At 43.5% G+C, this 115,343-nt stretch carries 97 protein-coding genes and 1 tRNA gene (1 of these 98 running past the window's edge); 42 read left to right on the plus strand and 56 right to left on the minus strand.

Annotated features, from left to right (window positions below):
• The first annotated feature begins 718 nt into the window (after nt 1–718).
• Nucleotides 719–2,131, plus strand: coding sequence for a methyltransferase RsmF C-terminal domain-like protein (locus IEV61_RS17115; protein WP_188418277.1), 1,413 nt, complete (start codon nt 719–721; stop codon nt 2,129–2,131).
• Nucleotides 2,132–2,175: 44 nt separating this feature from the next.
• On the opposite strand, the gene IEV61_RS17120 is transcribed toward IEV61_RS17115, so the two are convergent.
• Both IEV61_RS17120 and IEV61_RS17125 read right to left on the minus strand, forming a co-directional pair.
• The gene (locus tag IEV61_RS17120) at nt 2,176–2,547 is read right to left on the minus strand and encodes a CoA-binding protein (RefSeq protein WP_188418278.1); all 372 of its coding nucleotides are present in this window, start codon (nt 2,545–2,547) and stop codon (nt 2,176–2,178) included.
• The gene (locus IEV61_RS17125; RefSeq protein ID WP_188418279.1) at nt 2,537–3,022 is read right to left on the minus strand and encodes a DinB family protein; all 486 of its coding nucleotides are present in this window, start codon (nt 3,020–3,022) and stop codon (nt 2,537–2,539) included. Before IEV61_RS17125 ends, IEV61_RS17120 begins: the two co-directional genes overlap by 11 nt.
• 167 nt (nt 3,023–3,189) lie before the next feature.
• On the opposite strand from IEV61_RS17125, the gene IEV61_RS17130 reads away from it, so the two are divergent.
• On the plus strand, nt 3,190–3,756 hold the full coding sequence (locus IEV61_RS17130; protein ID WP_188418280.1) for an RNA polymerase sigma factor: 567 nt from the start codon (nt 3,190–3,192) through the stop codon (nt 3,754–3,756).
• Between the two features lie 14 nt (nt 3,757–3,770).
• Nucleotides 3,771–4,160 carry a hypothetical protein gene (locus tag IEV61_RS17135; protein WP_188418281.1) on the plus strand — a complete coding sequence of 130 codons (390 nt, stop codon included), beginning with the start codon at nt 3,771–3,773 and terminating at the stop codon, nt 4,158–4,160.
• Nucleotides 4,161–4,282: 122 nt separating this feature from the next.
• Here IEV61_RS17135 and IEV61_RS17140 read toward each other — a convergent pair whose 3' ends face one another.
• Nucleotides 4,283–5,833: an NAD(P)/FAD-dependent oxidoreductase gene (locus IEV61_RS17140; RefSeq protein ID WP_188418282.1), complete on the minus strand. Its 1,551-nt coding sequence runs from the start codon at nt 5,831–5,833 to the stop codon at nt 4,283–4,285.
• A 196-nt stretch (nt 5,834–6,029) separates the two neighbouring features.
• On the opposite strand from IEV61_RS17140, the gene IEV61_RS17145 reads away from it, so the two are divergent.
• The 3 genes from IEV61_RS17145 to IEV61_RS17155 all read left to right on the plus strand — a co-directional run bounded on the left by IEV61_RS17145 (nt 6,030) and on the right by IEV61_RS17155 (nt 7,730).
• Complete coding sequence (locus IEV61_RS17145; protein ID WP_188418283.1) at nt 6,030–6,590, plus strand: RNA polymerase sigma factor; 561 nt, start codon at nt 6,030–6,032, stop codon at nt 6,588–6,590.
• Nucleotides 6,591–6,879: 289 nt separating this feature from the next.
• Nucleotides 6,880–7,419 carry a hypothetical protein gene (locus IEV61_RS17150; protein ID WP_188418284.1) on the plus strand — a complete coding sequence of 180 codons (540 nt, stop codon included), beginning with the start codon at nt 6,880–6,882 and terminating at the stop codon, nt 7,417–7,419.
• Nucleotides 7,420–7,535: 116 nt separating this feature from the next.
• On the plus strand, nt 7,536–7,730 hold the full coding sequence (locus IEV61_RS17155; RefSeq protein ID WP_188418285.1) for a hypothetical protein: 195 nt from the start codon (nt 7,536–7,538) through the stop codon (nt 7,728–7,730).
• A gap of 58 nt (nt 7,731–7,788) precedes the next feature.
• On the opposite strand, the gene IEV61_RS17160 is transcribed toward IEV61_RS17155, so the two are convergent.
• Nucleotides 7,789–8,040: a hypothetical protein gene (locus IEV61_RS17160; RefSeq protein WP_188418286.1), complete on the minus strand. Its 252-nt coding sequence runs from the start codon at nt 8,038–8,040 to the stop codon at nt 7,789–7,791.
• A gap of 325 nt (nt 8,041–8,365) precedes the next feature.
• Entirely contained in the window at nt 8,366–8,524 is a 159-nt protein-coding gene (locus tag IEV61_RS17165; RefSeq protein ID WP_188418287.1) for a hypothetical protein, read from the minus strand.
• 202 nt (nt 8,525–8,726) lie between these two features.
• On the opposite strand from IEV61_RS17165, the gene IEV61_RS17170 reads away from it, so the two are divergent.
• Both IEV61_RS17170 and IEV61_RS17175 read left to right on the plus strand, forming a co-directional pair.
• Entirely contained in the window at nt 8,727–9,359 is a 633-nt protein-coding gene (locus IEV61_RS17170; RefSeq protein WP_188418288.1) for a tetratricopeptide repeat protein, read from the plus strand.
• 79 nt (nt 9,360–9,438) lie between these two features.
• The gene (locus IEV61_RS17175) at nt 9,439–9,987 is read left to right on the plus strand and encodes an REP-associated tyrosine transposase (protein WP_188418289.1); all 549 of its coding nucleotides are present in this window, start codon (nt 9,439–9,441) and stop codon (nt 9,985–9,987) included.
• Nucleotides 9,988–10,169: 182 nt separating this feature from the next.
• Here the strand turns inward: IEV61_RS17175 and IEV61_RS17180 are convergent, their stop codons facing one another.
• From IEV61_RS17180 to IEV61_RS17190, 3 genes are read right to left on the minus strand one after another with little or no spacing between them, the layout of a single operon-like run.
• A complete protein-coding gene (locus IEV61_RS17180) occupies nt 10,170–10,517 on the minus strand; it encodes a diacylglycerol kinase family protein (RefSeq protein WP_188418290.1) in 348 nt (115 codons plus the stop codon).
• 32 nt (nt 10,518–10,549) lie between these two features.
• The gene (locus IEV61_RS17185; protein WP_188418291.1) at nt 10,550–11,053 is read right to left on the minus strand and encodes a hypothetical protein; all 504 of its coding nucleotides are present in this window, start codon (nt 11,051–11,053) and stop codon (nt 10,550–10,552) included.
• The gene (locus tag IEV61_RS17190) at nt 11,010–11,639 is read right to left on the minus strand and encodes a class I SAM-dependent methyltransferase (RefSeq protein WP_188418292.1); all 630 of its coding nucleotides are present in this window, start codon (nt 11,637–11,639) and stop codon (nt 11,010–11,012) included. The genes IEV61_RS17185 and IEV61_RS17190 overlap by 44 nt, the downstream gene beginning before the upstream one ends.
• Before the next feature lie 470 nt (nt 11,640–12,109).
• Between IEV61_RS17190 and IEV61_RS17195 the strand changes: the two genes are divergently transcribed.
• Both IEV61_RS17195 and IEV61_RS17200 read left to right on the plus strand, forming a co-directional pair.
• Nucleotides 12,110–12,985 (plus strand): SDH family Clp fold serine proteinase, encoded by an 876-nt coding sequence (locus IEV61_RS17195; RefSeq protein WP_188418293.1) that lies wholly within the window; start codon nt 12,110–12,112, stop codon nt 12,983–12,985.
• 17 nt (nt 12,986–13,002) lie between these two features.
• Nucleotides 13,003–13,218, plus strand: coding sequence for a hypothetical protein (locus IEV61_RS17200; protein ID WP_188418294.1), 216 nt, complete (start codon nt 13,003–13,005; stop codon nt 13,216–13,218).
• A 188-nt stretch (nt 13,219–13,406) separates the two neighbouring features.
• Here the strand turns inward: IEV61_RS17200 and IEV61_RS17205 are convergent, their stop codons facing one another.
• Together IEV61_RS17205 and acs are read right to left on the minus strand one after the other, a co-directional pair.
• On the minus strand, nt 13,407–13,559 hold the full coding sequence (locus IEV61_RS17205) for a hypothetical protein (protein ID WP_188418295.1): 153 nt from the start codon (nt 13,557–13,559) through the stop codon (nt 13,407–13,409).
• A 161-nt stretch (nt 13,560–13,720) separates the two neighbouring features.
• A complete protein-coding gene (gene acs / locus IEV61_RS17210; RefSeq protein ID WP_188418296.1) occupies nt 13,721–15,622 on the minus strand; it encodes an acetate--CoA ligase in 1,902 nt (633 codons plus the stop codon).
• A gap of 165 nt (nt 15,623–15,787) precedes the next feature.
• Between acs and rpmB the strand changes: the two genes are divergently transcribed.
• The 6 genes from rpmB to bshC all read left to right on the plus strand — a co-directional run bounded on the left by rpmB (nt 15,788) and on the right by bshC (nt 20,863).
• Nucleotides 15,788–16,021, plus strand: a complete 234-nt coding sequence (gene rpmB, locus IEV61_RS17215; RefSeq protein WP_188418297.1) for a 50S ribosomal protein L28 — start codon at nt 15,788–15,790, stop codon at nt 16,019–16,021.
• Nucleotides 16,022–16,123: 102 nt separating this feature from the next.
• Nucleotides 16,124–16,306: a 50S ribosomal protein L33 gene (rpmG, locus tag IEV61_RS17220; protein WP_157539955.1), complete on the plus strand. Its 183-nt coding sequence runs from the start codon at nt 16,124–16,126 to the stop codon at nt 16,304–16,306.
• A gap of 93 nt (nt 16,307–16,399) precedes the next feature.
• Nucleotides 16,400–16,564, plus strand: a complete 165-nt coding sequence (locus tag IEV61_RS17225) for a DUF4295 domain-containing protein (protein WP_188418298.1) — start codon at nt 16,400–16,402, stop codon at nt 16,562–16,564.
• Nucleotides 16,565–16,792: 228 nt separating this feature from the next.
• Nucleotides 16,793–17,758: a signal recognition particle-docking protein FtsY gene (gene ftsY, locus IEV61_RS17230; RefSeq protein ID WP_188418299.1), complete on the plus strand. Its 966-nt coding sequence runs from the start codon at nt 16,793–16,795 to the stop codon at nt 17,756–17,758.
• A 120-nt stretch (nt 17,759–17,878) separates the two neighbouring features.
• Nucleotides 17,879–19,213, plus strand: coding sequence for a 30S ribosomal protein S12 methylthiotransferase RimO (rimO, locus tag IEV61_RS17235; protein WP_188418300.1), 1,335 nt, complete (start codon nt 17,879–17,881; stop codon nt 19,211–19,213).
• 48 nt (nt 19,214–19,261) lie between these two features.
• Nucleotides 19,262–20,863 (plus strand): bacillithiol biosynthesis cysteine-adding enzyme BshC, encoded by a 1,602-nt coding sequence (bshC, locus tag IEV61_RS17240; protein ID WP_188418301.1) that lies wholly within the window; start codon nt 19,262–19,264, stop codon nt 20,861–20,863.
• A gap of 223 nt (nt 20,864–21,086) precedes the next feature.
• Here the strand turns inward: bshC and IEV61_RS17245 are convergent, their stop codons facing one another.
• Nucleotides 21,087–21,497: a BrxA/BrxB family bacilliredoxin gene (locus tag IEV61_RS17245; protein ID WP_188418302.1), complete on the minus strand. Its 411-nt coding sequence runs from the start codon at nt 21,495–21,497 to the stop codon at nt 21,087–21,089.
• A gap of 186 nt (nt 21,498–21,683) precedes the next feature.
• Between IEV61_RS17245 and IEV61_RS17250 the strand changes: the two genes are divergently transcribed.
• Together IEV61_RS17250 and ahcY are read left to right on the plus strand one after the other, a co-directional pair.
• Complete coding sequence (locus IEV61_RS17250; RefSeq protein WP_188418303.1) at nt 21,684–22,568, plus strand: M23 family metallopeptidase; 885 nt, start codon at nt 21,684–21,686, stop codon at nt 22,566–22,568.
• A gap of 204 nt (nt 22,569–22,772) precedes the next feature.
• Nucleotides 22,773–24,089 (plus strand): adenosylhomocysteinase, encoded by a 1,317-nt coding sequence (gene ahcY, locus IEV61_RS17255; RefSeq protein WP_188418304.1) that lies wholly within the window; start codon nt 22,773–22,775, stop codon nt 24,087–24,089.
• Between the two features lie 76 nt (nt 24,090–24,165).
• Here the strand turns inward: ahcY and IEV61_RS17260 are convergent, their stop codons facing one another.
• Nucleotides 24,166–24,498 carry a YbjQ family protein gene (locus tag IEV61_RS17260; protein WP_188418305.1) on the minus strand — a complete coding sequence of 111 codons (333 nt, stop codon included), beginning with the start codon at nt 24,496–24,498 and terminating at the stop codon, nt 24,166–24,168.
• A gap of 208 nt (nt 24,499–24,706) precedes the next feature.
• Between IEV61_RS17260 and IEV61_RS17265 the strand changes: the two genes are divergently transcribed.
• Complete coding sequence (locus tag IEV61_RS17265; RefSeq protein ID WP_188418306.1) at nt 24,707–25,282, plus strand: DUF6252 family protein; 576 nt, start codon at nt 24,707–24,709, stop codon at nt 25,280–25,282.
• Between the two features lie 3 nt (nt 25,283–25,285).
• On the opposite strand, the gene IEV61_RS17270 is transcribed toward IEV61_RS17265, so the two are convergent.
• From IEV61_RS17270 to IEV61_RS17280, 3 genes are all read right to left on the minus strand, one after another.
• Nucleotides 25,286–26,014: an esterase family protein gene (locus tag IEV61_RS17270; protein ID WP_188418307.1), complete on the minus strand. Its 729-nt coding sequence runs from the start codon at nt 26,012–26,014 to the stop codon at nt 25,286–25,288.
• Between the two features lie 61 nt (nt 26,015–26,075).
• Nucleotides 26,076–26,675 carry a GDSL-type esterase/lipase family protein gene (locus IEV61_RS17275; protein ID WP_188418308.1) on the minus strand — a complete coding sequence of 200 codons (600 nt, stop codon included), beginning with the start codon at nt 26,673–26,675 and terminating at the stop codon, nt 26,076–26,078.
• Nucleotides 26,676–26,964: 289 nt separating this feature from the next.
• A complete protein-coding gene (locus tag IEV61_RS17280; protein WP_188418309.1) occupies nt 26,965–27,405 on the minus strand; it encodes an Hsp20/alpha crystallin family protein in 441 nt (146 codons plus the stop codon).
• Nucleotides 27,406–27,676: 271 nt separating this feature from the next.
• Here IEV61_RS17280 and IEV61_RS17285 point away from each other — a divergent pair, with 271 nt between their 5' ends.
• The 3 genes from IEV61_RS17285 (at nt 27,677) to IEV61_RS17295 (ending at nt 30,112) form a co-directional block, all read left to right on the plus strand.
• Nucleotides 27,677–28,036: a BlaI/MecI/CopY family transcriptional regulator gene (locus IEV61_RS17285; protein ID WP_188418310.1), complete on the plus strand. Its 360-nt coding sequence runs from the start codon at nt 27,677–27,679 to the stop codon at nt 28,034–28,036.
• Between the two features lie 5 nt (nt 28,037–28,041).
• Complete coding sequence (locus tag IEV61_RS17290; protein ID WP_188418311.1) at nt 28,042–29,343, plus strand: M56 family metallopeptidase; 1,302 nt, start codon at nt 28,042–28,044, stop codon at nt 29,341–29,343.
• Between the two features lie 82 nt (nt 29,344–29,425).
• Nucleotides 29,426–30,112, plus strand: coding sequence for a DUF5683 domain-containing protein (locus IEV61_RS17295; protein ID WP_188418312.1), 687 nt, complete (start codon nt 29,426–29,428; stop codon nt 30,110–30,112).
• 3 nt (nt 30,113–30,115) lie between these two features.
• On the opposite strand, the gene IEV61_RS17300 is transcribed toward IEV61_RS17295, so the two are convergent.
• Entirely contained in the window at nt 30,116–33,541 is a 3,426-nt protein-coding gene (locus IEV61_RS17300; protein ID WP_188418313.1) for a T9SS type B sorting domain-containing protein, read from the minus strand.
• A gap of 346 nt (nt 33,542–33,887) precedes the next feature.
• On the opposite strand from IEV61_RS17300, the gene IEV61_RS17305 reads away from it, so the two are divergent.
• From IEV61_RS17305 to IEV61_RS17330, 6 genes are all read left to right on the plus strand, one after another.
• Nucleotides 33,888–37,046 carry an ATP-dependent helicase gene (locus IEV61_RS17305; RefSeq protein WP_229747190.1) on the plus strand — a complete coding sequence of 1,053 codons (3,159 nt, stop codon included), beginning with the start codon at nt 33,888–33,890 and terminating at the stop codon, nt 37,044–37,046.
• 157 nt (nt 37,047–37,203) lie between these two features.
• Complete coding sequence (locus IEV61_RS17310) at nt 37,204–37,584, plus strand: HNH endonuclease (RefSeq protein WP_229747191.1); 381 nt, start codon at nt 37,204–37,206, stop codon at nt 37,582–37,584.
• A gap of 2 nt (nt 37,585–37,586) precedes the next feature.
• Entirely contained in the window at nt 37,587–38,213 is a 627-nt protein-coding gene (locus tag IEV61_RS17315; protein ID WP_188418314.1) for a hypothetical protein, read from the plus strand.
• 3 nt (nt 38,214–38,216) lie between these two features.
• Complete coding sequence (locus IEV61_RS17320; protein WP_188418315.1) at nt 38,217–39,221, plus strand: DUF4407 domain-containing protein; 1,005 nt, start codon at nt 38,217–38,219, stop codon at nt 39,219–39,221.
• 158 nt (nt 39,222–39,379) lie between these two features.
• A complete protein-coding gene (locus tag IEV61_RS17325) occupies nt 39,380–39,745 on the plus strand; it encodes a DUF1304 domain-containing protein (protein WP_188418316.1) in 366 nt (121 codons plus the stop codon).
• 81 nt (nt 39,746–39,826) lie between these two features.
• The gene (locus tag IEV61_RS17330) at nt 39,827–40,936 is read left to right on the plus strand and encodes a WG repeat-containing protein (RefSeq protein ID WP_188418317.1); all 1,110 of its coding nucleotides are present in this window, start codon (nt 39,827–39,829) and stop codon (nt 40,934–40,936) included.
• Nucleotides 40,937–40,991: 55 nt separating this feature from the next.
• Here IEV61_RS17330 and IEV61_RS17335 read toward each other — a convergent pair whose 3' ends face one another.
• The 13 genes from IEV61_RS17335 to IEV61_RS17395 all read right to left on the minus strand — a co-directional run bounded on the left by IEV61_RS17335 (nt 40,992) and on the right by IEV61_RS17395 (nt 54,927).
• Nucleotides 40,992–42,452, minus strand: coding sequence for a sialate O-acetylesterase (locus tag IEV61_RS17335; protein ID WP_188418318.1), 1,461 nt, complete (start codon nt 42,450–42,452; stop codon nt 40,992–40,994).
• A 75-nt stretch (nt 42,453–42,527) separates the two neighbouring features.
• Nucleotides 42,528–44,135 carry a PAS domain-containing sensor histidine kinase gene (locus IEV61_RS17340; RefSeq protein WP_188418319.1) on the minus strand — a complete coding sequence of 536 codons (1,608 nt, stop codon included), beginning with the start codon at nt 44,133–44,135 and terminating at the stop codon, nt 42,528–42,530.
• A gap of 231 nt (nt 44,136–44,366) precedes the next feature.
• On the minus strand, nt 44,367–45,158 hold the full coding sequence (gene cdaA / locus IEV61_RS17345) for a diadenylate cyclase CdaA (protein WP_188418320.1): 792 nt from the start codon (nt 45,156–45,158) through the stop codon (nt 44,367–44,369).
• A gap of 163 nt (nt 45,159–45,321) precedes the next feature.
• Entirely contained in the window at nt 45,322–46,014 is a 693-nt protein-coding gene (locus IEV61_RS17350; RefSeq protein ID WP_188418321.1) for a peptidase associated/transthyretin-like domain-containing protein, read from the minus strand.
• Between the two features lie 250 nt (nt 46,015–46,264).
• Nucleotides 46,265–46,492: a hypothetical protein gene (locus tag IEV61_RS17355; RefSeq protein WP_188418322.1), complete on the minus strand. Its 228-nt coding sequence runs from the start codon at nt 46,490–46,492 to the stop codon at nt 46,265–46,267.
• 276 nt (nt 46,493–46,768) lie between these two features.
• Complete coding sequence (locus IEV61_RS17360) at nt 46,769–48,751, minus strand: M1 family metallopeptidase (protein WP_188418323.1); 1,983 nt, start codon at nt 48,749–48,751, stop codon at nt 46,769–46,771.
• Between the two features lie 97 nt (nt 48,752–48,848).
• Entirely contained in the window at nt 48,849–49,196 is a 348-nt protein-coding gene (locus IEV61_RS17365) for a Spx/MgsR family RNA polymerase-binding regulatory protein (protein ID WP_188418324.1), read from the minus strand.
• Nucleotides 49,197–49,208: 12 nt separating this feature from the next.
• Nucleotides 49,209–51,635 (minus strand): outer membrane beta-barrel family protein, encoded by a 2,427-nt coding sequence (locus IEV61_RS17370; protein ID WP_188418325.1) that lies wholly within the window; start codon nt 51,633–51,635, stop codon nt 49,209–49,211.
• A 174-nt stretch (nt 51,636–51,809) separates the two neighbouring features.
• Nucleotides 51,810–52,370 carry an aminoacyl-tRNA hydrolase gene (gene pth, locus IEV61_RS17375; RefSeq protein WP_188418326.1) on the minus strand — a complete coding sequence of 187 codons (561 nt, stop codon included), beginning with the start codon at nt 52,368–52,370 and terminating at the stop codon, nt 51,810–51,812.
• 90 nt (nt 52,371–52,460) lie between these two features.
• Nucleotides 52,461–52,823, minus strand: coding sequence for a four helix bundle protein (locus IEV61_RS17380; protein ID WP_188418327.1), 363 nt, complete (start codon nt 52,821–52,823; stop codon nt 52,461–52,463).
• Nucleotides 52,824–53,011: 188 nt separating this feature from the next.
• Nucleotides 53,012–53,596, minus strand: coding sequence for a 50S ribosomal protein L25/general stress protein Ctc (locus IEV61_RS17385; protein ID WP_188418328.1), 585 nt, complete (start codon nt 53,594–53,596; stop codon nt 53,012–53,014).
• Nucleotides 53,597–53,717: 121 nt separating this feature from the next.
• Nucleotides 53,718–54,665 carry a ribose-phosphate pyrophosphokinase gene (locus IEV61_RS17390; protein ID WP_188418329.1) on the minus strand — a complete coding sequence of 316 codons (948 nt, stop codon included), beginning with the start codon at nt 54,663–54,665 and terminating at the stop codon, nt 53,718–53,720.
• A gap of 191 nt (nt 54,666–54,856) precedes the next feature.
• Nucleotides 54,857–54,927, minus strand: a tRNA-Gln gene (locus IEV61_RS17395).
• Nucleotides 54,928–55,205: 278 nt separating this feature from the next.
• On the opposite strand from IEV61_RS17395, the gene IEV61_RS17400 reads away from it, so the two are divergent.
• The 4 genes from IEV61_RS17400 (at nt 55,206) to IEV61_RS17415 (ending at nt 61,529) form a co-directional block, all read left to right on the plus strand.
• Nucleotides 55,206–58,361, plus strand: coding sequence for a glycosyltransferase family 117 protein (locus IEV61_RS17400; protein ID WP_188418330.1), 3,156 nt, complete (start codon nt 55,206–55,208; stop codon nt 58,359–58,361).
• An 87-nt stretch (nt 58,362–58,448) separates the two neighbouring features.
• Nucleotides 58,449–59,246 carry an ATP-grasp domain-containing protein gene (locus IEV61_RS17405; protein WP_188418331.1) on the plus strand — a complete coding sequence of 266 codons (798 nt, stop codon included), beginning with the start codon at nt 58,449–58,451 and terminating at the stop codon, nt 59,244–59,246.
• Between the two features lie 477 nt (nt 59,247–59,723).
• Nucleotides 59,724–60,695 carry an aldo/keto reductase gene (locus IEV61_RS17410; protein ID WP_188418332.1) on the plus strand — a complete coding sequence of 324 codons (972 nt, stop codon included), beginning with the start codon at nt 59,724–59,726 and terminating at the stop codon, nt 60,693–60,695.
• Nucleotides 60,696–61,529 (plus strand): helix-turn-helix domain-containing protein, encoded by an 834-nt coding sequence (locus IEV61_RS17415; protein ID WP_188418333.1) that lies wholly within the window; start codon nt 60,696–60,698, stop codon nt 61,527–61,529.
• Between the two features lie 30 nt (nt 61,530–61,559).
• Here IEV61_RS17415 and IEV61_RS17420 read toward each other — a convergent pair whose 3' ends face one another.
• From IEV61_RS17420 to IEV61_RS17430, 3 genes are all read right to left on the minus strand, one after another.
• Nucleotides 61,560–62,876, minus strand: coding sequence for a M20 metallopeptidase family protein (locus tag IEV61_RS17420; protein ID WP_188418334.1), 1,317 nt, complete (start codon nt 62,874–62,876; stop codon nt 61,560–61,562).
• 296 nt (nt 62,877–63,172) lie between these two features.
• Nucleotides 63,173–64,168 (minus strand): acetyl-CoA carboxylase carboxyltransferase subunit alpha, encoded by a 996-nt coding sequence (locus tag IEV61_RS17425; RefSeq protein WP_188418335.1) that lies wholly within the window; start codon nt 64,166–64,168, stop codon nt 63,173–63,175.
• 52 nt (nt 64,169–64,220) lie between these two features.
• Nucleotides 64,221–64,718 carry a hypothetical protein gene (locus tag IEV61_RS17430; RefSeq protein WP_188418336.1) on the minus strand — a complete coding sequence of 166 codons (498 nt, stop codon included), beginning with the start codon at nt 64,716–64,718 and terminating at the stop codon, nt 64,221–64,223.
• Between the two features lie 173 nt (nt 64,719–64,891).
• On the opposite strand from IEV61_RS17430, the gene IEV61_RS17435 reads away from it, so the two are divergent.
• Nucleotides 64,892–65,059 carry a hypothetical protein gene (locus IEV61_RS17435; protein ID WP_188418337.1) on the plus strand — a complete coding sequence of 56 codons (168 nt, stop codon included), beginning with the start codon at nt 64,892–64,894 and terminating at the stop codon, nt 65,057–65,059.
• A 63-nt stretch (nt 65,060–65,122) separates the two neighbouring features.
• Here IEV61_RS17435 and IEV61_RS17440 read toward each other — a convergent pair whose 3' ends face one another.
• Both IEV61_RS17440 and IEV61_RS17445 read right to left on the minus strand, forming a co-directional pair.
• Nucleotides 65,123–65,959 carry a sulfurtransferase gene (locus IEV61_RS17440; RefSeq protein WP_188418338.1) on the minus strand — a complete coding sequence of 279 codons (837 nt, stop codon included), beginning with the start codon at nt 65,957–65,959 and terminating at the stop codon, nt 65,123–65,125.
• Nucleotides 65,960–65,997: 38 nt separating this feature from the next.
• Nucleotides 65,998–66,660, minus strand: coding sequence for a metal-dependent transcriptional regulator (locus IEV61_RS17445; protein WP_229747192.1), 663 nt, complete (start codon nt 66,658–66,660; stop codon nt 65,998–66,000).
• Between the two features lie 98 nt (nt 66,661–66,758).
• Here IEV61_RS17445 and IEV61_RS17450 point away from each other — a divergent pair, with 98 nt between their 5' ends.
• Nucleotides 66,759–69,224, plus strand: coding sequence for a TonB-dependent receptor (locus tag IEV61_RS17450; protein ID WP_188418339.1), 2,466 nt, complete (start codon nt 66,759–66,761; stop codon nt 69,222–69,224).
• Here the strand turns inward: IEV61_RS17450 and IEV61_RS17455 are convergent, their stop codons facing one another.
• Nucleotides 69,225–69,554 (minus strand): DMT family transporter, encoded by a 330-nt coding sequence (locus tag IEV61_RS17455; RefSeq protein WP_188418340.1) that lies wholly within the window; start codon nt 69,552–69,554, stop codon nt 69,225–69,227.
• Nucleotides 69,555–69,593: 39 nt separating this feature from the next.
• Complete coding sequence (locus IEV61_RS17460) at nt 69,594–70,739, minus strand: M28 family metallopeptidase (RefSeq protein WP_188418341.1); 1,146 nt, start codon at nt 70,737–70,739, stop codon at nt 69,594–69,596.
• Between the two features lie 183 nt (nt 70,740–70,922).
• On the opposite strand from IEV61_RS17460, the gene IEV61_RS17465 reads away from it, so the two are divergent.
• Both IEV61_RS17465 and IEV61_RS17470 read left to right on the plus strand, forming a co-directional pair.
• The gene (locus tag IEV61_RS17465) at nt 70,923–71,636 is read left to right on the plus strand and encodes a hypothetical protein (RefSeq protein WP_188418342.1); all 714 of its coding nucleotides are present in this window, start codon (nt 70,923–70,925) and stop codon (nt 71,634–71,636) included.
• Nucleotides 71,637–71,688: 52 nt separating this feature from the next.
• A complete protein-coding gene (locus tag IEV61_RS17470) occupies nt 71,689–72,003 on the plus strand; it encodes a hypothetical protein (protein ID WP_188418343.1) in 315 nt (104 codons plus the stop codon).
• 264 nt (nt 72,004–72,267) lie between these two features.
• Here the strand turns inward: IEV61_RS17470 and IEV61_RS17475 are convergent, their stop codons facing one another.
• A complete protein-coding gene (locus tag IEV61_RS17475; protein ID WP_188418344.1) occupies nt 72,268–73,143 on the minus strand; it encodes an AraC family transcriptional regulator in 876 nt (291 codons plus the stop codon).
• A gap of 238 nt (nt 73,144–73,381) precedes the next feature.
• Here IEV61_RS17475 and IEV61_RS17480 point away from each other — a divergent pair, with 238 nt between their 5' ends.
• From IEV61_RS17480 to IEV61_RS17490, 3 genes are read left to right on the plus strand one after another with little or no spacing between them, the layout of a single operon-like run.
• Nucleotides 73,382–75,055 (plus strand): UxaA family hydrolase, encoded by a 1,674-nt coding sequence (locus IEV61_RS17480; protein WP_188418345.1) that lies wholly within the window; start codon nt 73,382–73,384, stop codon nt 75,053–75,055.
• A 21-nt stretch (nt 75,056–75,076) separates the two neighbouring features.
• Entirely contained in the window at nt 75,077–75,841 is a 765-nt protein-coding gene (locus tag IEV61_RS17485; protein ID WP_188418346.1) for an SDR family NAD(P)-dependent oxidoreductase, read from the plus strand.
• 6 nt (nt 75,842–75,847) lie between these two features.
• On the plus strand, nt 75,848–76,702 hold the full coding sequence (locus IEV61_RS17490) for a fumarylacetoacetate hydrolase family protein (RefSeq protein WP_188418347.1): 855 nt from the start codon (nt 75,848–75,850) through the stop codon (nt 76,700–76,702).
• Between the two features lie 209 nt (nt 76,703–76,911).
• Here the strand turns inward: IEV61_RS17490 and IEV61_RS17495 are convergent, their stop codons facing one another.
• From IEV61_RS17495 to IEV61_RS17545, 11 genes are all read right to left on the minus strand, one after another.
• A complete protein-coding gene (locus IEV61_RS17495) occupies nt 76,912–79,119 on the minus strand; it encodes an alpha-galactosidase (RefSeq protein WP_188418348.1) in 2,208 nt (735 codons plus the stop codon).
• A gap of 13 nt (nt 79,120–79,132) precedes the next feature.
• Nucleotides 79,133–81,184 carry an alpha-galactosidase gene (locus IEV61_RS17500; protein ID WP_229747193.1) on the minus strand — a complete coding sequence of 684 codons (2,052 nt, stop codon included), beginning with the start codon at nt 81,182–81,184 and terminating at the stop codon, nt 79,133–79,135.
• Between the two features lie 15 nt (nt 81,185–81,199).
• Nucleotides 81,200–83,521, minus strand: coding sequence for a glycoside hydrolase family 95 protein (locus IEV61_RS17505; protein WP_188418349.1), 2,322 nt, complete (start codon nt 83,519–83,521; stop codon nt 81,200–81,202).
• A gap of 165 nt (nt 83,522–83,686) precedes the next feature.
• Nucleotides 83,687–85,615, minus strand: a complete 1,929-nt coding sequence (locus IEV61_RS17510; RefSeq protein WP_188418350.1) for an SGNH/GDSL hydrolase family protein — start codon at nt 85,613–85,615, stop codon at nt 83,687–83,689.
• Between the two features lie 122 nt (nt 85,616–85,737).
• On the minus strand, nt 85,738–86,970 hold the full coding sequence (locus IEV61_RS17515; protein WP_188418351.1) for a DUF4998 domain-containing protein: 1,233 nt from the start codon (nt 86,968–86,970) through the stop codon (nt 85,738–85,740).
• Between the two features lie 25 nt (nt 86,971–86,995).
• A complete protein-coding gene (locus IEV61_RS17520; RefSeq protein WP_188418352.1) occupies nt 86,996–88,237 on the minus strand; it encodes a DUF5000 domain-containing lipoprotein in 1,242 nt (413 codons plus the stop codon).
• 33 nt (nt 88,238–88,270) lie between these two features.
• Entirely contained in the window at nt 88,271–90,184 is a 1,914-nt protein-coding gene (locus tag IEV61_RS17525) for a RagB/SusD family nutrient uptake outer membrane protein (RefSeq protein ID WP_188418353.1), read from the minus strand.
• Nucleotides 90,185–90,198: 14 nt separating this feature from the next.
• Complete coding sequence (locus IEV61_RS17530) at nt 90,199–93,471, minus strand: SusC/RagA family TonB-linked outer membrane protein (RefSeq protein ID WP_229747194.1); 3,273 nt, start codon at nt 93,469–93,471, stop codon at nt 90,199–90,201.
• Nucleotides 93,472–94,086: 615 nt separating this feature from the next.
• Entirely contained in the window at nt 94,087–95,742 is a 1,656-nt protein-coding gene (locus tag IEV61_RS17535; protein ID WP_229747195.1) for a sodium:solute symporter, read from the minus strand.
• Between the two features lie 30 nt (nt 95,743–95,772).
• Nucleotides 95,773–96,993, minus strand: coding sequence for an enolase C-terminal domain-like protein (locus IEV61_RS17540; RefSeq protein ID WP_188418354.1), 1,221 nt, complete (start codon nt 96,991–96,993; stop codon nt 95,773–95,775).
• Nucleotides 96,994–97,041: 48 nt separating this feature from the next.
• Nucleotides 97,042–97,842 carry an SDR family NAD(P)-dependent oxidoreductase gene (locus IEV61_RS17545; RefSeq protein ID WP_188418355.1) on the minus strand — a complete coding sequence of 267 codons (801 nt, stop codon included), beginning with the start codon at nt 97,840–97,842 and terminating at the stop codon, nt 97,042–97,044.
• A gap of 418 nt (nt 97,843–98,260) precedes the next feature.
• On the opposite strand from IEV61_RS17545, the gene IEV61_RS17550 reads away from it, so the two are divergent.
• The gene (locus IEV61_RS17550) at nt 98,261–99,169 is read left to right on the plus strand and encodes an AraC family transcriptional regulator (protein ID WP_188418356.1); all 909 of its coding nucleotides are present in this window, start codon (nt 98,261–98,263) and stop codon (nt 99,167–99,169) included.
• A gap of 22 nt (nt 99,170–99,191) precedes the next feature.
• Here IEV61_RS17550 and IEV61_RS17555 read toward each other — a convergent pair whose 3' ends face one another.
• The 6 genes from IEV61_RS17555 to IEV61_RS17580 all read right to left on the minus strand — a co-directional run bounded on the left by IEV61_RS17555 (nt 99,192) and on the right by IEV61_RS17580 (nt 107,750).
• Nucleotides 99,192–101,690, minus strand: a complete 2,499-nt coding sequence (locus IEV61_RS17555) for a glycosyl hydrolase family 95 catalytic domain-containing protein (protein WP_188418357.1) — start codon at nt 101,688–101,690, stop codon at nt 99,192–99,194.
• Nucleotides 101,691–102,023: 333 nt separating this feature from the next.
• A complete protein-coding gene (locus IEV61_RS17560; RefSeq protein ID WP_188418358.1) occupies nt 102,024–103,280 on the minus strand; it encodes an NAD(P)/FAD-dependent oxidoreductase in 1,257 nt (418 codons plus the stop codon).
• Nucleotides 103,281–103,324: 44 nt separating this feature from the next.
• Nucleotides 103,325–104,323, minus strand: coding sequence for a 4-hydroxyproline epimerase (locus IEV61_RS17565; protein WP_188418359.1), 999 nt, complete (start codon nt 104,321–104,323; stop codon nt 103,325–103,327).
• A 12-nt stretch (nt 104,324–104,335) separates the two neighbouring features.
• Complete coding sequence (locus IEV61_RS17570; RefSeq protein ID WP_188418360.1) at nt 104,336–105,835, minus strand: aldehyde dehydrogenase (NADP(+)); 1,500 nt, start codon at nt 105,833–105,835, stop codon at nt 104,336–104,338.
• Between the two features lie 34 nt (nt 105,836–105,869).
• Complete coding sequence (locus IEV61_RS17575) at nt 105,870–106,799, minus strand: dihydrodipicolinate synthase family protein (protein WP_188418361.1); 930 nt, start codon at nt 106,797–106,799, stop codon at nt 105,870–105,872.
• Nucleotides 106,800–106,874: 75 nt separating this feature from the next.
• Nucleotides 106,875–107,750: an AraC family transcriptional regulator gene (locus tag IEV61_RS17580; RefSeq protein ID WP_188418362.1), complete on the minus strand. Its 876-nt coding sequence runs from the start codon at nt 107,748–107,750 to the stop codon at nt 106,875–106,877.
• 229 nt (nt 107,751–107,979) lie between these two features.
• Here IEV61_RS17580 and IEV61_RS17585 point away from each other — a divergent pair, with 229 nt between their 5' ends.
• Nucleotides 107,980–108,177: a hypothetical protein gene (locus IEV61_RS17585; RefSeq protein ID WP_188418363.1), complete on the plus strand. Its 198-nt coding sequence runs from the start codon at nt 107,980–107,982 to the stop codon at nt 108,175–108,177.
• 215 nt (nt 108,178–108,392) lie between these two features.
• Nucleotides 108,393–110,177 (plus strand): aminopeptidase P family protein, encoded by a 1,785-nt coding sequence (locus IEV61_RS17590; RefSeq protein ID WP_188418364.1) that lies wholly within the window; start codon nt 108,393–108,395, stop codon nt 110,175–110,177.
• Between the two features lie 87 nt (nt 110,178–110,264).
• Here IEV61_RS17590 and lacZ read toward each other — a convergent pair whose 3' ends face one another.
• Both lacZ and IEV61_RS17600 read right to left on the minus strand, forming a co-directional pair.
• Nucleotides 110,265–113,381 carry a beta-galactosidase, LacZ type gene (gene lacZ, locus IEV61_RS17595; protein WP_188418365.1) on the minus strand — a complete coding sequence of 1,039 codons (3,117 nt, stop codon included), beginning with the start codon at nt 113,379–113,381 and terminating at the stop codon, nt 110,265–110,267.
• A gap of 84 nt (nt 113,382–113,465) precedes the next feature.
• Nucleotides 113,466–115,343: the 3' portion of a S9 family peptidase gene (locus IEV61_RS17600; RefSeq protein ID WP_188418366.1), read on the minus strand. The gene runs 390 nt beyond the window's last position; only the last 1,878 of its 2,268 coding nucleotides appear in the window; its start codon lies off the right edge, out of view — the gene reads right to left on this strand; it ends in the stop codon at nt 113,466–113,468.

A 115,343-nucleotide genomic window follows, 5' to 3' on the forward strand; every position in this document is an offset into this window, starting at 1 on the left:
CATTGTAAAATGTTTTGTTTTAATCCAGACTCTACTTTACTTAAAAATAGAAATCTGTTTTTCGATAGACCAGAAACGGCCTATCATTGTATCTTTATACAGTATTCTCAAGTAACTCTAAATCCCCATGTTTCCCTTATTGGAAAGAAAACATTTCGTTTCTCTTTTCTTTTCAGCAGTTCCGATATCTCTATCTCACTACTACGCTACATGTTACTTCTTAAAGAACTTTCATCGCCTCGCCTCACGGTTTAGCTTTTATGTTATCAGCCGTTGCGGCTGTAAACTTTTGTTTTTGTTTCCCTTTTGATTGGGAGTGCAAAGGTAAGTTTTAATTTCGTTTCTCCAAATTTTATTTGAAGATTTTTTATTTTTAATTTTCTCGTTTTTATACTCAAAAATTCAACTTTAAACCTCGCTTTTCTAAGAACTTATTTTCCGTCAGACTCGTTCGTCTTGGGGATGCAAAGATGCAACTTTTTCACTATTCGTGTCAAGTGTTATTTTCACTTTTTTTTACGGCTCTTAAAACTTCAAATAACAACCTGCTGTCTATTGCAGGGCTTCAAATATAGGTACATTTTTTTCTTTCAGCCAAATTGTTTTGAAATTTTATCAATTTCTATATAACAGGTTATATAAAAGGCAGTTCATTATAAATATCACAATTAAACAACATTAATTTAACCTGCTTTGATAATATGTATCTTTGATATACATGACTAACGATATTCATTTCCCTAAAGGATTTATTGATTCTTTGCATAACGTACCTGGTTTTAATGCCGAAACATTCACAACTACACATCAAAATAGCAATACACCTACCTCGGTAAGGGTTAATCCATACAAACCTGCGCCTTTTAATCATACACAGCCGGTGCCTTGGTGCAACAGCGGTTTGTATTTAGATAGTCGCCCTTCTTTCACTTTCGATCCACTTTTTCATGCCGGCTGCTATTATGTACAGGAAGCATCGTCAATGTTTATTGACCATATTTTGCGCCACGTATATAATAAGGACTATGGACCTGTTAAAGTGCTTGATCTTTGTGCCGCGCCCGGTGGCAAAAGTACACTGATAAGTTCGGCCCTGGCAGATGAGGATTTGTTAGTGGCAAACGAGATCATTAAAACCAGGGTACCTATATTAACAGACAACCTGAACCGCTGGGGTCGCACTAACGTAGTGGTTAGCAATAACGACCCTAAGTCTTTTGCCCGGCTAAAAGGTTTCTTTGACATTATAGTAATTGATGCTCCCTGCTCAGGTTCGGGCATGTTTAGAAAAGACCCTGCTGCTATGGATGAATGGAGTGAAGGCAATGTGGCTTTATGCCAGCAGCGGCAGGAACGGATACTTGCCGACGTTTATCCGGCTTTAACAGAAGATGGTTACCTCATTTATTCTACCTGCTCTTACTCTTACGAGGAAGACGAGGCGGTACTAGATTGGCTTTGCGAAGAGTTTGAACTGGAAACGGTACAAATTCCTGTACAAACTGAATGGGGAATTATAGAAAGCCAGTCGGCCACGCATAAAGCATGGGGTTACCGCTTTTACCCCGACAAGCTAAAGGGCGAAGGCTTGTTTGCTGCCTGTTTGCGCAAGCGCGAAAATACCGGCCAATTGCAAAGCTTTCGTGCTAAAAATTCGCCTAAACCTAATTATAAGGAGATAGATCTGTTGAAGCCTTATGTAAACTGCTCCGCCGATCTGTACTTTTTCAAACTAAATGAGGATTGGCTGGCCATTAATAAGCATCACCGTGATAGCTTGGAAACGCTGCAGCATTTTTTATACCTCAAAAAATCGGGCGTGCGTTTAGGCAAGTTGGCAGGTAAAGAACTTATACCCGACCATGAATTGGCCATTTGTTTGATGCTTAATAAGGATGCCTTCAATCAAATAGAACTTACCTACGACCAAGCTATTGCTTACCTGCGTCGGGATAATATTGAAGATTTAAACATTGATACTAAAGGCTGGGGACTGATGTGCTACCAGGGCTATCCCTTAGGATGGGCCAAATTGCTACCTAACAGGATAAATAATTACTATCCTAAAGAGATCAGAATCATGAGTCAAAAACAGAGTCAAGAACCAGGAACCAAGAGCCAAGACATGTAATTAAATCCTTACCAACGGTTCCTGTCTTACTAATGACCCCTTTTTTAATATTCTCCTGTAGATAACATCACCAGCGTACAAGCCGACAGCGTTTCTATTCCCCGCTCCTTGGCCAGTCGGCGCAATTCGTCGTTCTCGGTTCCGGGATTAAAGATGATACGTTTAGGGTTAGTGGCCAAGATATAATCATATAAAGGTGGCTGGTGTTGCGGACCTATATATAAGGTAATGGTATCTATATCGGTATGCACCTCTTCGGCTTTCTCAATTTCAACGCCGGCTACCTCTCCTTTTTTAATACCTATATTAATAATAGGATGCCCGGTACGCACCAAGCGGTTGGCGGCCAGGTAGGCGTAACGGCTGCTATCGGGCGTGGCGCCAAGTATGAGGGTTTTCTTTTCTTTAACTAACATGGTTCATTCGGTTTAATAACGCTATTTGGCCTGCATGATATATTTGATGCTGAATAAATCCGTAAACCAACTCTTTATAAGTGGTTACCGGCTCGTTAAGCTCACGCTGATCATTGATCAATTCATCCCAACGCTCGTTGGGTAAAGCCTGCATGGCTTTGATCAAATTACTGTTGGCCTCATCTAAATCTATAACCAACTGGTGCCAGCTTTGTTCGCCGGGGAGTGATGGCTCGGGCCAATCGCCACGGGCAGGCTCGGCAGCAGGGTTTCCTTGCAAGCGGCTAATTACCTCTTCGGTCCAGCCGGTCATGTGTACTATGATATGTGCTATGCTGTGAACGGAGCCTGGCGGCTTATTAAAAGCAGCCTGCCAGCTACCTTCGGTAATAATTTCGCTGATGGGGTTACCATACCAAGGCCTGCCCACAAAGGCAGTTTCCAATTCGTATTGAAGTTGTTGTGCGGTTGTCATGGTTTATATAGTACAATTATAATTCCATTTGGGCATAAGGTGTAACTAAATTACAGCTGATTTATCTATATCAAAAACGCATTAAAACTTTTATCAACTATTTTAAAATGTTTTTTAAGCACAATCGTCTGCACTTGTAAATACATCATACATTGAATACTGCTCTAATGCCCCAAGATAGAAACAGCTTTACTCTGAAAGCCATCAAAGAATATGGCAGGAGCTTGCTGTCTTTCATAAGGCGGCGGGTGAAGAACGATGCCGATGCCGAAGACATACTGCAGGATGTTTGGTATCAGTTGAGTTCGGTGGTCAACTCATCGCCGGTTGAACAAACCGGTGCCTGGCTGTACCGTGTGGCCCGTAATAAAATTACCGATAGATACCGCAAGCATAGCGAATGGCTGCTTGATGACCTACTGCTTAACAGTGCAGATGGTGATAATGAAAACGATACGGCCGATTTAGGCACTATTATGCTGAGTGAAACCAACACACCTGAAACGGAGTATTTGCGGAACCTTTTTTGGGAAGAGCTTTTTGTAGCCTTAGACGAACTTCCTCTTGATCAAAAGCAAGTATTTGTATGGCAGGAACTGGAGAACCAAAGCTTTGAAGAGATTGCCCGGCATACCGGTGTTAACATTAATACGCTGGTGTCGCGAAAGCGCTATGCGGTACTTCACCTGCGCAGGCGGCTCAAAGAGTTGTATGATGATATAGCAAACTACTAAAAAAAAACAACATCATGAAAAGACGAATTTGGGCAAGCCCCTACCGGTTTATATTTATCCCCATTATTGCAGCAGCATTCTTATCGCTCGTTAGCTTTATTGTAATGCAGCTTTGGAACAACCTGCTGCCGGCAATCCTGCATGTAAGTGTCATTACCTTTTGGCAGGCCATGGGCATATTTATATTATGTAAGATCCTTTTTGGCTTTGGACGCCCGGGCCGCTTTGGTGGTGGTGCTCCCTGGATGCGCGGACGTATGGCCGAACGCTTTAAAAACATGAGCCCCGAAGAACAGGCGCATTTTAAGGAACAATTTGGCCACCGCATGTGCCGCGACCGTAAGCCTTTTGGCCGCCGCGAATGGTTTGATGAAAGCAAGCCGGAGGAGAAATCAGCTGAATAAGGTTTTAATTCCCTTAAAGAGGTGCTGGTGATGGTGGTCCGAAGGAGGGGCGAGTTATAAAAACTTGAATGGTTTAATGACCCACCCCTACCCCTCCGAGGAGGGGATTGATAAAATATATCTTAGGTCAATTGCTTTACTGCTGCCAAAGCACAATTCATCCCATCTATAGCGGCCGAAATAATTCCACCTGCATAACCGGCACCTTCGCCGCATGGGTATAAGCCGGTAATTTGAGGGTGCTGCATCGTATCCCTGTCGCGCGGTATTTTGATGGGTGATGAAGTGCGTGATTCTACGCCTACCAATAAAGCCTCATTGGTATAATATCCTTTCATTTTACGGCCGAAAGCAGGCAATGCTTTTTGCAAGCGCTGATGGATCCATGTAGGCAGCACATCTTTCAAATTACTGCTGGCCACACCGGGCAGGTAGGAGTTTTTTGGGATATCGGCTGAGAAACGACCTTCCACAAAATCTACCATGCGCTGGCCCGGCGCTACTAAATTGCCGCCGCCCACCGTGAAAGCTATTTGCTCCACCTGCTTTTGAAAGCGCAGAAGTTTGAAGGGATCAGCGTTATTGCCTGCTATATCTTCTATATTGATTTGAACTACGGTACCAGAATTAGCGAAAGGATTATTTCGTTTTGAAGGGCTCCAGCCATTTACCACAATTTCGACAGGCTCGGTAGAACAAGGTGCAATAATGCCACCCGGACACATGCAGAACGAGAAAACGCCCCTGTCATCTACCTGTTCTACCAAGCTGTAATAAGATGGCGGCAGGTGTTCGCCGCGGATATCGCAATGATACTGGGCTTTGTCTATAATTTCCTGAGGATGCTCTATGCGCACGCCCAGCGCAAAGGGCTTGGCTTCTATTAACACATTTTGACGATGCAGCATTTCAAACACATCGCGCGCGGAGTGGCCGGTGGCTAAAATTACAGCGTTGGCTTGTATAATATCACCCGCAGCAGTTTTCACACCAGTTATATTACCAAATTGTATATCGAGGGCAGTTACCTTGGTATCAAACATAAACTCGCCGCCTGCATTCAAAATGGTTTCGCGCATGGCGGTAATGATGTGCGGCAGTTTGTTGGTGCCTATGTGCGGGCGGGCATCTACCAAAATATCTTCGGTTGCGCCATGAGCCACAAACATTTGCAGCACCTGGTTTACATCGCCGCGTTTGGTAGAGCGGGTGTACAACTTGCCATCAGAATAAGTACCGGCACCGCCCTCGCCAAAGCAATAGTTAGATTCGGGGTTAACCAAGCCCTGTTTGTTAATGTTAGCCAAATCGCGGCGGCGCTGTTTTACATCTTTACCACGCTCTAAAATAATGGGCTTATGGCCAGAAAGTATGCACTGCAATGCAGCAAAAATACCGGCCGGACCAGCACCAACGATGATAACCGGCTTTTTGTCTTTTACGCTGGGATAATCAATATTAAAACTTGTGGGCGGGGCAGGTTCATCTAAAAACACCTGTACTTGCATACGGTACACCACTTTACGGCCGCGGGCATCAATAGACCGCTTGCGTATTTTCAAGTCATGTATCCGTTTAGGCGCTAATTTTAGCTTGGTGGCTGCTATGGCCTTTAAAGCTTCCTGGTTTTCGTGCTCCTCGGGAAGGCACACTATTTCAATCTCTTGCATCATTGTATATTGCCGGGTTTTTATCCTGGATGATGCAAAGATACGCAATGTTGTGCAGGGTTGAAAAAGTGTTCGTGCGTGCACTTTTATTGTACGTTAGCGAACAGTTCACGAGCAGTAAAAAAACTCAACTATCTAAATATCAATTCATTACTTATTTGGTTCCAACTTTGGCATAGGTGTATCAAATACAGAAATCATGATTACCGAACAAAGCTTGAATCGAATATGGGAAGGTTGCCTGCAACAGGAACGCAAGTCGCAAGAGATGCTGTACAAAGCCCTGTCGCCCCGCATGTTAGCTGCTTGCATGCGCTATGCCACCGACCGCGACGAAGCCCAAGACATCATGCAGGAAGGTTTTATTAAAGTGTTTACCCAAATGCAACGCTACCGAGGCGAAGGCAGCCTGGAAGGCTGGATTCGCCGTATTATGGTAACTACGGCCATATCGCGCTACCGCAAACGGAAGCCCATGGTATTGACCGATGAACTGCCCGAAGGTGTAATATTGCACATGAGCTACAACGACAGTAGTTTGGAAACCAAAGAGTTACTATCCATGATAGAGCAGTTACCGTCCACTTACCGCCATGTATTTAACCTGTATGCCATTGAGGGTTACTCGCACCAGGAAATTGGCGAATCTTTAGGTATCAGCGAGTTATTATCACGTACCACTTTGCACCGTGCTCGCGGCGTTTTGAAAGATAAACTGAACCGGCTAGAAAACAGGGAGCGATTATGCATGGCTTGTTAAAGCGGTTTAACGACATTTAACCGTTCATAATCTTTCATTAAATTAGATAATTCTTCAAAAAACACTCAAAAATCCTCATAAAACTTCAGGGTGTAATAAACGTTGTATTGCTGACTACTTTACCAGCCGTTAACCCACATTTTATGTCGATGCCCAAACACCTCATCCTCCTGTTATTGCTCCCGGTCCTGTTAATATTCTGTAAAGAAAAAACTCCGCCGCGCATAGACCTTGCTAAACTTAACCTCAATGAAAAGGTGCGAACGCTGATACATTACCACAATAGAGTTTGGGCTGGTGTAAACACCGTTGGAACCTACCAGCCATTGTGGTAGAGGTGAGGCCGAGCAGCACTTACAGCTTCAACGGTATTCCGTTAGATAGCACGGAGGTTATATTTCAGTTAAACTCCCCTACCTTTCGTAAAGATACCAGCATGCACAATGGCGTAGGCCAGTATGTTGGCACGCGCGTTAAAAGCAACCAAGCGCTGGATAGTGTGATCAATAGCTACAAGGCCGATAGTGCTATTTACGGCTATCGCATTGGTATCAAGACCGCCCAAATGCAAGCCCGCATGTTAAAAGAACTCATTAAACTTTACGGCCCAGGCACCAAAAACCCTAACACCGACCATGGCCTGTACTGGAACCTCAAAAACAAACAACGGCTCATTTTATACGCGCCCGACTACGACAGGATCATCGTACTCAACACCAATAACTTATCTAAAACCTGCTACCAGGATAACATGAACGGCGTTATTGATCTGGGTGGCTGCAACATTGATCAATACTTTGACGAGCTGTATTTCAGGAAGAAGTTATGAGCAGCTAAACCTAAAGATGGCACCAACCTTGAAATATCAGGTAAATTTACGCTAAGCCCCAGCGTTTTTATTGCAGCATACGTATTGGTTTATATATACCTTTAAACCACTGAAGTATGCAACCTTTACCATGGACCAAAAAATCATTACCCGAAGGCTACCGCATTACCACCTGGAAAGACGCCGCCGGAAACGATAAATACAGCGTTTTTTGGGGCGACGACAGGTTAATGTCGTTTGCCAGCAAACAGGACGCGTTTAATTACGCCTTACTGGTTCACGAGCAGCAACAGCAGGGCAAGCATCTATAAATGATGACAATCAAGAGGATAGATGATTGCACATGATAACAGATACCGCTGCATGCCCCTAAGGCTGCAAGCTTTCCAGCTTTTGGGCAATGGCCTGCAGCAAACCTATCTCCAGTTTATTATCCTTGCTGTTTACCTGTTCGGGGCTAATCAGGGCGCGGTAACATCCCTCCTCATCGGGCTCAAACTGCACCAGCAGGCCATCAATATCTACCGCCACCTTTTGCACATAACCGTAATTACGCACTTCGGCATCGTATTTTAACACCTCGCCTTTATAGGTCAACTCCACCAGGAAACGTTCATCCATATGGGTTAAATGCCGAATTAGGTAATTGTGTTTTGGCCTGATAACGTTTTACTGGTTCCTGTCAACATATTTTTTACCTGCTGACGCACTTAAGCCTACCAACTAACGGACTTTAATGGCGTTCCCTGCGGGCCGGGTTATCCGCTCATACTGCACAAGCCTTAGCCACGTGGCCGGTATCCGCTACTACCCCTAACGCGGAAACTGTGTGAACAGGAGTTTGAAGAATTGGTAGAACTAACAGAATTGAATGCCACTATTGCCGCAAGCGGGAAGTTTGCTGGTGAAAGTATACACCGAATGCAAGCGCCCTGAAAAGGAATTTTTAAACAATAACTAAAATAATTACCGCCCATACAGCCATGAAGAAGAAACCCGCAAAAACTTCGTCCTTATGTTTTTTAACTGTTTTGGTAATAAAGGTTAGGTAAAATACCCAGCCTAAAAATATTACTGCCAGTATTGGTGCCATTAAAGCTCTCATTGCCTATTATTTATATATCAAATATAAAATGAATTTTCTTATAAATCATACTCTCTTCTGAGTTAAGCTTTTACCTTTGCACTCACCTCCGCTAACGTAGGTTTCAACCCTATTCGCTGCTACCCCAAAGTTTAAATCCCATAAGAATAGCTATGAGTGCCTTAACATACTATTTGGCCAAAAGCTATCTATATTTGACAACATGAATGCAACCACAAACAAGCCATCTGCCAAACGCCGCGCCTGGCTTACGGCTATCGTACTGGCTTTTATATTGCTGGCTGCATTGGGTTTCTATTTTGGTAATCGCTGGCTTAGCGGTAAAGCTCAGCATGAGTTGGGGATGTACTATTATAATAAAGCTACAAAAAGCCATTTCTGGGGCGGCTCGCCCGAAACTGATATGGAAGAACTGGGCAAAGCGGCAGCCTATTTTGAACAGGCCAACGCTAAAGGCTATCACACCAAAGCCGCCTACCTCAACATGGCGCAATATTACCAGGGCACCAGTAATTACAAACAGGAAGCGGCAGCCTACACCGGTTTACTAAAGCTCTATCCAGACAGCAGCAACTATTATTACTACCGCGCCGGTTGCCGGCAAAGCATGAAAGATTACCAAGGTGCCCTGCAAGATTATAACGAAGCGCTAAAACACCCTGGTCTTCTTACTTACCTTAAAGACACCTACTATATGAGGGGCGCGGTAAAATACATACTCAACCCCAAAGACAGCACTGCCGCCGAAACCGACCGGAAATTGGCCGCCAAATACAATGAATATGGCACGGATACCTCGCCTTATAAAATCTTTTGGAAAGAAGCTGATCGTTAATGTGCAGATGTTAACCTTCACTGCCGCAGGCTTTCAACCCGTGGCTTATATATAGCAAGTTTATTAACTTGCGTTAACCATGAGTCGCAATTACAAATTCCACCATCCCGGGAACCCCCACTTCGTAACTATTACCACAGTTAACTGGATAGACGTTTTTACCCGGATAGTATATAAGGACATACTCATAGACAGTTTAAAATATTGTATAAGAAATAAAGGGCTTCAAGTACATGCGTGGGTTATTATGAGCAACCATGTACACCTCATTATTAGTCCTACTGCTCAAACCTTGCCCGAAATCATGCGCGACCTGAAAAGGCATACCGCTAAAACGTTGCTTAATGCCATAGCCGACCATCCGCAAGAAAGCCGAAAGGAATGGATGCTATGGCATTTTAAACGTGCCGGCCAGCACAACCCCAACAACGAAGACTACCAATTTTGGCAGCAAGGCAGCCACCCTATCGAATTGTGGAGCAACGAAGTAATGCAGCAAAAGCTCGACTACCTGCATAACAACCCGGTTACCGCAGGCTGGGTAGACGAACCTCACCATTACCTGTACAGCAGTGCACGAGATTACGTTGGTGGCAAGGGATTGTTAGATATTGTGCTGATGGTTTGATAGATTATAAATTGAAAACACCTTTCTATTGCTACCGCAGGTTTTCAACTCGTGGTACCTATGATGTAAGGTTTAACCTTACATCATAGGTACCACGAGTTACGCTACGCTAAACTCGCGGCAGCGGGAACTCGCGGCAGCGGGGGGTGCGCGCCAGCAAGGGGGCAGTGTTAATGCAATGATTAATACAAATAAGGCACGTAAATTATTGCTGCACATAGGGCAGAAAAAAGGCATATAATAAGTACTGCCCCAGAAGCTAAATCTTTAACTTGTCCAATCAGGGCATCATGGTTGGTAGTTACCTTATCTGCTAATTTTTCTATAGCGGTATTAAATATCTCGGCCATCCATGCCAGTACAATTAATATCAGCGTAATAAGCCACTCTGTATGATTAACTTTTAATACGTAATTTAATATGATTACGGCAATGGCTGCAACCAAATGAAAGCGCATACTGTGCTCATAACAGAAGGCTAACCAAATTCCCCGTATACCATATTTATAGCTTATGAGGTGCTGTTTCATTATCATATTTTTCTCCTCTTTCATCATTTAGTTTATTTAAAAACATGCGATAAATAAACAATACCGTAAGTAGCAAGACAAGCAACTGATTTTAAATTTAAAGGCATCATCCTGTTTTGCCGGTCGGCTTCTTCTTTATAAACGTTAATGCCTATCAACCAAAATATAGCCGAAACCCACAGATCAGTATAGTCAAAGCGTCCGTTGGTAACATGGTAAAGCTGTAAAAATTCTAAACCAATACCATAGATCAATGGAATATAAGCGCACTTAAATTTCCATTTACCCAACCGTATAAAATATGGCCTTGACGTAATAGTTGCGCAAAATATCCATAAACCCTCAGGCAACGAATAAATTAAAATGTCGTTAAGCGGTAAAAATTTAATAATACTTGTTTTTAACCCCAGGTAAGTTCGTTGCGAAAAGAAAAGAATTGCCATTTCATTAACAACGGTTTTATCTGTGCGGTAAAACAGATAGATGAATAAACTAACAAATAACGATACCATGATTGCGTAGTACTTCTTTGTCATCTTTTTGAAAAATTAAAAGTTTATAGTACGATCCTAAACCCAAGCCCACTTCTTTTATGAGACTTAATTTGTTTAGGGAATTTACATCTTGAATGTGAAAAACAGATTTGAAGTGGAAGAACCGCGAGATAATGCTAAAAGCATAATCAATATATTTGAGCCAGTTTTCGGGCGTAAAGTGATTTAGGATAAAGACTTTTCCCTTAGGCTTTAACACTCTCTCCACTTCTCTCATAAGTTGATCGGCATCATCAACCACGGCAATAACATGCGATAGAACGACATAATCAAACTGATTACATTTAAATGCTAATGCTTTTCCATCCATTTGATAGAGCTCAACATCCGCACAATTTTGCTTGCGGGCAACCTCAAGCATTCCCGGAGAAATATCTATGCCTGTAATTTTATGCTTTTTGTAAGCCCGTAAATGAGCGCCGTTTCCTACACCAATTTCAAGCAAAGCACCTCGTTGCTGTGCATTGATTTCTTGAACCAATACCTTTTTTTGCGACTTTAAAAACACATCAATCAGCGGATAAAAAGCTGAGAGATTATTATAAAACAAAGCGCTGTTCCTGCTCATACATTGAATTGATAGCCGCACATGATGAAAAGTTAATTCTTGACGAATCAACAAGATTCAATTTACTAACTACAAAGCCAAAGATAAAATTTACTTTTATTTTAAAAGTACTTTCATTAATAAACTATCAATACTGTATTGGTTTGTTTCAAATTTAATTGGTAAATCCCACTCCCGCGTTAGGGGTAGTAGCGGATACCGGCCAAGTGCGTAAGGCCTGCAGGCTTATGAGCGGATTTAACCTTACATCATAAGTACCACGAGTTACGCTACGCTAAACTCGCGGTAGCAGAGTCAGCCATCAATTATTGCACCTGTTTGTAACAAATGCAATAATAAAATATACCAATTATTTTAGTATTTTTTATTGCATTTTATTATATTTGCTAACTCTAAGTTTAGTTATCCACACAGATTAAAATAAAATTATTTCGTTTTATTTTAGCAGGATACTAACCCACCATTCAAAAGTGTCTCCTTCAGTTAACGATACCATCAAAGCCTTGCTTACACAAAAACTTGTGGAACTTGAGGCTGAATTAAACGCAGACGTAATTTCTTACACAGGACAGATAGTCGATGGTGTTGAAACTCATTTATTAAAAATAGTTGAGGATTTGATAGCACATCAAGATAAAAAGGATACTTTATATGTAGTATTAACTACTGGCGGGGGTAGCGCAACTGCAGTTGAAAGGTATGTTAACATATTGAGACAGCATTATACTGAAGTAAATTTCATTGTCCCAGATTATGCATATAGCGCTGGAACAATATTCTGCATGAGTGGTGACAATATTTACATGGATTACTCATCAGTATTGGGGCCTATTGATCCTCAAGTGCAAAACAAAGAAGGCAGATGGGTCGCCGCATTAGGATATTTAGATAAAATTAATGAGCTTATTGATAAAGCCCAAAAAAATACTCTAACAAATGCAGAGTTCTTAATATTGAAAGACTTTGACTTGGCCGAATTGAAAGGATATGAACAAGCCAAAGAGTTAACTATATCCCTACTCAAAAAGTGGCTTGTTAATTATAAATTTAAAAACTGGAATACTCATGCTACAACCCCAGGTTTAATCGGTAGTCCTGTTACACTTGAACAGAAAGAAAGGCGTGCAGAAGAAATAGCAGACGATTTAAGCAACAATACTAAATGGAAGTCTCATGGACGTCCAATAAATATAGAAACATTACAAACAGAATTAAAGCTAAAAATAGAAGATTATACGCATGATAAACAAAAACGCGATAAAATTCGTTCTTATTATGATTTATTAGCCGATTTTAATAGTGGGGGCAATGATAAAATATTTGTACATACACGTATTTACATTTAATAGCAATCAAAATACATATGGAAACAACAACTCAAAAATTACAAAATTTGATTAGCGATGAAAAAAAATCACAAGAAAATATCAATCAAATAAAAAATTTTCAACAGGCGCTTGAAAATTTTGAATCATTAGTTGAAAGCGGAATGGCAAAACACCGTGGGAACCAGCTCCTATCAATAGAAGATAGCTATTCACACACCAAAAATTATTCTTTCAATGCGAATTTCAAATAATAGATTTAGATTAAACTAAAATAAAAAGCGGCCTGTTTACAGTGCCGCTTTTTATTTTAGTTAATGTTCAGTGTTATCATCACACGACTAAACCTTACCTCCACTGCGCTTCGGCCTTAGGAGAACAGAATTATACTCTCTTTCACATAATTATACAAGGTCAGCGATTCAGCCGATAGCCGATGTTTTCATTGCACTATCACCGCACCTACATCGCCCCAGGCGTTAGGGGTAGTAGCGGATACCGGCCGGGTGCGTAAGGCCTGCAGGCGTATGAGCGGATAACCCGGCCCGGAGGGAACGCCCAGAGGAAGAGTCGAGAGTATAGAATCAGGAATCAATACTTATCGCTTTTAGAAACACACCCCTACCCCCCTCAAGAGGGGAAATAAAAAAAGCAGGGTTTTCTTATGGAAAACCCTGCTTAACAATATATTCAATTCTGTCTATTCTATAAATTCTTAAAATTCCGGTTCAGACAACGGGCAACAGACAACTACAACTATAAAGCCCCTGCCTTAATTTCTTCTACCACGCCAGGGTCTAACAGGGTGCTGGTATCGCCTAAATTCCCGGTATCGCCTTCGGCTATTTTACGGAGGATGCGGCGCATAATTTTGCCGGAACGGGTTTTGGGCAAGCCGGTGACAAACTGTATTTTATCGGGTTTGGCAATGGCGCCTATAATGCGGGTTACGGTCATGAGGATATCCTTGCGGGTCAATTCATCATCGCCATGGTTGTTAGGACTAATCACGAAGGCATATACGCCCTGTCCCTTAATATCGTGCGGGTAACCCACCACGGCCGATTCTACTACGCTGCTGTGCATGTTAATGGCGTTCTCCACCTCGGCCGTGCCAATGCGGTGGCCCGATACGTTGAGCACATCATCTACCCTGCCGGTAATGCGGTAATAGCCGTCTGCATCGCGCAGGCATCCATCGCCGGTAAAATACATATTTTCGTAAGTGGCAAAGTAAGTTTGGCGGCAGCGTTCGTGGTCGCCATAGGTGGTGCGCAGCATACCCGGCCAAGGGAATTTAATGCAGAGGTTACCGCTTACATCGTTGCCCTCAATTTCCTTACCGTTTTCATCTACCAAAATGGGCTGCACACCCGGCAGCGGCAAGCCGGCGTAACCCGGTTTAAGCGGCGTTACATTGGCAATGGGCGAGATCATGAAACCACCGGTTTCGGTTTGCCACCAGGTATCTACAATAGGGCATTTACCGTGTCCTATTTTTTCGTCGAACCAGTGCCAGGCTTCCTCGTTCAGCGGTTCGCCTACGGAGCCTAACTTGGTAAGCGAGCTCAGGTTTTTACCGTTGAGCACATCTTCGCCAAAGCTCATGAGCGAGCGGATGGCAGTTGGCGCAGTGTATAAGATGTTGACTTTATGCTTTTCTACAATATCCCATAAACGGCCGGCATCGGGCCAGGTAGGTACGCCTTCAAACATGAGCGCGGTGGCACCTTGAGATAACGGCCCGTATATAATATACGAGTGACCGGTGATCCAGCCAATATCGGCCGTGCAAAAATAGACTTCACCGGGCTGGTACTGGAAAGCGGTATCAAAGGTATAACCTGTATACACCATATAACCACCGCAGGTATGTACCACACCCTTAGGTTTACCGGTAGAACCCGAAGTATATAAAATGAACAGCATATCCTCAGCGTCCATTTCTTCGGCCGGGCAGGCAGGGTTGCCTTGCGTTTCTACTTTCTTTATTTCGTCTTCCCACCATACGTCACGTCCTTTGATCATACTTACCGGCGTGCGGCTGCGGGTCAATACAATAACACGCTTTACCGAAGGGCACTGTACCAGCGCATCATCAATTACGGATTTCAACGGCAGATCTTTAGCCCCGCGGAAACCGCCATCGGCCGTGATCACTACCTTACACTGTGCATCCTGAATACGATCGGCAATGGATTGTGCCGAAAAGCCGCCAAAAACCACCGAGTGTATGGCACCAACACGGGCGCAGGCCAGCACCGCTACCGAAAGCTCGGGCACCATAGGCATGTAGATACAAATACGGTCGCCTTTTTCAACGCCGTTATTTTTAAGCACGTTGGCAAACTGGCAAACTTTATCGTGCAGCTGGCGGTAGGTTAATACGCGGTGAGCTTCGGTAGGGTCGTTAGGTTCCCAAATGATGGCCGGGGTATCGCCGTTGTTTTCGAGGTGACGGTCAAGGCAGTTCTCGGTAATATTGAGCTTGCCGCCTTCAAACCATTTAATATTGGGCTCTTTAAAGTTCCATTTCAGGGTAGTGTGCCACCTTTTACGCCACTGAAAGGTATCGGCTATATCTGCCCAAAACTGCTCGGGTTCTTCTACACTTTGTTTATATATTTGCTGGTATTGCTCAAAAGAGGTAACTTTCATAACTTATTTTAGACGTTTATATTTGGCGGCTGTAAGTTAAAATTTTTAGGGCAAATGCCTGATAAAAAAGATTTTGAAATATTTTGAGAACGCTATTGAATTATTCACTTAATATCCTGATATTTGCACACTCTTTTAGAAAAAGACACTTAAAATAGTTTTGTCATGTCAAGAATTTGTGATTTAACAGGAAAAAGCCCATTGAGTGGCCATAACGTTTCTAATTCAAACGTTAAGACTAACCGTAAGTTTTATCCTAACTTAAAAATCAAGAAGTTTTATATCCCTGAAGAAGATAAATGGATTACCCTTAAAGTATCTACTTCGGCCGTGAAAACCATCAGCAAAAATGGTATAACTGCTTGTTTGAATAAATTTGTAAAAAAAGGATACATTTAGTAGATAGTTATTGGTTGATAAGTTATTGGTTGATAAAGTTGTTTTCAGCATCTGCAATAACTCAGTAACCTAATAACTCAATAACCCAAACACCAACATCAAATGGCTAAAAAAGGCAATAGAGTTCAGGTAATATTAGAGTGCACCGAGCATAAAGAAAGTGGTATGCCAGGTATGTCTCGTTACATTACTACCAAGAACAAGAAAAACACCACCGAGCGTTTAGAATTAAAAAAATTCAACCCGGTATTACGTAAAGTAACCACTCACAAAGAAATTAAGTAATCAGTTATTGGTTGATTAGTTGATTGGATTAAGTAGTTGATTTTTTCAATACTCACTCATTCGCTCATTCAATAACTCAAACATTAACAAGATATGGCAAAGAAAGTAGTTGCAACCCTGAAAACCGGTAAAGGTAAAGAGTACTCTAAAGTAATTACCATGATTAAGTCGCCTAAAACAGGTGCTTACTCATTCAAAGAAGCAATCGTTCATAACGACCACGTTAAGGATGCGATTGATTTGGCTAAAGCCCAGTAATTCATCTTTAGTAGAGATATAGAAGCCGTCTTGTTTTCAAGAGGGCTTTTTTTTGGCCCGTCCCAAACCCTCCCCGGGAGGGAGGGCTTTATGCAATACGCAACTCAAACTTTGACATTACATCAATAAGATATTGAGTATCTTAGCATCTTGTTTAAACAATATAAAATACCTGTAATTCAAAGCCCTCCCTCCCGGGGAGGGTTTGGGAGCGGCCACATATAATTTATGGGATTATTTGATTTTTTTAAGAAGAAAGAAAGCACACCTCAACAGCAAGAGGCGTTAGATACCGGTTTGGAGAAAACCAAGGACAACTTTTTTTCTAAGATAACCAAGGTCATAGCCGGTAAATCTACCGTTGATGATGATGTGCTGGATGATCTGGAAGAAGTGCTGGTAACCTCGGATGTAGGCGTAACCACTACCCTCAAGATCATAGAGCGTATACAGGCTCGCGTAGCACGCGATAAATATGTAAGCACCTCCGAACTAAACACCCTGCTGCGCGATGAGATACAAAACCTCCTGGCCGAAAACAACAGCAACGATTTCAATAGCTTTGAGTACGGCAATCAAAAGCCGTATGTAATTATGGTAGTAGGAGTTAACGGCGTGGGTAAAACTACCACCATTGGCAAGTTGGCTCACCAGTTAAAGCAGGCCGGCAACAAGGTGGTTTTAGGCGCCGCCGATACTTTCCGCGCTGCTGCGGTAGACCAAATACAACTTTGGGGCGAACGTGTAGGCGTGCGCGTGGTGGCCCAGGCCATGGGGTCAGACCCAGCCTCGGTAGCTTATGATACCCTGCGTTCGGCCGTATCTAACGGCGATGATGTAGCTATTATTGATACCGCAGGTCGCTTGCATAATAAGGTAGGCCTCATGAACGAGCTTACCAAAATTAAGAACGTGATGGAAAAGGTAATTCCCGGTGCCCCGCACGAAATTTTGCTGGTGCTGGATGCTTCTACCGGCCAAAACGCCATTGAGCAATGCAAGCAGTTTACCGAAGCTACCAACGTTAATGCCCTAGCCCTAACAAAGCTCGATGGCACGGCCAAAGGCGGTGTAGTGATAGGCATATCCGATCAGTTTAAAATCCCGGTTAAATACATCGGCGTAGGCGAAGGCATGAATGATTTGCAGTTGTTTGACCGTAAGGGGTTTGTGAATAGCCTCTTTAATAAATAGTAAAAACAGCCCCTCCCAAACCCTCCCCCGGGAGGGAGGGCTTTAAAATAATATACAAGTTCTTAAAAGTCTCCCCTCCCGGGGGAGATTTAGAGGGGGCTTCGATAAGATAAGTGTTATATGAATACCAAAATAGCAAGTAAGCCCATCCTAACCGCCAAGCCCCGTGTAAACGTGGTTACTTTAGGCTGTTCTAAAAACATATACGACTCCGAAGTATTGATGGGTCAGCTCAAGGGACAGGCGTTTGATGTAGTTCACGAGGCCGAGCAGGTGAACAGCAATGATATTATTGTAATTAACACCTGCGGCTTTATCGATAACGCCAAGCAGGAGTCTATCGACACCATATTGCAATACAGCGAGCTAAAGGAACAAGGCAAAGTAGGTAAAGTAATTGTTACCGGTTGCCTATCTGAACGTTACAAACCCGAACTGGAAGCCGAAATTACCAACGTAGATGCTTACTTTGGCACTAACGATCTGCAAAACTTACTGCAAAGCGTTGGCGCTAACTATAAATATGAATTACTGGGCGAGCGTATGCTCACCACCCCGTCGCACTTTGCATACTTTAAAATAGCCGAGGGCTGTAACCGTCCTTGCTCTTTCTGCGCTATCCCGTTAATGCGCGGCAAGCACGTGAGCACACCAATGGATCAGCTGGTGCAGCAGGCTACCAGCCTGGCCAAGCAAGGCACCAAAGAGCTCATCCTGCTTGCACAGGATCTCACCTATTACGGCCTGGATATTTACGGCAAACGTAATCTGGACGAATTGCTGCGCCGCTTAAGCGATGTAGATGGCATTGAGTGGATCCGTTTGCAGTATGCTTACCCATCAGGCTTTCCTATGGAAATACTGGATGCCATGAACGAGCGCAGTAATATTTGCAAATACCTGGATATGCCGTTGCAGCACATTACCGATAATATGCTGAAATCGATGCGCCGCGGTACCACCAAGCAAAAAACCATTGACCTGGTAAATGCCATTCGCGATAAAGTACCGGGCATAGCCATGCGTACCACACTAATTACCGGTTACCCCGGCGAAACCTTGCAGGATTTTGAAGAGATGTATAACTGGGTTGAAGAAACTGAGTTTGACCGTTTGGGTTGCTTTACCTATTCGCATGAGGAAAAAACACATGCCCACAGCCTCATTGATGATGTGCCCGAAGAAATAAAGCAAGAGCGTGTAGAAGCCATTATGGAACTGCAGCAAGGAATCTCTTACGAAAAGAACCAGGAAAAAATTGGCAACACTTTCAAAGTATTGATCGATAAAATTGACGGTGGTTATTTAACCGGCCGTACCGAATATGATTCGCCGGAGGTGGATAACGAGGTATTGATAGACGCTACACAACAATATGCTACCGTGGGTAGTTTTGTGAATGTAAAGATTGATAGTGCTGAGGACTTTGACCTTTATGGACAAATTGTAAAATAATATACCTACATAGGAGCGTTATCAATAATGCTCCTACTTTTGAAAGCTATGGACGCTACCTGTATTGATTATCAAGAGACCGGCTATTTCTCTAAAACGGTTATCGACTATTTAGACGATATACCCGAGCTCAAATCATTCTACAGTTACCGCCCCGATCTAAAAGGCTTCTCTGAATTACTTGAAAACAAACAGGTAACAGCCAACCGAGAGCTGCTTGCTCAGGTATTAACAGAACAATACACCAAATCTGGTAATCCCGAACTACCTTTCCTGTCGACAGTACAAGCCAACATTGACCTGCTTAAACAGGATAACGCTTATACTATTACCACCGGTCACCAGTTAAATGTGTTTACAGGTCCTCTATATTTTCTCTACAAAATTGTAACGGCTATTAAGCTGTGCCGACAGTTAGAGGAAGCTTATCCTGACAAAAAATTTGTACCAGTATACTGGATGGCTTCAGAAGATCATGATTTTGCCGAGATCAACTATACCAACATTGGCCACAAAAAAATTCAGTGGAACGAGCAGGTAAGCGGTGCCACCGGCAGGCTTAATATTAAAACCTTTCGGGAGTGCTTAAACCAATACAAGGGTGTTTTAGGGTTGGAAGGCCATGCTGCCGATTTAGCCGCCATAGTAGAAACCGCCTACGGCCAACATCAAACCCTGGCCGATGCCATGCGCTACCTGGTTAACGCCCTGTTTGGCCAATACGGCTTGGTTATTATCGATGCCGACGATGCGCGCCTAAAAAAAGAGTTCGCAGGCATCATCAAGCAAGATATTATTGAGCAAAACAGCTTTAAGCTTATTACCCAAAGCAATACGCTGCTGCAAACCTTGGGCGTGCATACCCAGGTGAACCCACGGGAGATCAACTTTTTTTACCTGCAAAATAACCTTCGCGAGCGACTGGTGCAAGAAGGGGAACAATATCATGTGTTGAATACTGAGATCCGTTTTTCGAAAGAAGAATTGGAGCAGGAAATTGATGCACACCCCGAGCGCTTTAGCCCTAACGTGGTAATGCGCCCTATGTACCAGGAATACATATTGCCTAACCTGGCTTATATTGGCGGTGGTGCCGAAGTGGTTTACTGGCTGCAATTGAAAGCCAACTTTGATTATTATGGTGTTACTTTCCCTATCTTAATACTACGCAACTCGGGCTTGGTTATCCGTAAGGAAACTACGGCCAAAGTGCAGAAAATGGAATTGACCGCTGCACAGTTATTTAAAGATACCGATACTATTAAAAACGAATGGGTAAAAACGCATACCCAGCATGATCTTTCGCTTAAAGAAGAGTGGCGCGAATTGCAATGCATTTTTGAAAAGCTAAAGCTGCGTGCCCACAAAATAGATCCTACTTTAAGCCCCTCTACCAGTGCAGTACAGGCCCGCTTAAAAAAGGCCATTGATAACCTCGAAACCAAGCTGGTTAAAGCTGAAAAGCGCAATTACGATACCCGCCTGCAGCAGATCGAAGCGATAAAACAGGAGATTTTCCCTAAGAATAGCCTACAGGAACGCAGCGAGAATTTCGGATTACTTTATGTAAAATGGGGACAGCTTTTTATAGATGAGCTCATCCGCAATTTTGAACCGCTGGACTTTAAATTTACCGTACTTTCAGAGTAGGTCTAATCTTTTCACTCCTCCGTCATGCCGATGAATATCGGCATCTCATCAAGAAAGGCAACATCGAATTCACTTATTAACTGTCATAGGGGATCCCAACAACGCTTGGCATATTATACTCTAAATAGTATCTAAAAAAAAAGAAAACCGCCATCAGCTTTAAGGCCAATGGCGGTTCAAATGTATTTAAAGCCCTCCCTCCCGGGGAGGGTTTGGGAGGGGCTTAGCAGTATTGATCAAAAGCATCCATCAGGTTATCCGCAATCATTTGTGCCGGGCGACCTTCAATTTGATGACGTTCTATCATATGTACCAACTCACCGTTTTTGAACAATGCCATAGCTGGCGATGATGGTGGGTAAGGCAACATGTAACGGCGTGCTTCGTTAACAGCATCTGCTTCCATACCGGCAAATACGGTTACCAATTTATCGGGGCGTTTGCCGTTTTGAGCAGCCATTTTAGCAGCCGGACGAGCCATAGCAGCAGCACAACCACAAACCGAGTTTACCATTACAAATACGGTTCCTTCGCTTTCAACGGCATTTTTAACTTCCTCAGCATCTTTCAATTCCTGAAAGCCGGCGTTGGTTAAATCGGCCCGCATTGGAGCCACTAAATATTCTGGATACATGGTAGTAATTTTAAATTATCAATTACAAAAATACTTAAACGCTGCTTAAAAAAATTACCTTGTCAAAATATTAACATTTTGCTGACGTTTACCATAGACCAAACTGAATGTAGCCGGTATATTAAAGCCCTGCTAACATTAAGTAAGTGTTAATCCCCCTTGATTAATTAAATTTTTAACTATTGCATGAACTTTAAATCCTCAAATTTAAGTAGCGAACGTGTTGTGGATGGAAACCGGCTCAACAAAAAAGTACAAATTAAGGCCGCCTACATCAATCGCTTAAAAGCAGTTACTGCTCTATGTTTTGCCCTTATTGTTACCTTACTGGTCACCATTTTTCAACTCCGCGAACGTAACTATAAGCACCAGGCCGAAAATGCCCGCCTGAACGCCAAGGTGACCGCCATGCAAACCCAAATTGACGATGAGGCGGCCAAGCTTGATTTGATATCGGCCGAGAAGGACAGCACGAGCAACAAAGCGCTGACTTATATTGAAGGCATCCAATCTAAATTAGGTAAGATCAATAACTATTTAACCAAGCGCGGCCTGCATGGCATCTCTTTTAAAACGGTTAAAACCGCTGCTAAAGCAAAAGATAAAGAGAACGGCTACGTACAGCTTTACAAAAAGTATAATCGTTACCTTGATAAACTGGTAGATAACATTGCGCTGATGCCCATGGGTTACCCGCGTGTAAGCGATTTCACCTCGCTATTTGGACAGCGCAACAACCCATTTAATAGCGAAGGCGGCGAGTTTCACCCCGGTCTTGATTTTAAAGGCAAAACCGGCGATCCGGTTAAATGCACCGCCAGCGGAAGGGTAATTTTTACCGGCCGGGCCGGAGGTTACGGCAACTGCGTACGCATACGTCACACTAATAATTTGGAAACCTGGTATGGCCACCTATCGCGCATTACAGTTAAAGAAGGCCAGCAGGTTATGCTTGGCCAACTCATAGGCAAGGTAGGATCTACCGGCCGCTCCACCGGCCCGCACCTGCATTACGAAGTACGCCGCAACGGTAAAGCGGTTAACCCCAAGCAATATTTGAGCTTAAATTAGGGTTAGAATCAAGAATACAGAGTCAAGAGTACAGAATTAAACTTATCTAGTAAGGGTGACAGAAGCAACCTTTCTTATCATTTACAATTGTAATGTCACGGTAATTTTCACTCTATATTCTTGACTCTGTATTCCTGACTCTCATTCCTAACACTTGTTTACCACCTCATTATTAATTACTTTTGCATCTCAAAATCATTCCATATGTCATCAGTAGAAACAAGCTACGTACAATCAAAAGTTAAAGACATGTCGCTGGCCGAATGGGGCCGCAAAGAAATAGGCCTGGCCGAAGCAGAAATGCCAGGCTTAATGGCGCTGCGTGCCGAGTTTGGCGCTTCTAAACCATTGGCTGGTGCCCGCATTGCCGGTTGCCTGCACATGACCATTCAAACTGCTGTTTTAATTGAAACCTTAGTAGAACTGGGTGCCGAAGTTACCTGGTCGAGCTGCAATATTTTCTCTACACAAGACCACGCTGCTGCGGCCATTGCTGCTGCAGGTATCCAGGTTTATGCCTGGAAAGGTTTATCTGAAGAAGATTTTAACTGGTGTATAGAGCAAACTTTATTTTTTGGTGAAGACCGCAAGCCATTAAACATGATATTGGATGATGGCGGCGATTTAACCAACATGGTGTTAGATCAGTTTCCTGAATTAGTTGCCGAAATTAAAGGTCTGTCAGAAGAAACCACTACCGGTGTACACCGCTTATACGAGCGCGTTAAAAATGGCACCCTGCTTATGCCGGCTATCAACGTTAACGACTCTGTTACCAAATCAAAATTCGATAACAAATATGGTTGCCGCGAATCTTTGGTTGATGCCATCCGCCGTGCTACCGATGTAATGATGGCTGGTAAAGTAGCTGTTGTTTGCGGTTATGGTGATGTAGGTAAAGGTTCGGCCGATTCACTGCGTAATGCAGGTGTTCGTGTTATTGTTACCGAAATTGACCCTATCTGTGCGCTGCAAGCTGCTATGGAAGGTTTTGAAGTGAAAAAATTAGGCACTGCCATAGCTGAAGCCGACATTGTGGTAACCGCTACAGGTAACTGCAACATTGTACGCGAAGAACATTTCCGCGCCTTGAAAGATAAAGCCATCGTTTGTAACATTGGCCACTTCGATAACGAAATTGATATGGCCTGGTTAAACGGCACTTATGGCGATAGCAAAATTGAAATTAAACCACAGGTTGATAAATATACCATTGAAGGTAAAGACGTAATTGTATTAGCCGAAGGCCGTTTGGTAAATTTAGGTTGTGCAACAGGTCACCCAAGCTTTGTAATGTCTAACTCGTTCACTAACCAAACGTTAGCACAATTAGAGTTATGGACAAATGCAGCTGCTTACGAAAACAAGGTATACACTCTACCTAAACACTTAGACGAAAAAGTTGCCCGTTTACACTTAGCCAAAATTGGTGTAGAACTGGAAGTACTTGACCAATACCAAGCCGAATACATTGGCGTAACAGTTGAAGGTCCGTTTAAACCGGAGTATTACAGATATTAATCTGCAGTTATAACATAATAGAAAAGGGGTATGATTCGTGATCATCCCCCTTTCTTTTTTATAATGTTTGAGTAACTTATACTTCCTTCTCAACTACTACCGCAGTGCCATAGGCTAATACCTCGGTAATACCCTGCATTACCTCATTGGCATCGTAACGCATGTTAATAATAGCATTGGCACCAATAGCAGCAGCGTGTTGTATCAACAACTGGTAAGCTTCCTCGCGGGTACGCTCACACAGCTCCACATAAATAGATAGGCGGCCACCAAATAACGACTGCAAGCCACCTGCAATATTACCCAGTGCACTGCGGCTGCGTACGGTAATGCCACGCACCACACCCAGGTGCTTTACTACTTTGTAGCCGTCTAAACCGGTGCTGGTGGTAATTAATGAAGTATCCATAATCTATAATTTTAATTTATAGATGAAGATAAGCTTTGATTGTTACGCATCAACAATAATATCATTGTATTTCGGGGGTTTAAGTTGATAGTATTTATCTAAGCACATCCTTATTAAGTGTTGAGTTTCGGGGAGAAATGTTAAAGAATGTGAAATAAAATCTTAGTGTTGATATGGCTTTTAACTTGGCCTGAAATTTCAAATTAACATGAAGCCATTTCTTATTCTCACCCTCTGCGTATTAAGCACTGCAATTTTTCAAGGCTGTAAAAAAGACAGTACAGACGCAGATACCACGACCACCACAACCGAAACACCCATACTGCAGGCCTACATAGGCGGCACTGTATGGACACCCGATACGCTAACCACCACCCTGGTGCACAATGCCGCAACCAGCAGCAAAGTGCTTACCTGCACCGGTACCAAGAGCCAGAAAAGAATTGTATTTTCCATTAAGCAGTCGAGCGCCGTTAATGATAGCAGCTTCCCTGTGGCTACTTATAATGTAGATGGCAGCAGCAATGTAAATATGTCTTACTATACCCAACAGCTAACCACGGCCGGTCTTTACGATTTTGTACTTTATGGAACCGCACAAGCCGGATCGGGCACTATTACCATTACTTCGGTAGATACGGCCAATAAAACCATAACCGGCACTTACAGCTTTATCTCAAGTAAATTAAACTATGATGCTGAGGGCAACTATGAATCAATTACGTTGGCTGCCATTACTACGGGCGTATTTAATGCCATGCCATACACGTTTGCCAGTAACTAAACACTACAAATACAATTGCACCATCTGCCGCCAAAAGCGCGGTAGATGGGCGTTGCCTTCCCACTCATAAAAACTGTGGTCTATATCTTTTTCGTGGAGTATATGGCTAAACTGCAAAGTGCTGGGGTAAAACGGATCTTCTTTACCAATAGCTATAACTATTTCCATTAGCCGTATAGCCTTTAGGCGGGCATATTGTTCCAAATCGGCCATGTAATGCTGCGGCGTATTCAGGAAAATTTGCTGGTTACGAAAGCCATCAAACAGGTCGTCATAATTTTCCAACTGCATGGTAAGGTCATACCGCCCGCTCAGGCTTACTACCTTGCTAAATACCTGCGGGTGGCGTAAAGCAATATTCATGGCATGAAAAGCACCCATGCTGCAACCGGCTACCTGTGTATCGGTAATACCAATATGCTTTTGCATAAATGGCACAACTTCCTCAAGTATGTAATTTTCATACTGCAGGTGTCGGTTTATGCGTTGCGAAGGTTCAATGTCTTTATTATAAAAGCTTTCGGCATCAATGCTGTCCACACAAAACAGCATGAGTTCGCCCTTATTTATACGCTCGCGCACGCCGCCAACTACGCCCCAGTCTTCATAATCGTAAAAGCGGGCCATACGCGTTGGGAAAAACAGGATAGCACGGCCGGCATGGCCAAAAACCAATAGTTCCATGTCGCGTTGCAAATTGCTGCTAAACCATTTATGATAGGCTCTTTCCATTGTTGGCTTTGTGTTAGCGTGAATATCTGAACTCTAATGTTACCTGCACATGAAATAGCTGTTATTCATTAGCGGCTATACTACTACTAATGAGGTGGGCCCAAACGGTGTATCCGGCCGCACTTAAATGTAAACCATCGTCGCCAAAATACTGTTTGTCGGGTAGGCCGTCAGCATTCAGCATAGCTTTAAAAATATTGATGAACCGCCAGTTATCTTCCTGCTTTATAATTTCGCTCTCAATTAAATTGTTGGCGTATTTAAATTTATCGGCTATTTGCCAGCGACTGGGGCTGGGCTTTAACGAAACGTAATAACAAGGTATGCTGCCACCAAACCTGTTGCGCACTTTTACCACCAGTTCCTGGAAAAACAGGAACACTTCTTCCGGACTGCGTCCATCGCCCAAATCATTATCGCCAGCGTAAACCACCAGGCGCTTGGGGTTAAACGGCATCATCAACCTGTCGAAAAACCACACACAGGCAGCCAGTGTAGAACCGCCGAAGCCCAGGTTAACCGGCTTTAGGTGAGCCATATCCTGGTAAAGTGTGTTCCATAACCGTATGCTCGAACTGCCGTAAAAAACCGTTTCGGGTTCATAGCAGGTTTTCAAACTTTCTTTCTCTAAGGCTTTCACCTCATCTTCGTACCAATACATGGTGTAATATTATAAAAAATGCTTTAGTATTTTGTGCACCATTGCAGGCTGCAAAATCAACAATTTAAACTCAAAAAGTTCTGTTGAGTGTCTAAATAAATAGTTCACTAATCCCTCTCTACCCTCCCGATGGAGGGAATTACGCTATGTTAAATGCGAACAAACTATTGCCGAATAAACTTTATCATCACTTTCGCTCGAGGCCATGGAGGAATTTACCCAACAATGCAAAACAAAAGAGGTGCCTGCTTAGCAAGCACCTCTTTAAAAAGGAGATCATAAAAACAACTTACTTAATGTCGATCTGACGACTTACCGCTTTCGCTTCTTCTTTTTTGGCTACATCAATTTGCAGTACGCCATCATTGTAAACGGCCTCAATACGGCTATCGTCGGCAGTTTTGGGCAGGGTAAACGAGCGTACGAACGAGGTATAGCTAAACTCGCGCTTATTGTACTTCTTGTGGGTTTCGTTGTTTTCAGCACGTTGCTCAACCGATACGGTTAGCATGTTGCGCTCGGTAGAAATTTTAAAATCTTGTTTGCGTAAGCCCGGGGCCGCCAGTTCAATGTGGTAAGCTTCGGGTGTTTCGCTGATGTTCACGGCCGGTACGCGCGATGTCATGCGGTCGGCCACGAAGGCATCGTTAAAGAAGTTTTCAAAAATGTCGGTAAAACCCGGCATTAAAGCATTGTTGCTTTTGTCACTATTCCATTTAACCAAACTCATAGCTTGTTCCTCCTAAAATTTGTTTTAAATTGAATGAACTATAAATTAATTAACTGATTTACAACCATACGTAATCAACACCTGTGCCAAAGGTATTAACCAATATAGATCCCCAAAAACTGACGTATGAAAAATATTTTTCTGAAAAACTTTCAGTTTTAGATGCCATTTTTTCGCAACGTAAGCCTTTTTTTCAGTTTGTAACTGACAGTTCAATTAAATAACTGATATACCAGTTGTAAAACTGAACTACAAGTTATATATTTGAAATATGGAACCGTTGACTAAGGCAGAAGAACGCGTAATGCAGGCATTATGGGATTTAAAGACCGCTTTCGTAAAAGATGTCATTGCCAAACTAACCGATGAGCCAAAGCCGCCCTACAACACCATTTCATCGGTAGTTAGGCAGTTGGAGAAAAAAGGATATGTGGGGTATAAAGCTTACGGCAAAACTTACGAGTACTTCCCACTCATTACCAAGAGTGCTTACCGTAAGAATGCTTTTTTCAAACTGTTTACCAATTACTTTGACCACTCGGCCGAGGCGCTGCTGAGCTTTATGGTGAAAGAGAAAAGCCTGACTGCAAAAGAGCTTAAAGAGATCAAAAAATTGATAGACAAACAATAACCGCTATGGAAATACTGACTAACCTGGGTAAAATATCCATCTGCATGGCGGTGTGTTACCTACCCTACTATTTTGTATTTAGGAAGTATACCTTTTTCACGCTTAACCGGTGGTATTTGCTATCGTCGTTAATGGTTAGTTTGCTTATACCCTTCATCCATATTAAAACTACTCATGCGAATGGCTTTAACAGGAAAATATCCATCGAAGAAATGAGGGAAACCGGCGCTATCATTGAGAATATATTGGTACCTGCTAAACACCTGGCCATCAACTGGCTGCAAGTTACCCAGTGGATATATATTTCGGTAACAGTTATACTGGCAGCAAGGCTATTGTTTACAGTTGTTTTGATACTTTATAAAGCACTAAAACACGGAAAGGTGGTAAACGGGCAACGCGTAATTTACCACCTTTCGGGTCATAACTCTTCATTTTTTAATATTTTATTCTTAGATATAAACGGATTAACCGAAGATGAACGGCAAACCGTTTTGGCTCACGAACAGGCCCACGTACGCTTAGCACATTCGGCCGATAATTTATTTACAGCAGTGCTCAAAGTTGTCTTTTGGTTCAATCCTTTCATTTACCTCATGGCTAACAGCCTGCGTCAAAATCACGAATTTGAGGTAGATGCCTTAATAGCCTCCAAACAAAATCCTAAAACCTACGCCGGACTATTATATAGGATGTCGGCTTGCAATAAGTTACAGATATTGAACCAGTTTAACTCGGGCGGCTTAAAAAGCCGGGTTAATATGCTATTTAAAAGCAAAACCCACACGAACCGCAAATTGCAATACCTTGTTGCGTTGTTGTTTTTGGGCATCTTCAGTTCAGGCTTTATATTGGAGGGCAAAACTATCACCGATAAATTACCGCATATAGGCAACGTACTGCTACGTAAATTCGCCAAACCCGGCCCTCCCGCCACCAGCACTTTTCGCATGAGCAAGGAAGTGTATTTGCCCATTGCAAAGCGTGATACCGCACCCACACCTAAGCGTAGTGACATTACGAAAGATACCACCCGCATAAACGCCTGGGCCAATGACTCTACTTATGTAGATGTAGAAAAAGGCATTACCCATTTATACGGCGATGCGCATGTTACTTATGGCAATATCCAGATCATAGCCGGTTACATCAGAATCAATAAAACCAACGGTACCATATTTGCCAAACATGCCAAAATAGAAAGCCTCAAACCTTCATTTAAAGAGAATGCCTTAACTGCCGATTCGCTCACTTTCAATTTGAAAACCCGCAGGGCTATCACCTTTAATGCCACAGAAGTACAGTAGTCGGCTTTAAAGTTTTTAAATAAGCAGGGCCTGTCTGCAATAAACTTAAAGTTGTGCAGTTTCATAAAAACACAACCTTACTATGCCATCACTTATTTGCAAAACCCTGGGGCTTATTTTTTCGCTTACGCTTTTACATTCGTTTGTTTTTGCACAAACCAGCACTCTATTTAAAACCAACCAGCGCTTTGGTTCAGCTGCTACCTTTAACTTAGATACTGGCAAAATCTTAAAGAAAGCCAGAAAACACCTTAACCGGCCCGATACCACGCACAAACCGGCCATAGCCGTTAGGAGGTCGGCCGTAATACCGGGCTGGGGACAAGTGTACAACCGCACCTGGTGGAAACTTCCTATTGTTTACACTACGCTGGGCTTATTCGGCAGATCGGTGGTGGTGAGCCAGCGCAGTTATAAACAATATCTTGAAGTTTATAAGTTGGTGAATGACCCAACCCGCCCGCGCCCGCCCGTAGGCGACCCGGTACGCACCTTATACGAACAAAACAGCGGGTCTACCCCAAGCCGCCTTGATAATATACAAAGCAATTACCAGCGCAATATGCAATTAAGCGTACTTAGCTTTATAGGCTTTTGGGGCGTACAGGTCATAGATGCTTACATTGACGCCAAGTTCATTCACTCGTATAGTATTGACCGCAATTTGAGCGTTGATATTACGCCGGGTATTGCTATAACCCAAGCAAACTATCCCACTGGTAATGCTCCATTGGTTACTCCAGTTATGAAGTTACTAGTGACTATATAGCAATCATCTGATAATGGTAAGACTTCCCGAAAACAAATTACAGCCCGAACCAAGATTAATAATATAAAAATAAGTACCTATCGGTAAGGGCTGCCCGTTACGCGTACCATCAAAAGCTGATGCATATCCTCTTGACTCAAAAACTTTTTGCCCATTGCGGTTAAAGAGTTGAACCTGCGCCGCAGGGTAATTTTCCATTCCTTTAATTTGCCATAGATCATTTATCCCGTCGCCATTAGGCGTAATGGTATTGGGTATGGTGGTGCCTGAAACACCTACCGCAACCAGTACTTCGGTACGCTGGCTTTCACAACTACCCAATAAGCGGCTTATGTAAATGCTTCGGCTATCTTTTACATTAACAGTTAACCTGCTGCTTTTTTGTTCGGCAATAACCTTATTGCCGGTTTTGCTATCATAAATACGGTAAGTATACCCCGTACCCGGATTGGCAACATTAACCACAGCCTGCCCCGGCCCGCAAAGCTGAATGTTAGAAGCCACCACAGGAGCAGCTAAAGCCGATGTTTGGTTTTGTATGGTATACGTATGGCTCACCATGTCGCAGCCGGTGGCATCTGTTACCTGCAATTCGTAAGTACCTTCGGTCACGTTAATTAATGCAGCGGTTGAGGCTATTTGTCCACCTGCGCTGTTGAGCCATTTATAGGTATAAGGCTGCTTTCCACCTGTAATAGCCACATTTTGAATACTGCCTAACTTTTGCGTGCACTGGTCATCTGTTTTCACTTCCGAATTAAGTGTAATTTCCATAGGTGCAATACGGCTAATGGCATATGCCAGATAGGCGCTCTCGCAACCGTTATCATCAGTCACGTAGAGTTGATAAGTACCGGCATCCAAATTTTGCAACAACGCATTATGCCCGATGGTTACCCCGCTATTATTCTCCCAGCGTACTGCCTTTGGTTGTTGAGTGTCGAAGATCACTTGTATACTGCCATTATCTTGGTTGCAATAAGCTGGGGTTAACACTTTAGTAGATGTATAACCACTATTGATTTGTTGTTTAACAATAGTATACTCCATGCTTACTTTACTACAAGTAGCATTTAAAGCCACCAAATGGTACTTACCCGGCCCAACATTGCTTAAATTTAAAGTAGTGCCCACCAGTTGGTCGTTGTTATCCCGCCATTCGTACGTACTGGCCCCTATAGTATTTATACCGGTAATGCTTCCATTGTTATTATTGCAGGTAGTATTGGTTTGGTTAACGCCCGATACATCAATGATAATGCTATTGGTCTCCGTTATTTCAAATGCCGATGAGTACACCGGCCCGCAGTCCGAATCATCGTTCACCTGCAAGATATACTTCCCGGCGGGCTGATTTTTCAGGTCTTTAGTAGTAGCTACCACTTGGTTTTGAGCATTTTTCCAGCTGTATTTGAGTGTTCCTGTGCCACCTGTAATAGTTAAGTTAATTACACCGCCGGTACTTTGATTACACGGGGTAGATTGGATGGAGGCGGTGGTTTCGTCGATATTGGGGCCGGTGGTGTTCTTGATGGTAATGGGGCCATATTCTGTTGTGCAACTTGAGGAACTAACTTTAATTGTATAATTTCCTGCAGCCAAGTTTGTGATGTCTCTTGTCTGAGCAACTTGTTTACCGTCCTGATCAAACCATGCATAAGTTAACTGACTACCACTGGAGGTTGATGCAAAAAGATTTGTGATGCTACCATTTGACTTACCACACTCCGAATTCTTTACTGCTATAAAAGAGCTATATATCTGTGGTCTTGCATCTTGTATGGTAAAATAATCAGATTCGACTGTGCAAAACTCACCAATAATTAACTTATATCTACCAGGAACAGCATTCTTCAATTCTAATTCAGTAGAAACGATTTCTCCTTTCTCATTAATCCATTTTATCTTTTCTGTATTACTTACCTCTATACCTGCTATTTTACCACTTTGTCCACAATCAAAATTAGTTACCACTACTTTGGCTGCGTTAATCAAAGGTTTAGTGAAGTGGGATGACTGCTTTAGTACGTGTGCATTAGCAATAATACTTCGTGTATAAGATTTTGTAAAATTATATTGCCATTCGCCTGTAGACGATGCGATTGTATTGCCGATAAAGGTTTCAGGAGAACAATTCGTACAGTCATCACTGGCAAAAACATCAACCGAGGCACCTGGAGTTGCAAGCCCTTTTATATACGAAGCTGTAAGCTGTGAAGTTGTTATTGTAGGAATGGTAATTAACCCATTGGCGCTGTATTCTTTATATGTTACACATTTGAAAGAGTTACGGAGCACTTTAACATATTTCGAATTCCAGTTAACTATCCCAGTAGTTGTATAGGCTATCTTGTTTCCATCGTCAGGATTCTCACTTCCTATCACTACTTCTGCATTTACACTTTCCAGAAAAACTGCAACCCCGTCGCCGGGATGAGCCTTTTTTAAATTAAGTGGTATGATACCACTTTTATCAATTCCAAACCAGTTGTGCTCAATGTTTATATTTCCATCTACAGAATAGAACTTTATAGCCCCGGTAGAAAAATGGGTCATGAGATTATCTCTAAATAAGAACTTAACCTTCGGTTGAACATCTGTAGTGTTAATAATACTACCTGATACTACGATACTGGTACCATCGAAAGAATGATCGGTTGTTACGCCATCACTATAAATAGAAAAATAGTTATTAATTATATTAAATGCACTTGTTGTTTGTGTTTGCTTAAGTGTAATGGTAAGTCCACTAATAAATGTATTAGTTTTATTAGTGCCTCCTATATTAACATTAGTTACTTCATTTAAATCAATTCCGCCTGAACAAACAGCCTGAAAAGCATATGGACTTTGGCCGAACAAATTATCTGCAAACTCAATCCCATCTATATTTTTAAAACGCAGATTTCCATAGTTATACCCATTAAAAACATTTCCTTTATTTTGACCGCCAATTATGATATTTTTTGCATTTGTAATTTGCATGGTTGTATGAGCCGCCGCATCTGGATCGGAAATGCATGGATTAGAAGTATCTAAAAAATATAGTCCATAAAATTCCACCTGCTCTACATCTTTCCCTTTAAATAATATAATTGTGATTTTGTTACGAAGCGTTTTGAGGATAACCTTAGCGCTGCTTAAACCTAATTTCGCTCCATTTTGAGTTGATCCGTCAATTGATAAATTTGAACTTAAATCGGGTAAATCACTTGTCAAATTAATCGTGCGCCCGGCCTCGCTCACATCCGGCAAATTAAAGTTGATATAATCCTTTTCTGTATTGCCATTAGCGGCCGCTTTGGTCAAAGCTTCGCGCAGTGTGCCGGGGCCTGCATCGGCATTACTAATTACCACAAAAGTTTCGGCGAGGGATACCGTTGCACAACAAAGTGTAAGAAATAGTGATAAATATATACGCAGCAACATGGTTTGGTTGTTGCTTACTAAACTACAAAAAATTAGGTATTTATATATATCCACAAGTTAGAAGTCAGCATTCAGGGACAATACAATTAACACGACTTGTTTTCAGCGTTAAGGATAGGAGCGGATACCGGCCCGTGGCTAAGGCCTGTGCGGTATGAGCGGATAAGCCAGCCCCGAAGGTAACGCCCTTAAAAGGGAGTCAAGAGTACAAAGCCAAGAGTCAAGACACTTATCCTTTCTCCATACGTCTACAATTTTGGGTCCTCACTCTTTTTGCAAAACTCCTTCCTCCCCAAATCCTTTCTCCATACTAAATTCCTTGGCTTTCCGTATCTTTACTTTTGTGATGATGCAGTCCCCTTCCGAAAAATACAATCAAAAATTTCAAGATATACTGGCCCAGTTAAACGCCGAACAGCTGGCCGCCGTGAACAAGGTAGATGGCCCCGTTTTGGTGGTAGCCGGCCCCGGTACCGGTAAAACGCAGATACTGGCCGCCCGTATTGGCAAGATATTATTAGAGACCGATGCCCAGCCCAACGAGATCTTGTGTTTGACCTATACCGATGCCGGTGCTGTGGCCATGCGCAAGCGTTTGTTTGAGTTTATTGGCCCTGATGCTTACCGCATTAGCATTTATACGTTTCATGCGTTTTGCAACGATATTATCCAGGAAAACCTCGATTACTTTGGCAAGCTAAGCCTGGAACCGCTGACCGACCTGGACAGCGCCATGCTTTTCCGCGAACTGGTGGATGAGTTTGATAAAGACCACCTGCTCAAGCGCTTCACCGGCGATATTTACTACGACGTGCCCCGCCTTAAAAGCCTGTTCAGCACCATGAAACGTGAGAACTGGCAGCTGGATATGATTGAGAAAGCAGTGCAGGAATACCTGGACGATTTGCCTAACCGCGAGGAGTTTATTTACAAACGTCCCAACGCCGCCAAAGGCATCCAAAAAGGCGATGTTAAGCAAAAAGACATTGATGCCGCCAAAGAGGTAATGGCTAAACTGCTTTGCGCCGTGGGCGAATTTGCCAATTACGAGGCCAAAATGAAAACACGCGGCAGTTATGATTATGACGACATGATCATTTGGGTGCTGCGCGCTTTCCGCGATAATGAAGACCTGCTGCGCCGTTACCAGGAACGTTTTCAGTACATTTTGGTAGATGAGTTTCAGGATACCAGCGGTTCGCAAAACGAGCTCCTCAAATTCATGCTCACCTACTGGGATACCCCCAACGTTTTTGTGGTGGGCGATGATGACCAGTCTATCTTCCGTTTTCAGGGTGCCAACATGAAGAACATTCTCGATTTTGCAGGCGATTATGTAGACACCCTGCACACGGTGGTGTTGAAGCAAAACTACCGCTCCAACCAAGCCATCCTGGATATATCGCGGATGCTCATCAGCAATAACCAGGAAAGGTTGACGAGTCAGCTACGCTTAGATAAGAACTTGCAGGCGGCCCATCCACGCTTTGAACTGGAAGCGGTGGAGCCTGTGATTTGCGAGTATGCCAACCCCGACCAGGAACTGGTAGACGTGGCCATCCAGATTGAAGACCTGATTACCCAGGGCACCGACCCGGCCGAAATTGCCGTGATTTACCGTAACCACAGCCAGGTAGACCAACTGATCCATTACCTTGATGCCCGCAAAATTGCGGTGAACACTAAGCGCAAGATCGACATTTTGACCCTGCCTTTTGGCGAGAAGATCATCAATATTTTGCAGTACCTCACCATGGAAATGGATTCGCCCTATAGCGGCGATGAATTACTGTTCGAGATACTGCATTACGATTTTTTCAGCATCCCGCCTATCGAAATTGCCAAGGCCAGCATAGCGGTATCTAAAGCCAACTATAATGTGGCCCTTAACGAGCAAAAGACCTCTATTCGCCGTTACGTAAGCGAGTTGAAACCTGCAAGGCAAGGCAACCTGTTCGACGCGCCCGATGCACAGGCCGAAATGCGCCAGCTCATCGACGGCATTAACGAATTGCTCAAAGCCTCGGTAAGCCTCAGCTTACAACAGTTGTTTCAGCAGGTAATAACCACGCTGGGCATTTTGCGCTACGTAATGCAGCAGCCCGATAAGGGCTGGCACATGGAAGTGCTCACCAGCCTGTTCAACTTTGTGCGCGATGAAGCGCGCCGCACACCTGACGTGAAGCTGAAAGATGTAATGCAGACCGTGGAAACCATGAAGAAGCACAACATCCGCATGGAACTGCACCAGGTGATCCACCCCGAAAACGGCGTTAATTTTTTAACTGCGCATGGTTCTAAGGGACTGGAGTTTGAGCATGTTTTCCTCATTGGCTGCAACAAAAAAATATGGGATGCCAAGGGCCGCAACACGGGCTTTAGCTTCCCCGATACGCTGATGCAAACCAGTGGCGACGACAGCGCCCAGCAGGAAGAATCGCGCCGGTTATTTTACGTGGCCATTACCCGGGCCAGGCAGTGTTTAAGCATATCGTACAGCACTAAAGACCGCAATGCCAAAGACCAGGAAGCCTCGCAGTTTGTGGGCGAAATACTGGCCACCACTCCCCTGCAGGTGCAATACCCGCAGGTAAACGAAGATGCGCTGCTGGCCTGGTTTGCCACCCAGTTTAGCGAAGCCGATAAGCCGGTGGTGCAACTGCTGGATAAGAATTACATTAACCAGCTGCTGCAAGGCTACGTGCTGTCGGTTACGCACTTGAATAGTTATCTGGATTGTCCGCTGAAGTTTTACTTTCAAAATTTGATACGGGTGCCAGCAGGTAAAAGTCCGGCTATGGCCTTTGGGTCGGCGGTGCACCATGCTTTGTACAAGGTGTTCGACCGCATGACCAAGAGCGACAGCCAGTTTCCGCCGGTAGAAGATTTTATGCGCGAGTTTCGCTGGTTCATGTTCCGTAACCGCGATGCCTTTACCAAGGAAGAATTTAGCCTGCGGATGGATTATGGCGACAAGATACTCCCTGCCTACTATGAGCAAAACCTCTATCAATGGAACAAGGTGGCCAAGGTGGAGTTTGCCATGCGCAACCTCACCATTAACGGCATCCCGGTAAAAGGCCATTTAGATAAGATAGAATTTGACGGCCGCCAGGTGACCATTGTAGATTATAAAACCGGCAAACTCAAATACGCTAAAGACAAACTGCAGCGCCCCACCGCCGACAACCCCAACGGCGGCGACTACTGGCGCCAGGCCGTTTTCTACAAAATGCTCATCGACAACGACCGCAGTAAAGACTGGCACGTAATGAGCACCGTTTTTGAATTTATAGAACCCATAGACGGCCAGTATCACAAAGAAAAAATTGTAGCAGCCCCCGACGACGTAACCACCGTAACCCGCCAGCTCACCGAAACATACACCAAAATTATGGCCCACGATTTTGCGACCGGCTGTGGCAAGCAAGACTGCGACTGGTGCCACTTTGTAAGGAGTAATTTTAAACAACCGGGGAAGATATTGGAGAGTGTGGAGGATTAATTAAGGCAGACAGAGTTTGCTTGTATAGTCGTCCGTAGTCAGAGACTACGGACGACTGGGGAGAATAAGAGGAGATCAATATTAATCTTATTTTAGTTATCCGTATCGTATAATATTGGATTTGAAAATATTATTCATAGTTTTAAGAAACTTAAATATGGAAAAATACCGATACCCTGCTTTAAATGTCACAAGGCGCATATCTAATACCCTTTATTTAAGTAAAAACACCCCTGTTCAACAAATAACAGAAAAACACGAGGGAAATGTCCCTGCTCATGGCACCTATGGTCAATTGCTTTTTGATGAGAGATGGCGGACAAAACGCTTAGATATATTAGCAAGAGATAGAAACCAGTGCATAATATGTAATAATACACAAGAACTACAAGTCCATCATAGGCAGTACCATTATATTAAGGCTGAAAGTCAATTCAAGCCGCCTTGGGATTATCCCGAAAATCTGTTAATAACATTGTGTAAGAAATGCCATAACAGAGGTCATAATAAATTCAAAGTACCAACCTTATCTATTTAATAGTGAGTATATTCAACTTTTTAAAACGTGACGAAGTTGAGCTAAATTCTCAACAAGTTGAACCAATATCTTCATCAGAGTATGAGAAACCTCTCCCTGAAATTGAGGAAAACATATTTGTTGAAGCTAATTTATCACAACCAGAAACGGCTCAAACCTCTAAATTTTATACAAATACACCTAAACCAATAATGGACATTTCCAATAATAATATAATTGATAATAATATTGCACTACTGTATACTTTTTTAGATCGCAACCACGAAGCAAAGGGCTATGACGATGCCTTATTAAATCCTGATACAAGCCATCTTGATCAAAATCTTGATGCACTGAAAAATGAATTAGTACGTACTATTAATAAGGTAAAAACATTTTATGAAGATTTCATTCAAGAAACGGAATATCATATACTGAGCAGAGGCCGTAGTGGCATGGTAGATATTGTTGAAGAATTGGAAATGAAAAAGCGAACAGCCATTGGCCACATGGAAAAAGTTAATAAAATTGAGAAAGACGCAGAAAATAATATCGGGGACTGCAAAGGAATTTTATTAAGCTATACTCGAGGATTTAAAAATGGGTTGGCTGCGATTTCCCATCATAATATTCTCACAAAAAGGTTTTAGTACATGAAAAATTGGTGGACAAAATTTGGGTGCTTTCTTACTGGTTACAATTACAATATTTTAATGGCTTCCAGTGAAGTAGCGATGAAAGCATTAAAGAGATACACCTCTGCTATGCTAATCGTTTGTGTACTTTGGTCTTTTATAGGCTTTGTTTTTACAGATCGATATCTAAGCGGTGGGATTTGGGGTTCTCTCCTCGGCGGAGGGGTACTATGCTTCATAATTATTCAAATCGAAAGGCAAATAATACTTTCAACCAATGTAAATAAGTTGATGTATTATTTCAGAGTAATAATCGCTCTTGCGATGGGATTGATTGGTTCAATTATAATTGATCAAATAATTTTCCAAAAAGATATAGAGTTAGGGAAAATTGAAACCTTAAATAAAAAGGTCAGTAGAATATTACCAGAAAGAGCAAAAGAATTAAAAAGCCAGATTACGCAACTTCAAGAATCTATAACTGCGAAAGATGATGAAATAAAAAGAATAACAAAAGATGTTACATTGAACAAGACTGTACAATCGGTCACAACACAAAGTGTCTTAAAACCAGTGATTACAACCAGTCACGATTCATCTAATGCTACAAAAGAGTCCGTCAAAATGGTCAAGGAGAATACAGTGTCAATGACATCTATACTTAACCCTAATATTGCTTTGTTAGCTCCCCTTAATAAACAACTTGCAGATCTAAGAGCTGATAAGTCTGTAAAAGAGTCTTCTTTAATTGAACTAAGGACAAAATTAGAAGCAGAAATTAAAGGAAATACCGGATTTTTAGATGAATTAATAGTGATGGTTGATCTAATAAAAGGCTCTCGTGTAGCATTAATTATCTGGATTTTATGGTTAACATTCTTAATGGGAATAGAACTATTTGTACTGGTTAGTAAGCGTGGTGATGAAGAAAACGATTATGATCTAACTATTAAACATCACATGGCTTTACAAAAACGAAAATTAGTACTGATGGCACGTTCGATAGAAACATCCACAATTTAGTGTTCCCCGTCGCCGCTGTCCGTGGGCCCTTATGCTGGCGCACGCCTGTGGCGTGTGATAACTAAGTAACATCTCTCGCTCACGCAAGCATTTTAGTAAACTCTGTTTAAAAACATAAGTTACAACCTTTTACCACCATTAAACACTACATTCATACTATGAAAACTCTTCCAATAGTTTTAGTAGCGGTGGTTGCCTTAGAGCATCTGTATATTTTATGGATAGAAATGTTTGCCTGGGAAACTAAGGGAAAAAGCACTTTCACCTCGCTGCCTGAGCATTTGTTTACACCTACTAAAGGGCTGGCTGCCAATCAGGGATTGTATAACGGCTTCTTGTCGGCAGGGCTTATTTGGTCTTTGCTCATCAGCGATAATGTTTGGGCTAAAAATGTAGCCCTATTTTTCTTATCGTGCGTTATCATTGCAGCTACTTATGGGGCCATCAGCGTTTCTAAATCTATTATGTTAAAACAAGGTTTACCTGCTATATTGGCGCTGTTGGCTGTTCTGTTCCTTAGTTAGTTTTAAAGCCTAAGTTTAATGCAATTGGGTTTAGCCGTTGTACATTTCCTTAGCATACAAAATCTACTTACCTTGTAACCTATGAAAAAGCTGCTGCTATTCTTGGTTGTCTGTCTACTATACACTAAAGTTAACGCCCAGCAAAACTTGTGGTATAGCTACTACGATAAAAAAACCGAACTCACCGGCTATAAAGATGCGCAGGGCAAAATCAAAATACCGGCTAAGTTTAGCTTATTTACCCATACCGGCGTTTTCAGAAACATTGTACCGGTAAATGAGCAAGCCTCCAATAACAAATTCATCAATTATTACCTGCTTAAAAATGGCAAAAAGGTGGGCAAAGACACCCTCTACGTTTGGGATTTCACCACCGATTGCGAAAGCGAGGAGAAGATCAGGTTTTATGATAAAAAGACAGATAAAGTAGGCTTCTTTAACAAGAACGGCAAGGTAGTTATCCCCGCAGTTTATAATTCGGCCCAACCCTTTTATAACGGACTGGCATTGACCATACGCAACGGCAAAAGAATGTGTTATGAAAACAAACCCTATGATGCGGCCAACCCTTGCGAGCATTGGTTTTGGAACGGTACTACAGCCATCATTAACAGTAAAAACCAAATCCTGGTAGATAATCTGCAAGATGATGTCATATGGCACATGAACTTTTATTCGCTAAAAGTGGGCAGCCAGCCTTTAGATACCGCTATTTATGTAAACCTGAAGGGCGTTAACGGGCAATACTATTCGTTTATTGACTATGATAAAGAGTTTAAGCACTGGTTTTATAAAAGCTATTTACCCCAATTAAATGCAGGCAGCTTACAGGCCAACACTTTTAGTAAGGTCATGGTAGATGAGCGGCACAAAAAGTCGGGAGATAAGCCCATAGCCTTGGCAACGTTTACTAAACGGTATTCGGCATTAGTGCTTAAGAAATTGCAGGCCATTAAGCAAGGTAAGCGTTCGGCATACATTAGCCATGAAGACCTTTATGCCCTATCGTATGATAACGCAGTATTCAAACCCTATTATACCGATTGCGGCATGCCCAACAAAGAGCGCTACCCCGTTTATAGTGTACTGACAGAAACTTTAAATAAAAACAAAACCCTGAACAGCCAGGAAAGCTTTATTTTTCTACGTACCGCGAAGGGCTACAAACTGATAGGAATGACAGTTAATTAAGCTATAAAATCTTAAACATAAACAATAACGACGTCTATACTTACCGCCCTGCTGCTTATTTTTGATAAGTCCACTCCAAACCGTTGGTACGAAAAGGCACCGTGGGCAAACCGGCACTGTTCGCTAAGTTAGGCTGGGCAACTTCTGTCCAGGCAAAACGGGCAGCAGCAGGTTTGCTGATGGATGGATTTGACAGGATAACGGTATTGCCTGCTATCTGCGCTTGCGCATCGGCAAACTGGCCGTCGGTACCGGCTATGCTGAAAAAGTCGGGAGCCTTGCCATCGGTGGTTTTCAATCCATCGGCATTGGCAAAATGAAGGATAATTTTGTCTCCTTTCACTTCCATACGCTCATAAACAGGCCCGCTATAAGTTATCTTTTTAAAGCCGTAATCTTTAGCTAAGGCCAGGTTAGCCAAGCGGCGGCCTACCTCCCATTTGTATGGCGGATGGATATTCTTCAAATCGTCAACCAAATCGGTAATGGTGATGATCCCCGTGTTTGAAATACGGGTAGACTGGATCTGCTGCTCCCAAAACAGGGGAAGCGTTTCGGTAGTATGCGGTATTTTATCCTTACGTTTGGTGTAGTAGTAAGGTGCTATCAGCACCGAGTAAAACGACATTTTATCATTCCCCCATTGTTTACGCCAGCTATCCACAAGGGCTTGCATTTTGTCGGCGTAGCGCATGCCGGGTTCGTTGAGCATGGCATTGCTTTCGCCCTGGTACCACAATACGCCATGCAGCGCAAACGGAGCCAGCGGCTCAATCATACTTTTATAATACTTTCCCGGTGCCATGCTGTCCATCTGCATTTTATCACCATCGGCTGCTTCTTTAGCAAAGGCAGGCAATGCGGCATAGCCCGATGGTGGTGTCCATGGTTCAATGCGGCTGCCACCCCATGAGGAGGCTATAATACCAACCGGCACCTTCAATTTTTCCTGAATATTTTTAGCAAAGTAATAACCCACAGCCGAAGTTTGCGCCAGTGCTTCGCCCTGGCATTCGTTCCAACCGGTGGTGGTAACGTCGGGAAAGCTCAGCTTTTTTTCTACCTTGAACAGGCGGATGTTGGGGTTAATTTTGGTAAGCTCCAATTCGGCACTATCAACTCCTTTGGCAGGCTTGGCGTAACCTTTCATGAGCTTCATGGTGTATTCCATATTAGATTGGCCCGAGCACAGCCAAACCTCACCCACTAAAATATTTTGAAGTTTAATGGTAGCCGTATCCGAAGTAATGGTCATTACCTGCGGTGAAGTATTGGCCTTTAGCGGGTTTAGAACCACTTTAAAATAACCGGCACCATCGGCCACAGCGCCTTTAGCCTGGCCACCGAACGCTACTTTTACGGCTTTGCCCGGATTTACCCAGCCCCAAACCGGCACGGGCTGATTACGCTGCAAAACCATATTGCTGCCCAGTACGTTGGGCAGGCGCACTTGTGCAAATGCAGTGGCAGAAAATAATGCTAAAAAGGATACGGCAAGCGTTTTAAACTTTAACATAGGTAAACAAAAGGCAGTTATAATTTATAGTTAAATGTAGCGGTTTAATTTAAATCCCGCACATTCAGTTCGCAATTAATCCATATTTTGAAGCCATGTACGGGCTTTATCAACGCTGGTGAAGAACTGGGCAGTCACCTTACCCATGGTTATATCGATGCTTTTATGAGCCGACATGCGGCTGAAGGTGCTGGGCGAATAGATCCATGCGAAATGCTTTAAACCGGCTTCCTGCATGGCCGGGAACCAAAACTCACCGCCCCAATCGGCCGCTTCAGACCAGTTGCCCGTTACGTAGGTATTATCATTCAGCACTTTCGAACAGTTATTCTTCTTCAGCAAATCGAGCATGATCATGCAGCCCTTTTTTACTGAATCAAAGTTCTGATAGCCCAACCAGTTCACATCCAGCCATTGGTGCTCAGGCAAATACCTCATTTCAATGAAGTTGCCTTTATAATAAGTTTGATTATCGGTTTCAATGTCAATAAACTCCTGCTTACCATTAATAGGGAGCAAGAAAAAAAACGTTGAGCCCTCCCCTGGTGTGCTCTCAATCCAAAAACTACCGTTGTGCCGTTTAATAATTTCGGAGGAGATAAACAGTCCTAAACCCAGTCCCTGAAAACGCATAGACGTATTATCCACCCTGTAATAGCGATCAAAAAGCTTGGTAAGGTTTTCGGGCTCAATGCCGATACCGAAATCCTGTACCGAAACAATGAGATTATTTTGCTTTAATTCGGAACGAACAACAACCCTATCGCTGTTTGGAGAATACTTAATAGCGTTGGCAATCAAATTGTTAATCACCTGCTCTATGCGTAGCCTGTCGCCCTTGTATACCACCTCATCGTTACGCTCAATGATTATATGGTATTTTTGATTGGCCTGCTGAATATTTTCTACCGTTTCGGTAAGGGCGGTACTAAACTCGAAAGGTTCGAGGTTATAATTCATCTTCCCGGCGTTGATCTTGGAAACGTCGAGCAGATCATTGATCAGGCTTTCTAAACGTACCAACTGGGCTGCCGATTTATTGATAAAGTTATAAGCCTTGTCTTCGGGCATAATGCCTTTAAGCGCCAGCTGCATAAACGCTTTTACCGAAGTAAGCGGCGTTTTAAGCTCGTGGCTGGCAATGCTCAAAAATTCATCTTTCTGGCGTTCGGCCTGCTTTTGCTCATGAATATCGGTAGTGATACCAAACCATTTGATCACCTTACCATTGTGGTTTTTCAGGGGCAGCGCTTTGCCCAGTTGCCAGCGGTACGTGTTATCTAACCCACGCCTGAAACGGTATTGAATTTCGTAATTAGTGCCGTGCTGTATAGATTGAGCCCAAACCTGGCTTGTGCGCTCAATATCATCGGCGTGTACAATGCTGTACCAGTTATTTCCAAGAGATTGTTGGGCAGGCAACCCTGTATACTCGGTATACCGCTTATTTAAATAATCTATATTTCCGTGCGGGTCGGCGGTCCAAACTATAACTGGCACATTATCGGCAATCAGCTTAAATTGTGCCAGACCGGCCAGTAAATTATCCGCCTGTGTGTCTGCATCCGTTCTACAAGTGGCCGCTGCTGAAGAAAGCAATTGATTTTCGGCAGTAAGGCGTTCAACTTCCCGCTTTAAACGTTCAATTTCTGCGGCCTGCTGGTTAGTATCGGGTTCGGACATAAGTTAAGTACTTCGCTCTAAAATGCTTGCGGAATAATCAAAGATATTTAATTTAACAAACGTTAAATACTACCCAGTTATACCCGAAAAGCATATAATTAACTATCAATAATTTAGATTGTTTGTTAAAAATGGGCTTCTCGTCAATTTAATAGCAGGCAACATCAGTGAGCACAATCAGCCCTGATAAGGAGGATTTATCTTACCCTAAATACATCCCCAGTTGATAGATTAATAATCCTTATTAAGCAGCTTTTCCAGCTCGGCGAAGCTGATATTCATCTTCACACGGCCTTGCTTGGCGTAAGATATTTCACCGGTTTCTTCAGATACGATGATGGCCGTGGCATCATTAGCTTCGGTAACACCAATGCCGGCCCGGTGGCGTAAACCAAACTGCGGGGGCAGATCGGTATTATCGGTAAGAGGTAAAATGCAACTGGCCGATTTGATCTTGTTCCCCGATATAATAACGGCACCATCATGCAATGGTCCGTTCTTTTGAAAAATACTTTCGATAAGGCGCTTTGATATTTTAGCCTCCATTACCTCGCAGCTGTTTTGGTAGATCTGTTCGTCGTAGTCTTTCACAAAAACAATGAGTGCGCCTGTATGGGTTTGCTTCATGCTTTTGCAAGCATCTATAATAGGCTTAATGCGCTTGTAGTTATCTTTTTCCACATCGGTTTTACCCAAAAAATACCGCCACCAGGCGCGGTTACGTTGTAGTGAGGCATTGCGGCCTACCAGTAATAAAAATCGCCTTATCTCTTGCTGAAAAACCACAATGACCGCTATAATACCCACGTTCATAAAGTTGCCCAGAATGCCGGTAAGCAGGCGCATGTTTAAGGCCCTCACCACAAAATACAGCAGGCAAACCATAGCTAAACCAATAAATATATTGGCGGCAATGGTACCCCGTATCAGGTTGTAAAGCTGATAGATGAGCAAGGCTACCAGCAGTACATCGAGTACATCGAAGAGGTTAAATTTAAACAGGTTAAAGTCTATCGACTGCATGAACGAAGTTAGGCATTTTTACGGAATTGGCAGTGAGACGCCGTAAGCACAAAGTAAAATGGCATGAAATAAAACGATTAACAGGGCATACTCTTTAAAGTGATGCCCTGCTAAATGCGCTTACTTATCCGAAAGAATTCGGCGTAATGAAGTTGCTGAAATATTACTGACCAGTTGTTTCCAACTTAGGCACTACCCTTTTCTCGGGCGGCAGGGCCATGTATTTCTTATAAGAATCGTTGATGTAAACCGCCATAGATTCGGCATTGTTGCTGGTTACAAACTCGTACGTTGGGCGGTATAAGTTCATAAATGCATCCAAATCCTGTCCTTTTAACGGCACTATACTGCTTACGTAGGTACGTGTAAATGCCGAGTCGATACGGCGTTCTTTCACCTCTTGTGCAAAGTATTTTTTAAGACGGCGGGCATCTTTGGCTTCTTTACCAAACCAGGTGGTTGGCGACAATACGTAAACCTTACTTTTTTGATATACCGACGGGTATTCGGCCCTTGGGTCAAACCTTTCGCCGCGCACGTTTACCTGGCCCAGCGTTATACCTAAACGAGCCATAGTAATGTATTTAAATTTCATATCGGCAACGTAAAGCGTATCTGAAACGTAGCCGGGCGATGAAATAATTAAGGTGTTGCCCATTATCCCCCTGATCTCAAAATTACCGTTATCATCACTCAGGGCTGCCTGGCTGTTGTTGGTATTCTTGATAAAAACGTTGCTCATTTTGGCGTTGGTACCACTTTCGATAACCTGGCCCTTAATTACATTTTGTTGTGCTTGTGCACCCATGCCTATAAGGCAAAGGCAAATCATTATCAGGTAGGTTGTGGCTCTCATAGGTATAATGTATCAGTTATATAGCAATAAAACCGCGTTACAGCAGCATAGTTTTCATTTGAAATGTTAAAATTTAGGCTTTATGGACCAAAAGCATCAAATAAGGCTTTCAACATTATGTAATCGACAACTCACTCATGCCGCCTGACAGACACAGGTAATGCATAACAAGTGGCCGAAGTGATCTTACAGGCAAAGTAAATACAATGGCGGCAATAACGCAACCTAATACACTTACCGATTTTTACACTTATTCAAATGTTTTGATCAACGGATCGTTAAAATGATCGTTAAACCACTCATCAAACAACTGGTTCACTTCCAGCTCTGGGTGCTTACCGGCATAAGTAGCAAATTGTGTGGCAATAAATTTAACATCGGCGGTTAATAGCTGGCTAAGTGTATCGGCACTTTCGCCGTTCACTTCTCCCTTTAATTGCCCGTCAATTTTCTCTTTTATTCTGTCTTGTAAAGTCATAATGGTTGCGTTTAAGTACTGAGTTAACAAATAAGAAGCCAGAGAACAATTGCAGCAACTGATAATAGCGATAATTATACAGGCAGATGCTGTAATAGTTTACCGGTTTACAAAAGCACCTTTTACCGAGTGCTTAATAATTGCAAATGGCACATTTACTTAAATGACTTATTTGATCCATTATAATATCCCTGCCAAATAAAAAAAGGCTGCTTCCCATTGTTGGGAAGCAGCCTTTTAAGTCATTGATCAAAATCGCCGGTTAGCGATGTTGATTTATTTTTTCCAAACGTTATTGCTCTCGTTAAAGTCGGGCAATACTTTATCAGGGTCATAGGTAACGCTTTCAATTTCTGAAGTAGATGGGTACCTGAAAGTCCAGGTGTTGTTGCGTTCCCAAATTTCTACCGGCAATTTAATACGTTCTGTTTTACCACCTTTTTGTTTAATTTCCAGGATAACCGGCATGGCCATTTTCTCCAGGTTATCTAAAGTGATCATGGCACCTTGTGAGGCATCGCCGCTTACATACTTCACGTCGCGAACGCCTACATCTAAACGCCAGTTGTTGGTAAACCAGCCTCTCCAAAACCACTGCAAACTTTCGCCAGATACATTTTCCATAGTACGGAAGAAATCATCGGGTGTTGGGTGTTTAAAGGCCCAACGCTCAACATAGGTACGGAAAGCAAAATCGAAACGCTCGGGACCTAAGATCTGCTCGCGCAGCAAGGTTAAACCGGCACCCGGTTTTGAGTATAGTAAAGTACCGTTGTTACGTTCTTTAATACCGGCCGGCGTATTCAGGATAGCCTCAGTAGTTGGGCGGGTGTAAAAATCACCTGCACGGTGCATATCGGTTGGGCGGGTTGGTTTGTACTCGCCGTTGTTAAATGCATCGGTGCTCAGGGTGTTAATGAAGGTATTGAAGCCCTCATCCATCCAGCCGTATAAGCGCTCGTTTGAACCCACGATCATTGGGAACCAGGTATGGCCAAACTCATGATCGTTTACCCCCCAAAGGCCCGAGCCTTTAGCACGCGCACCGCAAAATACGATACCCGGATACTCCATACCACCTACAATACCGGCTACGGTTGAGGCTACAGGGTAAGGAAACTCAAACCATTTATTAGAGTAATGCTCAATAGCTTTTTTAGTATACTCGGTTGAACGCCCCCAGGCGGCATCACCATTGCTTTCTTCAGGATAAGCCGATACCGAAATACATTTTTTGCCACTTGGCAAATTAATCTTGGCAGCATCAACAATAAAGGCGGCCGAAGAAGACCAGGCCACATCGCGTGCGTTCTTGATTTTAAAGCGCCAGGTTAGCTCAGATTTACCTGAAGGACGCGAAGCTGCATTAGTTACCTCGGCAGCACTACGGATAATTACTGCTTTTTCGCTTTGTGCGGCTTGTGCCCAGCGTTTTTGCTGCTCGGCAGTATATACCTCGCCCGGGTTTTGCAATTCGCCCGATGCCAGTACTATGTGGTTTGATGGTGCAGTAATGGCTACATCAAAATCGCCATACTCCAGGTAAAACTCACCCGGACCTGTATATGGCACGGTGTTCCATCCCATTACATCATCATACACGCACATGCGCGGATACCATTGCGCAACGGTAAATATTTTACCATTTTTGGTTTGCAGGATACCGGTACGGTCAGACCCATAATCGGGCTCAACAAAAGAGTATTCGATGTTTACCTTTACCTGCCCGCCATTGGGTGCAACTTCTTTGGTTAAAAAGATTTGCATGCGGGTATCGTTGATCATGTACTTTACATCGGTACCATTTACTTTTACCGACTTAATTTTGTAACCGGCATCAAACACCTGTCCGCGGCCGCCGTTACGGCTACCACTTGGCGGAATGATGGCGCTACCGCGCGAATCTTGCTTAAACAGGTTCTGGTCTAACTGCATCCATAAAAAGCCCAGTTTTTGCGGACTGTTATTGGTGTAGGTTAAAGCCTCGGTACCGGTAATTTCGTTGGATTTATCGTTAAGGCGGGCGGTTAACTGGTAATCGGCCCGGTTTTGCCAGTAGCGTGCCCCCGGCTCGCCGCTGGCGGCTCTAAAATCGTTCCCATTCTTGGTGTAGAACAAAGGCCCGAAAGCTTCCTGGTAATTATATTTGGAAACAGGAGCATTGGGATCTACCTGTTGCTGCTGTTGCCCCTGGGCGTTGGCCAGCCCGGTAACAGCCATCAAAGCCAGAGAAAGACCGGCTAAAAAGTTGTATCTCATGTGTTAAATTTTATTGCGCACTAAAAAGCAATAATAAGATTATTTAGGCTATTGTACTTACAGGTAAACCGATTGTTACCAAATTATATTTGCCTGCCTATTTGCCAAAGTGTTGAGCATAGGCCTTCTCATCAAAACCAAAAGACAAAAAGCCGTTGTCTTCAATAACCGGGCGTTTGATCATACTGGTTTTTTGCTGCAATAATGGTAACGCTTCCGCAGCAGAATGCACGCTTTCCTTGGTTTCGGCATCCAGGCCGCGCCAGGTAAGGCCCTGCTTGTTTAAAAACTTTTCGTAACCTGCTTTGTCGTTCCACTCGGCCAGCTTTTCGGCGCTTACGCCAAGCTTTTTAAAATCGTGAAATTCGTAGTTAACGTTGTGCTGCTTTAGCCAGTCTATGGCTTTTTTAACGGTGTTGCAGTTGGTAATGCCGTATACTTTCATGCGGCTAAGTTATTAATTTCTGCCGCCACCGCTTACATCGTCGTTGCTGATGCTGCGCTTGCTCTTCTTCAGTTCGCCACCCAGGCTGCCAAATTTATAATTGAAGCTGATGTTAATAGCACGGGCATACTGGTTATTGAGCGTAAGCTGGTACGAGGTAGGCGTGCGGATGGTATTATCTATTGTGCGGAACTTTTGAAAAGGTGTATTGGCGTATACGGATATAGTTGCTTTTTTATTCCAAAACTCTTTAGAAGCACTGGCCGAATAACCTAACCAATAGTTATCGCGCCCTTGAAGCAACACGTAGCGACTATCAAAATCAACATTGGCACCCAGGCGGTAGCCGTTATCAAACTTATAGCTTAAACCACCAAAGCTATGACCCTGGTAGCCTTTGGCGTTATACAATACCCCGTTTACATAGCCTTTAAGCCATACATGCACCAACTGGCTATTGAGGTTAAAGTTAAGTTTAGAAGTAAACGGATAATTGATGTTCAGGTCGGCGCCAAGGCGTTTGTTAGAGCCTACGTTATCGTAGGTACTTACACTAACAGCTGTTGCTGTATTAATGGTGGTAATACTTTCTACCGTGTTGTTGGCAAACTTATAGTTTACGCCGAAGTTGAACGACCCTTTCTTGAAGTTGCTGTATGTAAGCTCAACGCTATGGTTTACCACCGGGCGCAGGTTAGGATTACCCACCTCAATAAACTGCGGGTTTTGGCTGTTTACAAACGGGTTTAGCTGCCATATACCGGGGCGTTGTATACGGTCGGTATAGCCCAGGTTTAAGCTGCTACTAGTAAATGAGCGCTGTATAGATAACGAAGGAATTAAGTTAGAATACTTTTGATCTACCACGTTGTTGGCATTCACCGTAGTGTGCTCCAGGCGTAAACCTCCCTTGGCTACCCACTTATCGTTAAACTTATATTGGTAAGAATTATAAACGCTGTATACGTTTTGCTGGTAATCGAATACCTGGCTTTGCCGGGCATCAGTTACGTAGGCATTGGTGTTTGCTGTGAGTGTATCGTTGCGGCTATCGCTAAAATTATTCCGGAAAATGGCTTTGGCACCAGCTTCCAAATTTAGTTTTTTAAACGGCTGCACGTAATCTAACTGTGCGGTATGTTCATTAGCTCCCGAGTTGTTAAACTGCTGGTAATTGGGCTGTGTGTACCTTACCCGTTCTGTAAAACTAATATCGTTGAATTGAATATTCTTGTTGGAATTGTACTTGTACGATGCCGTGAGGGTTTGTTCTTTATTCTTTTTAAAGCCTAATTGGTAATCTAAGCCCGCGCTTAAACCGCGGTAAGTGTTATCGCTATTATTGAACGACCTGTACGCATTGCGTCTACTGGCATCGGTGCTCTCTAAATTAGAGAACTGCATAGCATCCGAGTAATTGTTGCCTTTATAATATTCAAACGAGCCTGTAAATAAATTTAAACTGTCGGCCTCGTAGCTTAACTCTGTACTGGCGTATGTATTGTTACCGGAGTTAGTGCGGTTACCATTTTGGTTAAGGGTTGATATGGGCGTGCCATCTTCCTTAAAGTTATTGTTTAAGTTACTGTAGTCGGTGGTAAGATTGTTGCGCTTGTTGTAACCGGCATATCCGCCTAAACCAAACTTCCCTTTTTTGTAGGTTAGGTTTAAATTAACGCCTGGTCCCCATAAGTTACTGTAGCGGGTATTAATGCTGCCGTTATAACCCTGGTCAATATTCTTTTTGGTAATAATGTTGATGATACCCGCCAAACCCTCGGCATCGTACTTGGCCGGTGGCGTAGTAATCACCTCTATCTTTTCAATATTACTGGCCGGCATAGCCCTGAACACATCGCTCGGACTTTTAGCAATTAGTGCCGACGGTTTGCCGTTGATAAGGATCTTGAAGTTGGTATTTCCCTGTAATTTGATCTGGTCAGTAGCATCTACAGATAGCAGGGGCACTTTGCGCATCATGTCCAGTACGGTGAGTACCTTATTTTCGGGGTCGGCCTGCACGTCGAAGGCTATGCGGTCTACCTCGCGTTTCATGAGGGGCCTAACAGCCGAAACGGTAACTTCTTTCAATTGGCCCGAAGCCGCCGAAATAAACAAACGACCAACATCTTTTACGCCTTTTAAATCGGTAAGGGTAATGGTCTTACCGGCATAGCCTACGTTGACCAGTGCCAATTTATACGATTTTTCGGCCAGGCCTGTTAATATAAACGTACCATCGTCTTTAGAGAAAGTACTTTTTACAGGCTGATTGGTGGTGGCATCTACCAGGGCAATGGTCACATAGCCTAAAGGTTGATTATTGGCCGAATCTATGACTGAACCTTTTACGGTAGCGGTAGACGGTGTTGTAGTTTGCGCAAAAGAAAACGCAGTAATACAAATAAAAGTTGTTAAGGTCAGTATAAATTTATTCATAGATTAATTGTGATGGCATAGGCCAGCCGCCCCGTATACAGTGCGCACATCCATAAGATGCGATAAAAACACAAAACGTTACAGTAGCGGTAAAATATAATTGCAAAATACCCCGAAAACATCAAATTATTGACACTTTGAAGGAGTTTTAACAAACATTTAACTTTTAGGTACTCACTTGTTAAAACGCGTCATGGTGAGTTCGGTACCTGCGGTAGCAAAACTTTTGATCATCTCTATCGATCTGTCTATCAGGGCAGGAAGCTCGGGCTTTTCATCCTCGTCAAAACCTCCCAGCACATAATCTACCTGGCGACCCTTAGGGTAATTGTCGTCTATACCAAAGCGCAAGCGGGCGTAGTTATTGTGGCTCAGCACTTGTTCAATATTTTTTAAGCCATTGTGGCCGGCCGCACTTCCCTTAGGCTTTAAGCGGAGGGTACCTAAAGGCAGGGCCAGGTCATCAACCAGCACCAGCACATTTTCCAACGGCACTTTCAATTGTTGCATCCAGTGGTTGAGCGCTTTGCCGCTCAGGTTCATATAAGTAGTTGGTTTAATTAAGCACAGCGTGCGCCCTTTATAATTTACCTCGGTATAATAAGCCAGCCGCATATTATGAAACTGGGTCTTTTCCTGTTTAGCCAGTTCATCAAGTATCATAAAACCAATGTTATGACGGGTGTCTTTATACTCGGGGCCAATGTTGCCAAGGCCAACTATTAGGTATTTCATTTTAGACTTGGGGATTTATAGACTTATTGAGGATGGACTTGTTGAAGAAGGACATTGAGAAGAAGATTTTAGGATGAAAGACTCTGTAAATTATGTTGCCTTGACAACATTGACGAAAGCCATGATCTGTTTTTGCAAGATTTGAACTTTACCAATAAGGCGTTCGATATGGTGAACATCAATCAAGCCACATTGACCTGAAATTACCAATTGAGTTTCTAATTCGTAAGCCGACCCTAAACTTGTGCTGAGAAAATAGACAAATTCCTTTGGGGAGTTTTTGGCAGAGCCTTCTGCAATATTTGAAGATACGGATACTGCGGCACGAAACATTTGACTGGATATTCCATACTTATGCTCAGACGGTAACGATTGCGTAAGCCGATACACTTCCTTCGCCAAATCAACAGCATCTTTCCAAATGTTTAATTGCCTGAAATTATGCTTTACCATTACTCAATCAGCTAATTTTATGTTCAAACGTAATACGCGAAAATAAAAACATTCCATTACTCTGTAGAACAATCGCTAATGCCACTAACTAAAAAAAGTCCCTCCTCCAAAAGTCCTTCTTCTCCAAGTCAAAAAAAAAGGCAGTGGCTTTAACAAAGCACTGCCTTTTTATTAAATCAAAAAGAAACTTATTTCTTACCTGAAGCAGCTTCTTGCTCGGCTTGACGCAGGGCACGTGAAGTGGTGATAGATAAGATAGTGTCTTCTGGAGTGTTAGTAATAGTTAGATTTGGAAGTTTGATGTCTCTAACACGAACTGAACTACCTACCTCTAAACCTTCTATGCTTACTTCAATAGTATCCAAATGATCTTTAGGTAAAGCTTTGATACGCAGTTTACGTAACTTTTGCGTTAATTTACCACCCATTTTAACACCTGGCGATGTACCGGTTAATAAAATCGGAATTTCAATAGTTACCGGTTTGCTCTCGTCCAGTAACAAAAAGTCAACGTGCAGGATCTCGTCGGTTAACGGGTGAAACTGCATGTCTTTGATGATGGCTTGTGAAGCAACACCGGCCACGTCTAAATCGATGAATTGAACAACGGGTGTGTAAACAACCGGTTTCAAATCAGCTGCGGACACTGAAAAGTGGGTTTGTGTAGCACCACCGTAAAGTACTGCAGGCACTTGACCTTGATAACGCAGTTCTTTAGCGTCGCGTTTCCCTACGTTCTCTCTTGGAGAACCGCTAATAGCAATTGATTTCATTTTCTTGTTTTGTTTTAACTTGTTAAACCTCTCCCCAACCCTCTCCAAAGGAGAGGGAGTAAGATAAGGGTATCGTTATTCTCTTAAAGTCCTCCCTTTTGGGGGGGATTTAGGAGGGGTTTTAATCTATTTTAAACAACTGGCTAATAGAACCATGCTCATTTACATTAGCAATGGCTTTACCAAACAGCTCGGCAGTTGATAACACTTTTATTTTGCTGCATTCCTGTTTCAAAGGAATGGTATCGGTAACGATCAACTCGGTTAAAGCCGAGTTTTGTATGGTTTCATACGCATTACCCGATAATACCGGGTGCGTACATACGGCACGTACACTGCGGGCGCCACGCTCCATAATTAAACCTGCGGCTTTAGCCAATGTACCGGCGGTATCCACAATATCATCAATCAGTACAATGTCCTGCCCGGTTACATCACCAATAATGGTCATGCTTTCAATTTCGTTGGCACGCTTACGGCGCTTATCGCATATAACTACCTCGGCGTTAAAAAACTTGGCAAAGGTACGGGCACGGTAAGAACCACCCATATCCGGCGATGCTATTGTCAAGTTTGGCAAGGCCAGGCTTTTAATGTAAGGCACAAAAATGATCGAAGCATCTAAATGATCGACCGGGATGTCAAAAAACGCCTGTATTTGTGCAGCATGCAAATCCATGGTCATTACGCGGTTGGCGCCCGCTGCGGTTAACAGGTTAGCTACCAGCTTAGCACCAATGGCCACACGCGGCTTATCTTTACGATCCTGACGCGCTAAACCGAAATAAGGGATTACCGCAGTTACATAATGGGCCGATGCACGACGGGCGGCATCTATCATCATGAGCAGTTCCATCAGGTTATCTGTTGGTGGGTTGGTGCTTTGTATAAAGAATACATCGCAGCCCCGTACCGATTCGTTAATGTGCGGCTGAAACTCTCCGTCGCTGAATTTCGAAATGGTCATATCGCCCAGTTCGCGGCCATCGTATGATCTTGCAATTTTGGTACCCAGATCTTTAGCTGCCGGGCCTGCAAATACTTTAACTGAGTTGAACTGTAACGGCATATCTTGATTTCGAATTTCGAACTTTCAATTTCGAATTTAAATTCCAAACAAGTTCAAAGGGCAAATTACTACCCTCCCTTGTTTATCCTGTAAATTCTTTAATTCTGAAAATTCCGGTTCAGACAAATAAACATTGCTATAAATGAAAAATTCGAATTTCGACATTCCGAAATTCGAATTTCTCTTTTGTGTTGTCCGACCAGGATTCGAACCTAGACAAACGGTACCAAAAACCGTCGTACTACCTTTATACTATCGGACAATCCGCTTTCAGATTTGTTATCCTCTTCCGAAATCGAATGCAAATGTAAGGTGAAAATCTGAAGCTGCAAAAATATTTTTCAAAAAAAATAAGAGCCCCTCCCAACCCTCCCCGGGAGGGAGGGCTTTAGAAAGCTCAACATAATTGATAGTCAATAACTCCCTCCCTCCCGGGGAGGGCTGGGGAGGGGCTTTAATTTCAACTAATTAACTTAACTAAGCAGAGTTTTATTAATTTCGTCAGCTTAAATTTTGTAAAGCAAATTGTAGAGTTTGGACATGAATTATACCAAGATCAATAACCTTTTTGGCTGGCTGGCTTTCTTAATTGCCGCCATTACTTACACTCTAACCCTGGAGCCCTACACCAGTTTTTGGGATTGCGGCGAATTTATTGCCTGCGCTTACCGCCTGCAGGTAGCCCACCAACCGGGTGCACCCCTGTTTACCATGATTGGTAAAGTATTTTCGCTCCTTTCTTTTGGCGATGTTACCCGCGTAGCTTTCTGGACCAATATGGCATCGGCCCTAGCCAGTGCAGCCACTATTTTGTTCCTGTTTTGGAGCATAACCATGCTGGCTAAAAAAATATTAGTTAAAAAAGTGGAAGATATGACCACCACCAACATGATCCTTATTATAGGCTCGGGTTTGGTAGGTGCACTGGCTTATACTTTCTCTGATACGTTTTGGTTCTCTGCGGTAGAGTCGGAGGTTTATGCGCAATCATCGTTATGTACGGCCATTGTATTTTGGGCCATCCTTAAATTTGATGCCCATGCCGATGAGCCCGGTGCCGACCGCTGGATCGTTTTTATTGCCTACATCATGGGCTTATCTATAGGTATTCACTTGTTAAACTTGCTGGTAATACCGGTTATTGCCCTAATTATATACTTCCGCCGCGCTAAAACAGTTACCAATTGGGGTACCATTGCTTCATTTGCCGTAGGTATTGTAGTATTAGGTTTAGTGCTTTGGGGCATTATCCAGTTTACGGTTAAAGGTGCTGCCTTTGCCGATCTTCTTTTTGTAAACAGCTTAGGCTTTAGCTTTAACAGTGGTGCTATTGTGTTTTATCTGTTGTTGATCACAACTTTGGTGGCCGGTATTTACTACTCGGTTACACAATCAAAAGGCGCTTTAATTGCTGCCATTGCCGCCTTTATTATTGCCTTAACCATTAGTAGCGGTATTGTAGGCTTAATTGCCGCCATTGCCGTTTTAGCTTTGCTGGAGTATGTTTTAAAAGTACGCCAAAAACGCTACTCGTTAAATATGGTGCTGTTATGTACCATGTTCATTTTGTTAGGTTATAGCTCTTTTGTGATGATCATAGTGCGTGCCAAGGCAGGTACTAATCTTAACAACAGCGATCCACAAGATGCATTTGCGCTGAACAGTTACTTAAACCGCGACCAGTATGGCGAAACTCCATTAATTTACGGTCAGTATTTTGATGGCAAAGCGGTTGAACAAACCGAAGGGGCTACTATTTACCGCCGCGGCGCTACTAAGTATGAAATAGCGGGTAAAAAAACCAATACCGTTTATGATCATAACACGCTTTTCCCACGCATGTATGATGATAAACCCGGTCAGGCTGCTTTTTACCGCCAGTGGATGGGGATGACGCCTGAAGAAGCCCCTACCATGAAACATAACCTGGGTTTCTTCTTTAGCTGGCAAATACAGCAAATGTATAACCGCTATTTCTTATGGAACTTTTGGGGCCGCAGTAACGATATGGATGGCCAGAACGACAGTAACGGCACCGATGGTAACTGGATTAGCGGTATAAACGTAGGTAAACCTCTGCCTTATACGGTTACCCAAAGCAAGGCTTATAACCGCCTGTTTGCTCTGCCTTTCATAATTGGTATTTTAGGATTGATCTACCATTTTAGAAACAACAAGCGCGATGCCGGAGTAGTAGCCGTATTATTCTTTTTTACCGGTTTAGCCATTGTGCTTTACCTCAACCAAAACCCATTGCAACCGCGCGAGCGTGATTATGCGTACGTAGGCTCTTTCTATGTGTTTGCCATTTGGATTGGTTTAGGCGTATTGTTCCTGGCCGATCTGTTTAATAAGGTTAAATCTATCAGCCCTAAAACAGGTGCTACCATAGCCACGGTGCTTTGCTTATTAGCTGCACCGGTACTCATGGCCAGCCAGGAATGGGATGACCACGACCGCTCTACCAAAACTACCCCGCGCGATATGGCCAGCAATTACCTCAATAGCTGCGCACCTAACGCCATCTTGTTTACCTATGGCGATAATGATACCTACCCGCTTTGGTACGCACAAGAGGTAGAAGGTATACGCCCCGATGTACGCATTGTGAACTTAAGCTTATTGGGTACCGATTGGTATATACGCCAGATGAAGCAGCAAATGAATGCTTCGGCACCGTTGCCTATTACCATGCCTAACGAAAAGTTTGCAGCCGGTGTGCGCGACGTTATTTACTGGAACGACCAGATGAACGTAAAGGATACTACGGAACTGAAAGAAGTGTTCGACTTTTTAACGTCGGATAACCCGGAGGCCAAAGTGCAGTACGAAAATGGCATGTCGCTAAACTACCTGCCTACCAAAAACTTTAAAATGACCATCAACGCCGATGAGTTGATTAAAACAGGTACGGTAAGCGCTGCTCAAAAAGACCTGATCGTGCCGGCCATGACCTGGAAATACGCATCTAACTATGTAACTAAGGATAACCTGGCCCTGATAGATATTTTAGCACACAACAACTGGAAACGCCCTGTTTATTTTGCCATTACCGTAGGTAACGAAAACATGATGGGCCTGGATAAGTACATGCACGATGAAGGCTTTGCCTACCACCTGCAGCCCTTAAAAGCCGATACTGCTGCCGACGCGCCCGAGCCGGTAAACAGCCTGGTAATGTACAACAATATGATGACTAAGTTTAAGTATGGCAATATGAAAAATGCCCGCTACCTTGATCATGAGTCGACCACCATGTTCTACCCTATTATCATTAAACAATTTAACTCGCTTGCGGCTAACCTGGCTAAAGACGGCCATACCGATTTAGCCGTTAACGCCTTAAAACGTTATGACGAAGTAATACCGGCCAGCATCCCGTTTGGCGAAGTAGCCCTGCGTAAATATTACATTACCACCACCGCTTACCAATTGGGGCAAACCCAGTTAGGCAGCAAGTGGATTAACCAGTTAGACGATTTTGTAAAGAACTCGTTAGACTATAATGCCACCGTAATGCAAAACGGCGGCGGCGAAGTTAACCAGCGCGACGTGCAGTTAGGTATGTACATGCTGAACGGATTAATGGAGTTAACCAATACCAACCACCAAACGGCATTATTTAAGAAGCTAAGCGCCCAATACAAAGGCTACGAAGCCAAATTTGGCAACGTACTTGGCGGACAAGGACAATAAATAAAAGAAAATCACACTTTAGGAAGCCGGTATGATTTTCATACCGGCTTTTTTGTTACTTAATCAAATCATTTATAACTGATATCAATGGACAAGAAAAGAATCCTGATAGTAGGATTAGAACACTCGGAAGTTAAAGCAATTAAACAAGATTTAGGCTTTGAGTACTTAATAGTACATTATGAAGTACTTCCAAAAGTAAAATTAGAAGAAGGCATATTATTTGTTGAAAGCGCTACTTCTCCTGGAAAATTTCTTTCGGTTGATAAGGTTATATTTCATGGTATCTATGAAAATGATTTTGATTTCATCACACTTTTAGCACTTTGGAACGGCCCCTGCTTGCCCGGAGCGTTAGGCATGATGGACTTACGCCAGCGTATACCTGGATTAGTAAGATCTTTAAGGGTATCTAAATTTTCGGGTATTAAGCGTGGAATGGTTATAGGCTGCCAAGAATATACTGCATCAACCGAAGTTGTAGCAAAGTGGGGTATTTGGCATTGCGGCGAAGATAAAAGTAAATTCAACGGCGACTGGACGAGTACTGAGACCTCAGTAATCGAAGAGTTTATAATGGGCGAAGCAGTAAGAATTATGTTGGTAGGCGATCAGTACTGGCAAATTAAGCTAACGGGAGAAAGCTGGTTAAAATCTATCCACAATGAGGGCTCATGGGAGATGGAGGTAGACGAAGAGCTTTTACTAGACAGTCAAAATATAGCTAAGCATTTTGGCTTACAAACTGTGGGTGTTGATTACATGGTGGGTATAAATGGTAAAAGATACTTGCTTGAAGTTAACCACATTCCTAATGTCACCGTATTTCCGTTTGTAAATAAAGCATTTATTGAGTTTTCAAAAAACTGGGTACTGGGACAATAATAAAATCTGTGGAAATGTGGCTTGCTAACCAAACATCACTGTCAAAAAAGCTAACTACCCAATAAAGACTGTGAAGCCAAATTTGGCAACGTGCTTGGCGGGCCATAAGTTTTTTTGAATATTCAGGAAGCCGGTATTGAAAGATACCGGCTTTTTTATTACCATAACCTGTCATGCTGAACTCGTTTCAGCATCCCACAGATATGTTAGAGGCTTGAATCGGAGACGCAGCAACCGGTTACTTAGCGCTTGGGATGCCGAAACAAGTTCGGCATGACAGACTGTTTACTAATTTTCTTGTTGTCGTTATCTCTGTAATACTACTTATACACGCTATATCAATCAACCCCTCCACACCATCACAACATGAACTCAAGACAAATTTGAACCTTACAGGCTCTTTACATGAGCCGTACAAGCAACTAAATTGAGCCGTAGACGCAACCAATATGTTTTCTGAATATTGATCTTTGTTTCATGAAAAACATTACAAAAATCCAATTGGGTAAAAACGGACCGCTCGTGTCTAAACTTGGTTTAGGCTGCATGCGTATGTCTTCTATCTGGGGCGGTCCTACCCCTCCCGAAACAGAAAGCATTGCTACCATTCATGAAGCTTTAGATCATGGTATTAACTTTATAAACACGGGCGACTTTTACGGTGCCGGCCATAATGAAATGCTGATTGGTAAAGCCATTAAAGGCAGGCGCGATGATGCTTTTATCAGCGTAAAATTCGGTGCCATATTTCACAACGGCCAGTGGCTGGGTATGGATCTTCGCCCCATGGCTATCAAGAATTTTATTAATTACTCATTAACCCGTTTAGGTGTTGAGACCATTGACCTGTACCAGCCCAGCCGCATGGATAACAGCGTACCGTTGGAAGACATTATAGGAACGGTTGCCGACCTGGTTAAAGAAGGTAAAGTACGCAACATTGGCGTATCGGAAATTACGGCTGACCAGCTTCGTAAAGCCAACGACATTAACCCAATAAGCGCGCTTGAAATAGGTTATTCGCTGGCCGAGCGCGGGATAGAAAACGACCTGTTGCCGGTAGCCAAAGAATTAGGCATTGGCATAGTGGCTTTCGCCAATACGGCCGAAGGTTTATTAACCGGTGAAATGAAAGCACCGCTTGAGCAAAATGATTACCGTAACCATTTCTCTCGTTTTCAAGGTGAAAATTTAATTCATAACTTAGAAAAAGTTGAGGTCTTGAAGCAATTAGCCGCCGGTAAAGGCTGTACGCCAACACAAGTTGCCATTGCCTGGGTAAAAGAGCAAGGCGATCTTATTATGCCTTTGGTAAGTATGAGCCGCAGGGCTCGCCTGCCTGAAAATATTGCAGCGATGGATATAGTTTTTACACCCGAAGAAATGAATACCTTAAACACTACTTTTGCAATAGGCGCTATACATGGCGGTACTTACTTACAACGCTAAATGACCAGTCCTGAAGAAATTCTCCCGGGTGTTATCTTTTATTCTTACCTCTCTGCCGAGCGGAAAGAGAAAGCCTGTTTATGGAACCACCATACCTTAATACTACAGGTTTCAGGTAAGTTGGTCTTAGAAACAGCTGAGCAAACTATTTCGATGAACGGAGGAGAAGTGTTGCTCATTGGCAAAAACCAGTTGGGTACGCTTGCTAAAACACCGCTTCCCGGTGGCAATTATGAAACCATCGTCATATCCCTGCAAGAGGATCTGCTGCGCAAGATCGTGTTAGAAGAAAAGCTTGGAGCAGATGGAAAGTATACCGGTTCACCAAATATTTTAATTCCGACTAACGAATTTCTTCAGGGTTACTTTCAATCAATTGTGCCCTATGCCCGTAGCTCGGGGGCGGCTATGACAGACGAAATGGGCATCCTGAAAGTTAAAGAAGGGATTAAACTACTATTGCTTGCCCTACCCGTGCTTCGCAACTTTTTATTCGACTTTTCAGAACCTTATAAGATCGATTTAGAGAAGTTTATGCTTAGCAACTTTCATTTCAATGTTCCTGTTGAAAAGTTTGCACAGCTTACCGGCCGTAGCCTGGCAGCCTTTAAACGGGACTTCCTGAAAACATTCGGTGCCCCGCCCCGCCATTGGTTGCAAGACAAACGACTGAACGCAGCAAAGCACCTCATGGAAACCAAAAACTTAAAACCCTCGGCCATCTACCTTAATTTGGGCTTCGAAAGCCTTTCACATTTCTCCTACTCTTTCAAGAAAAAGTTTGGCAGAGCGCCTACTGAGCTGATTCCTATCCACACAGCATCATTAGGGTAACGATAAGATAAGTTAGATTTTGAATCGTATTTACTTCCCGTTCAACCTTTCAATAAGCAGTGACGAAAAGCTTTTTACACCAACTTTAATACATTCTTCATCAACGTTAAAATTAGGTGCATGATTCATGGCCACTATTCCCTTTTTAGCATTAGAGCCACCCAGAAAAAAGTACACACCCGGTACCTTTTGCTGGAAATAAGCAAAATCATCATTAAAATAGGGCACCTGTCCATAGTCACGTGCAACGGAATAATCACCATAGTTTTTCTTCAGTATTGCAATCGCCTTTTCGGTTAGCTTTTCATCATTAACTACTGTCGGGTTTTCCTGTATAAATGAAACGGCAAGCAATTTTTCTGCATACCTTGATTCCTTAATTATTTGTTCAATCTCCGGGATTATCTTCCCAAGACGCGATTGATCTGTTTCATATAAATAGGTATCTAAATACCGTTCGTTGTTTTTCGCATAAACTTTAAAGTGCTCATCCATAATCAGGTAATCTTTAAAGATTGTATTGGGATTCATCAATCCGGTGGATGAGTCACTTATATGTTGTATCTCCCACGGCTTAGCATGATTTTGTACACGTGACAACGAACTGTGTATCTCGTCGCCAAGCGCTTTAGCTTCTTCTTCAGTTACCTCATTTTTTAGCCTAATTCTGATTCGCCGTTGGTAAGCAAACATTTCGTTGGGTTTAACCATAATTTGCCCAACCGGCAAGGCAGTTACATGTAAGCTATAAATTTCTGACGGATTGATCCTGGAGAATAAACCATTGTCGATCATTTTTTTCGCTCCCTTAAAGGTTTCCTCTTCCGGTTGAAATATAAAGTATACCGTTCCCTTTAGCAATTGCCGCCGTTTAGCAAGCACTTCGGCTATCCCAAGCCCGATAGCTAAATGTACATCATGACCGCATCCATGCTGCACACCTTTTATTTTAGACTTAAAAATTACCGAGTCTGGAAAGTCACCGGGTAAAGCATCCATGTCAGCTCGCCAAGCAATCTTTCTTCCGCCTTTCTTCCCTCCCTTTAAAATACCGACAATGCTATGTGCATAGATGCTTGTATCAACCTCAATTCCTAACCTGATTAAATATTGCTTTATGATCTGCTGCGTGCGTTTTTCGTTTCCTGCCAACTCAGGGTTAGCATGAAGATCCCGGCGAATACTTACCAGCTTGTCATAAATTCTGTCAGTTTCTGAACTGACCAAATTATGGGCTAAATCTCCTTTGGGTGTTGTTCGGGCTAAGTTCTTAAAGGCTTGATTATCGCTCTGCGCGAAAACGGAGAAATTAAAAATAAACAGAAGTATTGACAGGGTAATTTTCATAAGTTGACTTTGGCTCTTATGACAACATAGAAATTGATAACGTTACACTATTTCACGAATAGTATCCTTTGCCAAATAGCGAAGCCAAACCGGTGCAACATTTTTTGCATTATTTTGATCCATTCGCGTCAAATTCAAATCGCCTTTTCACCAAAAATAATGCACGGAGTCTACCTCAGTTTCCACAGATATGGCACCCTAAAACCATGAGGAAAAAATGAAGTTCTCTGAAGTTTTAACACAAAAAAAGCTGCATTTTTAAGATGCAGCTTTTATATGTATCATGATTGATAGTTCTAATTCTCTTCTCCCGCAGGCGCGGCAGAAATGGTTGGCTCATCTTCAATAACCACACCCATTGCACAGAACTTATCTATACGCTCGGTAACCAATTGGTCAATGTTGCGGTCTTTCAGGTTTTTTATGTCTTTAATGAGCTGCTTTTTTAACGTAAAACCCATAGTAACAGGGTCTTGGTGTGCACCGCCCAGTGGTTCTTTAATAATACCGTCAATCAGCTTGTTCTTGAACATTTCGCTCGAGGTTAGCTTTAACACTTCGGCGGCACGCTCTTTATAATCCCAGCTGCGCCATAAAATAGATGAGCACGATTCTGGGGAAATTACTGAGTACCAGGTATGTTCGAGCATGTAAACCTTATCACCAATGCCAATACCAATGGCACCACCCGAAGCGCCTTCGCCAATAATTACGCAAATAACCGGCACTTTAAGCACCGACATTTCCATAATATTCTTAGCAATAGCCTCGCCTTGTCCACGTTCTTCAGCTTCTAAGCCCGGGAAAGCGCCGGGAGTATCTATCAGGGTAATTACTGGTTTGTTAAACTTTTCGGCCATTTTCATGAGGCGCAGAGCCTTGCGATAGCCCTCGGGGTTGGCCATACCAAAGTTGCGGTATTGCCTGTCTTTGGTGTTACGCCCTTTTTGATGACCTATGAACATGGCAGTTTGTCCGCCAATAGAACCCCAGCCTCCTATAATAGCTTTATCATCGCCAAAGTTGCGGTCGCCGTGCAGTTCAATAAAGTCATCACACATCATCTCAATATACTGTAAAGTATACGGGCGATCGGGGTGACGCGATATTTGCACCTTTTGCCAGCCGCTCAGGTTGGTATATACTTGCTTTTTAGTTTCCTCAAACTTGTCTTGCAACTCGTTCACCGTGGCAGACATATCTACCTTGGTTTTCTCCTCCACCTGTTTTATCTTGTCAATTTGCTGCTGCAAATCGGCCAATGGCTTTTCAAAATCAAACGTAATCTTCATATTCCTCTTTAACGGGGGGCTAAGTTAACTAAATTGAACGTCAAATATGTAATTATGGTTTTTTCAGCTTCCAAAACTGCGTAGTTTGTAGCGGAGTAAGCGCATTGTAGGTACTGTAGCAAGCCTGCAACACGGTAGTACGGTATTCGCCCTCGTATAAACCATACCGGTTTCCGTAAAAGGTAATGCTGCCTTCGTCTACTTTCCCGGTTTGAAACAGCTCATCCAGCTTCTTCTCGTTACGCAGCACAGATTGCCCTATCTCCGTTTTCTTTAACTGCAGGTACTGGCTTATGGCGGTAACTTTCTTCACCTGTGCATCGGTAAGCTTCAATTCTTTCTTTAAACGCAGTACATCATCGGGCATGGGGTATTTATTGAGCGTGGCAGGCAAAGCCATTTGCTCTAATCCGGGACCTTTTTGGTAGTCAGTATACTGTTTAAGCGTTAGCGTTTTAATGGAAGAGGGTGTGGCGCCGCTATCTGTTTGGGCTTCAACCGCCAGGCTAATTGCACATAGGCATAGTGAACAAATAAACGATCTTAACATAAACTAAAGCAATTAACAAACTTGTAGTGAAGTGCGCAATTTAGCCCTTTATGTTCTATTTTGCTAACCTTAAAGGCTTAAACCACTGCCTAAAAGTGCTCAAGTAACATTTACATTACCAATTAATCCTTGGCCTGGTATTCCCCTCTAATCTTACATAAAACAACAAGATCATGAAAAAGATATTTTTAAGCATAGCACTATTGGTTGTCGTTATTAGTTCATTAAGCAGTTGCGTAGCCACACAAGATCGCCGTGGCGGACGATACCACCGCGGTTACGACAGACATCACGGTCCATACGATAGTAACTATCGCAATTATGGCAGGTACAAACACTAATAACAAACAACAAACCCGGGTTTTGACTGATCCCGGGTTTGTTGTTTATAGCATTGACTGTCATTATTTACCATCCGTTGCTATGGGCAGGCCCCTGCGCGACCACTCGCTCCACGAGCCCACATACAAGCGTGCTCCGCTCAAACCCGCTTGCTCAAGCGCCAATAAGGTATGACAAGCTGTAACACCCGAGCCACAATGAACAATTACTTGTTCGGGTTTAATATCTCCTAAAATACTTATATAGTTACTTTGCAATTGATCGGCTGTTAAGTACCGATTACCTTCTCCTAAATTACCATTGTAGGGAACATTTAAAGCACCCGGAATATGGCCGGCCACTAAATCTAAGGGCTCTGTTTGACCAAGGTAACGAGGGGCTTCGCGCACGTCGATTACAATTTTATCGGGATTGTGTGCAGCTTCGGCAACTTCATCAATGGTAGCAGTACCTTTAAACGATGCAGGCACCGGATATTCGGTTGGCTGGGTTTTATCCGGAATAACGGTACTTATTGCAAAACCGGCATCAACAGCAGTTTGCAAGCCGCCATTTAAAACTTGTACTTTTTCATGACCAACAGCTTTCAACATCCACCAAAAACGGGCTGCCGGGTTAGCTGCGGCTTTATCATCGTATACAATCACGTGGCTTTGCGGCGTTACACCCAGGCTGCCCAACAATATTGCAAAGTCTTTGGTACCGGGTAAGGGGTGTCGGCCGCCCAATGCCGGGTTATCGGTATGTGCAGCCAAATTTTCTAAGTCCAGGTAAAGTGCGCCTTCCAAGTGGCCTTGCTCATAACGCTCACGGCTATTTCCAAACCCACGGGCATCAATCAAAATACAGGTACCGGCAGCTAATTGCTGTAATTCGGAAGCTTCAATTAAGGGTTGCATAGTATAAGGTGTATATTTCAAATATAGAAAAGCTGTGCTTAACTAATGAGAATATTCTCTCCAAATTTTGACGATACGGTAGTAGGTTCCGCATTATTGATGCTGATCACCAGCGATTGATCGAAAGTAATTTGCTCTATCAATCTGATCTGCGTACCAATACTAATTTCTAATTTATGCAGGTATTGCAAAAAAGAGCTGCTGGTATCGCGCACGGCAGCTACACGGTAAGTGTTACCCACTTTACCATCGGCCAGGGAAGCCGAAAAAGATTTAGCCATTTTACCATTAGCTTTAGGTATAGGGTCGCCATGTGGGTCGTACTCGGGGTATTCCAAAAAACTTTCGAGCCTGTCGGCAAGGTCATGGTGCTTAATGTGCTCCAGTTCCTCGGCAATATCGTGGATCTCGTCCCAACGGTAACCTAACTTTTCTAACAAAAAAACTTCCCATAAACGGTGCTTTCGCACAATTTGTATAGCGTCTTTTTGCCCTTGCGGAGTCAGTTTTACCCCTTTCTTCTTATCATACTCAATGAGCTGCTTATCGCTTAACTTACGAATCATATCTACCACCGATGCCGGATTGTTCCCTAACGATTCGGCAATGGCACTGGTGGAAATCTTCTTCACATCGGGCATTTGCGATAACCTGAAAATTGACTTCAGGTAATTCTCTTCAGAAAAGGTATTCATACTCATGATTAGCGTACTCAAACTTATAAAAATAAATATGGTAAATTATAAAATTAGGTAAACCTAATTTTATAATTTTGGTTATTTTAACAAAAAAATTAGTCATGACAAAATACATGTACTTTATTCTTTGCTTATTTTCAGTTACTGGCTCTTTTGCACAACGAGGGACAATTAAAGGGAAAGTAACTACTGATGTGGGCGACGCATTGAGCTTTACAACCATTAGTATAGTAAATAAAGGCGTAGCTACCCGTACCGGCAACAACGGTACTTATCTGCTTCAAAATTTGGCTCCAGGGAGTTATACCATCATTTTTTCGGCTGTTGGCTATCAAAAGCAGCAATTGATTGCCGAGGTAAAAAGCGGCGGCGTAATAGTGTTGAATGTAAGTATGACTAAAACCGAATCGCGATTGAGCGAAGTTATTGTGACCGGGGTAAGCCGTGCTACCGAAGTACGCAGAAACCCGGTGCCGGTAGCAGTAATGACCAAGAAAGATATGGACCGTAACGTGAATAATAACATTATAGACGCCATTATAAAAGGGGTGCCCGGCGTAAGTGCAGTAACCACAGGGCCCAATGTATCTAAACCGTTCATTCGTGGATTGGGCTACAACCGTGTGCTTACCTTGTATGATGGCATACGCCAGGAAGGCCAGCAATGGGGCGATGAGCATGGAATTGAGATAGATCAATATGGTATTGCCCGTGCCGAAGTGGTTAAAGGCCCGGCCAGTTTATCATATGGGTCGGATGCTTTAGCGGGCGTAATTAACATGATCCCCTACCTGCCGGCCTTTGATAACAATAGTCTGAAAGGCGATTATACGGTAGATTATCATACCAACAATAGGCTTATTGGCTCCTCCTTAGGGTTGGCTTACAAGCTCAACGACTGGCGTTTCACGGCACGGAGCACGGGTAAAATTGCGCAAAACTACACCAATAGCATTGATGGCAGGGTGTATGGTACGGCCTACAATGAGCTCAACCTATCGGCCATGGCACGGGTAGACAAAAGCTGGGGATACAGTCAACTGGCTGCTACCCTGTTTAACAATAAACAAGAGATACCCGATGGTAGCCGCGACTCGCTAACCCGCCGCTTTACCCGGCAGGTATTTGATGCAGGTGATGATATAAAGGCCAGGCCAATTGTACCTGATAACGAATTAGGCACCTATCGCCTTAACCCACTTTACCAGCACATACAGCACTATCGCTTATACTCAAGCAACCAGTTTAAAATTGGTGAAGGCAGTATAAATTTATTAGTTGGTGCGCAGCAAAGCGTACGCAGGGAATATAATCATCCTACGCAACCGCAGCAGGCCGGTTTACACGTAGTGCTCAATACGCTTAATTACGATGTAAAATATAACCTGCCCGAATTGGCTGGCATTGAAACCTCGGTAGGCGTAAACGGCATGTACCAAACTAACCGAAGTAAAAACGCTACCGACTTCCCTATCCCCGATTACGATTTGTTCGATATCGGCGCTTTTTTGTTTGCCAAGAAAACGTTGGGTAAATTAGATATCAGTGGTGGTATTCGGTTGGATAACCGCAGCATTAAATGGAACAACTTTTTTGTAGCCAATAACCCACAAAACGGCTTTCAACAGCATGTAACCGGGGCCGATACCATAGGCACCTACCTGCAATTCCCTGCGTTTAACAAGCGTTATCAAGGCTTTTCGGGCAATTTAGGGCTTACTTATAATGTGAGCGAACGCCTACTGCTCAAAGCCAATATTGCACGTGGCTACCGGGCACCTAACATAACCGAGATAGGCTCGAACGGGTTAGATCCAGGGGCACATATTGTGTACCTGGGCAACCGCAAATTTAAGCCGGAGTTTAACGTACAGCAGGATTTAGGCCTCATTTCATACCTCAAAGATGCCGATATAAGCGCTGATCTTTTCAATAACAACATCTATAATTACATCTACCAGGCAAGGTTAAACGACGCTAAGGGGCAACCCGTGGTCATTGTCCCGGGCAACAGCACGTATCAATACCAGCAATCAAAAGCGCGGTTATATGGCGCCGAATTATCGGTAAACCTTCACCCCGAAAAATTGAAGTGGTTTTGCTGGAATAACAGTTTGGCTTACGTAAAAGGATTGAATAAAAACCAGGAATTGATTGATCGTGTGGGTGACGATGCTAAGTATTTACCCTTTGTTCCGCCGTTGCACGGGCGTTCAGAATTCCGCATAAATTTTCAAAAAACTTCCAAAAAACTCCAAAAACCTTATCTAAAATTAGAAGCGGATATTTATGCTGCACAAAACGAATTTTATGCGCTCGATAATACCGAAACTGCCACGCCCGGCTACACCTTGTGGAACATCGGATGTGGATCAGGATTTAGACACACAAACGGTAAAACCTTGTTCGATGTATTTTTGCAAGTAGACAACGTGCTCGATAAAGCCTATCAATCTAACCTTAACCGGTTGAAGTATTTTGAGTATTACCAGGCATCGCCCAATGGCAAAAGCGGCATTTATAACATTGGCCGCAACATCAGCATCAAGATGATTGTACCGTTGTAGTTAGCTCACTGTTGACTTGGAAAAGATATTAATAACCAGTACACCGGCTATAATTAAGCCCATACCCATTAAGGCCGGCATATCCAGCTTTTGTTTGTACAGGAAATACCCGGTGATAGAAATGAGCACGATACCAACGCCCGACCAAATAGCGTAAGCAATGCCCACCGGGATGCTTTTCAACGTAAGGCTCATAAAGTAAAACGCCGATGCATACCCGATCACCACAATGACCGACGGCCACAGCTTAGTAAACTGATCAGATGCCCGCAGTGCACTGGTGGCAGCAACTTCGGAGAGTATGGCAATAAGCAGGAACAGGTATTTCATGGCGTTAATACAAAGGGATAGCAGGATTGTGTGAAACGTTTACTTCATCAACTCGGCATTAAAGCCTACAATGAGTTTAAAAAGATCGTTATATTCGTTCAGTGGCAGGGTTTTGCTTACATCGAACACATCATGATAAGCCTTGATGCCGCCCATAGTATAAATGAAGAACGCGGGCACTCCCTTTTCGGTAAACCAGTAATGATCGCTATTGGCCGCCTTGCCGCGTGAGTATACTTTGGTTAAATAGTTGCCTTTTGCATTTACCTGTTTAAGCAGTTCAAATTGCTTTGGATAAACCGAGGCATTCACTACGGTAATGCCTTCGCCACCGGTACCTGCCAGATCTGTATTGATCAAAAACTTGATGCTGCTGAGCGGGATCAACGGATTTTCGGTAAAGTGTTTAGAGCCCAGTATGCCTGCCTCCTCCCCGGCAAAGCACATAAACGCCATAGTGTAAGATTCTGGATGGGCTGCGTAATATTTAGCCAGGCTCAACAGCATGGCCATCCCGCTGGCATTATCATTAGCGCCGGGAAAATAGGTTGCGCTGCCCATGCCTCCCAAATGGTCGTAATGGGCGGTGAACATCATCACCGAATCGGGCTTAACGGTACCTTTCACAATGCCGCAAATATTGGCTGCCTTAAAGTTATTGATAAGCTTGTTTTCAATATTTGTGCTTATACAGGCCGGCATAGCGTTCAATGCCTTTTTATCTACCTGTATCAAAGTATAATCGCCTACTTCCTGTGCTACCGACCAGGTTAGCTTATTTTGCAGGCTTACCATAACGCGGTTCTGCGCATCAATAAAAGTCACACTGTCTTTTTGCTCTAATGTACCTTTAGCCGCAACACCCCTGCTTTCGGGGCTTACAATAAAGTCGATCCCTGGTCTTAGCGCAGCTCCATTGATAGTAACTTCCATTTTTCCGGGAAAAGTGTTCACATTAAATGTAAACGGCTGAAAGTAATCTTTACCGTCCATGGGCTGGAGTCCGTAACGCTTAAATTCCTGCGCTATAAAACGCGCAGCTTTACCCATACCATCATTGGTGTAGCCCCTGCCCCAAAAGTATTTAGAGGTTAGCGTGTCTACTATGCGGCGTGCAAAAAGTGAATCTTGCGCCAGTGTGGCGTTACCGAAGAATAACAGAAGTATAAGCAGTTTGAGCTTCATGCACTAAGTTTAGTAATTGCTAAAATGCATTATTTATACCGTTTCTCATCATTTGCCGGCTTTTTTACTATCTCTTCAAATCCGTAAACCTTCACCTGTTAATGCTGCTTTGCCTACCAACTTTATATAATTAATTTGGCCGGGTAGGTAATAATTATTTTATATTGCCAATCACTCTACGTTATGAAGAATGTTTTGATCGCCTTGATGGTTAGCTGTATTCTTTCCTGCAAAACAGCTCCTCCAAAAAATAAAACTACGGTAGCTCCGGATACCGTAGTAAAGTCTGCCGTCCCCAAAAAGGCACATTCGCCAACTGAACAGCGTGCGCAAATGGAATTTGTGAACTACAATGATGATGGAGACTACTTTTTATTGTTTGCCCGTAAAGCAGATAGCACTTATTCCTTTATTTACAATGATGAAGACAGAAGCCTTAACCGGGGCGACCTTATTGAAGTGAAGTGGAAAAAAGGAATTATTGAAATAGCCGGGGATGGAGATGCACCCGCTGATGCAGATATCACCACCACGGTAACAAAGGTTAGTGATGGTGCGGTTTCCAAATTCAGAAATTCGTACGGAAAGCAGATCAAATATATACGGCCCGAAAGTGAGAGCTACTCAACTTCTTATTTAGATAAAATCTACAAAGTAGTGGAATACTATTTAGCTAACACAAAGGTGCCGCTGCTGCAACAAATTATTGATAAGAAAGAGGCTTTGAGCTACTCGGTTGAGCAGCAAACAAAAAATAGCCGGGAGTACACCATGATCGGAATCTCCACAACAAATGAACATAACGTTAATACTGTTCAGTGGCTATATTTCGACGGTGAGCATGAAATACTTTACGAATACGACTTGCCAAAAGATGAGCTCGTTTTGTTCCGTTAAAACATCTCCATTTAATTTTCAGCAAGTTGTCCTGTTCAATAGAATTAACCTTATGCCATTGAAACAGTTACTCGTTTTTCTATCATTAATAGTTATAGCCAGTTGTAAAAACAACAGCGGCAACCTATTTATTGAGCCGATAGACGAAAGCTTAAATGGCCGGTTAATTACGGGCCAAGGGCTTAATCCGAATTATTACAGCAAAAAAGATTTGTTTCAGTATTATGAGGTAGCTAATGATGGTGCATTACCCGCCGACTCGCTTTTTTTGAAATTAAACACTTTCATTAGCAAGAAATACAAACGCACAGCAATTGGCCAAGCAAGTACCCTCACAGTATTCTTTTATAAAAAAAAGCTGGTTTAACAACTATGATAAGCACATTTATGAAGCTGCCATGTATAGCGAAAATGGGAACATGGAAGATTACCATGACGACCTGATTGCACGAATATGGTTGGTTAAATTGAATAAAATGACTGATCAATATCTCCGTTATTGCTGGTTTTACAAGCAGGGCGCCGAATCAGTTGAACGGAAAGACACTGTTGATATGAAAACTATTTTTGTGCACTAATTAAACACTTGCTCTTTCAGCCTCGCGAAAGTTTCGCATTAAAAATTTCTTGCTTAAGCCTTTTTATAAATAAACTCTTTTTGGTAAGCTAAAGGAGTTTTGCCGGTTAGCTTTTTAAAGTATTTATGAAAGCTTGCAAAGTTATTAAACCCGCTTTCGTAACATATTTGCTGAATAGACAACTTATCCTCTATCAATAGCTTACAGGCTATTCCTACTTTATACTCTAACAAAAATCCCGAATAGGTCTTACCGGTATGGGTTTTAAAATACCGGCAAAATGAATTGGGGCTAATGTTGGCCACCATAGCAATCTCTTTCAGCGCTATTTTGTTCCGGTAGTTGCTAAATGAATACTCATAAATAGCATTTACCCTATCGTTCTCCGATTGCTCTAAGTTGGGCACAAATCCAACCGACGACAGGTATTCCACTTCATTGCTCTCAGCTATTGCCTCAAGGGTTTCCAGCAATAAAATCAATCGCCTTACACTATCGGCATTTAACATTTTCTGAATGAGCCCGGCAACCTTAATGCGGGTTTCACCTGTAATTTGGACACCGCGCTTAGCGCGGTCTAAAAGGTTTTTGATCAACTTGGTTTCGGGCAGTTGCAAAAACGAATTACCCCAAAAGGTATCACTAAAATGCACCACACTAACATCGGCCACACCACTTTCCTTATCGCTCTCGGGCAATTTGTTAAAACGCCAGTAATGCGGCAAATTCGAGCCAATGAGTATGACATCGCCATCGTTAAAATTTTGAATACTATCTCCCACAAATTGGGTTCCCGCTCCTTTTTCTAAATAGATCAGCTCAACCTCGGCATGGTAATGCCATTTGTTATTAAAAAAAGGCACAACATCGCGCCTCACGCTGAAAGAATGCGCAGAGCCGGTAGCAACCTTGAGTAATTGTGGTTTCATGTCTTGATAGATGGATGCCGAATTGCCTCTTTAGCCAGGCAAGAACTAAATCAAATTAACAACTTTTATTGCCTAACTAAATTAATTATGCCAATAAAGTTTAATAAGTTGTAAATATTCAACAACCAGCTAACAGCCATATACCGTTATTTGTCATATCCAATTCTAAGACTTAAAGCACCTGTAATTATTCAATTAGTAAAGCTAATTACACGTCAGTATTACCATTTAACGCGTTATGGAAAATTCAAATTCAACCGGTCCGGTTAAATACCTTCAAATACATCCCGCAGATAATGTTCTTGTGGCCTTAACCGATCTTTCGCAAGGCACCATGATCGATTTTAACGGCAACCACCTTACGTTGACCGGCAATGTAGCTGCCAAACATAAATTTGCCCTGCAAGATTTAGCTCCCGGTGACGATATTACGATGTATGGCGTCTTAGTGGGTAAAGCCAGTGCCCTGATAGAGAAAGGCGGGGCTGTTACTGTGGATAATATCAAACATGCGTCAGAAGATTTTAGGTTAGGAAACCGTAAAACGGAGTGGCACCAGCCCGATGTTAATGCGTATGCCCATAAAACATTTATGGGCTTTCACAGAGCCGATGGGTCGGTGGGCACTTCCAATTACTGGTTGGTAATACCTTTGGTTTTTTGCGAAAACAGGAATATCAATGTTTTAAAAGAAGCGTTATCGGCCAAACTGGGTTTTGCCAAACCGCGTGGTTATGAAAACGAGGTAGACAGTTTAGTACAAATGTATCAAACCGGTAAATCGGTTGAAGAGATACTGAATGCCGACCTGCAAACCACGCCCCAGCAGCAGCCCCATAAAAAACTTTTCCCAAATATAGATGGCATCAAATTTTTAACACATGAACTTGGCTGTGGCGGCACACGTACCGATTCGGACGCCTTGTGCGGCCTGCTGGCCGGCTACATAACCCACCCCAATGTGGCGGGCGCTACCGTATTAAGCCTGGGCTGCCAGCATGCACAGGCCAGCATACTACAGGCCGAAATTGCTAAACGCGACCCTCACTTTAATAAGCCTCTGGTAATGCTGGAACAGCAGCAAATGGGTACCGAAAGCAAATTACTGCACGAAGCCTTAAAGCAAACCTTTGCCGGACTTATGCAGGCTAACAAAGAACAACGACAACCCGCCCCCTTATCTAAATTATGTATAGGATTGGAGTGTGGTGGCTCCGATGGCTTTTCCGGTATATCGGCTAACCCGGCGTTGGGTTACCTGTCTGACATGCTGGTTGCTTTGGGCGGCAGCGTAATCTTAGCCGAATTTCCGGAGCTATGCGGCGTTGAACAGGAAATGAGCGACCGCTGTGTGGATGAACCTACTGCCCTGCAGTTTATGAACCTGATGCGCACGTACAACGCACGAGCCGAGGCCGATGGTTCAGGGTTTTATGCCAACCCTTCGCCCGGTAATATTAAGGATGGCTTAATTACCGATGCCATTAAATCTGCCGGAGCAGCTAAAAAAGGTGGCACCTCTCCGGTGGTAGATGTACTGGATTATCCAGAAAAGGTAACCAGGCCCGGCCTCAACTTACTTTGCACCCCCGGCAGTGATGTAGAAAGTACTACCGCCGAAGTTGCTTCAGGAGCTAATGTGGTATTATTTACCACGGGCTTAGGTACACCAACCGGCAACCCGGTTGCACCCGTTGTAAAAATAGCCACCAATACCAAACTATTCAACCGCATGCCCGATATTATTGATATTAACTGCGGTACCATTATTGAAGGACAGGAAACTATACCGCAAGCCGCCGAGCGCATTTTAAACTATGTAATTGACGTAGCCAGCGGTTATATACAGCCTAAAGCAGTACAATTAGGACAAGATGATTTCATCCCCTGGAAAAGAGGGGTTTCACTTTAAAATATTCAACACATTACTCATATGTTTAAATTGACAGGTAAACATGCTGTTATTACCGGCGGTGGTAGCGGCATAGGTAAAGCTATTGCCACACTATTTGCCCAGCAAGGTGCAGTGGTTCATATTATTGAGCTTAACGCCGATGCGGCGCAGCAAGCCGCACAACAAATTACAGCTGCCGGAAACCAGGCCTTTGCTTATAGCGCCGATGTAACCAACCAACAGCAAATTATTGACACCTTCCAATCCATTGGCAAAATTGACATCTTGGTTAACAACGCCGGTATAGCCCACGTAGGCAATGTAGAAAAAACAGCTGAAGCCGATTTTGAACGTGTTTATAGCGTTAACGTAAAAGGTGCCTACAATTGTTTATTTGCAGCCATTCCAGTAATGAAAGCTAACGGCGGCGGTGTAATTGTAAGCATGGCGTCTATTGCTTCTTCAGTGGGTATTGCCGATAGGTTTGCCTACTCTATGAGTAAAGGTGCCATACACGCCATGAGCATGTCTATTGCCCGCGATTATTTGCACGATAATATTCGCAGCAACAGCATATCGCCTGCACGTGTGCACACGCCTTTTGTTGACGGTTTTATCTCTAAGAACTATGCCGGCCAGGAAGCCGAAATGTTTCAGAAACTATCGCAAAGCCAACCCATAGGCCGCATGGCCAAACCCGAAGAAGTGGCCGGGTTGGCGCTGTACCTATGTTCAGAAGAAGCAGGTTTTATTACCGGTTGCGATTACCCTATTGACGGCGGCTTTATAAAATTAAACAACTAACCTACTATGAAACTGATAAGATACGGTAAGGCCGGCCAAGAAAAAATAGGCGTAATCTATGACGGAAAACGGCTGGACACCTCAGCTTTTACAGCTAACTACGATGAAACATTTTTTGAAACCGACGGCTTAGTAAAGCTTAAGGAATATGTAAAAGCAAACCATACCCGTTTGGCTCAAATTAGCGACGATGAAAGGTTAGGCAGCCCAATTGCACGCCCGTCAAAAATTGTTTGTATTGGACTTAATTATGCCGATCATGCTAAGGAAACCAATGCACCACTACCCTCCGAGCCGGTTATTTTCATGAAAAGCACTACTTCACTAACCGGCCCAAATGATGGTATTACCATCCCTAAAAATTCTACCAAAACCGATTGGGAAGTAGAACTGGCCGTGGTAATTTGCCAAAAAGCATCTTACGTAACCGAAGCAAAGGCGGAGCATTGCATAGGCGGTTATTTACTGCATAATGATGTATCGGAGCGCGAGTTTCAGTTAGAAAGAAATGGCACCTGGGATAAAGGCAAGGGTTGCGATACTTTTGCACCTTTAGGCCCCTACCTGGTTACACCAGATGAAATTGCTGATGTAAACAACATGCGTTTGTGGTTAAAAGTAAACGGCAAAACTATGCAGGATGGCACCACCGCTAACCTCATATTTAAAATTCCATACCTTATTTCATACGTGAGCCAGTTTATGACCCTGCTACCAGGCGATGTAATTTCTACAGGCACACCTGCCGGCGTTGGCTTAGGCTTTAACCCGGCTATATACCTCAAACCCGGCGATGTTGTTGAGTTAGGTATTGATGGTTTGGGCGAACAAAAACAGACGGTGACCGCTTACTCGAAATAGTAAATAGAACGCGTATAACAGCGGCAAAAGAATAAGCCTGAGTAATGCCCTTAAAGTAAAACAGCACCCTTTTAATTAAAAGGGTGCTGTTTTACTTTATATGGATCGAGGAATATTACGTCGACTCTTGACGGAGATCGATCCTATCGCGCATCACTTGCCCGATGTGGGACTTAGATTATCAACACACGTTTACCGTAAGTGCAATATTACTTAACCTCGGTAAGGCTTAAGATTACGCTGGTTCTTTGGCTATTTAAATCGGGGTTAACGCCTACGGTCATCAAAAAATCGCCCGAAAGCGTGAGATTATTTTTGATAGTAGATTGCGTGCCGGGATAAAGGTTGATCTCTTTAACGAGGTAACGCTTTTGCGGATCCAACCCCTTAAGCTTAACCGGCATCTTGCTGCTTTCGCCATAACGGTTATTCACCAGGTAATTAAACATGATGACTGTGGACTTAGCTGCATCGGCATACATGATACAGGCCATATTTTGCTCATAAGGGCTTCTTAACCGGTATTGGTCTCCCTGCCATATCACTCCTTTTAAATCATTGTACGCTTTTACGGCATTTTGGCAAAACTGCAGATCATTAGTATTAAGCTTGCTTACCACAATGTCGAATCCGAGTTTGCCCATCATGGCTACATCCGTGCGGAATTTAATAGGCTGCTTGCCCCAGTCGGTCACATGGTTAGAGGTGGCTATAGCCGGATAGAAGTATGAATAATTCCATTGGATGAAAATGCGTTCCATAGGGTCGGTATTATCGCTCGGCCAAAACTCGGTAAAGTATTGCAGGGCGCCATAATCTACACGTCCGCCTCCGCCCGAACAAAGCATCATGGGTACGGTTGGATATTTGGCCCTAATGCGTTGAAGCACCTTGTATAAACCGCGCACATACTCTACATAAAACTGCGATTGGGCATCTTTAAGGTGAACTGCATAAGCATTATAGGTTACCGCATTGCAATCCCATTTAATATAAGCCAGCGATGGTGCTTTGATGAACAACGAATCAACCACCTGGTAAACAAAATCCTGCACTTTGAGATTGCTAAGATCAAGCGCTAACTGGTTTCTGAAATAATACTCCTCCCGCTTAGGCTGCTTTACCACCCAATCCGGATGTTTTTGATACAGATCGCTCCGCGGATTTACCATTTCGGGTTCTATCCATATACCAAACTTTACGCCGTTGTTAACAGCCTCTTTGGCAATGGATGCTATGCCGTTAGGCAGCTTTTTACGGTTCTCCCGCCAATCGCCCAAACCGGCATGATCGTCGTTACGGGGATGGTTGTTACCAAACCATCCGTCATCCAGCAAAAACAGGTCAACGCCTAACTTTTTGGTGTCTTTCAACAGCTCGCCCAACTTTTGTTCGTTAAAATCAAAATAGGTCGATTCCCAATTATTCAGCAGCGTTAACCGCTCGCCTTTACCGTTAAGTAATTTAAAATTACGGGCCCAGTTGTGTAAATGGCGACTGGCATCGCCGGTGCCTTTATCTGATAACGTATACACAAAAGGCGGCGTGGTAAAGTCGGTTTCGGCATTTAATACATAAGCCGATGCGTAATTATTTATACCGGCAATAATGCGCAGGTTATCCTGATTATCTACCTCCATATCCACCTTAAAATTACCACTCCACTCCAGGCCACCGTATAATACGCTGCCTTCATCTTCCTTGGCCGGTCCGTTTAAGGAAACCATAAACACCGACGGCATGAACAGGTTGGCGCGCGTTCCCAATTTAGAATCTAAGGTTTTAATGCCGTGCGTAAGTTTCGACTCCTCGGGCTGCATTTCTTTTGCCCAATCGCCATGAAACTGCTTTAACCAGTATTCGTTAGCCTTAACATGCAGGTTGGCCGAGGCATACTTTTGCAGCGTAACCTTCCCTTTTTCGTGATGCTTAATTACGCTCCATTGCTCTATTACATCATCCTGATGGTAATATTTATAATATAAAGTAACCTCAAAATTATAAACCGGGTCTTTTAACAACACCGATAACAGCGAAACACCGCTGCCCGCACTTTTTACCTCGTGACTAACGTACTGCAGGTCTAAAGACTGGTTACCATCGGCGTGGGTTACGGTTATAGCCGGCTCAAACAGGTTTCGCGAACCCGATGGCGTGTAAGCCGAGTTAAGCAAACCGGCATGATCTTCGGCCTGCTTGTACGCCTCAGGCACGCTTTCATACTCTTTAGCGTTCGATAGCTTATGTCCAAAATAAATGCACCGCAAACGCTTATCATTACCGGCCTGTAGTACTACCGCCTGGTTGGCAGTTTCAATGGGAATTGTTACAACCTGGGCAAACGTTTCGCTAACACAGGCGAGCAGCCCGAACAGGAAAATGCTTTTGATGATGAAACGGTGATTATAAATGGTCATTGCTATGCGTTAATTATTGAGCCAGTGTGAACCGGTAAAGCGCCGCATCGGCGGCTGGGGTATTAATATTTAGTTGATTGCTTAGGGCTACCTTTTTGCCCTGTATTACTTCGGTACAAGCTTTGATCTTAGTCGCGTTAAGCCCCAGATCCTTAAAATCTATTGCCATTTGCTGCGCTTCCTTCCCGTAATTGAACACAGCGAGGTAGAACTCATTTCCATCCCTGCGCCAAAAGGCAGATGATGCACCTGTACCCACGGCTGCATCAACCGGTTGAAAAGCTTTGCCACTTGTTAACACGCGCAACAGGCCGGGATTTTGGTAAAACTCTTTAGCACGGCTTTTCCAGATGCCTTTGCTTGAAAAATCATCGCCGGTAATAAAGGTACCCGTTATTAAGGCCGAAAGCAACCTGGCACGGTTGGCACCAATGGGCTCGTTACCAAATACCACATGATCGGCATCTATATAATTATAAACATAGGTTTGCCACCAGCCATAGCTAAGGCTGTTAAGCGTATATTTAGTATGCTCAATGGTCTTAAACGCATCGCAGGCCACACGGCGGCTGTGTACATACCTACCTGTAGCCACACTGGGCGATATGGCCGCATAAATAAGCATTTGATTACCCAGCCTGTTCACCAGGTACTCCATACCTTTACTGTAAGCCTGCATACCTGTGGTAACCGTTGGGTCGTAAAAACTGGCGGCCTCAATAGCGGCATGACCTAAGAAATCTATTTTGATCATTTTAAAGCCGCAGGCTTTTAAATGATCTATAAAATAATCTATTCGCCTTTGGGTGCCGGGATGGGTTGAATCGAGCGCACGCGCACCATCAATATCATGGTAACCACGGCCTGTTTTGGTCCACAAATCGGCATAGGTGTAATCGCTGCCTTCTACTTTGCGGCTACCACCCTGCTTATGTCCCCAATCGGTAAATGGGGCCCAGTAGGCTCCGGGCTCCAAGCCTTTTGCTTTGCAGTAATCAGCAAACTCCTTCAATTTACTATAATCTTCGCCCTTTTTGAAAAAGTCCCAATAAGCATCCAGATCAATATAGGCCGTATTGCCCGAACGGAACGTCTTTAAACTATCGGCAAAGAAATCGGCTACTTTAATGGCTTTATCATAGGTGAGTTTATCCTGCAATACGCCCCAGCTGTTCCAGCCTATTGGGGTAGCTTTAGTCCAGTTAAATACAAAAGGAGGTTCGGCAATGCGGTTGCTGCGTCCGTAGGCTTCCAAGCCCGTACGCCAGTCTACAAAATAACCCACCATTATTTTAGGCGATCTCAATACGGCACCTTTAACCATGCCATGTGCCACGGTATCGCGGGTAACCTCCTTACTGGCGTAGCCTGCCCATACTTTGAGCTGATGCACATTTTGCAGGTTGGCTATGCTTACGCCGGTTTTCCAAACGGTGTGTTCAACCGAACCTGAAACAATGCCTGTACGGCTGGCATTGTACACTACGCCTACTTCCGCGCTGGTGTTAGTAACGCCACTGGTTAAGTCTTTAGCATCGTAGCTTATAAAGGTATCGTTATCAAAAGGGATGAAAACGCTACGTTCAGTATTGCCTAATGACGCAAACTCCGCTATAAGCGGTGCCATGTAATTGGAGGCAAGCGCTTTGCCGCTTACCACCAACTGTGTGAAAAAATAATTGCGATTAGGATAGGTATAAAATATTTGTTGCATTGACGGTACAGAGCCGCCTGTTAGCGTAATTATGTGTTTGGTGCCATTCCCAAAGCTATCGTGCAGCGAAACACTACTGTACTTGCGCGTTTTATAGTTAACGGATGAAAGGCTATCACCATTGGCTGTAGCCTGGGCATAGGCGTTATTTATAAATGCATTTACTCCGTAAGTTACCGAGTAAATACCCTTGCTTAAATTGTATTTAATGATTCCCGTTTTACCATAGCGCATTTGTATAATGTTACTTTGAGCACGGGCACTTTCTGAAGATACCGCCTTACTGTAACTGGTCAAGCCCAAACAAAGCAAGCAACACAAAAGCATGAACAGGGAGATAAGTTTGTACATTTCAATGCGGTTATATTAGGCTTTGGCGGCCATTACTTCTTTTACTTGTCCGTTAATTTTAACTTTTACTTTGTGGGCATATGGTGCGGTTACTTTGTATTGCGTAACCTTTCCATCTTTCCAGGAAAAGCTTACGGTAAAGTTACCCCTTGCTTTTACACCATTAAGGCTGCCCGATGCCTTCCATTGATCAGGAACGGCAGGCAAAAGTTCTATAAACCCGGCATGGCTCTGAATAAGCATTTCGGCTATGCCTGCCGCTGCACCAAAGTTACCGTCGATTTGAAACGGAGGACCGGCCGATAACAGGTTGGGATAAACACCACCACCTGCGCCGTAGTTGATATCTGTTTTAAGCGTCGGCTTCATAATTTCGGCAAACAGCTTGTAGGCGCGGTTACCATCGTGCAGGCGAGCCCAAAAAAGTTGTTTGTAGGCTATGGACCAGCTTGGGCCATCGTCACCCCTCACGTTCAGCGTTTTCTTACAGGCCTCGGCTAATTCAGGAGTTGACTCGGGTGTAATTAACGGTGCCGGAAACAAGCCGTATAAATGTGATATATGCCTGTGCTGCGGGTCGGTTTCTTTATAATCCTGCAGCCATTCCATTAAGCGGCCGTCTTTACTTACCACACCTGCCGGTGGCAGTTGTTTTAGTTTAGCAGACAGCCTTTGAGCCAGTGCAGCGTCGGTTTTTAATACCTTAGCAGCCGTGATCACGTTAGAGAATAACTCGCGGATAATTTGATTATCAATAGTTGGTCCCTCACAAATACTGGCTGTTTTACCGTTGGGCAGGTAAAAGCTATTCTCGGGCGATGAAGACGGCGAGGTTACCAGCCAGCCTGTTTTTTGATCATGAATAAGCATGCTGCTATAAAACTGAGCCGAGCCTTTTAATAAAGGGTAAATACTTTTCAGATAGTTCTTATCTTCGGAAAATGCATAATGCTCCCATAAATTATTGCACAACCAACCCGAACCCGATTTGGTTACCCCCCATGAGGCGCTTTCGCCGGGTTCTGTAAAACCCCAAATGTTGGTAATAACGTGTGCCACCCAGCCATCGGCGTTGTAATAGGCTTTGGCCGTACGTTCACCCGGTTTAACCATACCTTTAACCAGGTCGGCCAGCGGCAGGTTCAATTCAGACAGGTTGGAAACCTCCAGCGGCCAGTGGTTCATTTGTACGTTAACATCCAGGTGGTAATCGCCATTCCAGGGAGTTTGAATTTGGTTGGCCCATAAGCCTTGCAGGTTTGGTGGCAACAAGCCAACCCGGGTACTGCTGATAGACAAATAGCGGCCGAACTGGTAGAACAGCACCGGTAGTCCGGTATCTTTACCGGGTGTAGACCTGAATGCTGTTAACCTTTCGTTGGTTGGTAAATTACCGGCATCAGCACCGCCAAGCTGAAGTTTAACGCGGTTAAATAATTTTTGATAACGGGTAATATGTTGCTGCTTTTGAGTGGGATATTTTCCCTGAACAGCCGCGGTCAATTGCTTTTGTAACGTGGTTTTAAAAGACGGGTTTTTGAGATCGGTACCGGCGGCGATGTATAAAATAACCTCACTGGCATCTTTCACTTCCAGCTCTTTTTTGCCGGCAGTAAGTTTGCCCCCGGTTAATTTGGCCTGTACTTTGGCCAGGTATTGCATACCCGGCGCCGATGTACCGCTATTTAGCTGACCATACATTTGCAGCACATTGCCGACAACCTCTGTTTGAGATTTCTCAGGGCGGCTCAAGGCAATTTTAAAGCTGATTTTGCCAGGTTTATCGGCCCATATGCGTACCATGCATACATCATTGCCAAAGCTGGTGATGTATTCGCGGTGAAAAGTAACATCGCCTATGCGGTAGGAGCATTGGGCTACAGCGTTACTTAACGACAGCTCGCGGTGATAATCTTTCACATCCGATTCATCGGGCGATTTATTGTAGTTGAACTTAATATCCAGATCGCCCAGCATTTGGTAGCAGCCGAAAGGTACACCACCCGAACCTACACCTTTACAGATAAAGTTTTTATCGATAAGCGCCTGCGCTTCGTCGTTCTTACCCTCGGCCAAAAGGCTTCTTATCTGCGGCAGGCTTTTATAGGCTTCGTAGTTATTAGCATCTTGCGGAGCGCCCGACCATAGTGTAATATCGTTCAATACGATCTTTTCATGAGTAATGCCGCTGTTGGGGGTCATACCCAATCTACCGTTACCCAGGGGTAAAGTTTCTTCCCACTGCGAAGCAGGTTTATTATACCAAAGTTTTAAGGACTGTGCCTTGATTTGAACACCTGCTGCAAGTAGCCCCAGGCAAAGCAATAGTTTTTTCATTATAGGTCGTAATACCGTTTACAACATCTCTCCTATCAGAGCCTTTGTTGTTGCGGTAATTGTTAATTATAAATGGCTGTGGTAAATGTATTACTATCAACCTGCCCTAAAAATGGATAAAGCTTTAAACAGGATGGATTATCCTTTGATAAAATAACTGCAAGCCTAAGGCATGTTGGTAAAAAAATCCACAATGCGGCAGGCCGTCCCCTTGCTACCCTGCGGCTTATTTTCATCTATGATCAAAGTTAAATGGTGCGTGGCGTTCTTAAGCCCCGAGCCTAACAGCAAGTACCAGGGCAAATGCAGGGAGTTACTCCAGGGTGTAAAAAGCGACAGGTGCTTATATGGTCCGCCATCAATCGAATAGCTAACCGAGCCTGCATCAGGCCCCGAAAGTATAGCCATACCTACTGCATTACCTTTAAAGGTTAAAGAAAGCTTAGCGCCGGGTGTGGTTGCGCTTAAAACCGGTACGTTAACAAAACCTTCGCGGGTTGATGTATGATCTTCAGGCTGCCAATGAGGGTTTATACTCCAATGCTGGTCTGGCTTTGCGTTTTGTATATTGTAATAACTACCGTTTACAAAGCTGTACTCATTTAATTTTGAGGGTAATTTTGTTGATGCCTTTTCAGGAAGCCTGGCATTGCGGCACAGGGCAAACATTTGCTTAAAGGTGGCAAAGTAAAGTTCCTGACCAAACACCGAGGGATGCAGGTCTTTAAAATCATCGTCCCAGCTAAACTCATGTTCCTGCAATTTGTCATGTACCTCCTTAGCCAGGTTAATGGAGGTTAAGCCGTAATGTGCAGCCACCAATTCATGATTGTTAATTTCGACCGGGGTTATGCCTTTATCGTAATCATGATTTTTATCAGGATCAGCAAATTCCATCATTACAATATCCATAGCCGGGTTGCTCTTTTTAGCATGGCGTATGATGCCTTCCAGATCGCGTACCTGGGTTAAGCTGTCGGTTCCGTTCACGCGGTCGTTAACGGCCGCTTCCAGGAAAAGCAGGTCTACCTTGCCCGAATCCAGTACATCATGCTGTAACCTGAACGCATGCGGCAAACTACCAAGCGAGGGTATACCGGCAGCAATAAACCTAAAATTTGTTTGCGGATACAGTTCGTGCAGGTAATTACACACCTTTTGCCGCCAGCCGGGATTATAGGTAATAGAGCCTCCTAAAAAAGCCACGGTAGCATTTTTTTGACTATTGATTACCTTCTCAAACTGCTTAAGCCCCGATCTTACTTTAATATAGGGGTCGTAAGGCAGGCTTTCTTTAACCGTAGCGGCATTACTCGTTACAAAATCAACAAGTTGGTTGATATTTGGGACGGGTATATGATGACCATATAAGCTCTGCGGCCCTTCGGTTACCGGAATAACTGTGGCAGGGCCGCCCAGGGCATTATAGCGCTGAACGAAAACTGCGGCATTTTCCTGCAGCGGTGTAATATTATCCCAAAGGCCAACCACATTCAGCACCGGCACTTTAAAAGAGGCCAGTCCTTCCAGATGGTCTATCGGGCTATCGCTGTAGTCCATTGCCTGCTGTTCGGTAAAGTGAAAAACAGATTTAAACTCTTTCCAGGCGGTGGTATCGCCCAAACCTTTCCCCTTACCTCCCGGCCAGCTTTTAATGTCATAAACAGGGGTTTCGGCATAGATGCAGCTTACCATATCGGGGTTGCGTTTTGCCCATCCCAGGGCATACAAGGCTCCCCTGCTTACGGCTTCCAAAGCCGGCTTTGGGGCAAGCTTTATATTAGTGGTAAGCAGTGTATAAAACCCGTCCCAGGCTTGCATGACCGTTGGGTGGCCATACAGGTTATCGGCATCCAGGTAAGCAACATGAAAACCTTTGGTTAACAGGATACTGTCTATATCGGTATGCCAATCGGGGAAAGATGACCGCCAAACCCAAGGGTTACCTTTTAAGGCATGTGCAGGCTTTACATAATACCCCTTAAATTGGTTTACCTGCACGTTAACCCGTTCAAAACCTTTCCAGCGGTCTTGCGCCCAAACGGTGGAAGAAAAAACAGAGAGAATAAATACAGCTATAAGTTTAGTACGCATTGCTACAGTATCTGCACGTTAATTTACAATAATAAAGCCCTTAACGGGCTTTATTAATTTTAATAATCAGGGTTTTGAATAGCATTTACATTGCAGCTCCCGTTTATAAATAAATGTATACCTTATTTGAACACGTCATTAAAGAAAGTCATTTCGCTCATATTACTATAGTTGCTATCGCCGGTGGTTACGTGTTTTATGCGTACACGTATGTATCTTACCGGTGGCAGGTTGCTATCTAAGTTAAATTTCATTGCACTTTTACCATCATCTGTACGCTTAACGGTTTTTAACAGCTTCCAGCCTTTGGCCTGAGCTTCTGCGGGCCAGCCTGCATCGTTAGGATTAAGGGTAGTGGCAGCATTGGCAATATCGGCAATTCCCCAAATTTCAAAATCATCGGGATTGTTACAGCAATCGCGGCCGGTTTCTTCTACCTGGCTTAAGCCGCTGTAAATTTTACCCATATCAAACGTAATGGTGTGCGGCATACGGTGATCGCCATCGGCATGAAATATATTAGGGAATCCCTGAGGCCCCACACTACCGTCCCAAAGCTTACTAATGCTTGTTTCAGAACTGTAGGTACCGGCATCTCCGGGCAATTTTACTTCCTTAAATAGTGATTTATTACAAATGGCTAACCCATCGGCAATAGTTGGAAAATTATCGAACTTAGATACATAGAATATATCATAAGCATTCTTCTCAGGCAGGTAGCCCGACCGATATTGAATAGCCGTGCTTCCCTTATAGTTGGGTATGGTGATAGAGAGGCTATCGCGCGGTAGGATACGCTCCTCAATTGCGCCGGTACGGTTGGTATAGCGTATAGTGGTACCCACGGTAATAATGCTGGTATCCTGCTGTAAAAAATTTAGTTTTAGCGAACCATCGGGATTTACCACATACGGCGTAGCCGCATTGTATGCCCTGTTTTGCAAACCGCTTTGGAATATAGGCCCGTATACTTTCACGTTGTTGATATCGAGCGGTACAGAACGGTTTCCTTTAGCGTCATACGAAAATACGGTGAACGTGTAAATGTACTCGTTCAATCTTGGGATCACGGCAACTATAGTATCTGCGGTGTTGTGCTTATTGGAGGTTACCACCTGCGAGTCTACCTTGTTGTTCCAGTACACCACGTAGCGCGTAATGCTTGGATCGGTACTTGGATTCCAAACCAGCGCAGTACGCAGGTTGCCGGCACGCGCCTTTATATTTCCAACCTTGCCAGGGTAGGTAACTTCCTTGTCGCCCAGGAAATTTTTGAAGTCCTGGTCTTGTTTACTGCAGCTGTAAATACCGGTTCCTATCAAAAGGGTGATAATGAGCTTATATGTGGTTTTCATGTAATTCTGTGAGTTATAATGAATATTATTGAACTTTTCCATATACCGAAAACTCCATGGCATGGGCGAAATCGCCGTTACTCCAGGTGCGGTGTACGATCATGCGCATAAATCTTACCGGCGGCGAATTGCTTGGCAGGTTAAAGTTTACACCTTTTTTTACAAAATCTTCATCAGCAGAATTGGTAAAGCCCGGTGTTAAACCCGACGGGGGATTTGGGAAATGGTAGTTGCCCAAATTTATCCAATCGCCCACTACGGTACCCGCCGCAGCAGATTCGGGTATTTTGGCATCCTTCGGATTGGCAGAATTAGACCCCCAGATACTAAAATCGCGTGGGTTACCATGTGCATAAGTATACTCATTGGGTCTTTCCCATAATATAAAACGGCTTAACTGTGCCGATGCACCTATGCCAAAGGTAACCTGCATTGGCCCCGGAACACCGGGGGCTGTATGCCAGCCGTTGGAGAAACCATCTGTTTTACCATCCCATAAAAAAGGCACATCCCAACCATAGGCAATAGGACTATCGCTTGCCGTACGGAAACTCGAGAACTTATTTTTCTCTAATAAGGCTTCAAACAGCGGCGTTAGGGTAACCAGTGTAGTGTCTGATACGTTACCATATTTATCGGTTACATACACACCAAACTTACGTGGTACAGATTTATATCCTCTTACCGAATAATTTACGGTATCTGAATTGGTATAATGCTGATCCTGCACTTCGAGCACATTGGTAGAACTATCTAACGCTAGCAAAATAACACCGATATCTTTCTTTTTAGGGTTTAAAGCCGTGATAGTAACTCCGCCAAAATCTTTAACAATTTGTACGGTAGGTTTTACAAGCTTATAGAAAGGCACATCGGGGTGCACCTTAACCGTAACAGGATCAGACATTACGTTGGCGCGGCTAACCACATTAAGCGTTACCTCGTAATCTTTGCTTTGGGCAAAGCCATCTACCGTTATGGTATCGGTATAGTAACTGGCCTTGGTTTGCCGGGTAGTTTTATCGTTAATTTTATACTGCCCCTGCACATACAAAATATTGCCTGAATTGGGCAGTGTATAGGTAATATAAGCGCCGCCGTTAAAATTGGTTACTTTAATATTGGTTACTACACCCGGCTTGGTTGCATCGGTAGATACCGGCTCGGTGTTATAGCCCTCGTTCTTTTTACAGGCGGCAAGGGAAATTAGAAGGATTGCCAACAGGCAGCCTCCTAATCTTAAAATATTGTTTTTGAATACTTTCATAAACTTATTTGTTTATCAGATTAATTAATTAGCCTACCAGTAAGGGTTTTGAACTAAATTACTATTGATGATGAGGTCGTTATCTTTAATTGGCCATAAATAGTTTCTTAAGCCAAATACTGAGGTGAACACCGTATTGGGCCTGTAATAATTCACTGCCTGGTCTTCATAAATATTCCAGCCTTGTATAGGTACGCTCAGCACATTTTGCAGTTCTTTCCAGCGGCGCAGATCCCAGCCACTTTGAGCTTCAAAACAAAGCTCTATGCGGCGTTCCTGGTGAATAATTTGGCGCATACCATCCTGGGTGGTGTATTTAGTAGGATTGTTAGAGTAAGTTCCCCACGCTTCCTGCACACTTTTTAATCCTGCACGAGCTCTAACCCTATTTACATAAGTGTTTACATCGGCGGTTGGGCCGCTTACCTCGTTCAATGCTTCGGCATACAGCAGGTACAGGCCAGCAAGCCTCATTAACGGCATATGAAAACTTTGCTCCTGAAAACCATCATCATATACAGAAAGATAGTTAGCTAATTTTTTAGGCCAGTAACCTGTAATGTTAAGCGTGTTCAGATCTTTAGGACCGGCCAATGATTTGTTTCCCCGTGCTTCCACATGGTACATATCGTTAATATCTATTTTACCGTTACCAAACCATATACCGCCATCAAAACCTAAATTGGCATAAAAGCGGGGTTCGCGGTTAAAGTGTTCTCTTACGGTGGCGTAATCTTTAGCAATGTAAAAGCGGCTGGCGTCATCGCCCGTTTTAATACCATAACGGTTGGCATAATCAAACGTTTTGTCTTCATTAATTGCCACCCCTTTATCAGTGTAGAAAGTTTCCTGAAGTGCTAGCGGCACCGCAAATGTGGAGGGATTAGAGAAAATATTGATAGCCGACTTGGAAGTTAGGCGCGGCGTAGCGTAGCCCTGAAATGGAAACGTAGGGTTTAATGCCCAAATAAGCTCTGAATTGAGTTCCCATTTTTCGGTAACTGCGTTTTGCAGGGATAAAATCGTACGCAACGAATCTGGAAGCTTGGTGATATTTGCCGGCGGAATAAAAGTATAAAGTTTTAAACCGCGCGCTTCGCACTCGGTAATGGCCGCCTTACAGGCATCAGCCGCTAACTGCCATTTTTGCGCATTGTAAGGAGCAAATAATGCCTGACCATCTTTATTTTTAAGACCTACAAAATCAGCATTCCCGTTAAATAACGGACTAGCTGCCGTGGTAAGCACTTCGGCCTTTACAGATAAGGCTATTGAACGGGTTATGCGGCCTAACTCCTGCGCCTGGTTTCCAATTACAGCAGGAAGATCTGGTGCGGCCTCGTCCAATAACGATACAATGTAGTTGAACACATCGTCCATGGGCTCGCGTTTAACTTTCAAAGTTTGAATATCGTCGGTAATATTTAAGTTGGTTTTTATAAGGGGGATTGGCCCATACATGCGCGCTAAATAAAAATGGTAGTAAGCTTTTAAAAATTTCACCTCGGCAATCCAGCGCTTCTTTTCTGTTGCAGTTAAATCTACCGGGTTATCAATATTCTCCAACATGATGTTGCACCTTCTTAGTGCACGAAAAATTGACTGTCCTTTGTTCTCTCCATCCCACCAGTTTAAGCCGGGATTACTGCTGTTTTGCGTACCACGAAGCAAATTAAAGCCGGTTTCGTCAATGGGGTGTTTAGATAAATTGTTAGGATAAACAATCTCGCCCGAGGTTACGAACGCGGCATTACCTGTTAAATCGGCAAATTGCTGTAAAGTAGCATAACAGGTAAACAGGTAGTTTTCGGCTTCGTTCCTGTTTCTAAAAGCATACTCAAGCGTACCCGTATTGTCGGGCGCTACATCCAGATACTTTTTACATGATGTACCCGACAGCATTACCACCGCCACACACATTATTTGAATAAATATTTTCTTTTTCATCACTTATCCTACTATTATAAATTAACATTAAGACCTACGTTGAATACCTTTTGAATTGGGTAAGCAAAGCCATTACCACCTATTTCGGGATCCCATAATTTGAACGGGCTCCATGTGTATAAATTAAGACCATTGAAGTAAATGCGGCACTTGGTCATCTTCATTTTTTGAGCTATGCGCTGTGGCAGGGTGTAGCCAATTTCTAAAGATTTAAGCCTCATAAAGCTGCCATCACGCATCCACCAGGTACTGTTCTGGCGGTTGTTTTCTATCTGTGCACCGTTAACACCCAACCTTGGATATTGAGCATACAGATTTTGATTATCTTCAGACCAGTGGTCGTCGGCAAATGCTTTTAGCAATTGAGTATTACCGCTGGCGTAAGCTGCATCAGGACTTTGAATGAAAGGGCTGGTGCGGCTTGGGTCGATAAAGAACGACACCTGCGCCTGGCCTTGGAAGAAAGCAGAAAGATCGAAGTTTTTATAACCTCCAGATAAGCCGTAACCATAAACAATGCGCGGTATAGTTGGGTAGCCAATAAAGGTTTGATCGGCACCGTCTATCTTACCATCGGCGTTGAGATCGCGGTATTTGATATCGCCACCTTGCGGGGCTACACCGTTACTTGAAAATATTTGGCTTGGTGAGTTGCGTGCTTCAACATCGTCTACAAATAAACGTTCGGCAATGTAACCGTAGTTACGGTTAATGTACTGCCCCGATTGGTAGCGGTAAGTTTCTTTATATTGAGGTTCTTCGTAACTGTCGTATTTACTTGAGGCAAGTGTAAAGTTGCCACGGCCTTGCAGCCAAAGGTTCTTGCCAAAGGTTTGCTTATAATCGGCCTGCAGGTCAATACCATTTGAGTTGGCGGTACCAAAGTTAGCACTCACGCCCGACTCCAAACCTACCGTAGTGGGCACAGCCGTTCTGCTTTGTAAAATGTTATACCGGTGATATTTGTAAACCTCGGCCACAATGTTAAGGTTTTTGAAAAAGGTAGCCTCAATGCCTAAGTTAAGCTGGCGCGAAGTTTCCCAGGTAATATCGGTGTTGGCATAATTGTTAATTACTACACCGTTACGGGTATAGCCGTTGTTGGTACCAAACGTGGCCGGGTTACCGCCATTCAAATTAACATCAGACAGGTAATAGAAACGCTGATTGCCTATTTGATCGTTACCAACGGTACCGTAGCTGCCTCTCAGTTTCAGGCGGGTAACGATGTCGTACAGTTTGTTACCCCAGAATTTTTCTTCAGACACAATCCACGAACCGCCAATAGTGGGGAAAAAACCATACCTGTGGTTGCTCGAAAAGCGCTCGGTACCATTGTAACCAAAGTTGAACTCTAAAAAGTAGCGGCTTTTGTACGAATAAGTAGCACGACCTGCTACCGTTAAGTTACGATAAGGCAAAGAATTAAACAATGTGCCGGCATTACCGTAAAGCGTTTGCTGTTGTGTGCCTATTAATGAGCTGCTAACGTTGTGATTACCAAAACGACGGCTGTAATCTAACACACCCTGGAAAAACACGTATGTGCTCAAGCTGCTGGTACGTGGGTCGTTATTGTAGCTTAAATATTCTGTAGCGGCGCCTGGCTGAGAGTTTAGCCATGATAATGTGTAAACGTTAGAAAGCTTGTCATACTCACCAATATTGTAATAAAACGGCGAGTACCCCATAGAAGACTCAAAATAAGAGAATCTGTTAGTATGGAATAAGCCATGAATATTAAGACCTGGTGTAATAAATTTCAAATCCTGATTCATCTCTAATTGTGCCGACATGCGCGATTGAGAATAATTTTTATGCCCCCTTAACAAAGCAGCGTAAGGATTTAAATATGCAATGGCATTAGACTGGCCGCTGCTGCCCGGCGTTAAGGCGTTCCCGAAAAGGATATGCCTGGTATTTTGGTTGGCGGCATCGGGTTCGTAATAAGCCGGGAAGAGAACCGGGCTGGTGTGCATGGCTATATTATACAAATCAGTAGAGAACGATGCATCAGACGTAAGAGGACCATTGTAATCGTTAAACGTGCCGGATAGCCTTACTACCATTTCGGTTGTTTTGGTAAGGTTAATGTTAATATTTGAACGTAATTGGTAGTTACGGAACTTTACGTTATTGTCGTTATTATTATTAATGTCTTCTCGTAAAATACCATGATCGATATTGTATGAGCCCGAAACGTAATAACGGGCAACACCGCCACCACCGCTAACACTCATATCGGCGCGCTGGGTAGTAGTACGTTTTTTAAATAGCATTTTTAGCCAATCTACCGCAGGGTAAACATAAGGATTGCTGCCGGGTGCGTTGTTTAGCGTAGCTTGGGTATTAATGATCTTATTTTGTGTAAAAGGTAGCGGACTTAACGGGTTACGGGTAATGGTGGCCTCATTAAATAAACGCATGTAAGTAATAGGATCGGCCAGTTCCAGATTTTTTACCGATTGTGAGGTAGATGTTTCTGCCCTAAAATTAATTTGCGCTTTACCTATCTTACCTTCTTTGGTGGTTACCAAAATTACGCCGTTCGCACCACGCGCACCATATAATGCGGTAGCACTGGCATCTTTCAGGATAGAAAAGCTTGCTATGTCATCTACCTGCAGCCTTGCCAGATCGCTGGTAGAGAGCTCAACGTTATCAATTAAAATAAGCGGGTCTTTCTTATAACCGAAAGTAGTTACCCCCCTTATAAAGAACGAAGCATTATCTTGCCCTGGTTGACCGCTGGGCTGGTAAGCAATAATACCAGCCACCTGCCCGGCCAAAGCGTTGGTTAAGTTACTCGCTGGTATCTTCAGTTCGCCAGGTTGAACTGTGGTTACCGAGCCCACTACCGCTTCTTTACGTTGCTTACGCCCGTAAGCCGTAACCACCACTTCCCCGGTTTGCATGGCGGTTGATGTTAATGGAACAGTTAGTACTTTGGTACTGGCCGAAACCGTGATATTTTGCGTGTTATAACCAACACTGGTGATACGCAATACTGTTCCCGGTGCCACGTTTAAGCTAAAGTAACCGTTTTGGTCGGTTACAGCACCTACGTTTTTCACACCCACAGCCGTAACAGTTGCACCAGCCAGCTTAGTGCCGGTAGAATCGGTAACGGTACCGGTTATTAATATTTTTGTACCTGTTTGCGCGTAGCCTTTAGTGTAACCTAAAGCCAGCAGCAATACAAGCATATACCCCAGCCAAGGCATAAAGCGCCTAAGCGAACCTATTTTTGAAGGTTTATGGAAACGCCATTGTATTTGTTTCTTCATTTTAATGATTAAATTTTAGGGTAATTTTTGATAGTGATACTGAATTTACTTTCGTCGGAGTAGCTATTTTATCGCCAATCGACATCAACAGATGAGCATATGGCATAGCATAGCACCGTGGCCTTTCAGCACATCATTACAGTTTATGAAATTGATGGTAAGAAAACACTTTAGCCTGTACAAGCCGCCAATTTGAACCGCATGTTAACAGGCAAGCAATGGTGCTGGACGTTAGACAATTACCCCGTAGTAGTCACTTTTGAGCACAAGAAGATATACTGGAAAGCGTAAAAGTTCTCTTTCATATTTTAAGTATTTTAGTTTTAATTGGTACACTAAAAGTAGAAAGGAATTAATTGCGTAAAAATGGATTAATCATCAAAGTTGATGGACAATTCTATGATTTCACAACGTATAAGTCTATAACAATAGAACTCAGCAGAGGGCAGGAAATTTCTGTTAATAAACCTAATGTGTCGTAAGTTATACTATTAGGTAATGTGATTATAAACAACTAATGGATTAAACTATTTGTTAATCACAATTAATCCATCAGTTAAACACCAAAAACTATAAGCTTATAAGTGATACTTAATTTTGTTTAGCCAACAGTATCTATCTGAATAACCAAAAAAGTACCGACATAATTAAGATGAGCGCAAGCGATAAAAACTTGTAGTTACCTATACCGGCCCAACCAGGAGATCGTAAAGACTCAAATGGCGATCTCCAATACAGCACATTGCTTGCCGCAGTATGCTGTACCGGGAATATTACTGAAGTGGTTACTTGTATAAGTACACAAACGCAAAACAGGTAAAACGCCATGATCATAAATGGTATATGACCTATTAAAGAGTTAGGTAATAATTTGCCTGTCGCAAACACAAATATGCCAATTAGCGAACCCAAGTAGAGCGTTATTTTTGCTGATTTAGCTGATGCACCTTTCCAGAACACTCCTAACAAAAATACGCAGGTAATAGGTGGCGCTATGTGCGCAATTATATCGTTCAATCCATTAAAAATACTCTCGTATTGATTAAGCAATGGCAGTAAGAGCAACGAGAACACCAGCGAAGCACCGGCTGCAATCTTACCAACCTTTACCAACTTGTTATCAGGGGCATCGGGTTTCCAGCGCTGGTACATATCATAACTCACCAGCGTAGAAATGGAATTAAGGGCGCCCGATATCTGGCTCATCAATCCTGATAACAATGCAGCCACAAGTATGCCGGCCAAGCCTTTGGGCACAAGTTGCAAGATCATTAAGGTGTAAATTCCCTTACTGTTAACAACCTCCTTACCATCGTGCAGGGTTTTCAATGTATCAATGTTCAATTGCCCGGTTTGGTACAGCGCCCAGGCAAACAGGCCAGGCATCACAAAAATAAATACCGGCAATATTTTAATGAATCCGCAAAACAGGGAGCCCACCCTCGCGTGGTTCTCATCTTTAGCACCCAGCACGCGTTGTACAATGGTTTGATCGGCACACCAGTACCAGATTCCTAATATAGGGTAGCCTAAAAATACCGCATACCAGGGCAAGCCGCTGGCATCGCCGTGCGGGCGCATCATGGATAATTTTTCCATTTGATGGGTTTGCTCTAACACATTAACCATAGGCTGCCACCCGCCCATTTTATGGTACGCAGCCACGGTCATAATGAGTGCGCCGGCAAGTAAAACCACGGTTTGTATAGATTCGGTAACTACCACGGCGGTGAGGCCGCCAACAATAGTATAAATAGCGGTAATAATAGCGATGGCAATTACGCTATAATACATATTTACACCAAAAAGCGTTTGCAGCACAATACCCCCGGCCAATAAAGAAAAAGCTATATGGATAATAATAGCCGATGCAACCGACACAATGGCCAACCAATCGCGGCTGGCCCGGTCATATCTTTTCTCCAAAAAATCGGGCAGTGTAGATACCCCCGATTTGAGGTAGAAGGGAACAAAGAACACCGCCAGCAAAATAAGCGTGAACGAGGCCATCCATTCAAAGTTGCCGTTAAGCAAGCCGGAATCAAACCCGCTTTGCGCCAGGCTAACCAAATGCACACATGATATATTAGTGGCAAACAGCGCAAGCCCTATCATAGGCCAGCGCAATGTTTTCCCGGCTAAAAAATACTCTTTGGCCGTCCCGCCATGCTGATTTTTAGCCCTGTGCTTGATTCCGGCCCATAATCCTATAATAAATATGGCAATAATATACAGGGCGCTTATTACGCCGTCAATGGTGTTAATGATCATGCTGTTTGCCTGCTAATATCTGGAAAAAGCTTAAATAAGATCGCTGCTGCTGCCCGGTTCTTGCGGGGTTTGATAAGCGCCGTTCACTACCATGGCGGGGTTAACAAAGTACTTTTTCAAATGCGGAATATGCTCCAAAAATAAAGCTTCGTGCCCCATCGCTATATGGTTAAACAATACTAAGTGCTGGTGAAGCTGGCCCATATCACCCACGTGTGGCAACACAGGTATTCCAAACTTTTTGCACAACAAACTAATGGTAATAAATTCGCTTACGCCACCAACACGCACAGCATCTACCTGAATAAACGCAGCTGCCCCGGCTTGAAGATAGTTTTTAAAAATGACTTTGTTAGGCACATGTTCGCCCAATGCCAGTTTTACCGGGGCAATGGCCCGGGCCAGCGTTTGGTGTGCCAATACATCGTCGGGATGGGTAGGCTCTTCAATCCAATAAGGATTCATGTCTTGCAGGCGTTTACAAATGTAAAGTGCCTGCGGCAAGTTCCACTGCTGGTTGGCATCCAGCATTACTTTAACATTATTGCCGGCCACCTCGCGTACTAAGTTTGCCCGGCGTATATCGCGCTCAAAGTCGGTGGATCCTACTTTAAGTTTCAATGCGGTAAAACCGGCATCTACCGCTTTGATACAATTTTCGCGCACCATTTCGTCCGAGTAGTTGAACCATCCTACAGAGGTATCATAACCTGGATATCCGGCACTCAAAATACCCATTCGTTCGGCTGCAGTTTGCTGCTGGTTCGCTAATAACTGTATGGCATCGGCCGCAGTTAGTTCATCCTCAAGGTAAGAAAGATCAAGCGTGGCCACAATTTGCTCGGGCGAAAGATCAGTCAGCAACTTCCAAAGCGGAACGCCTCGCTTTTTAGCCCAAAGATCGTAACAAGCATTTGTAACCGATGCAAGTGCTAAATGCACCACCCCTTTGTGCGGCCCAAGCCACCTGAATTGCTGATCGTTCGAAAGCTTTTGAAAAAGAGAGCCAAAACCGGCCATGGTTTCTTCAATATCTTTTCCAATTAACTGATTAGCATAATGCTGTGCGGCTTGGCATACCAATTCGTTACCCGCACCTAGGGTAAAGGCTAATCCAGTTCCGGTATGTCCGCTATCATCAATTAATTGGGTTACGGCATACGAATAAATGGGGTCGCGGTGTACAGCATCGCTACCGGCATTGCCGTCTAACTGATATCGCCTGTCGGCTATATTAACTTTCTTGATCATATTTAATGGTTAGCGTTAAGCTGTGGAGATAATTGAGCGCTGTAAAAATTATACTGCTGTGGGGTTAGATTGCAACAGTTTACGGTAACCTAACTCTGCACCGCCGGTAACCGGCAATATACAGCCGGTAATAAAACGAGCCTGCTCAGAGATGAGGAAAAGGCAGGCATCGGCAATTACATCACTATCGGGGCAATAACCCAGGGCATGGATATTATCCAGATACTCTTCAATTTCTTCTTTATTGATTTGCTGTCGGCTCCAGCTTCTTAACATAGGAGTCCAAACTCCTGCAGGGGCTATGGCATTAACCCTCACACCATCGGCAGCATAATCGAGCGCCATTGATTTTGTAAGGGCACTTACCGCACCTTTAGTGGCGGCATAAGCCGCATGGCGCTCCTGCCCTATTTCGCCAACCAGGCTCCCAGTGTTGAGAATAACCCCGCGTGTTTTTGTAAGCTGACTTATAGCGTATTTAGTAGTGTGATATATGCCTTTTACGTTTACATTAAAAAGCTTATCCCACTCCTCATCACTGGTATCGCAAACGGTACTTGATGGGCTGGATATGCCTGCGTTATTATGAACAATGTCTATCTTGCCAAACCTTTTTATAGTTTCTGCAACAGCGTTTTCAATATCCCTCGCTACAGAAACATCGGCCAGTATGTAATGGATACAATCGTTATCAAACGACTTCTTTGCCTGTTGTATACTTTCCAAATTATTAGAAACGATACTCACTTTAGCACCTGCTTCACAATATACTTTAGCACATTCGTAGCCAATACCTTCTGTTCCGCCGGTTAACAATATTACCTTTCCGCCTAATAATTGTATATCCATATATAAGATGCGCTTCTTGTAAAGCTTAAGTACTATGGCTGTCAACGCAGGTTAAAGCCTGATTTGCCCCGGCTATAAAGCGCTATGGAGCTCGATCCAAACGTTAAATATTGCGCTTAAGCTATTTTGATTTATAATTGATAGTTCCCTGTTAAGGCGATGCCCAAGAGAACCTGTTCCCTCAAAAGTAAAGCCTGCAACTGGGTATTATAATAGCATATACTTTGATTTTGATGGACGATTCTTTGCACACAGCATTTTGCTCGTCTAATTACTTTCCGATTCCTATAAAGGAAATTGGTGCTAATTGCATCTTATTTAGATTTTTCATAATATAGCAACCTCGCAGTGTTTTGCCAATGAGTGCTGATGATGGAAAATGCTTTAATTTACCGATACACCAACTTATAATTGCTTAATGAAAAAACGAGATGGCTTTGAGGGAGAAAAACTGATTAACCTGCCGCCGAAGGTTTACAAAGAGTTTTTCAATAAAGAGCCAGGCTTTTTTCAAATATATGTAGCTCATATTGGCTTCTTTCCTAAGGCTTCGGGCCATTACCGCGAATGGCGTAAAGGCTGCGAGGACAATATTGTTTTTTATTGCCTGCAAGGTAAAGGGCATTACGTTATTGGCGACAAAAGATACCAGCTTACTGCTAATCAATACACCATCATCCCAGCCTCCGATCAGGTTATCAGATATTGGGCCGATGCCGAAGACCCCTGGACCATATACTGGGTGCACTTTAACGGCGAAAACCTGCAAACCTTCAACAGCTTTTTACAGATTGACCAACACAAAGGCCCTGTACAAATTCCGTTTAACGCTAAAGGCATTGAGCTGTGGCAGGATATGTGCCAGAGTTTAGAACTGGGTTATAGTAAAGAAAACTTGTGCAACGCCAGCTTTTGCCTATACAGCTTTGTGGCAACATTTCTTTTCCCTGAAAAGCATATTGCAGTTGCCAAAGAAGAAAGCACCGATATTACCACGTTAACCATCCGGTTTATGCGCGACAATCTTGATAAGAAACTTTCTATTGAAGACATGGCTGCCCGTCACCGGATGTCGAGTTCGCATTTTTCAACACTCTTTAGAAAGTCGACCGGGATGCCACCTATTGATTACTTTATCAACATTAAGATGCAAAAGGCCTGCCAGCTACTGTATGCCAATGAGTCGAGGATCAAAGACATTGCCCTTAACCTTGGATATGACGATCCGTATTATTTTTCGCGCGTGTTTAAGAAGTACATGGGCATTTCGCCCGAACAATATAAGATCACCACGTTTAAAACCTCTGCCAAAAGCGGCATTGCCTGATTAATGACTCTTTAACGGTTTACTACCTATTCTGGACAATTGTCAGTTTTTCGCCGGATTTTGTTTTAAGTCTGATGATATTGCCTTTAAGTACTTTTTCGCCATACTGACTTTTAACTTTTACAGCTCGGTTTTTCCATGGATTCACCAAATTTAGATCCTGCCCCTTTTCGCTTTCAATAGTAAGCGCTTGCACTACGCCATTTTTCTGTGATGCACTTACCAAAAAGGCACCAGCTGCACGGAGGGTGCTAAATGCAGCATTTTGGGGCCAGTTAGGAAACAAGCGAATGGTACCTGAGTAACTCTGCATCAGGCATTCGTTAATAACTGCCGGTAACGCAAAGTTTTCTACCCAAATACCCATACGCGACATGTAGGTAAAATCGGACCCATCAGAGTAACGACCATTGGTTTGTGTTACCATATCTGTGGCCGTACCATTAGGCATCAAACAATACAAAACCTGGTTCTTAAACTGTTCCAGGTCAAGCTTACCCAACCTGGCCGATTGCAGATTCATCATCACCAGATTGTTCCCGCCTTCGTTTTGCTGATTGCGGAATGTATTGTTCAACAACTCCATACCTTTAGAGTCGTTCATCAATGCTATATCCTCTCCCGGGAATACCGGGAAAAGCGCATTAGGAACATTGTATACCACTTTATCATTTTCGCCCGGAACAGATACCAGTATTTTACCGTTTTCTTCAGATTGGGTGGTGGCATATTCCGGCAAATGAGCAAGTACATCGTTTACCTCTTTCACCAAATCGCTTTCCTGCTTTTCGTAATTCAGAATGTAAACCGCTTTGGTATACGCGTTAAACACGAACTTGATCAGCGAAAGATCGACCGTGCAGTCGTAATTAAACCTGAACCCGGGCTGTAGCCCATATAACTCGGGTGGTATGGTAGGAAACACATGATATTTATCATCTTTCCAGCGTTTTACGCTGCGTGCTTCGGGGCGGTGCATGTAAGCATTCAGGAATTTAACAGCGGCTTTCATGGGCGCAAAAGCCCTTGTTTTCAGAAATCCCTCATCGCCCGAGTACAGGTAGTGCCACCACAAGCCTTGCACCGCCCAGGGTGTTTCGCTAACCTCCCAGCCCCAATCGGGCACAGGATAAGGGTTCATGGTCATGGTTACCGGATAAGCCGAATGCGGAAAGTAAGCGCCGGGCAGTTCGTAATATCCTTTAGCCCACTTTTGGCTTACCGGCATCAATGCTTCGATCAAATTAACATAAGCAAGATTCTTTTCAATATGATTGCTGGAAAACGTTACCCATAATGGTTGCTGGGTATTATAATTCATGTGATAATCGCCATGCCAGGCGGTGCCAATATTGTTATAACTCCAGTTTCCGAATATACCCGGACAAGTGGCTTCGGGATGTACGGCACAGTTTAAAAAATACAGATTACGGTACCAAATGCGCTCCAAAAATGGGTCGCTTAGCTTTACAGCCGATTTATTCCAGTAAGCATTCCACAAGGCTATGTTCTTTTTTAGCAGGTCATTAAATTGCAGCAAAGATCTATCGGGCGCTTCAATTTGCAAATGCACATTATCTGCCAAGCCGTTCTGCAGCGCCACCACCGCTTCAAAAGGCTTATTATCGGGCAAAGCACCTTCCAGCGGAGCCATCTCCTCCATATTACCGTTCCAGTTTTTCCGTGATTTTTTGAACAGGGAAGTACTTAACTGTGCGGTTAGTGTAAATGCCTTATCATTTGGATGATTGGCTTGCGCTGTATAAGTAGCAGGTTCCTGTGAGGGTAATACCTGTCTAAACATCAGCACCCCTCCGGCTAAATTTACCCGGCTTTCATATTTGGGAAACTCCGAAGGGGTAGAAGGGTCGGGGATGATATTGATGCGGTCGAAAACATTGTTTACCAACTTTCCGTCTTCGCCATAAAGCGACATGAGCAAGTTATCTTTTTTAAGATCAATAAACAGTTTGAGCTTGAGTTTTCTATTGCGTTTATCTAACAACGTTACTTCGCATAGGCCGTTGGAAATATCTAATTTATGCCTCAATAACCTGATCTTCCGGCGGTCAAAACCCAGCACCAACGAGCCGCAGGGAAAAGGCCGAGGATAGGGTTTGCTATAATTATCAGAAGTAAGCTTGTTGTATTCCCTGTACCAGGGGTCGTCTGTCAGGTTCGTTAAATCCGTAGGAATTTTGCTGATCTTTTCAAATACTTTCTTAAACGTGCCTATTTCCTGTTTATGATTTTCGGCAATACGGATATCCCAAACATTGTTATGCCCAAAGTAAAGCACCACAGCATCGGGCCGGGTTGTAACCACCACACCCATGCCACCGTTACCTAAAAGCGCACCTTCAAAAAAATCAGGGGCCGGCTTGTTCACCACAATGGCGTGTTGCCGGGCAAGTTTTGTAGCTAACAAAGATTGACTTATGGCTACCTGTCTGTAACTTACCACCAGCAGAAGAATTAATAAAGCTATTTTATTCGGCAGGTTAGGCTTTGTTAAATTCATAAGTTTATGATTTATTGTCCAACACACTACTGATTACCGATTCATATAGACAAAGCTGTAAGCGGAATATTGTATGGAATTGAAGAAGTGGTTGGCCTAAGCAACGAAAATATGCTATTTTAAAATGCACTTCAATGGACAATGCATTGTTTAAGATGCACTGTTTTAAACACAAAATATGCACGAACTTATTTCAAGAAAAAAAACTTTTCTAAAGTAAAAGGCCTTTCAGCACATGCTAAAAGACCTTTTACTTGTAAACTCCGATCGCCACTTGAGAGTATCATGTCCTCCAGTTCGTACCGAACTGCAAGTTTTGTTGGTATGGTTGGGTTAATTAAACCGATTAGGATCAAAGGCAGAAATACCTGTAGAAAGTGCCGATTGACTGGCAAGTTCGGCTACTAACTTACCGGTTGCCGGGGCAAGGCCTAAACCCATCATGCCATGACCGCCTGCTACAATGAGATTACTCCATTTTTCACTGTATCCAATGTAGGGCAATCCATCGGGAGAGCATGGCCTGAAACCATACCATACATCCTTTACCTGGGGTAGTTTTACCTGGTAATCGGGGTAGTAATCAGGTACGGCATTCACAATGCCTTGTACCCGGTTCATGTTTATTTTGCTGTTCACGGGTGCAATTTCCATAGTGCCGCCAATACGAACTTTACCGTTCATAGGGGTTATGGCAACCCTTGCTTCTAATAGCAACGATGGGTGTACGATCTTTTTATCAGCATTATCGACCATAAAAGAATAACCCTTACCAGGCATCACAGGAATATTCATACCTGCTTTTTTTGCCAGTTCGGGCATCCACGCACCGCCTGTCATTACCACCAAATCGGCACTGAAATTTCCTGATGATGTATTCACAGAATCAATGTGGTTATTACCGGCGGTGAAATTTGTTACCGTACAATTAGTTTGAATGTTAACGCCTTTCGCTTTTAAATAAGCAGTTAACTGGGTAACCAGCGCGTTAGGGTAAATATGAGCATCACAACGGTAGTGCACGGCACCCTTTATATTTAATTCGGTATGTGGCTCTAAGCTTTGTACTTGGCTGTAATTTAAAACGTCAACATCTAAACCCAATTGCTGAGCCTGCTTAGCCACATGAATTTCTTCAACACCTGCTTTCGCTGTTTTGTAAAGCATCAGTATACCTTTATCCTCAAAGCCAAAGTTAAGCTGCGGCTCGGCAGCAAGCTCTCTATATAGTAACTTGCTTAATAAGTGCAAATCTCTTAAATGCGGGGCCACTTTATTTACCTGCTTATCATTCGCGTGCTTTATAAATTGCAAACCCCACGATATAAGCTTTGGGTTTAACGACGGCTTCACATAAAAGGGGCTTTTGCTGTTAAACATCCACCTAATTCCCTTGGCTACCATACCGGGAGCTGCCAGAGGGATGAAATGACTGGGCACTATCATACCCGCGTTGCCCGACGAGCAGTTATCGGCAAGGTTACCTTTATCTAAGATGGTGACCTCCCAGCCCGATTGAACCAGGTAGTAAGCAGAACAGAGGCCAATAATACCTCCGCCAATAATGATAGCGGAACGGGGGGTAGACATATTTGTAGTTTAAACTTTAGAGATCAAAAATTTATACGGCAATATTAAATTACCTGGAAACCATGAGCGTAAGGATCATCGTCATCAATAAATATGGTATTGTAGCCGGTTACAACAGCCCAGCCTTCAATACCCGGCACAATAGCGGGTTGATTACCCAGTGTAGTTTCTTCTTCGATAGTACCGGTAAATTTAGACCCGATAATACTTTCATGAATAAACTTTTCACCTTTTTTGAGCTTGCCCTTAGCGTACCACTGCGCCATCCGAGCCGATGTACCCGTTCCGCACGGCGACCGGTCAATGGCCTTATCCCCATAAAAAACGGCATTACGGGCGGTAGCATCGGCGCTTAGTGTGGCGCCTGTCCATAAAAAATGGCTCAGTCCTTTAATGTGTTCATTTTCCGGGTGCACGAAGCTGTATAACTCGTTCATTTTTTTACGACAAACCCTGCTCCAGCTAATGAGCTGGTCGGCCGTATAATTTTCTATACCTTTAAAGTTTTCCTGCGGATCAACAATAGCATAAAAATTTCCACCGTAGGCTACGTCAACATGCAAAACACCCAAATCAGGGCAATCCACATTTAAGTTTTCGGCGGCTAAAAAAGATTTCACGTTGGTTAGTTTAACCGATTTTACTTTTTTACCCTCCTGCACATAATCAACCAGTACCAGGCCTGCAGGAGTTTCCAGGCGTAATTTACCGGGCACTTTAGGTATTACCAGTCCTTCTTCAATGGCAATGGTAACCGTACCAATGGTGCCATGGCCACACATAGGTAAGCAACCGCTAGTTTCAATGTAAAGCACGCCTATATCGTTAGCAGGATCGACAGGCGGGTAAAGGATGCTCCCACTCATCATATCGTGCCCGCGGGGCTCAAACATGAGTCCTTTACGTATCCAGTCAAACTCTTCTAAAAAATGTAAACGGCGCTCCATCATGCTGTTCCCTTTTAAAATAGGGCCGCCTCCCGTAACCAGGCGAACCGGGTTACCGCAGGTGTGAGCATCAATGCACGAAAACGTTCTCTTCATTCTATGATATTTTTATAAACTGGTTACGGTTAAATTTATGGCTTCCAGCGTAAGTTCGTTGTTAATGGTACGCCATACTTCCAATGGGTTTTCGTTCTGTAACTCTGCGGGCAGGTATTGGTTAGGCCAATTCTGAAAAGATAACGGCCGGGTAAAGCGCTTAATACCATCGGCACCTACTGAAGTAAAGGCACTGTTGGAGGTAGCCGGATACGGCCCTCCGTGGTGCATGGCCAAACAAACCTCTACACCGGTTGGAAACTGATTTACAACAATACGGCCGCAGCGTTCCTGTATAACCTCATATAGTTCACGGTTAGCTTCCAGGTCAGCGCCTGTAGCAATTAATGTTGCGGTTAACTGCCCTTTTATAGCGTTGGCTACGGCAAGCATTTCATCTGCATTTTGGCACACTACTAATAACGAATACGGTCCAAAAACTTCTTCTTGTAAAGCAGGATTAGCTGTAAAGGTATGAGCACTCACTTTAGCTAAGGTTATGCCACCCTGATTTTCGGCCGCTTCGATACCCGATTGAGCCAGCACCTCAACTTCTTGCTGCCGCAGCGCCTTCTCCCTGGTTTTTTCATAGTTGGCAGCAATACCCGGATGCAGCATTGTAGCTGGAGGGGCATCATGTGCCAATTTTTCAAGCGCAGCTGTAAAGCTGTTCAACTCTTCGCCGGCTATGCCTATCATTAAGCCCGGATTGGTACAAAATTGCCCAACACCCAGCGTAACCGATGTTATAAACTGACCGGCAACTTCATTTCCGTCTTTTTTTAATTTTTCGGGAAGTAAAAACACTGGGTTAATGCTGCCCATTTCGGCAAACACGGGTATAGGTTCGCTACGCTGCGCAGCCATTTCGGTAAGTGCCTTACCACCCTGATAGGAGCCTGTAAAAGCTACTGCCTTTATCCCCGGATGCTTTACCAGCACCTGCCCTATTTCAATTCCGGCACCATAAACCTGGGCAAAAATTCCTTCGGGCATACGGCATTTTACCCTTGCTTTTTCTATAGCTTGCGCCATTAGTGCACAGGTTTGCGGGTGGCCGGGATGCGCTTTTACCACAACCGGACAACCGGCCGCTATGGCACATGCGGTATCGCCGCCTGCTGTTGAAAACGCAAACGGGAAATTACCTGCACCAAATACCGCTACCGGGCCCAATGCTACCGATATTTTACGAATATCGGGCTTGGTTGATGGGCTTAAAAATGGCATATCAATCCTCACATCAAGCCAGTTGCCTAATTCGGCGTAGTTTGCGTAACTGTTCCACTGTAAAATAGTACGCGCACGCTCACCGGTTAAACGGGCCTCGGTAAGGTGGCTTTCGTTCATAGCTGTTTTGATCAACTCATTGCCCAGTGCCTCAATTTCAACCGCAACGGCGCGCATAAAAGCGGCACGCTGGCGTATAGAGTATCGTTTCAACTCCCTGTAGGCTTGACCGGCTTTGGCCAAAATGGCGTCTACCTCTTCCAAACTTGTTTCTTTGTACATATAAGATATTTAGCTTGCGCTTACTATTTCCGGTTTAGGCCGTTACATCCTCACTTCTCCAGTTTGGCAGGGTGGGACGTATGGCAACAGCATCGGTAATTACTTTTAAAATGCGGGTACGCTCTTCGGCAACTAATGTTAAACGCGGTGCACGCACATACTCGGTACCAATACCGGTTACGGTAGCGGCAAGTTTAATGTATTGTACCAGCTTAGGATGAATATCCAACTCGAGCAATGGTAAAAACCAGCGGTAAATACTTAAAGCAGCTTCGTACTGACCGGCTTTAACCAGTTTATAAATGGTTACCGTTTCTTCGGGGAAAGCATCAACCAAACCGGCAACCCATCCATCGGCACCCGCAGCAAGGCTTTCAAACGCCAGCGGATCAACACCACATAAAATTTTAAAGCGGTCGCCAAAACGATTTTTCATACGTGCAATGTTCGAGATATCGCGCGTAGACTCTTTTACCGCCTGTATATTTTCATAGTTTGCCAATTCTTCAAACATATCAAGGTTAATAAAAATACCATAATCTACCGGGTTGTTGTAAACCATAATAGGTAAGCTGGTACTTTGGGCAACACTGGTCATGTAAGCAAGCGTTTCGCGGTCATCGGCTTTGTAACGCATAGGCGGAAGCAGCATTAAACCGGCAGCACCAATTTCTTCGGCACCCTTTGCCAAAACCAAAGCCTCTTTGGTTGTTGGCTCGGCAATGTTTAAAATAACAGGCACCCGGCCGTTAACCACTTTAATGGCATATTTAAGCACGTCAAACTTTTCGGCGGTACTTAATGTACTTGCTTCTCCAAGCGATCCGGCTACAATTACACCATCTACACCGGCATTTAACTGCGCTGTAATATTGGCTTCAAAAATACTGTAATCAACCTCATCGTTCTCTTTGAACGGGGTTAACAAAGCAGGGTAAACCCCAATCCATGATATTGTATTCATATAACAAAACTAAGTTGACTAACAGAAAAAATGTATTCGGGTATTAATCAATACTAAGCAAATATTAGCCAGTATTTAAAAGTTACTGCGGTAGCTTTCCAGGTACTCGCGCGGCGAATTACCTATCACGCTTTTAAATACACGGTTAAAATTTGTAATGCTGTTAAAGCCCGAGGTATAAGCCACGGCAGAAATGCTTTCGCACTTGCCTGCGGTTAATTTTTTGCAGGCTTCGTTAATGCGCATCCCATTTAAAAAGGTTACGAAAGTGTGCCCGGTATGCTTTTTAAAGTAACGACAAAAAGCCTGTGGCGTCATGTGGGCCTCGGCAGCTACATCCTCCAGAGTTATCATGGTATCGTAGTGCTGCATAATGTAATTATAAATGGTACTTATTCTTATCCCCTCGCTTTCGCTTACGTTCTCTACCGGGGTAATAGATAGTGGCACTAACTTACCATTGATAGTGTACAAGGATTTTAACAACTGAAAAAACTGCATGAAACGGTTAAACCCCTGAGTTTGCTGCACATCCTGTATTTTTTGAGACATGGTTTTTACATACTTAGCCGGCAGCTTAAAGCCGCCCGAATATTGCTGTATAAAAGAGCGTAGCACTTGCATTTCGGGCAGTTCAAACAGTGAAGAAAGTTTACCATGAGGATTGAAAAATACCATCATAGAGCGTACCTGCTTACTGCTGTCTGTTGAAAAATACTCGGGGTTACTTTTGAATAAATGGGGTTGGTTTGCGCCCAGTAAAAATATATCGCCTGCACTAAACGAGTGCATGCTGGTACCCGCCACAAGGGTCCCCTCGCCTTCCTGTATCCAGGTGAGCTGGGCCTCGTTATGCCTATGCAGGTAAGGATAAAAGTGTGGAAGCTGTTCTTCCTGAACTATAACAGATTTATCATATGTTACAGGTAAAGTGAATTGCAAAGCTTTCATATAACATGGAATGGTTTATAATCACCTTAAATATATCAGATATTAACCTGAAAAATCAGTTATTAACATATAATGGTTAAAATACGGTCAATACTGGTCAAGTTAAGGTTAAGATATAGTTTACTCTTGTGAAAAAGTCCGCAAAATTATACCACTAAATGTCAATAACGGCATTGGTTGCCTAATGCAGTTACGTTACTTTTACTTATAGTTAACGCTCAGTTTAACCATGAATAAGCTTTTTATTATTTTTCAGATGCTACTTTGTATCGCTTTTACAGCTCGTTCGCAAACGTACATTCCACAGTGGAGTGATAAACGAATGAAGGTAAAGAACGCAGTGCCTGTATACGTATATCCGTTTAGCAGGCAGCAGTTAAAACTACTCAATAGCCCGTTCAACGATGCTATGCACATTCAGGTTTAAAGGCCAATTGTATGGCGGCTGGGAAAATTTAGGATTGGCCGGGCAGCATTATCAAAGGCTAATACAATATCCTCCGATTTGAACCCGTTAAAATTACGGCTATACGCATGGAGGTTAAACTACCTGCCAATAATTCTGCGGGCATACATGAGTGAGCCATTAAATAAATTAGGTTACATACTAACCGCCTATCAACATAATATTCTTACTTATACATGAATTATCAGGAAAAAATTGACGGCATACGCCAGGCTATGAAAAAAGATGGCGTAGATGCCTATCTTATCCCTTCATCAGATCCGCACATTAGTGAGTATGTGCCTGAGCGTTATAAGTGCCTGGCTTTTGCCTCAGGGTTTACCGGCTCGGCAGGCTGCTTACTCATTACGCAAACCGATGCACAGCTATGGGCCGATTTTAGATATTTTGTACAGGCCGAAGAACAACTGGCTGGCACCGGTTACGAACTGGTGAAACTGAAAGTACAACATGCCCCCGAATATATTGAATGGCTTGGCCAACAGTTTCCGGCAGGCAGTACCATAGGTTTCGATGCCAAGTTAATTTCCGTTCACCTGTGCGACCTGCTATTTGAACAACTGTCTTCAAAATCTTTCAAATTTCACGCGGCTGACTACCTTGACGCCTTATGGGAAAACCGCCCCGAGTTACCTACAGCTCCGGCTTTTTTAATTGATGCAGAACATACCGGCGCCACAGCCGCCCAAAAGCTGGCTGCCGTACGAGAGGGCATGGATAAACACTCGGCTACATATCACTTCATTTCGGCACTTGATGATGTAGCATGGTTATATAACCTGCGGGGTAACGATGTAAGCTACAACCCGGTGGTACTGGCATTTGCGCTGATTAGTGTCGATAAGGCAACGCTGTTTATAGCACCCGAAAAATTAAACGATACTGAAATTAGCACATTGCTGCAAAATGGTGTTGAAACCGCACCTTACCATGCTATTGGCCAAGCCCTTGCTGCCCTACCAGCCGGTGCCCGCATATTGCTCGATCCTAAAAAAACGTCATACGGTACGTTTAAACACATTAGTGACACGGCAACTATTATCAGGAACAGCAACCCGAGCACGCTTCTTAAAGCCATTAAAAACGAGGTGGAAATTGCCAATACTCGTTTAGCCATGATACAGGATGGTGTAGCCATGACCCGCTTTTTTAAGTGGATGGAAGAAAACATTGGCCAAATAAATATTACGGAACTTTCGGCAGCACAGCAACTGGAGGAGTTCAGGAAAGAACAGCCTGCATTTGCAGGTAAAAGCTTTAACAGCATTGCCGGTTACCGGGCACATGGAGCCTTGCCGCACTATTCTGCAACGCCCGAAAGCGACAGCACACTTGAGGCGAGCGGTTTATTCCTCGTTGACTCGGGCGGACAGTATAATTACGGCACTACCGATATTACTCGGATGTTAGCGCTCGGCAAACCAACCGATGAAGAGCGAACCGATTATACGCTGGTGCTTAAAGCCATGATAGATGGTTCTACCGCACGTTTTCCTAAAGGCACTTGTGGTTACCAGATAGATGCCATTACCCGCCAGCCGCTTTGGGAACATGCCATTAACTACGGCCACGGTACAGGTCACGGCGTGGGCTATTATTTAAACGTACACGAAGGCCCACAAGTACTGAACCCTACCAACGTTGCCATCCCTGTTGATTTGGGAATGATCACCTCTATCGAGCCCGGCATTTATCGTCCCGGTAAGCATGGGGTACGTATCGAAAACCTGATGCTTACCGTTAAAGATACTGTAAACGAGTTTGGTGAGTTTTACAAGTTTGAAACCCTTACACTGGCATTAATAGACCCCACCCCTGTTAAAAAAGAGTTATTGGAACGCAAGCACCTGCAATGGTTAGACACCTATAACCGGATAGTGTTAGAAAAACTAAGTCCTCACTTAACCCCCGCTGAAATTCAGTGGCTTCAGCAAAAGTGTGACGCTTTTTCCATCGACTAAGTCAGCAATTATTCTCTACAAAAAAGGCGCTGTCAACATCCCTCGAAATGTTGACAGCGCCTTTTGTATTCAGCTGGTTTATGTTGGTTACTCAACCAATTTAATAACGTAGCTGTAAGAGTACTTTTTATCAAGCAAACGATATTGTTTGTGAGGCAATGCACCCCAGCTATCATCACCGCCAACACCACGTTGTGCAAGGTCAATGTTCAGGTACACATCATTACTAAAACGCACATCGGTAGGGTGTTGCTGCTTTTTGCTTAAGCCAGGGTCAAGTGCTTCAGTGCTTACATTTAAGGCACTAAAGTTAATAGGCTGTACACCTTCAATACGAATGCCCTTACCTTCGGCACTGGTAAGATTTAGCCAGCGCACCTCGGTTTTATTACCACTTTCCTGAGGCCGTATATAACCTCTGAAGTATTGGTTTTCTACCTTATCGTTATAAACACCCATATAGGCGGCCGTATTACGGTCACTATAGTTTTCCCACGGGCCACGGCCGTAGTACGACAGGTTTCCGTAATTGCCCGACAATTGCACACGCATGCCAAAGCGCGGCATTTCTGGTAAATCGCGGCCGGTCATATCAATTGAAGAGGTCACTTTAATTGATCCGTCGTTTTGAATTAAATACTCTATAGTATAAGGCACGCCAATACCCGAAAGTTCGTACTCCACTTTCACCGGTACACCGTTAGCTGTTTGATCGCCGGCTGTTACACGCTTTACTATGCGGTTAATGTGTGCATTACGCCAAATGCCCATGTTTTGCGGCATTCCGTTACCGAAATCATTATCAGTTGGTGCGCGCCAAAAATAAGGCTCAGGAAACTGCCTCATTACCGGCCTTCCGCCGTTGGTATATTTAGTAATACGCCCTTGCTTCAAATCAACCTCGCCGCTAACAGCTCCTGATGTGAAAGCCAGTTTATCGGCATCCTTAGTTACCTTTAAAGTACCTGCCGGATTAGCCACGGCAAAATAATCGCCGGCGTATTTGAATTGCTCGGTCGCAATTTCGTGGCCTGCAGGCAGCATTTCGGTAGACGTTTTGGTCAAAGCTTTTACAACAAGATAATATTCACTGCCCGCTACCGATTTAAACATCGGTAATTTCAGATTGACATCTTTTTGCTGGTGCGGAGCAAGGCTTACTTCAAATGGGGCCTCCTTTACCTTTTCGCCATTACGATAAAGTTCCCATTTAAAGGCGTAGTTGTTAAGGTTAGTAAAATCGAATTCGTTCTTTACGTTAATTACACCTGTGCCTGCATTTTTCGTGGTAAATATTACATTTTGGTATACCTTTTTAACCTCATGCAAACCAGGGTGCGGTGTACGGTCGGCAGATACCAATCCGTTCGCACAAAAATTTTCATCATTTTGAAGTTTATAGCCGCCAAGGTCACCGCCATAGGCCCAAAACACATCACCATTACTGGCTTTGGTCTTCATACCCTGGTCTACCCAATCCCATATAAAGCCACCCTGCATGTGCTTGCTGGCTTTAATAATATCCCAGTACTCCTGAAAATTTCCGGAACTGTTACCCATAGCATGCGCATATTCGCACATAATATAAGGCCTTGTTTTATCGGTAGCATTGGCATAGTTCGTCATAGAACCTACACGGGGGTACATTGGGCAAACAATATCGGTATTAGGATTTTCGCCGGCTTGTTCAAACTGTACCATGCGCGTATTGTCGCGGTTTTTAATCCACTTGTAGGTTTCGTGAAATACCGGGCCATTACCGCACTCGTTACCTAACGACCATATAATTACCGATGGATGGTTTTTATCGCGCTCAACCAAACGAATAGTACGGTCAATATGAGCCGGAGCCCATTCGGGCAGGTAAGCCGGATGCTTGGATTTATCAAAACCGCCCTGAAACTCTGCTCCCATCCCATGCGTTTCTATATTGGCCTCATCAACCAGGTATAAACCATACTGGTCGCACAGTTTATACCAAAGCGGATCATTAGGGTAATGGCTGGTGCGTACGGCATTTATATTAAACGATTTCATCAGTTTAATATCTTTTAGCATCATTTCCTTTACCGGCACATGCCCTTCCACATCATCATGCTCGTGGCGGTTAACACCTTTTACCAGTATGGGCACACCATTAACCATTAACTGGGCATTTTTAATTTCCACCTTGCGGAAACCTATTTTGGTACCGGTATAGTTTAACACTACACCTTTTGCATCTTTCAAAGTAATAATGCAATCGTACAAATTGGGGGCTTCGCCACTCCACTTTAGCGGATTGTTTACTGTACCGCTAAAATGAACCGTTTGCATGCTATCGGCACCCAAGGTAACGGGCACCTGCTTGCTATAAACGGCTTTACCTGCCTTATCCTGCACAGCTACCGATAGCATGGCTGCTTTAGAGGCGTTACCTGCAAACTGGCGCAAATCAACATCGGCGGTAAACAAACCATTGGTGTAAGCGGCATCTAAATCGGCCTTTACAAAAAAGTCCCACACGGTTAATTTAGGTAGGGCATATAAAAACACATCGCGCTCTATACCGCTAATGCGCCAAAAATCCTGATCTTCCAGGTAGCTGCCACTGTGCCAGCGAAACACCTGCACAGCCAGCAAATTTTGCCCTTTATTTAAGTACTTGGTTACATTGAATTCGGCCGGCGATTTTGAGGCTTTAGTCATGCCCACCTTTTTGCCGTTTACATATACAAATGCGCAACCTGTAATAGAACCAAATTGTAATATTACTTCTTTACCATCCCAGTTGGCCGGCACGGTAAATGTTCTGCGATAGGTACCAACAGGGTTATTTTCGCCAACAAAAGGTGGATTTCTGGGAAAGGGATAGGTAACATTGGTATAAATAGGAGTACCAAAGCCTTTCATTTCCCAATTTGAGGGCACTGCAATATCATTCCATTGCTTATCGTCCAGGTCGGTACGGTAAAAATCGGTTACTCGGTTAGCATATTTATCTACATACACAAACTTCCATTTCCCGTTTAACGACTGATGCCAGGGAGATTTACTGTAATCATCCTTTTTAACATCCTGTTCGTTATTAAACAGCATAAAGGTTGCATGCGGCTTTTCCTTATTCTGATCAACCAATTTTGGATTTTCCCAGTCGTTTACTGCCGTTTGAGCAAACGCTATCTGGCTAATCAGTAATAGCAGCAGGTAATAATGTTTCTTCATAGGAGGATATTAATTAGTGTTAGGCCAGGTTATAGCAGCCTTGACACCCTTGGTGGTTTATAAAACTCAGTTTGACAATTATAACTATAAATTTCTATTTGGAGGGTCTATCAGCATCAAATGCTTTACGAAAAAATCACGTAGCTTTCTCCTGCCATACGGTCCGCCATCGCTGTGCCCCATTCCGGGCACGGTAAGCAGGTCAAAATCTTTATTGGCTTTAATAAGCGCGTCTACCACGCGGTAGGTAGATTCGGGCGGCACATTGGTATCGGCCTCGCCAACGATGAGCAGCAAGTGACCTTTTAGCTTATGAGCATTGGTTACGTTTGATTGTTCGGCGTAGTGAGGCCCTACCGGGTATCCCATCCATTGCTCATTCCACCATTGCTTATCTACCCGGTTATCATGGCAACCACAGGCCGAAACAGCACAATTATAAAATTCTGGATGAAATAATAAGGCTCCTGTTGAATTTTGCCCTCCGGCCGATGTACCGAAGATGCCTACCCGCGTCGTATCCAGATAGCTGTACTTTTTAGCCAGGGCTTTGATCCACAAAATGCGGTCGGGCAGCCCGGCATCGGCCAGGTTTTTCCAGCATACATCATGAAAAGCTTTTGAACGGTTGGCCGTTCCCATACCATCGAGCATTACTACCATAAAACCCAGTTCGGCTATACTTTGCATCTCGCTCCAAGCCCGGAAACTTTTGGGCACAAACGAATCTTGCGGACCAGCATAAATGTATTCGATAACCGGGTAGCTTTTCTGCACATCAAAAGTAGACGGGCGGCAAAGTATACCCCAGCAATCGGTAACGCCATCGCGCGCCTTGGCTATAAATACTTCGGGCAGCTTAATACCCGTGGCCATAAGTTTGCTAATATCGGCCTGCTCCAGGTCCATTATCTTTTTGCCGGTTTGTGTAAAACGCAGTTCTGTAATAGGGGCAGTGTTAATGGTGGAATAAGTATCGGTAAAGTATTTTTTATTGGGTGAGAAAGTAACCTGGTGATTGCCCGCTGCCGGGGTTAGACTAACCAGGTTTTTGCCATTAAATCCAATGCGGTAGTAGTGAACAAAGTAAGGGTCTTCTACCTTATTCATTCCGCTTGCTGTAAACCAAACTTCACGTTTTACAGCATCAATGCTATCAATACTTCTAACCACCCAATTGCCGGAGGTAATAGCATTCTTTATTTTACCAGCCTTGGTATCTACTAAATATAAATGCCGCCAGCCATTTTTTTCCGACGACCAGATAATTTCGTTGGTGGCGGGCAAGTGTTTCATGTAAATACGCTGCTCGTAAATAAAAGTATTGGTTTTCTCTTCTATCAGCGTGCGAGCTGTGCCGGTTTGGGCATCAACCTCAATAATACGGTAGCGCTGGTGCCCACGATCGGCCTTCTCGTAAATAAAGTGCCTGCCATCGCTTTCCCAGTTTTGGGTGGGTATGCCCAAAAAGTCAATCTTTTCTTCCTGTACCTTTTGCCCTGTGAGGGTAACCATATTGAAAGTGTACATTTCATAAGCGGTAAACTCATCGCCGGGCTGTGCGTACTCTTGCGAGCGTAATTCGCCGCGCGTGGTATTGGGCAACGAGGTTAAAATATGATAAACCTTTTTTATCTCACGCGGATCGGTATGATAGCCGGTTAAGTAATGACCATTAGGCGCCCACTGTAACTCACCGAATGGTTTTTCTTTGGTACCTGCTGTAGTTAGCTTAACAGGCACTCCGCCATTTACCGGCCGTACATGAACGTTAAAATCTTTGATGAAAGCTACCCATTTTTTATCGGGCGATATACTGTCGCGCCTGCGCCAGCGATAAGGCTGTTGGTTATTAGCCCAGGATGAGGTTTTAGCAACCGTGTAATTTATGAGGTTAGCTGTATAAAAGTTGTTTTTATACTTAAACTGCAAACCGGCACCATCAGCCTCCCATTTTAAATC

Origin of the sequence: Mucilaginibacter galii, assembly GCF_014635825.1 — a bacterium.
Taxonomy (GTDB): domain Bacteria; phylum Bacteroidota; class Bacteroidia; order Sphingobacteriales; family Sphingobacteriaceae; genus Mucilaginibacter; species Mucilaginibacter galii.

What these genes read in the sequence shown, in the direction of transcription:
- IEV61_RS17115 (WP_188418277.1), top strand. Translation starts at nt 719, where the DNA reads ATGACTAACGATATTCATTTCCCTAAAGGATTTATTGATTCTTTGCAT.
- IEV61_RS17120 (WP_188418278.1), bottom strand. Translation starts at nt 2,547, where the DNA reads ATGTTAGTTAAAGAAAAGAAAACCCTCATACTTGGCGCCACGCCCGAT.
- IEV61_RS17125 (WP_188418279.1), bottom strand. Translation starts at nt 3,022, where the DNA reads ATGACAACCGCACAACAACTTCAATACGAATTGGAAACTGCCTTTGTG.
- IEV61_RS17130 (WP_188418280.1), top strand. Translation starts at nt 3,190, where the DNA reads ATGCCCCAAGATAGAAACAGCTTTACTCTGAAAGCCATCAAAGAATAT.
- IEV61_RS17135 (WP_188418281.1), top strand. Translation starts at nt 3,771, where the DNA reads ATGAAAAGACGAATTTGGGCAAGCCCCTACCGGTTTATATTTATCCCC.
- IEV61_RS17140 (WP_188418282.1), bottom strand. Translation starts at nt 5,833, where the DNA reads ATGATGCAAGAGATTGAAATAGTGTGCCTTCCCGAGGAGCACGAAAAC.
- IEV61_RS17145 (WP_188418283.1), top strand. Translation starts at nt 6,030, where the DNA reads ATGATTACCGAACAAAGCTTGAATCGAATATGGGAAGGTTGCCTGCAA.
- IEV61_RS17155 (WP_188418285.1), top strand. Translation starts at nt 7,536, where the DNA reads ATGCAACCTTTACCATGGACCAAAAAATCATTACCCGAAGGCTACCGC.
- IEV61_RS17160 (WP_188418286.1), bottom strand. Translation starts at nt 8,040, where the DNA reads ATGGATGAACGTTTCCTGGTGGAGTTGACCTATAAAGGCGAGGTGTTA.
- IEV61_RS17165 (WP_188418287.1), bottom strand. Translation starts at nt 8,524, where the DNA reads ATGAGAGCTTTAATGGCACCAATACTGGCAGTAATATTTTTAGGCTGG.
- IEV61_RS17170 (WP_188418288.1), top strand. Translation starts at nt 8,727, where the DNA reads ATGAATGCAACCACAAACAAGCCATCTGCCAAACGCCGCGCCTGGCTT.
- IEV61_RS17175 (WP_188418289.1), top strand. Translation starts at nt 9,439, where the DNA reads ATGAGTCGCAATTACAAATTCCACCATCCCGGGAACCCCCACTTCGTA.
- IEV61_RS17180 (WP_188418290.1), bottom strand. Translation starts at nt 10,517, where the DNA reads ATGAAACAGCACCTCATAAGCTATAAATATGGTATACGGGGAATTTGG.
- IEV61_RS17185 (WP_188418291.1), bottom strand. Translation starts at nt 11,053, where the DNA reads ATGACAAAGAAGTACTACGCAATCATGGTATCGTTATTTGTTAGTTTA.
- IEV61_RS17190 (WP_188418292.1), bottom strand. Translation starts at nt 11,639, where the DNA reads ATGAGCAGGAACAGCGCTTTGTTTTATAATAATCTCTCAGCTTTTTAT.
- IEV61_RS17200 (WP_188418294.1), top strand. Translation starts at nt 13,003, where the DNA reads ATGGAAACAACAACTCAAAAATTACAAAATTTGATTAGCGATGAAAAA.
- acs (WP_188418296.1), bottom strand. Translation starts at nt 15,622, where the DNA reads ATGAAAGTTACCTCTTTTGAGCAATACCAGCAAATATATAAACAAAGT.
- rpmB (WP_188418297.1), top strand. Translation starts at nt 15,788, where the DNA reads ATGTCAAGAATTTGTGATTTAACAGGAAAAAGCCCATTGAGTGGCCAT.
- rpmG (WP_157539955.1), top strand. Translation starts at nt 16,124, where the DNA reads ATGGCTAAAAAAGGCAATAGAGTTCAGGTAATATTAGAGTGCACCGAG.
- IEV61_RS17225 (WP_188418298.1), top strand. Translation starts at nt 16,400, where the DNA reads ATGGCAAAGAAAGTAGTTGCAACCCTGAAAACCGGTAAAGGTAAAGAG.
- ftsY (WP_188418299.1), top strand. Translation starts at nt 16,793, where the DNA reads ATGGGATTATTTGATTTTTTTAAGAAGAAAGAAAGCACACCTCAACAG.
- rimO (WP_188418300.1), top strand. Translation starts at nt 17,879, where the DNA reads ATGAATACCAAAATAGCAAGTAAGCCCATCCTAACCGCCAAGCCCCGT.
- bshC (WP_188418301.1), top strand. Translation starts at nt 19,262, where the DNA reads ATGGACGCTACCTGTATTGATTATCAAGAGACCGGCTATTTCTCTAAA.
- IEV61_RS17245 (WP_188418302.1), bottom strand. Translation starts at nt 21,497, where the DNA reads ATGTATCCAGAATATTTAGTGGCTCCAATGCGGGCCGATTTAACCAAC.
- IEV61_RS17250 (WP_188418303.1), top strand. Translation starts at nt 21,684, where the DNA reads ATGAACTTTAAATCCTCAAATTTAAGTAGCGAACGTGTTGTGGATGGA.
- ahcY (WP_188418304.1), top strand. Translation starts at nt 22,773, where the DNA reads ATGTCATCAGTAGAAACAAGCTACGTACAATCAAAAGTTAAAGACATG.
- IEV61_RS17260 (WP_188418305.1), bottom strand. Translation starts at nt 24,498, where the DNA reads ATGGATACTTCATTAATTACCACCAGCACCGGTTTAGACGGCTACAAA.
- IEV61_RS17265 (WP_188418306.1), top strand. Translation starts at nt 24,707, where the DNA reads ATGAAGCCATTTCTTATTCTCACCCTCTGCGTATTAAGCACTGCAATT.
- IEV61_RS17270 (WP_188418307.1), bottom strand. Translation starts at nt 26,014, where the DNA reads ATGGAAAGAGCCTATCATAAATGGTTTAGCAGCAATTTGCAACGCGAC.
- IEV61_RS17275 (WP_188418308.1), bottom strand. Translation starts at nt 26,675, where the DNA reads ATGTATTGGTACGAAGATGAGGTGAAAGCCTTAGAGAAAGAAAGTTTG.
- IEV61_RS17280 (WP_188418309.1), bottom strand. Translation starts at nt 27,405, where the DNA reads ATGAGTTTGGTTAAATGGAATAGTGACAAAAGCAACAATGCTTTAATG.
- IEV61_RS17285 (WP_188418310.1), top strand. Translation starts at nt 27,677, where the DNA reads ATGGAACCGTTGACTAAGGCAGAAGAACGCGTAATGCAGGCATTATGG.
- IEV61_RS17290 (WP_188418311.1), top strand. Translation starts at nt 28,042, where the DNA reads ATGGAAATACTGACTAACCTGGGTAAAATATCCATCTGCATGGCGGTG.
- IEV61_RS17295 (WP_188418312.1), top strand. Translation starts at nt 29,426, where the DNA reads ATGCCATCACTTATTTGCAAAACCCTGGGGCTTATTTTTTCGCTTACG.
- IEV61_RS17300 (WP_188418313.1), bottom strand. Translation starts at nt 33,541, where the DNA reads ATGTTGCTGCGTATATATTTATCACTATTTCTTACACTTTGTTGTGCA.
- IEV61_RS17305 (WP_229747190.1), top strand. Translation starts at nt 33,888, where the DNA reads ATGATGCAGTCCCCTTCCGAAAAATACAATCAAAAATTTCAAGATATA.
- IEV61_RS17310 (WP_229747191.1), top strand. Translation starts at nt 37,204, where the DNA reads ATGGAAAAATACCGATACCCTGCTTTAAATGTCACAAGGCGCATATCT.
- IEV61_RS17320 (WP_188418315.1), top strand. Translation starts at nt 38,217, where the DNA reads ATGAAAAATTGGTGGACAAAATTTGGGTGCTTTCTTACTGGTTACAAT.
- IEV61_RS17325 (WP_188418316.1), top strand. Translation starts at nt 39,380, where the DNA reads ATGAAAACTCTTCCAATAGTTTTAGTAGCGGTGGTTGCCTTAGAGCAT.
- IEV61_RS17330 (WP_188418317.1), top strand. Translation starts at nt 39,827, where the DNA reads ATGAAAAAGCTGCTGCTATTCTTGGTTGTCTGTCTACTATACACTAAA.
- IEV61_RS17335 (WP_188418318.1), bottom strand. Translation starts at nt 42,452, where the DNA reads ATGTTAAAGTTTAAAACGCTTGCCGTATCCTTTTTAGCATTATTTTCT.
- IEV61_RS17340 (WP_188418319.1), bottom strand. Translation starts at nt 44,135, where the DNA reads ATGTCCGAACCCGATACTAACCAGCAGGCCGCAGAAATTGAACGTTTA.
- cdaA (WP_188418320.1), bottom strand. Translation starts at nt 45,158, where the DNA reads ATGCAGTCGATAGACTTTAACCTGTTTAAATTTAACCTCTTCGATGTA.
- IEV61_RS17350 (WP_188418321.1), bottom strand. Translation starts at nt 46,014, where the DNA reads ATGAGAGCCACAACCTACCTGATAATGATTTGCCTTTGCCTTATAGGC.
- IEV61_RS17355 (WP_188418322.1), bottom strand. Translation starts at nt 46,492, where the DNA reads ATGACTTTACAAGACAGAATAAAAGAGAAAATTGACGGGCAATTAAAG.
- IEV61_RS17360 (WP_188418323.1), bottom strand. Translation starts at nt 48,751, where the DNA reads ATGAGATACAACTTTTTAGCCGGTCTTTCTCTGGCTTTGATGGCTGTT.
- IEV61_RS17365 (WP_188418324.1), bottom strand. Translation starts at nt 49,196, where the DNA reads ATGAAAGTATACGGCATTACCAACTGCAACACCGTTAAAAAAGCCATA.
- IEV61_RS17370 (WP_188418325.1), bottom strand. Translation starts at nt 51,635, where the DNA reads ATGAATAAATTTATACTGACCTTAACAACTTTTATTTGTATTACTGCG.
- pth (WP_188418326.1), bottom strand. Translation starts at nt 52,370, where the DNA reads ATGAAATACCTAATAGTTGGCCTTGGCAACATTGGCCCCGAGTATAAA.
- IEV61_RS17380 (WP_188418327.1), bottom strand. Translation starts at nt 52,823, where the DNA reads ATGGTAAAGCATAATTTCAGGCAATTAAACATTTGGAAAGATGCTGTT.
- IEV61_RS17385 (WP_188418328.1), bottom strand. Translation starts at nt 53,596, where the DNA reads ATGAAATCAATTGCTATTAGCGGTTCTCCAAGAGAGAACGTAGGGAAA.
- IEV61_RS17390 (WP_188418329.1), bottom strand. Translation starts at nt 54,665, where the DNA reads ATGCCGTTACAGTTCAACTCAGTTAAAGTATTTGCAGGCCCGGCAGCT.
- IEV61_RS17400 (WP_188418330.1), top strand. Translation starts at nt 55,206, where the DNA reads ATGAATTATACCAAGATCAATAACCTTTTTGGCTGGCTGGCTTTCTTA.
- IEV61_RS17405 (WP_188418331.1), top strand. Translation starts at nt 58,449, where the DNA reads ATGGACAAGAAAAGAATCCTGATAGTAGGATTAGAACACTCGGAAGTT.
- IEV61_RS17410 (WP_188418332.1), top strand. Translation starts at nt 59,724, where the DNA reads ATGAAAAACATTACAAAAATCCAATTGGGTAAAAACGGACCGCTCGTG.
- IEV61_RS17415 (WP_188418333.1), top strand. Translation starts at nt 60,696, where the DNA reads ATGACCAGTCCTGAAGAAATTCTCCCGGGTGTTATCTTTTATTCTTAC.
- IEV61_RS17420 (WP_188418334.1), bottom strand. Translation starts at nt 62,876, where the DNA reads ATGAAAATTACCCTGTCAATACTTCTGTTTATTTTTAATTTCTCCGTT.
- IEV61_RS17425 (WP_188418335.1), bottom strand. Translation starts at nt 64,168, where the DNA reads ATGAAGATTACGTTTGATTTTGAAAAGCCATTGGCCGATTTGCAGCAG.
- IEV61_RS17430 (WP_188418336.1), bottom strand. Translation starts at nt 64,718, where the DNA reads ATGTTAAGATCGTTTATTTGTTCACTATGCCTATGTGCAATTAGCCTG.
- IEV61_RS17435 (WP_188418337.1), top strand. Translation starts at nt 64,892, where the DNA reads ATGAAAAAGATATTTTTAAGCATAGCACTATTGGTTGTCGTTATTAGT.
- IEV61_RS17440 (WP_188418338.1), bottom strand. Translation starts at nt 65,959, where the DNA reads ATGCAACCCTTAATTGAAGCTTCCGAATTACAGCAATTAGCTGCCGGT.
- IEV61_RS17445 (WP_229747192.1), bottom strand. Translation starts at nt 66,660, where the DNA reads ATGAGTATGAATACCTTTTCTGAAGAGAATTACCTGAAGTCAATTTTC.
- IEV61_RS17450 (WP_188418339.1), top strand. Translation starts at nt 66,759, where the DNA reads ATGACAAAATACATGTACTTTATTCTTTGCTTATTTTCAGTTACTGGC.
- IEV61_RS17455 (WP_188418340.1), bottom strand. Translation starts at nt 69,554, where the DNA reads ATGAAATACCTGTTCCTGCTTATTGCCATACTCTCCGAAGTTGCTGCC.
- IEV61_RS17460 (WP_188418341.1), bottom strand. Translation starts at nt 70,739, where the DNA reads ATGAAGCTCAAACTGCTTATACTTCTGTTATTCTTCGGTAACGCCACA.
- IEV61_RS17465 (WP_188418342.1), top strand. Translation starts at nt 70,923, where the DNA reads ATGAAGAATGTTTTGATCGCCTTGATGGTTAGCTGTATTCTTTCCTGC.
- IEV61_RS17470 (WP_188418343.1), top strand. Translation starts at nt 71,689, where the DNA reads ATGCCATTGAAACAGTTACTCGTTTTTCTATCATTAATAGTTATAGCC.
- IEV61_RS17475 (WP_188418344.1), bottom strand. Translation starts at nt 73,143, where the DNA reads ATGAAACCACAATTACTCAAGGTTGCTACCGGCTCTGCGCATTCTTTC.
- IEV61_RS17480 (WP_188418345.1), top strand. Translation starts at nt 73,382, where the DNA reads ATGGAAAATTCAAATTCAACCGGTCCGGTTAAATACCTTCAAATACAT.
- IEV61_RS17485 (WP_188418346.1), top strand. Translation starts at nt 75,077, where the DNA reads ATGTTTAAATTGACAGGTAAACATGCTGTTATTACCGGCGGTGGTAGC.
- IEV61_RS17490 (WP_188418347.1), top strand. Translation starts at nt 75,848, where the DNA reads ATGAAACTGATAAGATACGGTAAGGCCGGCCAAGAAAAAATAGGCGTA.
- IEV61_RS17495 (WP_188418348.1), bottom strand. Translation starts at nt 79,119, where the DNA reads ATGACCATTTATAATCACCGTTTCATCATCAAAAGCATTTTCCTGTTC.
- IEV61_RS17500 (WP_229747193.1), bottom strand. Translation starts at nt 81,184, where the DNA reads ATGTACAAACTTATCTCCCTGTTCATGCTTTTGTGTTGCTTGCTTTGT.
- IEV61_RS17505 (WP_188418349.1), bottom strand. Translation starts at nt 83,521, where the DNA reads ATGAAAAAACTATTGCTTTGCCTGGGGCTACTTGCAGCAGGTGTTCAA.
- IEV61_RS17510 (WP_188418350.1), bottom strand. Translation starts at nt 85,615, where the DNA reads ATGCGTACTAAACTTATAGCTGTATTTATTCTCTCTGTTTTTTCTTCC.
- IEV61_RS17515 (WP_188418351.1), bottom strand. Translation starts at nt 86,970, where the DNA reads ATGAAAACCACATATAAGCTCATTATCACCCTTTTGATAGGAACCGGT.
- IEV61_RS17520 (WP_188418352.1), bottom strand. Translation starts at nt 88,237, where the DNA reads ATGAAAGTATTCAAAAACAATATTTTAAGATTAGGAGGCTGCCTGTTG.
- IEV61_RS17525 (WP_188418353.1), bottom strand. Translation starts at nt 90,184, where the DNA reads ATGAAAAAGAAAATATTTATTCAAATAATGTGTGTGGCGGTGGTAATG.
- IEV61_RS17530 (WP_229747194.1), bottom strand. Translation starts at nt 93,471, where the DNA reads ATGAAGAAACAAATACAATGGCGTTTCCATAAACCTTCAAAAATAGGT.
- IEV61_RS17535 (WP_229747195.1), bottom strand. Translation starts at nt 95,742, where the DNA reads ATGATCATTAACACCATTGACGGCGTAATAAGCGCCCTGTATATTATT.
- IEV61_RS17540 (WP_188418354.1), bottom strand. Translation starts at nt 96,993, where the DNA reads ATGATCAAGAAAGTTAATATAGCCGACAGGCGATATCAGTTAGACGGC.
- IEV61_RS17545 (WP_188418355.1), bottom strand. Translation starts at nt 97,842, where the DNA reads ATGGATATACAATTATTAGGCGGAAAGGTAATATTGTTAACCGGCGGA.
- IEV61_RS17550 (WP_188418356.1), top strand. Translation starts at nt 98,261, where the DNA reads ATGAAAAAACGAGATGGCTTTGAGGGAGAAAAACTGATTAACCTGCCG.
- IEV61_RS17555 (WP_188418357.1), bottom strand. Translation starts at nt 101,690, where the DNA reads ATGAATTTAACAAAGCCTAACCTGCCGAATAAAATAGCTTTATTAATT.
- IEV61_RS17560 (WP_188418358.1), bottom strand. Translation starts at nt 103,280, where the DNA reads ATGTCTACCCCCCGTTCCGCTATCATTATTGGCGGAGGTATTATTGGC.
- IEV61_RS17565 (WP_188418359.1), bottom strand. Translation starts at nt 104,323, where the DNA reads ATGAAGAGAACGTTTTCGTGCATTGATGCTCACACCTGCGGTAACCCG.
- IEV61_RS17570 (WP_188418360.1), bottom strand. Translation starts at nt 105,835, where the DNA reads ATGTACAAAGAAACAAGTTTGGAAGAGGTAGACGCCATTTTGGCCAAA.
- IEV61_RS17575 (WP_188418361.1), bottom strand. Translation starts at nt 106,799, where the DNA reads ATGAATACAATATCATGGATTGGGGTTTACCCTGCTTTGTTAACCCCG.
- IEV61_RS17580 (WP_188418362.1), bottom strand. Translation starts at nt 107,750, where the DNA reads ATGAAAGCTTTGCAATTCACTTTACCTGTAACATATGATAAATCTGTT.
- IEV61_RS17585 (WP_188418363.1), top strand. Translation starts at nt 107,980, where the DNA reads ATGAATAAGCTTTTTATTATTTTTCAGATGCTACTTTGTATCGCTTTT.
- IEV61_RS17590 (WP_188418364.1), top strand. Translation starts at nt 108,393, where the DNA reads ATGAATTATCAGGAAAAAATTGACGGCATACGCCAGGCTATGAAAAAA.
- lacZ (WP_188418365.1), bottom strand. Translation starts at nt 113,381, where the DNA reads ATGAAGAAACATTATTACCTGCTGCTATTACTGATTAGCCAGATAGCG.